The following is a 115,343-nucleotide window of genomic DNA, read 5'->3' on the forward strand; positions in this document are numbered from 1 at the left end:
TGCGCAGCGCCTCGAGATAGCGCAGATCCTGCGCTTCGTCAGTGCCAAACGGCTCCCAGCCAAACTTCACACCGCTATGGCCGGTATCAATCGCGTGTTGGGCGCGCGCGACCGTCTCTTCGACGCTGAACTGGAACATGTTGGAGGAATAAACGCGCATCTTGTCGCGCATCGCGCCGCCCAGCAGTTCAACAATCGGCTTGCCGAGCGCTTTGCCTTTGATATCCCATAACGCGATATCGATGCCCGCCATCGCCTGCAACACCGCGCCGCTGCGGCCGTAGTAGATGGTGGCTTTGTGCATCTTCTTCCACAAACGACCGGTTTCCAGCGGGTTTTCGCCAATCAACAGCGATTTCAGGCCGGTGACCATGGTGTGCGAATAGGGTGCTTCGATGATGGCTTTGGTGACATACGGACTGCCATCCACTTCGCCCCAGCCGGTGATGCCGGCATCGGTGGTGATTTTGATCAGCAGCGCATCCTGAGAGCTGTCGGTGCGCCGCTCAATCACTGGCAGGCGCAGGTAAAACGCCTCAACGTTAATGATTTTCATGGTGTTTTCCCTGGTGTAAAGGCAATGCGAAATTAGCCGAGAGCGGAACGGTGCTGGCGGCGTTGGGTAATCAGGGTTTCGTAATCCACGTCCAGCGCCTGAATGCGGATGTGGTTCTCAACCTCGTCGGTCATTTTGGCGATGTCGCCATCGGCAAAGACATTAATCAGCCGCTGGTGCTCCTCGATGATGTCGCTCATCGATTTGCCCATGGTGGAGAGGCCGAAAATCACCGTCAGCTGACGGGCAATCGACTCCCACAAATTGCTCAGCACCGGGTTGTGCGCGAAGCTGCACAGCGTGCGGTGGAAATCGGTATCGGCGGAGGCAAAGCCGTAAACGTCATCGTTTTGCATCATCGCCTGCATCTGCGCCACGCCTTGATAGAGCTGATTAAGCTGCTCGGCGCTGTTGCGTCCGGCCTCAATCGCGCGGCGACAGGCCAGCGTCTCCAACGGGATGCGCACATCGATAATCTGCTCCAGCCGCTGATGCGAAATCTCCATCAGGCGAATGCCTTTGTACGGTTCGCTGGTGACGATGCCCTGGCTCTCCAGAATGCGCAGCGCCTCACGAATCGGCACGCGGCTCATGCCGAGCTTGGCCACCAACTCCGGTTCTGCGATGCGGTCGCCGGGCAGGATCAGGCCGCGCGAGGCGGCGCTGAGAATGGCATCCACGGCGTGATCGACCAGCGTGCGCGGACGCGCGGTATTCCAGCTGTTATTGGTGGCTGCGTCCTGCGCCAGCGGGGCGCTGTTTTTACGGCTAGCGGTAGAGGATTTTCCTGCCATGTTATTTGTCCTGTTTAAACCTGTCGGGTCACGAACTGACCGAAGCCGGTTTCAACCTGCATCTGGTCATCCTGGAATACCGTGACGCCACGAATCAATGTGCGCACCACTTTACCCTGACAGCGCATCCCTTCAAATGCGCTCCACTTGCCGAGTCCCTGAAAATTCGCTCCGCTTACTGTCCAGCTTTGGCTGGCGTCGTAGAACACCAAATCGGCGTCGAAGCCGGGCGCAATCGCCCCTTTTTTGCCCCACAGCTGGAAGGCTTTGGCCGGGCCGCTGGCGGTCATGCGCGCAAACTCGCTGAGCGCCACGCCACGTTCACTATGGGCCGCACTGAAGAACATCGGGCTGAGGGTTTCCACGCCGGTTAATCCCATGCCTGCATCCCAGATACTGGCTTCACCTGCCTGCTTTTGTGCGGGCGTATACGGGCAATGGTCAGAGGCGATCATGTCGATATCGCCGCGCAGCAGCACCTGCCACAGCGCATCCACCACCGGACGCGGGCGGATCGGCGGGCCGCAGCGCGCGTTAGGGCCGATGCGCACCAGATCGTCTTCATCGAGCAGTAAATAGTGCGGACAGGTTTCGAAGCTGGCACGGACGCGGCCTTTGGCGGCGACAATGGTTTCCGCCGCGCGCGCCGAGCTGACGTGCACGATATGGCAGCGCGCGCCGGTCTCTTCGGCAATCGCTAACACGCGTCCCACCGCTTCGATCTCGGCGATTTCCGGCCCCGCCAGCGCATGCGCGCGTGCATCATTGCGTCCGGCACGACGCTGTTCGCTGCCAGCACCGATCAGAATTTCGTGGTTTTCCGCGTGCACGCCAATCAGCCCGTCGAACGTGGCCAGCTCGCGCATGGCACGCAGCAAACCGTCATCGTCGAGACGCGGCAAACCTTTCTCGTCGGTGGCTTCACCGTTGGGCGCGCCGCTGCACAGGAAAGCTTTGAAGGCCAGCGCACCGGCCTGATCCAGCGCCGCCAGTTCATGTACGTTGCGGCCATCCAGTCCGGCCCATAGGGCGTAATCCACCGAGCAGTTGTCTGCCAGCCAGCGTTTCTTGGCGCTGAAGTTAGCCAGCGATGTCGCCGGTGGCAGCGAATGCGGCATTTCGACGATGGTGGTGACGCCGTGCGCCGCCGCACCGCGCGTACCTTCGCGCAGTTCCTGCTCGGGGAAATCGTGCGAGCCGGTGAAATGGGTATGCACATCAATCGCGCCAGGCACGATGATCAAGCCTTGCGCATCGATCACCTCGTCAACGCCGTGTGTAATGGCGCCAGGCGATAACACGCCGCTAATCTTGCCGTTTTCGATCAGCAGATCCGCCAGTTCAGCGCGGGTTTCTGTCACCACCAAACCATTAATAATCAGCTGTTTCATCACTCTGCTCCTGCCTGCGTCACCAGCGCCGCATACGGCACCGGCTGTGAAGAGTCGAGCCAGCCGATAGCCGTTAACAGCTGGCTGAAATGCACAAATTCGGCGCGTGGAATCACGCAATCAGGCGCAAACACGCCGGCCTGTTGATAGGCGGCAAGGCCGCGCACCAGCGCATCGCGCGGATAATCGGGGTAAAAAGCCTGCACCTGTTGCGCCAGTTCAGTGGCGTCATGGTTGGAGATCCACGCCAGCGCCTGCGCAATGGCGCGGGAGAAGGCGGCAAAGGCGGCGGCTTTCTCCTGCAGCACATCAGCGCGGGCGATGTAGGCGCTCCAGGGTACGTGGCCGCACAAACTGGCGAGGCTGCTAATGCTGTGGAGTTGTCCGGCGGCGATGGCGGGCGCCAGCATATGCATGGCGTGCAGCGCATAATCGGCTGCGCCATGGGCGACGGCTGCGAAATCTCGCGCCTGGTCGCCGCTGCCGGCGATCAGCTCGACATCATCCTGCAAACCGTGACGCGCCAGTAACCAGCGGAACGTGAGCGTGGCGGTACCGACATTGCCGACATCCAGCACGCGTTTACCGCGTAAATCGCTGAGCTGAAAATCCGGCTGCGCCTGCACCGCCGCAAAAAACCACGGATTGGCTGCCACCGAGGCGCAGAAACACTGCAGCTCCGCGCCGTGCTGCTGAAAATGCTTCATCACCACCATCGGGCCGCCGAGCGTGAGATCGGCGTCGCGATTCAGCACTGCGGGAACCTGGCCGCCTTGTACCGTGTGTCCGCCCGATTCGCTGGTGGTGAAGATCACATCAACTTGTTCGGCGGCAAACAGGCCAAGGCTCTGCGCCAGATAGTGCGCGCAGTAATAGATGCGCGATTCGCTGGCATCGCCTTGATTGAAAATCAGTGTCTGCATTAGCCGCGCACCTCGGTGATGAAACTGCCGTTAAGGCTGGCCATATCGCTGACGCCGCACCAATGGCTGATCGCGGTGATTTCATTGATCCAGCCGGACAGCAGATCGAACACCGCGCTTTCGCCACCCGCCACTAACGCACTGATGATCGGTCGCACGCTGAGCGACAGCGACGCGCCGAGGCAGCGCGCCACCACCGCATCGCTGCCGCAGCGCACGCCGCCATCCAGCAGCAGCGGCAGCCGGGTCACCGCCTGCAAATCGGGCAGCTGATCGACCGGCGTGGCCCAGCGCGCGCTCTGACGCAGGCCAATGTTCGAGGCGATCAGTCCACTGACGCCGTGCTGCGCGGCCTGCGCCGCATCGTCATGATGCAAAATACCTTTCAGCCACAGCGGAATATGATGATCGGCGCAGTGCGCCGCCACCTCGTCAATGTCCTGCCAGCGCCACACCGGAAAAGCCGGCAACGCCGCAACGCCGGGCTGCGTGCCGCCGATGGTGTGCCAGCCGCGCTGTTTCAACGCATCACCAATCGAGAAGCCGCCGGGCTGTAATCCGGCCACCGGATGCACCGGTGCCAGCACCGTTAGCACGATATTTTTAAATCCGGCCTGCGCGGCCTGATCGATTATTTCTTTGATGCGGCCAACATCGCCCGCCGCACGCAGTTGCAGCCAGCAGCGATCGTACTCCGCACCAATTTGCTCTAGCGGCGTGACGGTCTCTTCGGAGATCACCAGCGGTAGTTGCAGACGTTTGCAGGCGCGCGCAATCGGCAACACACCTTCTTCATGGAAAATACGGTCACCGGCAAATGCGCCGACGCCAAGCGGTGCGGACCAGTTTTGCTGGTGCAGAGAAATCTGCGTGTCGATGCTTTCATTGCCCTGCAGCACGCGCGGTAACAGACGAAAGCGGCGCAGCGCCTGCTGATTGGCATCGGGTTCGTTACCCAGCGCATCGGCCGGTTGGCCCTGCATATAGCGGAACAGCGCCTCGCCAAGGCGTTCGCGTGCCGTGAGTTCAAAGCGCATGGGCATGTTGCGCCTCCACAGCATTTTCATGTTCAAGGAAGGTGGTAAACGCTGGCGTTTGCGGATTTTGCAGAATCGTCGGCGGGCCTTCTTCAATCAGCGCGCCGTTCTGCAGGAACACCACGCGATCGGCAACGCCCGCCGCAAATGCGATGTCGTGGGTGCTGATGATCATGGTGATGCCGGTTTGCGCCAGGCTGCGCATGGTTTGGTTCACTTCGCGTACCAGCTCCGGATCGAGCGCGGAAGTCGGCTCATCAAACAGCAGGATTTGCGGTTCTGCCGCCAGCGCGCGCGCAATGCCGACGCGCTGCTTCTGTCCGCCAGAAAGTTCATGCGGCAGCGAGGCGGCGAAATCACCGAGTCCTACCATTTTCAACGCGCGCATCGCTTTACCGCGCGCGATTTCCGGCTGTGCGCCCTGCACGCGCAGCAGAATGCTCATCACGTTTTCCAGCGCGGTGAGGTGATCAAACAGCGCGAAGTGCTGGAACACAATGCCAATGCCTGATTTGGCGCGGTTCAGCGGCAGATGACGCTGCGCCAGCGCGCGACCGTTTTCGTCGCTGCCCATAAAGTGGCCTTCAGTTTGAATGGTGCCGCTGCTGCGCGGCGTCAGCGCCAGAATCGATTTCAGCAGCGTACTTTTGCCCGAACCAGAGCGACCGAGCAGCACCACCACTTCGCCGCGACGTACGGTTAACGACAGCGATTTCAGCACCGCTTTACCAGCGTACTCAACGCACAGCTGATCCACTTCCAGTACCGGCGCGGCAGTTTGCGTATCCCAGCGTCGTTTCGGTAGCTGCATCGGCATCACTTCCGCTTCTGGCGGCAGCTTCGCCAGACGCGCGCGTGCCCGACGTGCACGTCCATCAAGGTTGTAGAACTTCTCCAGCCACCACTGACCGCCCGCCAGCAGCGTGGAAAGAATCAGGTAGATGCCGCCCGACGCGACCAGCACCGGAATAAACAGGAAATTTTGCGACACAATCGCCTGGCCGCGCATCGTCAACTCATTGACGCCCACCACCGAAGCCAGCGAAGTGGATTTCAGCAAGCCCACGGTTTCGTTGCCCATGGTCGGCAGAATGGCGCGCAGCGCCTGCGGGATCACCACGTGAATCATCTCTTTGCTGCGCGAATAACCGAACGCCTGCGCTGCCATGCTTTGGTCGCGATCGGTCGCCATAATGCCGCCGCGAATGATTTCGGCGCAGAAGGCGGTTTCGTTGATCATCAGCGCGACAAGGGCGCTGGTGAACGGGCTCAAACGCAGGCCAAATTCCGGTAGCACGTTGTACAGCAGAATCAGCTGCAGCAGCACCGGCGTGCCGCGAAGCGTATAGATGTAGATTTTCACCGGCACGCGAATAAACCCGTGCTTTGAGCTGCTGGCTAACGCCAGGAAAAAGCCAATCAAAATGCCGCCCGCCAGTGCGCCAACCAACAGCTGCACGGCGATAACAGCGCCTTCCCACAAGTAGGGGAAAGTCAGGTACTTAAGAAAATCATCCAAGGCGTTATCCTCCTCAACGCCTCGGTTTCGTCACCGAGGCGGCTGAGTTTATGCATTAACCACGCGCAACCACCGGACGTTCGGCAGCGCTGCCCTGGCCCCAGTAATCCAGCAGTTTTTTCTGTACGCCGCTCTCCTGAATCACCTTCATCGCGTCCAGCACCGCTGCGCGCAGCGTGGCGTTGTCTTTGGCGATCGGGAAGCCAACCATGATTGGCAGATCCACGGTGAAGCCGCTTTGCAGCGATTTGTCCGCTTTGGCGATGGCAACGGCGGAACCGGCTTCGGTCAGATAAACGTCCGCGCGACCGCTTTTCACCGCCTGAATGCTGTTGTCGGTGTTCTGCACCATCAGCATGCTGACTTCGGGCTTACCGGCGGCGCTGCATTTGGCGCTTTGCTCCGGCACCAGTTTGTTAGCTTCGTAAGAACCCGCTGCGGCGGCGACGGTTTTGCCGCACAGATCATCGACGCTGTTGATTTTCTTCGGGTTGCCTTGCGCCAGCACCGAACCGTCCTGCACCTGCATCGAGGCGACGAAGGCGATCTGTTTCATGCGTTCTTCGGTGACGTACAGCATCGGGCCGATATCGGCGCGTCCGCTGGAGATCGAGGTGAGCAGCACGTTGAATGAGCCGCTTTGGTAGCTGTGTTTCGCGCCGAGGCAGCTGCTGATGCGCTCGAACAGTGAAGGATCAAGCCCTTCAATGATGCTGGGATCTTTTTCCGATGGCGCTTCAAAGCCTTTGGTGTAGCCGCCGAGGCCGACGACCAGATCTTTGCCTTTCAGCGAGGGATATTTGGTTTGCAGTGTTTTGCACTGCGCCATCGCCGCGAAGTCGCTGGCGGTAGGCGTGATGGGATCGGTGCTGGCTGCGTGGGCACTGGAGATGCCCGCCAGTAAGCTGCCGCTGAGACCAGAGATTAACAAAGCAGTGCGTGCAAATTTCATAATAAGGTTCCCCTGATGCTGGTGAATGAGAAAGCGATGACCTTGTGATTTATGAACGTCTTTGGTATTTGGGTGCTGCTTGTCCCTCACCCCAGCCCTCTCCCGCAAGCGGGAGAGGGCGCCGATAGTGCGGGCTGGAAATCTATTCATCCCCTCTCCCATTTATGGGAGAGGGTTAGGGTGAGGGGAAAAGCGCACCCTTAATAACCTCGTGCCGGATCAACCTGATTACGCAGCGGTTGCCCGTGGCGGAAACGTGCCAGGTTATCGATAAACACCTCAAGGCATCCGGCGAGATAGGCGCTGTGATCGTCGAGGCTGCAGTGCGGCGTCATTACTACGCCGGGCGTGTGCCACAGCGGGTCGTCGGCGGGTAACGGCTCTTGCGGATAGACATCCAGCACCGCGCCAGCCAGTTCGCCCGCATTGAGTTTTTCGCGCATCGCGCTGTAATCGAACACATCGGCGCGGCCAACAATCACGATGCCCGCGCGTGCGGGCAGCAGATCGAAGCGGCGGCGATCGAACAGGTTGTGGGTTTGTGGCGTCAGCGGCAGCGTCGACACCACCACATCCACCTGCGGCAGCACATCGTCGAGCGCGTCAATGCGGATGCAGCGCGCCACGTTGGCATCACACTGGCCGCTGCGCGTCACGCCAATCACGCGATAGCCTAGCGCGGTGAGCAGTTTTGCCGCTGCGGCGCCAATGCCGCCAACGCCCAGCAGCAGCACGATTTTGCCGCGTGCGCAGCCGCCAAAGGTTGGACGCCAGACACGCTGCGCCTGATCCTGCAGAAAACCGGGAATGCCGAAGTTGAACATCAGCGCCGCCATCAAAATGAATTCGGCACCTTTATCGCCGTGCACGCCAGAGGCATTTGTGAGCGTCACGCCCTGCGGCCAGTGCGCCAGCCACTGTTCAACACCTGCCGACATCACCTGCACCCAGCTCAAGCGCGGCGTGCTGAATTGATCGAGCGCCAGCTTGCGGCCGCTCCAAAGAATGTCGCAGCGGGCGAGGAAGTCGTCGGTCTGCGCCGCATCGCTGTTTTCGCTCAGCGTGAAGTGGCTGCGCAACGGCGGATGCGCGTCGAGCTGCAGTTGCAATTGCTCAGCAGAGAGATGGAGTGCGCGCGGCGCGCTGGCGTCGTTCTCGATATGAATATGCATCAGCGCATCGCCGTCACTTCCATCTCGACCAGCAGGTCAGGATGGTTGAGTTGAATGCCCACGGTGGCGCGCGCCGGGAAAGGGAACTGGAAGAATTCACTGTAAGCGGCATTCATCGCGCTGAAGGTGCTGAGATCGGTGAGATAAATGGTGACGCGGACTACGTTGTCGAAGGTCATGTTCGCTTCGCTCAGCAGCTCGCCGACGTTTTTCAGCACCTGACGCGTCTGGCTGGCGATGTCGTTGCCCATCATCTCGCCGCTGTAGGGATCAATCGCCACCTGGCCGGAAATAAACAGCATCGGTTCGTGCAGCACGGCGGCAGAGAGCGGCGCAGGACCCATTGGGCGGTCGCTGGCGTTCATTCCGGGATAACTCAACGCAATCTTCATGGTGAAATCTCAGGCAAAACTGTTTCACCGCAATTTCGTATACGATTATACGAGTGTCAATGTGCGATTTTTAACCACCGGGTCAAAAAGGTGATGCGTATCACGTAATAGGATTTGCTGATGTATCAATCAATATAATGAAATTTAAGGGTTTAATGAGGTTTTTTCTGTGAGTGATGGCGGTCAGTGTGAATCGTATACGATTTTCTTATTGTTCTGTTTTTGCCCGCAAAACCCTGCTGCAATCGCCTGGCCGCTGGCCTGGATTTCCGGCTGCACAATCCGCGGTCAAAGGGTATACTGGCGCACTCTTTTTTTAACCGATCCGTATCGCGTGCGAATTCAACATGCAAAAGTTTGATACCAAGACCTTTCAGGGCCTGATCCTGACCTTGCAGGATTACTGGGCGCGTCAAGGCTGCACCATTGTCCAACCGTTGGACATGGAAGTGGGCGCCGGCACCTCACATCCGATGACCTGTCTGCGTGCCTTAGGCCCAGAGCCGATGGCGACCGCTTACGTGCAGCCATCTCGTCGTCCAACCGATGGACGTTACGGTGAAAACCCGAACCGTTTACAGCACTATTACCAGTTCCAGGTGGTGATTAAGCCCAACCCGGACAACCTTCAGGAGCTGTACCTTGGGTCGCTGAAAGAGCTGGGTATGGATCCCACCATCCACGACATTCGCTTTGTCGAAGACAACTGGGAAAACCCAACGCTCGGTGCGTGGGGACTCGGTTGGGAAGTGTGGCTGAACGGCATGGAAGTGACGCAGTTCACTTACTTCCAGCAGGTTGGCGGCCTGGAGTGCAAGCCGGTCACCGGCGAGATCACCTACGGCTTAGAGCGCCTGGCGATGTACATTCAGGGCGTAGACAGCGTTTACGATCTGGTGTGGAGCGACGGTCCGTTCGGCAAAACCACCTACGGCGAAGTGTTCCATCAGAACGAAGTGGAGCAGTCGACCTACAACTTCGAATACGCTGACGTTGACTTCCTTTTCACCTGCTTCGAGCAGTATGAGAAAGAAGCACAGCAGCTGCTGGCGCTGGAAAAACCGCTGCCGCTGCCGGCTTACGAGCGCATTCTGAAAGCGGCGCACAGCTTTAACCTGCTGGACGCCCGTAAAGCGATTTCGGTTACCGAACGCCAGCGCTATATCCTGCGTATCCGCACCCTGACGAAAGCCGTGGCGGAAGCCTATTATGCGTCCCGTGAGGCGCTTGGCTTCCCGATGTGCAATAAAAACAAGTAAGAGGCAGCCATGACCGATAAAACTTTCCTGGTGGAAATTGGCACCGAAGAGTTGCCTCCGAAAGCGCTGCGCAGCCTGGCAGAAGCCTTTGCTGCGCACTTCACCGCTGAACTCGATAGCGCCGGTCTGGCGCACGGCGAAGTGAGCTGGTTTGCTGCGCCGCGTCGTCTGGCGCTGAAAGTGGCCCAGCTGGCTGCCGCGCAGCCCGATCGCGAAGTGGAGAAACGTGGCCCGGCTATTGCCGCCGCTTTTGATGCCGATGGCAACGCCACCAAAGCGGCCGAAGGTTGGGCGCGTGGTAACGGCATCACCGTGGCGCAGGCGGAACGTCTGAGCACGGACAAAGGTGAATGGCTGGTGCATCGCGCCGCCATCACCGGCGAAAGCGCGCAGGCGCTGCTGCCAGCGATGGTTGCTACCGCGCTGAGCAAGCTGCCGATTCCTAAGCTGATGCGCTGGGGCGCGAGCGACGTGCAGTTTGTGCGTCCGGTGCACACCGTTACGCTGCTGCTGGGTGACGAGCTGATCCCCGCGAAGATTCTGGGCATTCAGTCCGATCGCGTGATTCGCGGCCATCGCTTTATGGGCGAGCCCGAATTCACCATCGACAACGCCGATCAATATCCGCAGCTGCTGCTGGAACGCGGCAAAGTGGTGGCGGATTACGCGGCGCGTAAAGCCAAAATCAAAGCGGACGCGGAAGCAGCGGCCCAAAAGATTGGCGGCATCGCCGATCTGAGCGAAAGCCTGCTGGAAGAAGTGACCTCGCTGGTGGAATGGCCGGTGGTATTGACGGCGAAATTCGAAGAGAAGTTCCTCGCGGTGCCGGCTGAAGCGCTGGTTTACACCATGAAAGGTGACCAGAAGTACTTCCCGGTGTACGACGCGGCGGGCAAGCTGCTGCCGAATTTCATCTTTGTCACCAACATCGAATCCAAAGATCCTCAGCAGATTATTTCCGGTAATGAGAAGGTAGTGCGCCCGCGTCTGGCGGACGCCGAGTTCTTCTTCAACACCGACCGCAAAAAGCGTCTGGAAGATAATCTGCCGCGTCTGGAAACCGTCCTGTTCCAGAAAGAGCTGGGTACGCTGCGTGACAAAACCGATCGTATTCAGGCGCTGGCTGGCTGGATTGCCGCGCAGATTGGTGCTGATGTGAATCATGCAACGCGTGCTGGTTTGCTGTCGAAATGTGATCTGATGACCAACATGGTGTTCGAGTTCACCGACACGCAGGGCGTGATGGGCATGCACTACGCGCGCCACGATGGCGAAGCGGAAGATGTGGCTGTGGCGCTGAACGAGCAGTATCAGCCGCGCTTTGCCGGTGACGATCTGCCGTCAAATCCTGTGGCCTGTGCCGTCGCGATTGCCGACAAGATGGATACCCTTGCGGGTATCTTTGGCATCGGTCAGCATCCGAAAGGCGACAAAGATCCGTTCGCATTGCGCCGTGCCGCGCTGGGCGTGCTGCGCATCATCGTTGAGAAAAACCTGCCGCTCGATCTGCAAACGCTGACCGAAGAAGCGGTGCGCCTCTACGGCAGCAAGCTGAGCAACGGCAAAGTGGTCGATGAAGTGATCGACTTTATGCTGGGCCGTTTCCGTACCTGGTATCAGGAAGAGGGCCACAGCGTTGACACCATTCAGGCGGTGCTGGCACGTCGTCCAACCCGTCCGGCTGATTTCGATGCGCGCATGAAGGCGGTTTCGCACTTCCGTACGCTGGAAGCGGCCGCGACATTGGCCGCCGCCAACAAACGTGTGTCCAACATCCTGGCGAAATCGACCGAAACCCTGAATGACAGCGTGCAGGCTTCCCTGCTGAAAGAGAACGAAGAGATCCAACTGGCGACCTTCGTGACCGCGCTGGGCGATAAGCTGCAGCCGTACTTTGCAGAAGGTCGCTATCAGGATGCGCTGGTTGAGCTGGCGCAGCTGCGTGAAGCGGTGGATAACTTCTTCGATAAAGTGATGGTGAACGCTGACGATCAGGCGGTGCGAATTAACCGTCTGACGCTGCTGGCACAGCTGCGTCAGCTGTTCCTGCAGGTGGCGGATATTTCGCTGCTGCAGTAGTTTACCTGGTCGCCATAAATGGCGGCCCTGCGAAAAAAAGGGGACGAGAAATCGTTCCCTTTTTGTTTTCAACACTCGGCGCTAACGTCCTGCGAGTGGTGCAAGATACGCCCGATGAAGATTTCATCCACTTCAGCGCGATAGATTACAATATGCTTGCCTAAAGGCAGCGAATAAATCTGCTTACCTAAATCCGGTCGTTTGCGGCCTAAATCAAACATGGCGAGTTTGTCGAAGAGCTGAGTGAATCTGGCGCTTTAGTCATCAGCTAACTGCTCTCCATAATTCCAGTAGCCATAAATCCAGATCTTCATCAGATCTGCATCAGCTTCCGGTTTAATCGTGATGGTCCTTTTCATAAGTGCCTATCCTGGCTTTTGCTCGTCTTAGAAAATCTTCATGATTCCACTCTTTTCCCGGGCCGCTTTCAAAGCCCTCTCTGACCAACTCTCTGAGTTTTTCCAGCTTTGATTCCGCCTGCTTCTCCCGCAGCAAGCGCAGCGAGTCGCGCACCACTTCGCTTTGCGTACGGTAGTCGCCAGACTCAACCAGAGATTCAACAAACTCGCGCAGTTCATCGCCTAAATCGATCGTCATGGTACGTGCCATCATTGCCATCCAATGTAAGAGTATTTCTTACATTCTGGCACTTTTTTGCACAACTGGGAATGTGCGTTGCAGCGCAGTTACAAGCTGAACTGCGAGGCAACGCGAGAGATTTTATGCAGATGAGGTGGGAAACAGGCGTGCGTCGCGCAGCAGATGATCGTTGCCACGGCGGCGGGTGAAGCCGCTGCGGTCAAAGAATTCCAGAATCTGTATCGCCACTTTGCGCCCGGTGCCCAGCTGGTTGCGGAAGTCGGCGGCGCTGGTGCTGCCCTCTTGCGCGGCGCGGCTCCGAATCAGATCGGCGAAGATCTGGATCTGGTCGCTGCGATAGTAGCGATCGCGTACGATCGCGGTGATGTGTCCGAGCCGTGCGGCAGTGAGCAGCAGCGATCGAATCGCCTGTTCATCCTGCTGCAGCGCCAGCGCGATATCGCGCACCCACAGCGGCTGGTCGCCAAACAGCGGGCCGACCTGCTGCCAAAGTGCTTCTTCCTGCGGGTTGAAGCGCGGTTCGAAATCGGGCAGATGCAGCCAGCCTTGCCGCTGTTGCAGCTGGCCTTGCGCCAGCAGCTGATCAATCAGCGCTAGCACCCATTCGGCAGGCTGATGCGGCATGGCCACGCGACGCAAACGGTCGTGACCGATCCCCGGCACTTCGGGATGCTGCTGATGAAAATGTGCCAGCGATTCCAGCAGCTTTTGCTGCCAAAGTGCCGCCTGCGCAGCACTCATTAGCGCGTTACCGAGCTGCACCGGCGCTGTGTTCTCAATCAGTGCATCCAGCGCGGGTTCGGTAAGCTGACGCGCCCATGCCAGATCGCGTAATTCTGTCGGTTGATACGCCAGATGCGCCTGCAGGCTGGCGTCATCATCTTGTGCGGCGGCCAGCTGCTGCAGCCAGACGAGATACTCCGCCTGACGTTTGCCACGCTTTTTACTGTTAAGCAGCAGCACGCGCGCGCCGCCCAGCGTGTGCTGTGCGTTGCTGTCGCGAAGAATCAGCCGATCGTTCTCCGCCAGCCACAGCGGCTCGTTCAGGACTATTTCCGCCACATCATCCGCCAGCAGCGTGATGCGTCCGGTGACGTGGCTGGCGGCGTGGTGGATATGAATCGGCGGCGATGCACTTTTCAGCGGCTGCAGCAAGCGCAGCGCCACGGTTAAGCGCGTGGTGCCTTCCGCTTTGGCCTGTGACAGCAGCCAATCGCCGCGCGCGATCTGCGCTTTTTCCACATCGCCAACGATATTTAATGCAATACGCTCACCGGCCTGCGCGTGCGTCACCGATTGGTTCTGCGCATGCAGGGCACGCACGCGCAGCGGCAGATTCAGGCTGCTGAGCCAAAGGGTATCACCGACGTTCACTTCACCCGTCAGCGCGGTGCCGGTGACCACCAATCCAGTACCTTTCAGCGTGAAGGCGCGATCGATGGCGAGACGAAAACGGTAACGCGGGTCGAACGCCGGTTCCGCCAGCGTGCTGAGATGCTGGCGCAGCGCGTCGATGCCTTGCTGCGTGTGGCTGCTGGTGACAAATTGCGGCACTGCCGGCCAGCCGAGTTGCTGCGTGAGCTGCGCCACCTGTAGCTGGACTGACGCGATGCGCGCCTCATCCACGCGATCGGCTTTGGTCAGCGCCACGCTAAGCGGTGGCTGTCCGGCCAGGCTCAGCAGCTGCAGATGTTCGCGGGTTTGCGGCATCACGCCATCGTCGCAGGCCACCACCAGCAGCGCGTGATGAATGCCGCCAATGCCCGCCAGCATATTGGCGAGAAATTTCTCGTGGCCCGGCACATCAATAAAGCCGAGTACGCGTCCGTCCGGCTGCGGCCAATAGGCGTAGCCGAGATCGATGGTCATACCGCGCCGTTTCTCTTCGGGCAGGCGATCGGCATCCACGCCGGTTAATGCCTGTAGCAGCGCGGTTTTACCGTGATCGACGTGTCCAGCGGTGGCAATAATCATGGCGATATGGCCTGAATCAGCGCGCTTTCATCATCAAGGCAGCGTAAATCCAACCACAGTTTGCCTTCCTGAATGCGGCCAATTACCGGGCGCGCTAAGCTGCGCCAGCGCTGTGACAAACTGGCAAGCTGGCTGCCGCGACCATCGCGTGGCGTGAAGGTGATGGCGAAACTGGCAATACGCTCAACCGGTAGCGATCCGCTGCCGATTTGCGAAGAACAGGGCGCGATCGCCAACGAAAAATCATTGCTAAAAGTCTTTTCTAATGCGGGCATCAATCGTTCGGCCTGCTGCAGAATATCGTGCGAGGAACGCGTCAGCAGCCGCAGCGTCGGCAGGGCTTCGCGCAGCGTGTCTGGCTGGCGATAAAGTTGCAAGGTGGCTTCCAGCGCTGCGAGCGTCATTTTATCGACGCGCAGCGCGCGTTTCAGCGGATGCGACTGCAGTTGATCAATCAGCGCCTGCTTGCCGACGATAATGCCGGCCTGCGGACCGCCGAGCAGTTTGTCGCCGGAGAAGCTCACCAGACTGACGCCCGCGGCGATCAGCTGCTGCGGCATCGGTTCGGCGGGCAGACCAAATTCGGTCATATCGACCAGCGAACCGCTGCCAAGATCGGTGATCACCGGCAGTTGATAAGCGTCACCCAGCTCAACCAATTCCGCTTCTGTTACCGCATGGGTAAAGCCCTGAATCTGATAATTGCTGGTGTGCACCTTCATCAGCAAGCCGCTGTTTTCCGCGATCGCGGCACGATAATCTTTCAGATGCGTGCGGTTGGTGGTGCCGACTTCAACCAGCTTGCAGCCCGCCTGGCGCATCACGTCGGGGATGCGAAAGGCACCGCCAATTTCCACCAGCTCGCCGCGCGAGACAATCACTTCGCGTCCCGGTGCTAAAGCCGCCAGCATCAGTAACACGGCGGCAGCGTTGTTGTTGACGATACAGGCCGCTTCTGCGCCGGTTAATTCGCACAGCAGCGCGCTGACGGTGCGATCGCGATGGCCGCGCGCCGCATCATCCAGCGCATATTCCAGCGTGACCGGCTGACGCAGGCTGTTAACCACCGCATCGATGGCGCGATCGCTCAGCTGCGCGCGGCCGAGATTGGTGTGCAGCACGGTACCGGTGAGATTGAACACCGGACGCAGCGCACTTTGCTGCTGCTGCTGGCTGCGGCGCAGCGCTTCATCGGGCCAGTTCACGTGCCATTCCGGCAAGGTTTGATGCTGCTGAATGTGCTCGCGCGCTTCCTGCTGCATGCTGCGCAGCTGGCGCGTGGCAAAGGCGGTACCGTGATGCGCCAGCAGCGGCTGCAGCGCCGGATCGCGCAGCAGGCTGTCGATAGCAGGTAATTGGCTGTACAGGTTTTTCATCAGGTGACTTAGAGAGTGGGCGGAACGGTGCGGGCAAAGCTTTCGCGCGCAAATAGGTTTTCGGCCAGCTTCACCAGCGCCGGGCGATTCACGCACCAGTTAGGCAGCACGCGGCGGAAATTCAGGTAACCAATCATGCAGCCGGTGGCGATATCGGCCAGATTCAGCGTGCCGCTATTGAGCCATTCGCCCTGTGCGGCGGCGGTTTCCAGCGCATCAAGGCCGCGCTGAATTTTGTCGCGATTGCGCAGCAGAACCTCTTCGGATTGCTGATCGCCGGGTCGCATTTGCTCGCGCACGATCATCACCGCAGCGTCGTTGATGCCGTCGGCGAGTTTTTCCAGCTGACGAATTTGCAGCGCGTGCAGCGCATCATCAGGCAACAGCGCAGGCGCATCGCCGCGCAGTTCAATCACCTGCGCGATGATTGAGGAGTCGAACCAGGTGAGCTGATGGTCATCAATCAGCGCCGGCACTTTGCCCAGCGGATTATACTGCGGGACATCGCTGTCATCGGTCCACGGAGAGTGATTAACGAATTCGAAAACCAGGCCTTTTTCCAACAGAATGACGGATATTTTGCGTACAAAAGGGCTGGTGTAGCTGCCAATCAGTTTCATCGTTCGCCTCCGTGTTGAGCTGCGTGGATTTGTGCGTTCATTGAGAAGGTCGCCATGAATGGCGACCCTACGAGGTTGTTGCGAATTTTCGTCGGGGCGAATCCTTAGTCGCCGGGGAACATAAACGGATTCAGGCTGCTGCGTGCGAATCCTTCCTGCTCCATGCGGGCATCCAGCACCAGCGAAGCGAGGTCATCGGCCACCGGTTCCACCGCCGGATCTTTTTCCTGATACAACATCTTCAGGTAGGTTCCGCAGTCGCCGCAGCTCTCTGCTTTCACCGCCGCTTTTTCGCTGTCCAGCGACCAGTAATGCAGATCGCCGGTTTGCTCGCAGTTGGAGCACTTGCTGCGCACCACATACCATTCGCTTTCACACAGATTGCAGTGCAGATAGCGCAGACCTTGCTGTCCCACGCTCATGTGCACCACGCTGGTGACCGGCACGCTGGCGCACACCGGACAGAACTGGCGATGCTCACCGTATTCGGCGCGCGCTTTACCGGGAATTAATGCCGCCATCTGCGCCCAGTAAATCGACAACGCCGCCCAGATGAACGGCGATTTATCGCTGCTCACCTGCGCGAAATCGCCTTCCAGCAGCGCATGCGCCAGATTTTCCAGCTCGGTAGTGGAGGCTTTTTCCAGATTCTCCAGCACCGCCAGCGCCTGGCCGCTCATCTCCGGCTTCAGCTCGGCGATCAGCGAATGCAGCAGACGTTGCCAGTGCGCATCGCGCGGGTAGGTGTGGATATCGAGCGGCGGCTTGCCCTGCTCGGCGCTCTGTGTCAGCCGCTGCTGCAAATCGATTTGCAGCGGATGGTCGTACAGCACGATCTCCTGCGCCTCGGCGATCACCGCAGCAAAGCGCAGGTAATCACCCAGCGGATTCTTCGCGGCCAGGTCGCGCAAACGTGCCGCACGGCGGCTATACAGATTTTTCAGCCGGGGGAAAAGTAACGGCGGAACTTGCTCCGCCGTCAGTTTTGCACCTTTCTCCAGCTGGTCCTGCGGGATGATGCGAATACTCATCAGGGACGTTTTTCCTGTTGTGTTTGGCGTTGGCGCTGCTCGCGATACCAGCGTGGGTGATGTTTCTTCGCCCACGCGGCCGGAACCCAGCCCTCAACCATGGCGGTAATGGTGCCTTTTACCCACAACGCGGCGTAAATGTGCACCATAATCACCATGATCAGCGCCACAGCTGAGACCGAATGCACCACTAGCGCGATGCGAATCAGCGGAATAGTAAAGGCACCGGCAAAGTACGGGCGCCAGATAACAATTCCGCTCACCAGCAGCAAGACTAAGCTGATGATAGCAGCCCAGAACACACACTTCTGCCCGAAGTTGTATTTGCCGGTATCGCCGACCTCTTCGTTTTGCACGATTTTGTGGATGTTTTTCGCCCACACCAGGTCTTCGCGATTGATCAGATTATGTTTCCAATAGCGTAAGAACATGATGATAAAGGCGGCAAACATCACCGTGCCAATAAAGGGATGCAGGATACGCGCCAACTGCGGCGTGCCGAGCACGTGCATCAGCCAGTTAAACGACGGGAAAAAGAAACCCAGTCCGCTTAGCGCGGCGAGCACAAAACAGAACGCCACAATCCAGTGATTGATGCGTTCCGGTGCGCTGTAGCGCACCAGACGATCGCGTTTTTTCATTATTCGCGCTCCTCTTTTTCGTGCAGGTTCTCGTCCTCATCCTCTTCCACGCGGTTCGGCCCTACGCCAACGTAGTGGAACACTGAGGCGGCAAAGGTGGCGGCAAAACCAATCGCTGCCAGCGGTTTCCAGATCCCTTTCCAGAAAGTCACCGCCGGGCTGATGCTCGGGTTAGCTGGCAAACCGTGATAGAGCTGCGGTTTGTCGGCGTGGTGCAGCACGTACATCACGTGCGTGCCGCCGACGCCTTCTGGATCGTACAAGCCCGCGTTGGCATAGCCGCGCGTATTCAGCTCGGCCACGCGTTCACCCGCCAGCGCCTGCATATCGCTTTTGCTGCCGAAGTGAATCGCGCCGGTTGGGCAGGTTTTCACGCACGCCGGTTCCTGACCAACATTGACACGATCGACGCACAGCGTGCATTTATACACGCGGTTGTCCTCTTTATTCATACGCGGCACATCGAACGGACAGCCAGCGATGCAGTAGCCGCAGCCAATGCACTGTTCTGACTGAAAATCGACAATGCCGTTGGCGTACTGAATAATCGCGCCTTCAGACGGACACGCCTTCAGGCAGCCGGGATCGGCGCAGTGCATGCAGCCATCCTTGCGGATCAGCCACTCTAACTTGCCGTTCTCCTCCACTTCTGAGAAGCGCATCACCGTCCAGGATTTGGCGGTCAAATCGGCGGGATTGTCGTACACCCCCACGTTATGTCCCACTTCATCGCGGATATCGTTCCACTCCGAACACGCCACCTGGCAGGCTTTGCAGCCGATGCAGGTGGTCACGTCGATCAGTTTCGCCACTTCCTGCTGATGGTTACGCGCCTGCGGGGCAGGCGTGAGTCCATTGGTGGCGGAGCGGCGGATAATGTCTTGAGATTGATAAGCCATATTCGTTCTCCTTACACCTTCTCGACGTTGACCAGGAACGCCTTAAATTCTGGCGTCTGCGTGTTGGCATCACCGACAAACGGCGTCAGGGTGTTGGCGATAAAGCCTTTTTTCGCCACGCCCTGATAACCCCAGTGAATCGGAATGCCGATGGTATCGACGATTTTGCCGTCGACGTTGAGTGGACGGATGCGCTTGGTGACCACCGCTTTGGCTTTGATGTAGCCGCGATTGGAGCTCACTTTCACCGTATCGCCCTGCGCGATGCCGAGCTTGTTGGCCAGCTTCTCGCCGATTTCGATAAACTGTTCCGGCTGCGCGATGGCATTGAGCCGCGCGTGTTTGGTCCAGTAATGAAAATGCTCGGTGAGGCGATAAGTGGTGCCGACATACGGGAACTGCTCCGCCTGGCCCATCGATGCCAAATCGTCCTTGAACACGCGCGCCGCCGGGTTGGATACCACGTTCGGATGCAGCGGGTTAGTACCAATCGGCGTTTCAAACGGCTCGTAGTGTTCCGGGAACGGACCTTCAGCCATTTTGTCGAGCGCAAACAGGCGGCCCATGCCTTCCGGCTGCATGATGAACGGCCCAACATCGCTGCCTGGTGCGGCGGCGCTGTAATCCGGCACATCCATGCCGCCCCATTTCGCGCCATCCCATTTCAGGATTTGGCGTTTCGGATCCCACGGATTGCCTTGCGGGTCAGCCGAGGCGCGGTTGTAGAGAATGCGGCGATTCAGCGGCCATGCCCAACTCCAGTTCAACGTGTTGCCCAAACCGGTGGGATCGGTGTTGTCGCGGCGCGCCATTTGGTTACCGTCCGGCGTCCAGCTGCCGGCGAAAATCCAGCAACCGCTGCTGGTGCTGCCGTCATCTTTCAGATGGGCAAAGGTGCTGAGCTGTTGGCCTTTTTTCACCAACAACGTGCCTTTGTCATCGTACACATCGGCCAGCGCTTTACCGTTGTTCTCCATCGCCACTTCTTCCGGCGCTGGATTTTCTGGCGTCAGGTAGTTCCAGCTCATGTTCAGCACTTGCTCAGGCAGCGCGCCGCCTTCACTGGCGTACATTTTGCGCAGGCGTGAATAGATGCCGGAAAGGATTTCGCCATCATTCAGCGCTTCACCCGGTGCATCCTGACCTTTCCAGTGCCACTGCAGCCAGCGGCCCGAGTTGACGATCGAACCGTTCTCTTCAGCGAAGCAGGTGGAGGGCAAACGGAACACTTCGGTCTGAATTTTTGACGGATCAACATCGTTAAACTCGTCGTGATTCTCCCAGAAGGTAGCGGTTTCGGTGTTGAGCGGGTCGATGGTGACCAGGAACTTCAGCTTCGACAGTGAATCAATCACTTTGCGCTTGTTCGGGAACGACGCCACCGGATTAAAGCCCTGGCACAGATAGCCGTTGACCTTGCCTTGCGACATCATCTCGAAGTACTGCAGCACGTCGTAGCCTTTATCCCACTTCGGCAACCAGTCGAAGCCCCAGTTGTTTTCTTTCTGGGCTTTGTCGCCGAAGAAGGCTTTCATTTGGCTGACAAAGAATTTCGGGTAGTTGCTCCAGTAGTTCACCTGGCCCGGCAGCAGCGCTTTTGGCGTGTTGGCTGCAAGATAACTCTGCAGATCGGTCTGTTTCTCCGACGGCAAGGTCATGTAACCCGGCAAACTTTGCGACAGCAGACCGAGATCGGTCAGACCCTGAATATTCGAGTGGCCGCGTAGCGCATTGATGCCGCCGCCAATCATGCCCATGTTGCCGAGCAGCAGCTGAATCATCGCCATGGTGCGGATGTTCTGCGCACCTACCGAGTGCTGCGTCCAGCCGAGCGCATACAGGAACGAGGTGGTGCGATCGCGCGCGCTGGTTTCGCCCAGCAGTTCGCAGACATGCAGGAAGTCAGCTTTTGGCGTGCCGCAGATGCGTTCAACAATTTCCGGCGTGTAGCGGCTAACGTGTTGCTTCAGCAGGTTCCACACGCAGCGCGGGTGCGTCAGCGTGGTGTCGCGTTTAGCAAAGCCGTCATCGCCTAACTCGTAGTTCCAGCTGGTTTTGTCGTACTTGCGATTCGCTTCGTCGTAGCCGCTGAACAGGCCATCTTCAAAATGATAATCCTCACGCACAATCAGGCTGGCGTTGGTGTACGCCTCGACATATTCGCGCTGGATTTTTTCGTTTTGCAGCAGCCACAGCAGTACGCCCGACAGGAAAGTGATGTCGGTGCCCGAGCGGATCGGCGTATAGAAATCGGCTACCGATGCGGTTCGTGTGAAGCGCGGATCGATAACAATGATTTTGGCTTTGTTGTGAATTTTGGCTTCCATCGCCCAGCGGAATCCCACGGGATGCGCTTCCGCGGCGTTCCCGCCCATCACAACGATCAGATTGGCATTACGGATGTCGACCCAGTGATTGGTCATCGCACCGCGACCAAATGTTGGAGCAAGACTTGCTACCGTTGGTCCGTGTCAAACGCGTGCCTGGTTGTCGACCGCTAACATGCCGAGCGATCGGGTAAATTTCTGGGTTAAGTAACCGGTTTCGTTGCTGGATGCCGAAGCACACAACATGCCGGTGGAGAGCCAACGGTTTACCGTCACGCCAGCGGCGTTCTGCGCCACGAAGTTAGCGTCGCGGTCGGCTTTCATCAGCTTCGCGATGCGATCAAAGGCATCGTCCCAGCTAATGCGCTGCCATTTATCGGAGCCTGGCGCGCGGTATTCCGGGTATTGCAGGCGACTTTCACTGTGGATGAAGTCGAGCAGACCTGCGCCTTTCGGGCACAATGCGCCACGGCTCACCGGATGATCCGGATCCCCTTCGATGTGGAAAATGGTCTCTTTGGCGTTTTTCGCGCCGTCACCGAGGCTGTACATTAACAAGCCACAGCCGACTGAGCAGTAAGTGCAGGTGTTACGGGTTTCGCGCGCGCGCAGCAGTTTGTACTGCCGCGTTTCCGCCAGCGCTACCTCTGGCGCAAAGCCGAGCAGCGCTGCCGTTGTCCCTGCCATACCGCCAGCACACACCTTGAAGAATTTTCTTCGGCTGACGTTCATGGATTATCCTTTCAACATGATTGATTGTACTTTTGCAGTGCAGTGGATCGGGCGTCACAATAACCCGACGAATATTGCGGCAATAGCGACCTAATAATACCACTACTTTAGTAAGGTTGTTGTATGAGGCGAAAAAAGTGACAGAGAATGAGCAGGAAAGTCATATTAATGTGAATAAGATCTCAGGCGCGGTGCAGGCGCAGGTGCATCAGCGGCGTGATATCAGCCTCGCGGAAACTGACTGGCTGGCCGAGGAAGTGCCGGTGGCGCTGGTCTACAACGGCATTTCACACGTTGTGATGATGGCGACACCCAATGATTTGGAAGCTTTTGCGTTAGGTTTCTCGCTCTCGGAAGGCATTATTGCGCGCCCGGATGAAATCTTCGGCATCGATGTGGTGCCGGGCTGTAACGGTGTTGAAGTGCAGATTGAGCTCTCCAGCCGCCGCTTTATGGCGCTGAAAGAGCAGCGTCGTGCGATGGCCGGACGCACCGGCTGCGGCGTATGTGGCGTCGAGCAACTTGATCAAATTGGTAAGCCGCTACAGCCGCTGCCATTCAGCCAAACCTTTGATTTAGCTAACCTTGATACAGGCCTGGCGCAGCTGCGCGATTACCAGCCGATCGGCAATCTTACCGGCTGCACGCACGCGGCGGCGTGGATGTCACCGCAAGGCGAATTGCAGGGCGGCTATGAAGATGTCGGTCGCCATGTGGCGCTGGATAAACTGCTGGGGAATCGCAGCCAGCAGCCGTGGCAGCAGGGCGCGTTGCTGGTTTCCAGCCGCGCCAGCTATGAGATGGTGCAGAAATCCGCCATGTGCGGCGTGGAAATTCTGTTCGCGGTTTCGGCGGCGACCCAGCTTGCCGTTGAGGTGGCCGAACGCTGTAATCTCACGCTGGTTGGCTTCAGTAAGCCGGGCCGCGCCACGGTTTACAGCCACCCGCAGCGTCTGCGTTAAACCACCTGTACCTGCGGCAACGCCTGTTGCAGCGCTGCCAGCGCGCCAGGTTTTGCTGCGCCGCTGTCGCAAATCAGCAGATCGACTTCCGCAATCGGCGCATAAACGGTGCGGCTGATCACGCCGAGTTTGCTGTGATCCGCCAGTAAAATGGTGCGATTCGCCTGCTGCACCATGGCGCGGGCAATCGCCGCTTCGTGGGGATGAAAGCTGCTGGCACCGTTTTTAGCATCGATACCGACCGGCGAAAGCAGCGCCACATCGGCGCGATAACGATAAATTTCGCCGATGGTCATCTCCCCGCGCGTTTGCTGCGCGCCCGCCATCATCATGCCGCCAAGCAAAATCACCTGATTATTCAACGTCTCATGCTCCTCCGCCGCGCTCAGCGCCAGCACGGCCTGCAAACTGTTGGTGATGATGGTTAAACCCGACATGCTGCGCAGCTGTTCGGCCAGCATGGTGGTGGTGGTGCCGGCATCGAGGAACAGCGTTTGGCCGGGCTGAAGATGCTGCGCGGCAGCAACCGCAATCGCGCGTTTCTCTTTCGCCTGCGCGTTGCGGCGCACCTGTAGTGGCGGTTCCGGCTGGCTATCGACGGCAACCAAACCACCATGTACACGCCGCGCCAATCCCTGCGCTTCCAGTTCAATGATGTCGCGCCGCGCGGTTTCGCGCGAAATGCCAAGCTCGTTGATGATGCGTTCGGTGCTGAGCTGATGTTGCGTGGTCAGCAGCGCGCGAATGCGGTGTAAGCGGGTTTCCTGCAGCATGACTTTTCCCTGTGGCGTGTTCAACCTGGGCCTAAGCTTACCTGAGTGTCATGATGCCGTCATGTGTATTTGGTTGTATTTGTGTATTTGGTTGCATTTGTCGTCAAAGCAGGCATGATATTGGCAAACGGCGATTTCGCATGCACCCCTTTCACCTTCGCAACGGGAGTTACCATGGCTACACGTTCTACCATCATGGATACCAACAGTTTTCGTGCTGAGCACGCCGACGGGCTGGATGCGGCAACCCGCAAGCTCACCGACAAGCGCAGCAAAGTGTTGGGCGAGTCGTATCGCCTGTTTTACCGCAAGCCGGTGCACTTGGTGCGCGGCGAAGGGCAGTATGTGTGGGATGCCGCCGGTGATAAATATCTTGATGTGTACAACAACGTGGCGAGCATTGGTCACTGCCATCCGGCGGTGATTGAGGCGGTGAATCAGCAGATGAAGATGCTGAATACCCACACGCGCTATCTGCACGAACGTATTCTCGATTACACCGAAGAGCTGCTGGCGACCACGCCGGATGCCATCGATCGCGCCATGTATATGTGTACCGGTTCGGAAGCCAACGATTTGGCGATCCGCGTGGCGCGTGCTTTCAGCGGCGGCACCGGCATTATTGTGTCGCAGGAGGCGTATCACGGCACCAGCGATCTTACGTCCGGTGTGTCACCCGCGCTCGGCAGCGGACAGCCGCTGGCGGCAACCACGCGTCTGGTTTCACCGCCGGCTGCTTATCGCGTGAATGCGCCGGATCTCGGCGAGTGGTTTGCCAATGAAATCCAAAAGCAGATCGACGATATGAAAGCGCACGGCATTAAGTTTGCCGGCTTCCTCGCTGACTCCATCTTCTCTTCCGATGGCGTATTGCCGAACCCGCGCGGCTTCCTGCAAAAAGCGGTCGATGTGGTGCATGCCAACGGCGGGATTTTCATCGCCGATGAAGTGCAGCCGGGCTTTGGTCGTACCGGCGATGCGTTCTGGGGCTTTGCGCGTCACGGCGTGGTGCCCGATGTGATTACCACCGGCAAGCCAATGGGCAACGGCATTCCGGTTTCAGGTTTGCTGGCGAAAAGCGATGTGCTTGCCGCGTTCAGCGATGAAATTCCTTACTTCAACACCTTTGGCGGTAATCCGGTGGCGATGGCCGCCGCGCAAGCGGTGTTGACGGTGACTAAGGAAGAGGGCTTGCAGGAGCACAGCCGCGTGGTGGGCGCAAAACTACTAGGTGAATTGCAGAAACTGATGGATCGCCATGATTCGATTGGCGATGTGCGCGGTGCAGGTCTGTTTATTGGTTTCGAACTGGTGCAGGACCGCGCCAGCAAAGCGCCGGACAAAACGCTGGCGCTGGATTTGATCGAAAAACTGCGCGAACACCGCGTGCTGACGTCAGTGGCGGGGCCGTACGGCAACGTGCTGAAACTGCGTCCGCCGTTGGCGTTCCAGGAAGCGGATATCGACTGGCTGGTGGGCGCGCTGGATAAGTCGTTGAGTGAGTTGGGGCGGTAAAACCGTCGCTGTGGATAGGGTGCGGTAATGAATGAGGTCGCCATGAATGGCGACCCTACAGGGTATTACGCTGCGGTTTCCTCGGCGAAAATGCTCTCCATCTTCTGCCACGCCTGCGCCACATCGTCATCCAGATTAAACAATCCTGAGGTGCCAACGATAAACACATCGACGCCGGAAGCGGCGATTTGTTTAAAGGTGCGCGCATTGCACGAACCATCAATTTCGGTCAGATAGTGATAACCGTGCTCTTCGCGCATGGCGATCAGCTGGCGAATCTTATTCAACGTTTCCGGAATAAACGTCTGGCCGGCGAAGCCCGGATCCACCGACATCACCGTCACTTTATCCAGCAGATGCGCATATTCACGAATACTTTCTGCCGGTGTAGCCGGATTTAACACCACGCCGCAGCGACGGCCCGCGTCTTTAATCTGCGTCAGCAAGCGGAAGATTTTATTGTTGGCGGTTTCCGGGTGGAAGCTAATAATATCGGCGCCCGCCTCAATGCACATCGGAATAATGTCTTCCGGATGATTCACCATTAAATGCACGTCAATCGGCACATCGGTAATTTTACGCAGGTTCTCAATAAAGAATGGCGACAGCGTAATATTCTTCACGTAGCTGCCATCCATAATATCGACATGATAAAAGGCGGCGGTGCTATTCATCGCTTCGACCTGCTCGCGGAAGCGCGTGAGATCCATGCACATTAAGGAGGGGGAAAATTTGGCTTGCATAACTTATTTCCTCATTACAAAAACAGCGCCCGCAGGCGCTGTTGATGACATCAATGGAAGAACGAAATAATGTGGCCGAGCACGATACCGACAATGCCGAAGTCAGCATCGCCGAAGGTGGTGGAAGCAAAGCCGAGGTCGCCCATCAGCGGCAGCAGAATCGCTGGCAGGAAGGAGATCAGCAGGCCTTGCACAAAGGCGCCAATCACTGCGCCACGACGTCCGCCGGTGATATTGCCGTAGACGCCCGCAGTTGCACCGCAGAAGAAGTGCGGCACCAAACCCGGAACGATGACGCTCAAACCAAACAGCGGGCACAGGAACATGCTGATCAAACCGGCGGAGAAGCTCGACAGGAAGCCGATGATCACCGCGTTTGGTGCGAACGGGAATACGGTTGGGCAATCCAGCGCCGGTTTGGCGTTGGGTACCAGCTTATCGGCGATACCTTTAAAGGCCGGCACGATCTCCGCAATCACCATACGCACACCGGCGAGGATGATGTAGACGCCAGCAGCAAAGGTAATCGACTGAATGATGGCGAACACAATGTAGTTCTGGCCGCCACTGATGCTTTCGGTGAACGCTTTGCCCGCAACCAGAACCAACGCGATAAACAGAATCATCATGGTCAGCGAAATCGCTACCGATGAGTCGCGCAGGAAGTTGAGGGTTTTCGGCACTTTGAGCTCTTCAATCGACGGGCTGCCTTTACCGACCACTTTGCCGACCAACGCGGAGAGCAGATAACCGGTTGAGCCAAAGTGGCCGAGCGCCAGATCGTCCGAGTTGGTGATTTTGCGGGTGAACGGCTGCAGAATCGCCGGGCAAACCACCATCATGGTGCCGAGAATCAGCGAACCAATCAGCACCAGCCAGAAGCCGTGTATGCCGCCTACCGATAGAATCACCGCCAGCATCGCCGACATATATAGCGTGTGGTGACCGGTCAGGAAGATGTATTTCAGCGGTGTAATGCGTGCCAGCAAGATGTTCACCAGCATACCGAACACCATGATCATGGCGGTTTCGGTGCCGTAGCTCTTCTGCGCCAGCGCCGCCATTGCATCGGTGTTGGGTACCACGCCCTGAATATTAAACGAGTGCTCAAACAGCTGGCTGAAGATGGTTAATGTGGCCGCAATTAAATTGGCCCCGGCGATGAGAATAACAAAACCCATGATGGTTTTAAGCGTACCGGAAATAACATCAGAAACCGGTTTCTTTTGCAGTAATAAACCAAACAGGGAAAAAAGGCCGACAAGTATTGCGGGTGTTCCAAGAACATCCTTTATAATAAATTGCAGCATAACCTACTCCGTATTAAGTAGCGTGTACTTGCCTTACAAGGTTATTAAATATTTTCAGCGATAATTTCTTTGATTTTTGCATTATCCAGCAGGTTAGTCAGGCCAACGACTTTCGCGCTGTGTCCGGCTAATTGATCGGCAATATCTTTCGCGGCAATAATTAAATCAGCCTGTTCAGATTTCGCTGAGGTTAAATCGGTGTGGCCCACTTCGGCTTCTTTACCCAAATCCGCCACAATCTTCTTCACGTTCATTTCAACAATGAAGCTACTGCCTAAACCATTTCCGCACACAATCAGCACTTTTTTCATAATAGGGTTCTCTGGTTATTTATTTTCAATGACAGCTTCAATCGCTGACAGGGTAGAAGCCGACAGCAACTGCTGCAGGCGGGATTCGTCGCTGAACACGTCGGCTAATGCGGTGATCATCTGAATATGATCGTCGCCAGACACCGCACATAGCATGATGACCACATAAACCGGATCGTTTTCATCGGCCTGAAAGCTCACGCCATTCTTCACATGCAGCAGCGACAGGCCGTTTTTGCGCGCGCCTTGTTCCGGGCGGGCATGTGGCATCGCCAGACCCGGCGCCAGCACGTAATACGGGCCGAGCTCGGCATGCGAGGTGAAAATGGCATCGAGATAAGCCGGGCTGATGGCACCGGCGGCCAGCAGCGGTTCGGCGGATAAACGCACCGCTTCCTGCCAGTCGCTAACCTGCTCTACGACACGAATATGTTGCGGTGTTAGCCATTGAGTGAGCATCAGTAATTCCTGTTTATTCGTCGATGGGGTGCAATGTAGGTTATTTTCTCAGCGGTTTTCTGTGATGATTGTCGCAAAAGTTAGCGCTAACACCGTTATTGTTAAAAAACGTGTTATCGCTAACATTTCCTTGCTGCGCGTTTGTCTTCGTTGCAAGCACCTGACATGCTCAATCATTCTGAAAAGATCGCGGGGTGAGGGATGCCCGAAACTGTGGTTTTTCACATGGCGCGTTAACAGATTTGGTTTTAAGCTGCGTCCTGGCAAAAAAGTAGCGAGTAATGCAGGAGATCGCATGACAGAAAAAAAGCGGCGCGGTACCGGCAAAAGTACTTTAGCCGATGTTGCCCGTTTGGTGGGTGTAAGCACCATGACAGCATCGCGTGCGTTGCGCATGCCGGAAAAAGTGTCGCCTGAAATTCGCGCCAAAATCGATGCGGCGGTGATTGAGCTCTCCTATGTCCCGAACGTGCAGGCGAGTAATCTGGCATCGGCGACATCACGCTTGATCACCATGGTGGTACCGTCGTTTGCCACGCCGGGCAGTGCGATTGTGTCGGAAGCGCTGCAGGAAGTGCTGCGGCCGCAGGGTTATAACATGATGCTGGCGGAAGCCAATCATTCGGCTGCGGAAGAGAGCGAGCTGATCGAAATGCTGCTCTCCTATAATCCGGCGGCGATGGTGCATTTCAATTTCGATAACGCCGCCGAAGCGCATCGCCTGCTGAGCAATTCCGGGTTGCCGGTGATGGATATTGGCGGTGTGCATCCGAATTCGGCGGGGATCAGCATTGGTGTCGATTACGCCAAAGCGATTCGCCAACTGGTGCAAAGCCTGGTCGAGCGCGGTTATCGTAATCTCGGTTTGTTGTGCACGCAGAGTAATAACACCATCTTCCGCCAGCTGTTGAATGGCTGGCACAGCGGCATGCTGGCGATGAATCAGGCGCCGCATCGCGTGGTGACATCGCCGAAAATGCCAACCTTTGCCGCCGGGCACAGCTTGCTGGCAGAGATTCGCCTCACCTGGCCAGAGCTGGATGTGCTGATTTGCACCAGCGATGAAGTGGCTTGCGGTGCCATCATGGCGTGTCATGCGGCGGGGATTGCCATTCCCAGCCAGTTAGCGATTGCCAGCATCGGCGGCGGCCCGTTAGCGGCAGTGTGTTCGCCGCCGCTGACCAGCATTGTGCTGCCGTATGAAGAGATGGGGCGCACGGCGGGTAAACGTCTGCTGGCGGCGCTCAAAGGCGATGAACCGCCAGCCATCAATGAGCTGCCGGTGCAGCTTAAACTGCGCGCCAGCAGCCACAAGGTGTAGCCGTGCGTGCGCACCTTTTCCCAGATTCATCAAATCCTTATCAATTCTAAGGCATTGATAACCCTTTTACGGATCATGTTTTTAACTATAATGATCCGACTGCTTACGCGGCACGCCCAGTGAGGTGGTGCTGCAAAACACTAAAATGGAGAGGAAGAACATGAGTTATTCACTGCCATCCCTGCCGTATGCGTACGACGCACTGGAACCGCACTTCGACAAGCAGACGATGGAAATCCATCACTCTAAACACCACCAGGCCTACGTTAACAACGCTAACGCTGCGCTGGAAGGTACCGAATTCGCTGACCTGCCGGTTGAAGAACTGATCGCTAAACTGGATCAGCTGCCAGCAGACAAAAAAGGTCCACTGCGTAACAACGCAGGCGGCCACGCTAACCACAGCTTCTTCTGGAAAGGTCTGAAACTGGGCACCTCGCTGCAGGGCGAGCTGAAAGCTGCCATCGAAAAAGATTTCGGTAGCGTTGAAGCTTTCCAGGCTGAGTTTGAGAAAGCCGCTACCACTCGCTTCGGTTCAGGCTGGGCGTGGCTGGTGAAAAAAGGCGACAAACTGGCTGTGGTTTCAACCGCAAACCAGGACAGCCCACTGATGGGTGAAGCGGTCGCTGGCGTTTCAGGCACTCCGATCATCGGCCTGGACGTGTGGGAACACGCTTACTACCTGAAGTATCAGAACAAACGTCCTGATTACATCAAAGCATTCTGGAACGTGGTGAACTGGGACGAAGCTGCAGCGCGTTTCGCTGCTGCGAAGTAAGTTCAGGCTATAGCCGCAACACGAAACCGGTGATGATTTCACCGGTTTTTTTTCGTCTTTTTTAAACCCTTTCTAAACGACCTGAATATTCACGCGTACGATTATTGCGCGGCGAAAGCTTATTAACCTGCCGTTGATAATTTGGGGCATATAGTAGCGACAATTTGTCTCGCTAGGCCTAAATAATCATGTCTACTATCACAACTTCTGTGACGAATAATGATTCGTCAGCGCCGCTGTTTTTGCCATTAATAAGCGGAAAGTTCAGGCCGAATAAATTATGGAATAGCGGAAGTTTTCGCGCGAAATTTGCCTTAAGGTCACTAGTCTTTCCTGTGACGACCTTTAATTATCTGCAGCAGTTAACGAAATTGTCTGCGCTACCGCAGCTGTTGACCATGCAAGGTTTGCTGCCGGCCAAGCCACATCGTCCTTATCTGCGTGCGGGATTCAGCGTGGCGCAACGTGCGCAGGCTATCATCGATCACTACACCTTGATGGAGCAGTTAGAGAATACGGCACTGCGCCAGTTGTTGCAGAGTCCGGGCGATAATTTGCTGGCCACGTTGAGCGGCAAAAACGACGAGGCGTTTGTGATTCACTGCTGTCCGGGACGTTTTGACCGTGAAGGTGAAATTACCCTGGAGCTGCATTATCAAACGCAGTTAATTGCTTCGCTCTCTTTCTCAATTATTCGCGAACAGAACAAGCGCACCTTATTAATTGGTGGATTGCAGGGACCGCGTAAACATATTTCCAACGACGTGATTCGCGATGCCACGAAAGCGGCACACGGCGTATTCCCGAAACGTTTGCTGATGGAAGCGGTATTTAATCTGGCGCAACAGTGTGGCGTTGAGGCGATCACTGCCGTTGGCGATACCACACACGTGTTCCGCAGCCTGCGCTACCGCCACAGTAAAGGCGACAAGTTTTTTGCCAGCTACAGCGAGTTTTGGTTGTCGTTGGGTGGCGTGGCGCGTGCTGATGAGCTGTTTGCGTTGCCGTTACGCGCGGAGCGTAAAGATCTGGAAGAGATTGCCAGCAAGAAGCGCGCCGAGTATCGCCGTCGCTATGCCTTGCTGGACAGTCTGAATGAACAAGTTCATCAGGCGGCTGGCATCCTACGCGACGTCTCACACGCCGCGTAAGTCAAGATTAGAACGGCTGCTTGGCGTAGCCGGTCATCACTTTCAGTCCCATCTCACGTCCGAGCGCGGTCATTGGGTGTACCACCACCAGGCCGCGCACGCTTTTCTTAAATGCGCCCATGTTGGCCTGTTCTTTCTTGGTGATTTCGCGGCTAAAGCCCAGCTTCTGCAGCTGTTGCGCTTCTTTGCTCAGCTTCTCAGTGCGGACGCTGCGCAGGCGCTCAATTTCCAGCTCCAGCTTCTCTTTTTCACGCAGCAGTTCACCGAGCTTTTCGGCATCGCCAGAGGCTAGCAGCGGGGCTTCTTTGCGGTTGAGCGCATCGAGCTGATCGCTCAGCAGTTTAATCTCGGCTTTTTCTTGTTCTTTCATTGGGGGAAAACTCGTTAAGGAAAACAGGCAAAGGATACACAAATCTACGCAGTTTTGCAGCGTGGCGCGTATTCATGCTCGCCTGGTCGCCATGAATGGCGACCCTACACTGCCGGCTTTTTAAACACCTGCTTGTGCGAAATGCGTGAAATCAGCTCGGTGAGCGACAGCACCATGGTTGAACGTACCATCTGCAGATAGCGCTGCTGCTGCATGGAGCGCAGTTGCTCGTCGTCGCGGTTGAAATCCGGCTGCGGCGGCCAGGCGGCCACGCAGTGCAATTCGCCAAACGGGCCGAGGATCTCATCGTCGGTAAATCGATAATCGCTGATGTCGTGATTCAGCTCCTCACGCAGCGCCAGCAGCAGTTCACAATCTTCGTACTCATGCCGGTTGATCACGCCCAGGCCGTAAATCAGCTTGAGGCGAACCGAGAGTTCGCCCAGCGGACCATTACCCAGCAGCAGCGGCTCTACGGCATATTTGACCGCGTAATCGTCCTTGCGAAACACTTGCAGCACCAGCAGGTTAACTGCTTCGGTCAGCAGCTCAACGGCGGCGATCAGGAAGCTTCTCACCGAACGACCGGCGTTCAGGCGCTCAAGCACCCGGTTTTCAAAAGCCTGCTTCTCTTCCATCATTGCCTGCATCGTTCAGCTACCGCCAGCGGGCACGCAAGCGCGCCCGAGTTAACCACTCAAGGGCGCGCATTATGCCATAGCGTTGTAAGCGCTCACCACTGAGGTGACCACTTCGCTATTGGCATCCAGGCCAGAAATTTCCGCCAGCGTGGCTTGCGGGCCTTTTTCTGCCAGCAGCGCGACCAGTTCCTGCGCCTGCGGATCGGCTTCGCTGCGATAGTGCATGGTGGCGGCAATGCCCTGGACCAGATTGGTGTGCGGCAGGTTGTATTCAATGGTGCCCAGCGTTGGCTTGATCAGGCGGTCGCCCGCGCTCAGTTTACGCAGCGGCTGACGACCTACGCGCTCAACGTCATCTTTCAGGTACGGATTTTCGAAGCGGGTGAGGATTTTCTGGATGTAGGCAGCATGCTTATCGGCCTCAAAGCCATAACGCTTGATCAGCACGGCACCGCTTTCCTGCATCGCGCTTTGCACTACCGCACGCACTTTCTCATCAAGAATCGCGTCACGAATGGTAGCGTGACCGGCCAACTGACCGAGATACGCGGTGATGGCGTGACCGGTATTGAGGGTGAACAGCTTGCGCTCAACGAACGCCATCAGATTGTCGGTCAATTCCATGCCAGCAATGTTTGGCAATTCACCTTTGAACTGGGTTTTATCAACAATCCACTCGCTGAAGGTTTCCACGGTGACTTCCAGCGGATCGGTGGTGCCGGCTTCGGATGGCGGCACGATGCGATCGACCGCAGAATCAACGAAGCCAACATGCGCTTCAACCCACGCGTGATACTGCTCTGGCAGCGCTTTCAGCACGTGCTGTTTCAGCTGGCTGGTACCGCGCACCATGTTTTCACAGGCGATGATGTTGAGTGGACGGACGTTACCGCTGTCGCTGCGTTTAGCCAGACCTTTCGCGACGCCACCGGCGATGCGCTCCAGAATCTGCGGGCCAACCGCCGTGGTCACGATATCAACCTCCGCAATCAGCGCAACGATGTCATCGCTGGTGCTGTTGACGGCGCTGACGCCTGTTACGATTTCGACTTTTGCCTGCTCGCCAACCACATGAACCGGATACTCATGACGGGCGTTAAGGGCATCAAGTACCACCTGATTGACGTCAGCAAACACCAGCTCGATGCCGGCATCCGCCAGTAACTTACCGATAAAACCGCGACCAATGTTACCTGCTCCAAAATGTAACGCTTTCATAAATTTGACCCATATCAAATGACGAAAGGGCGGGCAAGTCCGCCCCGGAAATGTGGGACGGGCTTACCCGCCCCAGGGAAGGTAAAACGTAGTATTACGCTTTGACGGTGTTGCCTGAGAGCAGGTCCAACACGTCCTGCACGCTGGTGGTATTGGCTAGCTTCTCAATCACGCTGTCATCATCCAGCGCGTTGGTCAGGCTGGTAATCACCTGAATGTGCTCGTTATTGCGAGCGGCGATACCAATCACCAAACGCGCCACGTCTTCTGGCTCATCACCAAACTGCACGCCTGCCGGATACTGACAGAACACCACGCCGGTTTTCAGCACGCGGTCTTTCGCTTCTACGGTACCGTGTGGCACTGCAATGGATTCACCGAGGTAAGTTGGCGTCAGCTTTTCACGTTCCAGCATCGCTTCCACATATTCCGGCTGCACGTAGCCGCCTTTCACCAGCTGCTCACCCGCAAAGCGAATCGCCTGCTCTTTATGGGTGGCGCTCAGGCCGAGGAACACGTTGTCTGCACCCAGTTTGAACAGGTGCGCATTGCCTTCGTCGTAGCTGTCAGCCAGCGTGGTCTGCACGGTTTCGCGACGCGCTTCACTGCGGTTAGCGGCAACCAGACGTTCAGTCAGATTGCTGTACAGCGCGCTATCGAGGAAGTTGTTCAGCGAAATATGCTGCGCCTGCGGTGCCTGACGCATCGCACGTTCGGTCAGATCGCGGTGGGTAATCACCAAATCGACGTCGCCCGGCAGCGAGTTAATCGCCGTGTTGGTGACGGAGATATTGCTCAGACCCGCGTCCTGCACTTTCTTACGCAGTACGCCCGCACCCATCGCACTTGAACCCATTCCGGCGTCACAGGCTACGATGATTTTGCGTACGTGGTTCAGGTCAACGCTCATCGCGTCGCCAGCAACCGGTGAACCGGCAACGGCCTGACCTTTCGACTGCGCTTTCATATCCTGCATACGCTGTGTCGCTGCTTCGATATCGTCATCTTCTTTCACTTTGCTGGTTTTCAGCAGGATTGAAGAGACCACGAAGGAGACCGCAAATGCAGCGATGATGGCCGCGATGTTCGCGAAGTAAGCGCCTTTTGGCGTCATCGCCAGCACGGCCAGGATGGAACCTGGAGAAGCCGGAGAAACCAGGCCGCCGTTCAGCAGCGTCAGGGTGAACACGCCAGTCATACCGCCGAGGATTACCGCCAGCAACAGACGCGGCGCCATCAGCACGTATGGGAAGTAAATTTCGTGGATACCACCGAGGAAGTGGATGATCGCTGCACCGCCTGCAGATTGTTTAGCGCTACCGCGACCAAACATCATGTAGGCAACCAGCACGCCCATACCCGGACCTGGGTTGGCTTCAATCAGGAAGAAGATTGATTTGCCGGCCTCGCTCGCCTGCTGGATACCCAGCGGAGAGAAGATACCGTGGTTGATGGCGTTATTGAGGAACAGGATTTTCGCCGGTTCAACAAAGATCGAGGTCAGCGGCAGCAGGTTGTTCTGCACCATCAGATTCACGCCCGCGGCGAGAATGTGTGACAGGCCTTCAACCAGTGGACCGATTGCCAGGAACGCTAACAGCGCCAGCAGCATACCGATGATACCGGCCGAGAAGTTGTTAACCAGCATCTCGAAGCCGCTTTTGATCTTGCCATCAACGGCGCGGTCAAAGGACTTGATCGCCCAGCCGCCCAGCGGACCGGCAATCATCGAGCCGAGGAACATCGGCATATCGGCACCGACGATCACGCCCATGGTGGTGATCGCACCGACCACGCCACCGCGATCGCCGCCAACCAGACGTCCACCGGTGAAACCAATCAGCAGCGGCAGCAGGTAGGTGATCATTGGGCCGACGAGTTTCGCCAGCGTTTCGTTTGGAATCCATCCGGTTGGGATGAACAGCGCAGTGATAATACCCCATGCGATAAACGCACCGATGTTAGGCATCACCATATTACTCAGAAAGCGACCAAAGCTCTGAACCTTGACCTTTACTGATGAGGACATAAACCCACCCCTTATTGAGACGCGCTGCAATAAGAGAGCGCGTTTGTTTTTGTTTGAACGTTACGGCGGGGGCCGTGGCATTACTGTATGCACGCGGACTCTAGCACTAGTTTATTACGCTGCGTAGAGCAGCCCCTAAGTGTGATGCAGATCACGCTCAGTTGGGGTGATTGGGGGGCAATAAGGTGATATCGATCACAAAAAGGGGCTGTAAGAAAGCAACGATGCCGAAAAATTAAGCAAAACAAGATGATGAATGTGACTTAAGTCACCTTTTAATCTGGGTGCTTTGTTGTGTAAATGTGATCAATGTCACAAACTATTTTTGGTCGAAAATGCGCCAGATCACAATACGCTGCAGCAGAAAAGTGGGCTGTAAGGAAGTGACGTAATTCTGAAAAGAAACGAATGGCTTGTAGGGTCGCCATTGATGGCGACCACTAAAATAGTTCGGCTGTTATAACCCGCCTTGCACCGCATTTTGCGCTTGCGTCAGCGCCTGCGCATTGCTGGAGAGATTGCTCATCAGCGTGTTGTACTGCGTTGCCTGATCCTGCGTTGGGAATTGCACGCCGCCGTCGTTAAAGGTTACGCGTGTGCCTTGCGATTGCAGATAGTCGCCGGTTTGCACCGCCGCCTGGCTCAGCGCCTGCAGCTGTGGCAGCAGCGGAATCAGCGTGCTGGCTGGCTGCGTTACCACTTTGGTAAACGCGGCGTCGTAGACTTTCTTCAGATCATCCGGCTGCTTCAACGTGGCTTTGCTGCTGTCCGCCTGCATTTTGGCGCTCTGAATCTGCTGGGTCAGCACGCTCAGATTACCGCTGGCCTGGCGCAGGCTATCGCGGCGCGTCAGGTAATCCTGCGGTACACGAATCGCTGCTAATTCATCAACCACCGGACGCATACCTTGCTCAATCGCCTGATTGGTCTGCTGCGAGAAACCATACAGGATGGCGTAATCGCTGGCGTAGTTACCGAAGGTCTGCTTCTGGTTTTCACTCAGGCTTGGCAGATGTTCGCCACTGCGCATCACTGTGTTCTGAAGGAAGTCACTGAACGCTTTACGCTGATCGCCCTCTTTGTCGCCACAGGCCGTAAGTTGCAGCACGACCAAGGCACTGACCATCAGCATGCCGGTACGCATCCAGATGCGGGAAATTCCTGACGCCATGATTAACTCCTGTTATGGCAAATTCGATTCGGTGGGAATGGTCCTAAAGGATAGTGCAATGGCCTGGCGGGTACAACGGGCGGCGTTTGCCTGGTGCGCATAAATGCGCACCCGACAAGGAAATGGCGGAATTCGTAGGGTCACCATTCATGGTGACCGTTTTAACACGTTAAATCAGAACACCAGCGCCTGCCCATCCTTACGGCTTTCAGTGGCGGCGATGTAGAAGCCTTGCGGATCGCGCACAATCGCCTGCGCACCGCCGAAGTTATAGCCAAGCAGCGGATCTTCCAGCGTAATTTGATGCCCCATTTCGCGCAGCTTTGCCAGTACGTTACGGTCGATGCCCGGCTCAACCACCACCGCACGTCCTTGCTCAACGCGCCAGCGCGGGGCATCAATCGCTGCCTGCGGGTTTTGCTTGTGCTGCATGATGCGCAGCGCCATCTGCAAATGACCTTGTGCCTGCATCGGGCCGCCCATCACGCCAAACGACATCAGCGGCTGGCCGTCACCGTCGAGGGCAAACGCCGGAATGATGGTGTGGAACGGGCGCTTGCCGCCGGCCACCACATTGGGATGCTGCGGATCGAGTGAGAAACCGCAGCCACGGTTTTGCAGGCTGATGCCGGTGCCCGGCACCACTACGCCAGAACCGAAGCCCATGTAGTTTGACTGTATAAAGGAAACCATCATGCCGCTGGCATCGGCGGTAGAGAGATACACCGTGCCGCTCTGCTGCGGGGAGCCAAAGGTAAAATCCCCGGCCCGATCGGGATTAATCAGCTGCGCGCGCTGTTTCAAATAGTCATCGCTCAGCAGCAGTTCCGCCGGGAACTCGAGGTGATCGTAATCGCTGACGTAGCGATCCAGATCGGCCAGCGCCAGCTTCATCGCTTCAATCGACAGATGCAGCCACGGCACCGAATCCGGTTCATAGCGGCCAATATCCCACTGTTCGAGAATGCCCAGCGCAATCAAGGTGGCGATGCCCTGACCGTTCGGCGGCAACTCCTGCACCGATCCGCCCGCAAATGGGCGCGATAACAATTCCACCCAATCAGCGCGATGATTTTTCAGATCATCAAGGCTGAGCGCCGCGCCATGCTGCTCAGCAAACGCCACTATCTTTTCGGCCAGCTCGCCACGATAGAAGGCTTCACCGCGCGTCTCGGCGATTTTTTGCAGCGTTTCGGCTTGCGCCGGATTGCGGAACAGTTCACCAGCACGCGGCGGGCGACCCTCAGGTGCAAAGCACTCGACAAAACCAGGCTGATCTTTCAGCTTGTTGTAGGCACGCTGCCATAGATGACCAATCAGCGGTGAAACCGGGAAACCGTCACGCGCGTATTCAATGGCCGGTTGCGCCAGCGTGGTAAGCGGCAGCGTGCCAAAGCGTTCGGCCAGCTCAACCCACGCCGAAACCGCGCCCGGCACGGTGACCGCTTCCCAGCCAATTTCCGGCATGGCATCGCGTCCGGCAAAACGTTCCGGGCTCCACGCCGCAGGCGAGCGGCCCGAGGCATTCAAACCGTGCAGTTTTTTGCCATCCCAGATAATCGCGAAGGCGTCACTGCCAAGGCCGTTGCCGCTGGGCTCCAGCACGGTTAACGCCATCGCACTGGCAATCGCCGCATCTACCGCATTGCCGCCCTGTTGCAACATGCGCATCCCCGCCTGCGCCGCCAGCGGCTGCGAAGTGGCAACCGCGTTGCGTCCCATCATCGGTACGCGGTGTGAGGCATAGCTGACGTTAAAATCCAGTTCACTCATGATCGTTCCTTAGTGTGAGTCATCGCGTGGGTCGAGCGCGTCGCGCAAACCGTCGCCCAGCAGGTTGAAGCCCTGCACGGTGAGAAAAATAGCCAGGCCGGGGAAAATCGACATCCACGGCGCCTGTTCGAGAAAGCCTTTGGCGGTATTCAGCATTGCGCCCCATGAAGGCGAGGGCGGTTGCTGGCCGAGGCCAAGGAATGAGAGGCTGGCTTCGGTGATGATCGCCGAAGCAATCGCCAGCGTGGCCTGTACCAGAATCGGCGACAGCACATTGGGCAGCACGTAACGCAGGATGATCCAGCGATCGGGCAAGCCAATTGCCCGCGCGCCGTCGATGTACTCTTCGTGGCGAATGGCAATCACCTGGCCACGCGTCAAGCGCGCGAAAATCGGCATCGCAGACAGGCCAATGGCAATCATCGCATTCGACAAGCTCGGGCCAAGAAATGCGCCCAGCGCGATCGCCAGAATCAGAAACGGGCACGCCAGCAGCGCTTCGATAAAACGCGAAATAATGCCGTCGCACCAGCCTTGCCAGTAACCGGCAATGAGCCCCAGCGGCACACCAATCAGAATGGCGATCAGCACCGAAATGCAGCCCGCCAGCAGCGAGGTGCGTGCGCCCCACACCAGGCGCGACAAAATATCGCGCCCCAACTCATCGGTACCGAACCAGTGCAGCAGCGTTGGCGCTTTGCGCACCGCAAGGAAATTGGCTTTGATGGGATCAAACGGAGCCAGCCACGGTGCCAGCAGCGCCACGGCGACAAACAGCAGCACAATTACCGCACCAATCAGCGCACTTTTATTACGCAGGAACTTTTTCAGCACCCGACGATTCGGCTTTGCCACTGCAGGCAGTGCGCCAGCGGTTAATACCTCGCTCATGGTCAGCCTCGCATTTTCGGGTTAATGATCATATAGAGCACATCGGCCAGCAGATTGAGCAGCAGGAAGCCAATCGCCACCACCAGCACCACGCCTTGCACCACGGCGTAATCACGGTTGAATACCGCATCGACAATCATCTTGCCAAAGCCGGGCAGCGTGAAGACCTGCTCGGTCAGCACCGCGCCACCCAGTAACTCGCCAAACAGCAGCGTGGTGAGAGTAACAATCGGCATCAATGCATTACGCAACGCATGCTTCAACACCACTTTCTTTGCCAGTAGCCCTTTTGCGCGTGCGGTGCGAATGTAATCCGCTTTTAGCACGGCGATCATTGAAGCGCGGGTGTGACGCATTAAGGTGGCGGCCAGTCCGGTGCCGAGCACCAGCGCTGGCAGCAGCAGCGTTTTCAGGTTCTGCGCCACATCTTCGCTAATCGGTACAAAGCCCGATGCCGGTAGCCATTGCAGGTGCACGGAGAACAGCAGAATCAGCAGAATACCGAGCCAGAAGTGAGGCACTGAAATCCCGGAAAGCGCGACAAAGTTGGTGGTGTGATCGACCCAACTGTCTTTGCGCACTGCGGCGATGATGCCCATGCTGATGCCAATCACCAGCGCGATAATCATCGCCAGCAATGACAACTCCAGCGTCACCGGCAATTTGCTGGCGATCAGCGCCGTCACCGGCTCTTTGGTGCGCAGCGACATGCCCAAATCGCCGGTTAGCGCATTACCAATCCAGGCGAAATATTGCGTGGGAATCGGATCGTCCAGATGATATTCCGCCCGCAGCTGGGCGATAACCGCCGGATCACGCTCTTCGCCCGCCATCGCCAGCACCGGATCGCCTGGCAGCAGCTTTTGCAGTGCGAACACCATAATGCTCACCAGCAGCAGCGTCGGAATCGCCAGCAGTAGCCGTTTTACAATCAGTTCCAGCATCCTCGCTCCTTAGCGGTTTACTGCGCCAGACTTACGCCAGCCAAACGCACCAATCCGTCCGGCCAGGCTTTGAAGCCCTGCAATTTCTTCGACATGCCAAAAATGCGTGGCTCAAAGTAGAGGTAAGCAATCGGCATATCGCTTTGCAGTTGGTTCACTACCTGGGTGTACAGCGCCTGACGCTGTGCCTGGTCGTTGGTGAGACGCGCGGCGTTCAGCCACTCATCGACCTGCGCATTGCTGTAGCGTCCGTCGTTAAGCGTGCCTTTGCTGTTAATAAACGAATAGATGCTGCCGTCCGGATCCGGACGACCAGACCAACCCGACAGGCTGAGCTGATAATCCCCGCGTTGCTGACGATCCAGCAGCGTAGCGAACTCACTCATTTGCAGATTGAGGTTGAAACCGGCTTCGCCGACCATCGCCTGAATCACCTGGCCCACTTGCTGTGCGGTCGGGTTATTGCTGACCAGCAGCGTCAGATTGAGCGGCGTGGTGACGCCTGCGGCCTTGAGCAAGGCCTTGGCTTTTTCCACATCGCGCGCGGCAATCGGTGTGTTGACGTGATAAGCGCTGACCGGTGAAAACGCCTGATTGGCTGGCGTATACAAGCCTTCAAACGCCACCTGATTTAGCGCATCACGGTCAATCGCCAGTGAGAACGCTTCACGCACGCGCGCATCTTTCAGCGGACTGTTGGCATCGACTTTGCCGTTGTTGATATTGAAGGTGATGCCCTGATAACCAAGACCCGTGACTTTCGCCAGCGCCAGTTTGCTATCGGCTTCAACGGTTTTCACATCGCTGGCGGCCACGCCTTCGGTGAGATCCAAATCGCCCGCACGCAGGTTCGCGAGGCGCACTGAAGCATCCGGGATCGGCAGGAAAATCACCTTATCGAAGTGATAGGCGCCTTTATTCCAGTAATTGTCATAGCGCTTCAGCACGATGCGATCCTGCTGAACACGGCTGTCGAACTGATACGGGCCAGAGCAGACCGGATGAGCGGCGAAATCGGGCTTTTTCGCCGCTTCCGGTGCCAGCATGGCGCCGGCGCGGTCGGTCAGTTGGCTCAGCAGCGCCGCATCCGGGTTTTTCAGGTGGAACTTCACCTGCATCGGGCCGCTCACTTCCACGCTTTCAATCGAGGAGATTTCACTTTTACGCAGCGAACCCGGCAGCGTTTGCGCACGTTCGATATTGAATTTCACCGCTTGCGCATCAAATTTTTCGCCATCGTGGAAGGTCACGCCGCTGCGCAGATTCATGGTCAGCGTTTTGCCGTCCTCGCTCCATGCCCAATCGGTCGCGAGACCCGGTACCACTTTGAGGTTTTGGTCAACATCGACCAAACGATCGCACATGGCCGCAAACACAAAACGGCCGTAATAGGTGCGCGCCAGATGCGGATCGAGCATGTCAGGATCGGCGCCCAGGCCGATGCGAATCACGCTGTCAGCCTGGCTGTGGGCGCTAGCGCCGAGCAGTAACAGACCGCTGAGGGCGGTTAATAACGTATGACGAGCTTGCTTCACGGTGTCTCTCCAGAGGTTAGGCTTGCTGATTCACCGCCTGCTCAAACAGGGCGCGGCGACGTAAAAAAGCGGCGGAAGGTGGCGCAAGAGTGATGACGCTGCGATCGCGATTAATCTCCTGCCAGCGGTGACAGGCAATTTGACGGCCGCCGCTCAGCACCTGATTAATCGGTTCAAACTGGCGACATTCCGCCGTGGCATAGGGACAACGGGTATGAAAACGGCAGCCGCTCGGTGGATTGGCGGGATTGGGCAGGTCGCCTTGCAACATCGGAATGGTGCGGTTGCCACCCGGCTGCATTTGCGGCGCAGAGGCAATCAGCGCCTGCGTATAAGGATGGAGCGGCGCATCAAAAATCTCATCGACGCTGGCCAGTTCGACAATCTGACCGAGATACATCACCGCCACGCGATCGCTCATATGACGGATTACCGCTAAACCGTGCGCCACGATCACCATCGTCAGACCAAACTGCTGTTTCAGGCTCTCCAGCAGATTCACCACCTGCGCCTGCACCGACACATCCAGCGCTGAAACCGGCTCATCGCCGAGCAATAATTTCGGTTGGGATGCCAGGGCGCGGGCAATACCGATGCGCTGGCGCTGACCGCCTGAAAACTCGTGCGGGTAACGCTCGGCCCAGGCCGCAGGCAGGCCAACGGTGCGTAGCAGTTCGGCGACGCGCGAATGGCGCTGATCGCGGCTCATCTTTTCGTGCAGCCACAAGGGTTCGCCAACAATCTGCTGCACCGTCATGCGCGGATTGAGCGAGGCAAACGGGTCCTGGAAGATAATCTGCAATTCACGGCGCAGCTGATTGAGCCGCGCGCCGCTGGCATCAGTAATGCTTTCGCCCTGATAGAACACGTCGCCAGCGCTGGCGGCCAATAACCGCAGCAGCAAACGGCCCAGCGTCGATTTACCGGAACCGGATTCGCCGACAATCGCCAGCGTTTCGCCCGGCATCACCTGCAGCGAAACGCGATCGACCGCCGTCACGCCGCGATTACGTGAAAACAGCCGGTTGCCCGCGGAGAAGGTTTTGCTTAAATCGCGGCACTCTAAAATCGGCTTCATGCACTTTCTCCCAGCGTGACGTATTGCTCTAACGGGGCGCGGAAACAGGCCACCTGATGATCGTTCGCCAGCGCGCGTAACGCCGGGCGATGCTGGTGGCAGCGTGTTTCGGCGAAGGGGCAACGCGTGGCAAAACGGCAGCCAGCCGGCATGTTTTCCGGCAACGGCACCTGGCCGGGAATGGTGGCCAGCGCACCTTCGCGTGCGCTCAGGCTGGGAATTGAGCCCATCAGGCCAATGGTGTAAGGATGCTGCGGATCGTTGAAAATACGCTCGACGCTGCCGCTCTCCACCACCTGACCGGCGTACATTACCGCCACGCGCTGCGCCACTTCCGCCACCACGCCGAGGTCGTGGGTGATCATCAGCACTGCAGTGCCGGTTTCCTGTTTTAGGGTGTTCAGCAGCGCCAGAATTTGCGCCTGAATGGTGACGTCGAGCGCGGTAGTGGGTTCGTCGGCAATCAGCAGTTTTGGCTGGTTGATCAGCGCCATCGCGATCATCACGCGCTGGCGCATGCCGCCGGAGAGCTGATGCGGATAGGCTTTGAGCCGCAGTTCTGGTGCCGGGATTTGCACTTTTTGCAGAATCGCCAGCGCCGCGTCCATTGCCTGGCGCTTATTCACTTTGCGATGGCGCATCACCGCTTCACTCAGCTGATCGCCAAGCGTGAAGGCCGGATTAAGTGAGGTCATCGGCTCCTGAAAAATCATCGCCAGCTGGTTGCCGCGCAGGCTGGCGTATTCGCTGCTGCTGAGCTGGCGCAGATCGCGGCCATCAAATAGCATATCGCCCTGCAAGATGTGCGCGCTGTCAGGCTGCAGACCCATCAACGTCAGTGAGGTGATGCTTTTGCCGCAGCCCGATTCACCGACCAGCGCCAGCGTTTCTCCCGCCTCTAGCTGCAGAGAAATATCATCCAGCACCGTGACGGGCGAGCCGCGAAACTGCACGCGCAGATTGCGCAGCGATAAAACGGGATGTGCGGTCATGGCATATCCTCCTGGCGGGAATAGAGCGTTTCCATCAGCGCCTGTTGCAGCGCAAGCAGATGCTCACGCATCGCCGCTGCCGCTTCATGAGGCTGGCGCTGGGCGATGTGCATCACCAGCCGCTGATGATGGTTGTCATAGTTATCCAGGCGCGCCGGGGTGCGCGCCTGCACTCGCAAATGCTGCCAGCCGGGATCGCGGCGCACGGCATCAACGGCGTCGAACAGCCCGAGCATCAGGCGATTGCCTGCTGCTTCGGCGATGGCGCGATGAAAGGCGCTGTCCCACAGTTCATGTTGATCGCCATCTTCTGGCGGCGTGATGGCGTGCATGCGCTCCAGCAGGCGTTTCATCAAGGCAATTTGCTCTTTGGTGGCGCGCAGGGCGGCAAGACTTGCCAGCCCCGGCTCCAGCTGCAAACGCGCTTCCATCACTTCAAGCAGATTCGATTGCTGCGGCAGATCCTGTAACACCAGCGGCTGCACCGGCGCGGAGGGCCCAACAAAGGTGCCTTTGCCCTGTTTACGCCAGATGCGGCCCTCTTCTTCCAGCACATCCAATGCCCGGCGAATTTCACGACGACCCACGCCAAAGCGCTCCGCTAACTCACGTTCGGTGGGCAGCGCGCGATCCGGCGTGTGCTCCTGTTGCTGAATCAGCTGGCGCAGTTGCTCAAGTGCGGTGCTGGAGTTGCGGCTGGTTTCTGGCGTGTCATTCATGATTGGTTCGCCTGTTTATGCATCAGAAAAAGATCGGTAAACGCCGCGTATCCAGCCCTTTTCCTGATGAAAGGCGAATTGGACCGCTTTCTTAGCGTAGGCAAGAAGTGAACCAATACTTAATTGGTTCAGCTTGGTGTGTCATCAATGTGTAATAACCACATGATCGCAAAGTAAAAGTTTTTTCAGTGCCCGTTCGGAATTGCGAGAGGCGTCAACGTTTCCATCGATGGGCTGCTTCACGTTGGTGCGCGCACGCTGCTTTTCTGTGCAATGCCAGCAAAGCGGCGACGCGCGGATCGTTAATATTTTATGTTTTTCAGCGGGATATAACCTTGGCATCCATTTTGTATGTGTTAACGCAGATGCAGGAGCGATAGCGGGCAACCGAGGTCGCCAGACAATTTGCAATGGGTCACTAGGGTTCCGGTCGAAAGATGCTGGTCCGAGAGTGAACGACCGTCCTCTGACGGTTACACGGCGGGAAAAAAGCCCGGGAGGAAAGCGAGAACGTTGCTCGCCGCCTCCTGCTTTTTTCGCCCGTTAACGTCAGAGGAACCATCATGATCAAAGCCTGCCTTCGCCTGCTGTTGCTTTGCACCATCACGCTGTTCAGCGTCAATGCGCTGGCCGCCGACAAACCCTCCTTCAAGATTTGCTGGTCGATCTACGCGGGCTGGATGCCGTGGGATTACGCGCAGCAGAGCGGTATCGTCAAAAAATGGGCCGACAAATACGGCATCGATATCCAGTTTGTGCAGGTTAACGACTATATCGAATCGGTGAACCAATACACCGCCGGTGGCTTTGCGGGTTGCACCATGACCAACATGGATGCACTAACCATTCCCGCTACCGGCGGCGTGGATAGCACGGCGCTGATCGTCGGCGATTACTCCAACGGTAACGACGGCATTCTGCTGAAAGGCGCGGGCAACCTCTCGGCGCTGAAAGGCAAGCCGATCAATCTGGTCGAACTCTCGGTTTCACATTACCTGCTGGCGCGAGCGCTGGAAAAATCCGGCATGAGCGAGAAAGACGTCAAAGTGGTGAACACCGCCGATGCCGATTTGGTGGCGGCGTTTGGCACCGCCGATGTCAACGCTATCGTGACCTGGAATCCGCTGCTCGCCGAAGCGGAGAAGCAGCCGAACAGTCATCTGATTTTCTCTTCCGCGCAAATTCCGGGTGAAATCCTCGATCTGCTGGTGGTCAACAGCGCCACGCTTAAAAAGTATCCGCAGCTCGGCAAAGCGCTGACCGGCGCATGGTATGAAACGCTGAAAACCATGTCCGGCCCAACCGACAGCGCCAAAGCGGCACGCACACAAATGGCGCAGGCTTCCGGCACCGATCTGGCGGGCTTTGATCAGCAGCTGGCCGCCACGCATCTGTTCAGCGATGCCAAAACCACCCTCGATTTCGTCCAAAGCCCACAGCTCAAAGCCACCATGCAGATGGTCGCCGAGTTCTCGTTCAAGCACGGCTTGCTGGGCGAGGGCGCGCCGAGCGCCGATGTGGTTGGCGTGGCAACGCCTGCGGGCAATTGGGGCGATGCGGGCAACATCAAACTGCGCTTCACCGATGAGTACACCAAACTGGCCGCCGCCGGGCAGCTGTAAGCGAGGCGATGCCGATGCGTAAGTTGATCAACTACCAACCGCTGCCGCTGGGGCGCTTGCTGCTGGGCATCTTGCCGCTGCTGGCGCTGCTGCTGGTGTATCTGTTCGCGTCGGATGCGCGTCTCAGCCTGAATGCGGCAGACAAGCTGTTGCCGGGCTTTAACGCCATGGGCGACGCCATCAGCCGCATGGCGTTTCAGCCCAGCCCGCGCACCGGTGAATATCTGCTGTGGAGCGATACCGCCGCCAGTCTGCTGCGTTTGCTGTGTGGCGTGGCGATCAGCGCGCTATTGGCGCTGGCGCTGGGTCTGTTCACCGGCGCGCTGCCGGTGGTGCGGGCGGTGCTGGCGCCGCTGGTGACGCTGTTTGCACTGGTACCGCCGCTGGCGATTCTGCCGATTCTTTTTATCTGTTTTGGCCTCGGCGAAGTGTCGAAAGTGGTGTTGATTGTCATTGGCATCACGCCGTTGATTACCCGCGATTTGCAGCTGCAGGTGCAGAAAATCCCGCGCGAGCAGCTGGTGAAGGCGCAGACGCTTGGCGCGCACAGCGCGCAGATTTTGTGGCGCGTGATCCTGCCGCAGCTGATGCCGCGCCTGTTGGATGCGGTGCGGCTGTCGCTGGCGTCGGCGTGGCTGTTTTTGATTGCCGCCGAGGCTATCGCCGCCACAGAAGGTTTGGGTTATCGCATCTTCCTGATGCGGCGTTATCTGGCAATGGATGTGATTCTGCCGTACGTGGCGTGGATCGCGCTGCTGGCCTTCCTGCTCGACCTGTTGCTGCGGCTGATTAGCCGTCGCTGCTGGCCGTGGTATCACGCGAAATAAGGGGCGAGCCATGCCGTTACTGCAACTGAAAAACCTTGAGAAACATTACGGCCAGCAAGTGGTGCTGGAGCGCCTCAATATCGAGGTCGAAGAGGGCGAGTTTGTGGCGATTGTCGGCGCGTCCGGCTGCGGCAAAACCACCTTCCTGAATATGCTGCTCGGCACTGAAGCGCCCAGCAAAGGCCAGCTGTTACTGGATGGCGAACCGATTCCCGACGAACCGGATGCGCATCGCGGCGTGGTGTTTCAGCGCTATTCAGTGTTCCCGCATCTGACGGTGCTGGGCAACGTGATGCTGGGCGACGAGTTCAGCAGTGCGCGTTGGCTGGGCCGCGTGTGGGGAAAGAAGCGTCAGGCGATTCGCCAGCGTGCGCAGGCCATGCTGGCGCAGGTCGGCCTGGAACATGCGCAGAATAAATATCCGCATCAGCTGTCGGGCGGCATGCAGCAGCGTCTGGCGCTGGCGCAGGCGCTGATGAAGCAGCCGCGCATTTTGCTGCTGGATGAGCCTTTCGGCGCACTCGATCCCGGCATCCGCGGCGAGATGCACCAACTGATTACCCGATTGTGGCAGCAGCACAACCTGACGATTTTCATGATCACCCACGATCTGAAAGAGGGATTTAGCCTCGCCTCGCGTCTGCTGGTGTTTGACAAGCTGCGCCACGATCCGCACGCGCCTGAAGCCTGGGGCGCGACCATCACGTACGACCTGCCGCTGGATCGCACACAGCCATCCGAACCGCTGGTCGCCTAAAGGAGAAAACCATGAAGCCTTATCAAACCTTGTTGCCGAGCGGCGCGCACTGGTCACTGGTGATGCGCAGCGGCAGCGCGCTGACCCTCACCGATGTGGAAGGTGGCGCCAACATCGGCCTGCTGTTTTACAACCCGGAAAACCTGCTGGAGCGCTATAACGCGCCTGACACTTTGAAGTGCCAGCACACTTTCCGCCTCACCGCCGGTCACTGTCTCTATTCAGATATGGGACGCATTTTCTGCGGCATTGAACACGACAGCTTCGGCTGGCACGAAAGCGTGTGCGGCACGCTGAATGCCGAACAAACCGCCGCGCGCTTTGGTGCCAGCACCTATCAACAGGCGCGCAACCTGCGCCATCAAAACGGCTACGACAGCTTTCTCGTCGAGCTGGCGAAGTATGGGCTCGGCCAGCGCGATATGGCGTCCTGCCTCAATCTGTTTGCGCAGGTGCGCGCCGACGATAACGGCACTTTGCGGCTGGAACGTCAGGGCGCGGCGGGTGCCAGCGTGCGTTTACGTTTTGCGATGGACACGCTGGTGCTGCTGCACACTTGCCCGCATCCGCTGAGCGCATCGCTGGATTATCCGCGCCAGCCGGTGCAGATCGAACTGGATGCTCAGCACGCGCCATTACCCGAAATCTGTCTGCAACGTGCTGAAAATCAACGCGGCTTGCGTAATAACGCGCTGTATCAACTGCAAGGAGAAATGTGATGATCACTGAAAGTCCGCGCAATCCAGACGAAGCGCGCTTACAACAGCAAATTGATGCCGGTGATTACTGGTTGCAGCGTATCGAAGCCGGTCAGACGCTACGCATCACCGATCTGGAAGGCAATCAGGCCGCCGATACGCTGTTTTTCAATGCTGATGACACCGCTGAACGCTACAGCATGAGCGACACGCTGCGCGGGCAGAACAATGTGTTTCTGACGGCCGGCAGCGTGCTGCGCTCCAACCGTGATCGCCCGATGTTGACCATTACCGCCGATACCTGCGGCCGTCACGATACCTTGGGCGGCGCCTGCTCGTGCGAGAGCAACACCGTGCGCTATGACCTGGAAAAGCGCCATATGCATTCGTGCCGCGATAGCTGGATGCTGGCGGTGGCGGAGAAGCCGCAGTTTGGCCTGATGCGCCGCGACATCACCCACAACATCAATTTTTTCATGAACGTGCCGGTGACGCATGACGGCGGATTGACCTTTGCCGACGGCATTTCTGCGCCGGGCAAATATGTCGAGATGGTGGCGCACATCAACGTGCTGGTGCTGATCTCCAACTGCCCGCAGCTCAACAATCCCTGCAACGGTTACAACCCAACGCCGATTTTAGTCAGCGTGTGGTGATTCTCTGACGCAACGGGACGACCCGATTTCTGCCGTCAATGCCACGCAGGACGACCTGCCGCAACGAGAGTATTCAGTCATGATTGATCGCGTATTAATTGCCAACCGTGGCGCGATTGCCGTGCGCATTATTCGTACCCTGCAAGCCATGAATATCCGGGCGATTGCAGTGTATGCCGAAGCCGACCGCCATGCGCGCCATGTGCGTCTGGCGGATGAAGCCTGGTCGCTCGGCGAAGGTCAGGTGCGAGACACTTATCTCAATCAGGATAAATTGCTGGCGATAGCCGCGCAGAGTGGCGCGCAGGCGCTGCATCCGGGCTACGGTTTTCTCAGTGAGAATCCAGAATTCGTCACGCGCTGCGCAGCGGCGGGCGTGCATTTTCTTGGGCCGAGCGCCGAGCAGATGGCGGCTTTTGGCCTGAAACACAGCGCGCGTGCGCTGGCCGAACAGAACAACGTGCCGCTGCTGCCGGGCAGCGGCTTACTGGCTTCGCTGGCCGAGGCGCAGCAGATGGCGGCGCAGATTGGCTATCCGGTGATGCTGAAAAGCACCGCGGGCGGCGGCGGGATTGGCATGCAGCGCTGTGACGATGCCGAACAGCTCGACGCGGCATTTACCCGCGTGAAGCGCCTGGCAGGCAATAACTTCGCCGACGATGGCGTATTTTTAGAGAAGTTCATTGCGCGTGCGCGCCATATCGAAGTGCAGATTTTTGGCGACGGCGCAGGTGAAGTGATCGCGCTTGGTGAGCGTGATTGCTCTGCTCAGCGCCGCAATCAAAAGGTGCTGGAAGAGACGCCCGCACCGGGCTTGAGCGCAGCGGTGCGCGCGCAGTTGCAGGCCACCGCCGTCAGGCTCGCGCGAGCGGTGAACTATCGCAGCGCGGGCACGGTGGAATATGTGTATGACGATGCCAGCCAGCAGTTCTGGTTCCTTGAAGTGAACACGCGTTTGCAGGTAGAACATGGCGTCACCGAAATGGTGTATGGCGTCGATCTGGTGCGCTGGATGGTGGAGCTGGCGCAGCAAACATTACCGCCGCTGGCCGATTTGCAGCCGGTCGCGCAAGGTCACGCCATTCAGGTACGACTTTACGCCGAAGATCCCGCTAAGCAGTTCCAGCCCAGCGCTGGATTGCTCAGCCATGTGCAGTTCCCCACTGAGATTGAGGGGGCCACGCTGCGCATCGACAACAGCGTGGAGAGCGGCATGGAGGTTTCGCCGTTTTACGATCCGATGCTGGCGAAAGTAATTGTGCATGCTGCCGATCGCGCCAGCGCGCTCGGCAGCATGGTGCAGGCGCTGCACGCCACCGAGCTGTACGGCATCGAAACCAATTTGCTGTGGCTGCGCCAGCTGTGCACGCTGCCGGACGTGCAGCAGGGACGCATCATCACCGCCACGCTCGGCACCCTGCAGTGGCAGCCGCCAACGCTGGATATTCTCAGCGGCGGCACCTTAACCACAGTGCAAGATGCGCCGGGCCGCATCGGCTATTGGCACGTTGGCGTGCCGCCTTCCGGTCCATTCGACAGCCGCGCGTTCCAGCTGGGTAATCGCCTGTTAGACAATGATGCTCAGGCCGCCGGGCTGGAGATCATCTTGCGTGGCCCGACGCTGCGCTTCAACCAGGCCTGCAGTTTTGTCCTGACCGGCGCGCCGATTGCCGCGCAACTCGATCAACAAAGGTTACCGATGAACCAGCGGCTAACGGCGCAGGCCGGGCAAACGCTGACGCTGGGCGAGGTGCGTGACGGCAGCCGCAGCTATCTGCTACTGGCTGGTGGCCTCGACACGCCGCGCTATCTGGGCAGCCGCAGCACCTTCACCCTCGGCAAATTTGGTGGTCATGCCGGACGCGCGCTGCGCGCCGGTGATGTGTTGCATCTCGCCGCGCCGCAGGTGTTGAGTGCCGCAACATTGCCTGACGAACTGCTGCCGCAACTTAACGGTTGCTGGCAGCTGCGGGTGATTTACGGCCCGCATGGCGCGCCCACCTTCTTCACCGATGACGACATCGCGGCATTTTTTGCCGCTGAGTGGCAAGTGCACTACAACTCCAGCCGCACCGGCATTCGCCTGATTGGCCCAAAACCGACCTGGGCGCGCAGCGACGGTGGCGAAGCGGGCATGCATCCTTCGAACATCCATGACAATGCCTACGCCTTCGGCACGGTGGATTTTACCGGCGATATGCCGGTGATCCTCGGCCCGGATGGCCCATCGCTGGGAGGATTTGTCTGCCCGGCAACGGTGATCGAGGCCGATCTGTGGAAGCTGGGGCAACTGAAAGCCGGCGATCGCGTGCAGTTCCAGCCGATCGATCTTTTCACCGCCGATCACCTGGCGCAGGCGCAGCGGGACGAGATCATCAAACTGCAATCTCAACCGATTACAGTGAACGCGGCGCTGCCGTTGATTGATCCTGTGCTGCACCATCATGCGGCAGCGGATCAACGTCCTTCGCTCTCTATTCGAGCAGCGGGCGACCGTTTTCTGCTGGTGGAATATGGCGATTTGCAACTGGATATCGCGCTGCGTTTTCGCGTGCATGCGCTAATGCAATGGCTGGAAGCGCATCCGCTGCCGGGGCAACTGGAATTGACGCCTGGCATCCGCTCGCTACAAATCCACTATGACGCGCAGCTGTGCGCAAGAAGTGATCTATTGGCGCAAATATTGCACGCTGATTTAGCATTGGGGAGCCTGGCCGATGCGGCCGTGCCTTCGCGCACCGTATGGCTGCCGCTCAGCTGGGATGATGCAGCCTGCCGTGAAGCGATTGTGCGCTACGACCAATCCGTCAGACCGAATGCACCGTGGTGCCCAAGCAACATTGAATTTATTCGCCGCATCAATGGGTTGGATAGCATTGAGGCGGTAAAAGAGATCGTCTTTAGCGCTTCTTATTTGGTGATGGGATTGGGCGATGTCTATCTCGGTGCGCCGGTGGCGACGCCACTCGATCCACGTCACCGGCTGGTGACCACCAAATACAATCCGGCACGCACCTGGACGGCGGAGAATTCGGTGGGGATCGGCGGCGCTTATATGTGCGTGTACGGCATGGAAGGGCCGGGCGGTTATCAATTTGTAGGACGTACCATGCAGATGTGGAACCGCGATCGCCCAACCGCTGCATTCACCCAGCCCTGGTTACTGCGCTTCTTCGATCAAATTCGTTTTTATCCGGTAGAGGCCGACGAGTTGCTGCAGATTCGTGAGCGTTTTCCGTGGGGCGATTATCCGCTGCGCGTGGAACAGGGCGAATTCCGTCTCGCCGACTATCAGGCAATGCTGACGCAGCAAGCGCAGGAGATTGATGCCTTCCAGCAACAGCGCCAGCAGGCATTTGATGAGGAGTTGGCGCGCTGGCGTGCTGAAGGGCAGTTTACCTTCGATAGCCAGCTGCAAGCGCAGAGCGGCGAAGAGAGTGTGGTGCCAGCCGGATGTCATCCCGTTGAGAGTCAGGTGGCCGGCAGCGTGTGGCAATGGTTGGTGGAGGAAGGCAGTGAAATTCGTGCGGGTGCCACGGTCGGCATCCTCGAATCAATGAAGATGGAAATCCCGATTGTCGCGCCGGTCAGTGGAAAAATCCATAGTTTGACGCGGCTGTCTGGGCAGCAAGTGCAGGCGGGTCAATTACTTATGGTGATCGACCCAAAAGTGGCATAAGAAAGAATAAAAAATAATCAGGAATCTGGCAGCAAAGTCGGGGATCTGTCCCATACTTAGAAACCCGAACTATTGTTGCATTGCCCTGACATCTTTTGCAGTGCTCAACAGGCTGTGTCCCGCATCGGTTTGATAATAACTATGCGAAACCGCTACGGGATACAGCCTGATCGTCCGGTTTCAGCGCCTGGTGGCGCTTACCTCTCTACTTTCACGTGCTTCATAGTGAGTTTTTAAGGAGTTCTCTATGGAATTAAAAGATCCCATGGTCGAGTTGCTCAGCAGCCTTGAGCAGATTGTTTTGACACGTGACGCTAAGCCATCCGTATCAGAAATTTCTATCAACCAGACTACAGTTCCCGAGCCGCAGCGTTTACGCGAAATGACCGGCATGCAGGTTGACGAATTTGCCCGCGTGATGGGTGTTAGCGTTTCGTCAGTTAAAAGCTGGGAGGCGCAACGTACGCGTCCTTCCGCTACGGCGCGCAAACTGATGAAGCTGTTACAAGCTAACCCGTATTTAGGGCGCCAGCTGCTGGAGTAATCCTTGTTGAGGATGCTCCGACCCGCCTAAATGGCGGGTTTTTTAATTTATAGCGCCGTACTTTGCCGCCTGTTTGATGAACCAACTCTCTGGCACGCTGTATGGCGGCTGCGCTAATTGCGCTAATCCCTGTTTGATGGTTTGTTCTGCTTGCTGCCACAAATGACTATCGCCCTCGCGCAGGAGCTGAATCTGAATCTGCTTTTCCACCAGATACACGCGCGCAAAGTCGGCATCGTACTGCACGATGGCGCGAGTATTGTCGATGATGTCGGCCAGCTTGATGGTTTGCGCCTCGGGCGAGGCATCGGCGGTATGACGGAAATGCGCCAGCTTACGTGCGGCGCGATTTTTCGCTGCAGGCTGCGCGCTGTCGGTGAGTTGATCTACCAGGTCCGCCACGCGCGCGCCGAAATGGCGCTCGATATCATCTAAGGTGCTGGACGTGTCTTCAACTGTGTCATGCAGCCAGGCGGCGGCAATCATCTGTTCATCATCGGTAACGCTACGCACTAACTCGGCGACGGCAGCCGGATGCACAATGTAAGGCTCGTCAGTGTATTTGCGGCGTTGACCCGCAGCAGCATGCGCTTCAGTGGCATAACGGCGCGCTTGCTCTTCCAGTGAATCTCGCATATTTCACTCTCCCAGAGAAAAGTCGCTTGCAATTATCTAGCGCGCTATTTATATTCAAACCCATGAACAGTAATCAAGATGACAAAAAAGTGAAGCAGGCGCCACTTCAGTTAGATCAGCAGCTCTGCTTTGCGCTGTATTCGGCGAATCTCGCGATGCACAAAGTCTATCGCCAGCTGCTATCCAGGCTGGAGATTACCTATCCGCAATATCTGGTGATGCTGGTGCTGTGGAATCAGGACGATGTGACGGTTTCCGAGATTGGCGAGCAGTTGTTTCTTGATTCAGCAACGCTGACGCCGCTGCTGAAACGTCTGGAGAGCGCGGGTTTACTGCGACGCCAGCGTTCACGCCAGGATGAGCGTCAGGTTGTGGTGACGTTGACCGATGAAGGTCGAGCGTTGCGTGAGAAAGCGGAAAGCATTCCGGAAGCCATTCAGTGTGCGACGGCCTGCGATGATCAGGCAATGGCGTCACTGAAAGGTCAGTTAGACGAGTTGCGCGACAGCCTTTACCGCGCCAATTGATGTTGAGTAGGGGAAGTCGCTGTCCCGACATCCCCAAAGATGACCTTCAGGTTTGCGCATAATAAGTAGTGCGCGATTATATAGCGAATTAACGAGGTTAATATGTCTTTAGAACAAGTTGTTTATACTGCAAAAGCAAAAGCCACCGGCGGTCGTGATGGTCGTGCGACTTCTTCTGACAACGTGCTGGATGTAAAACTGGGCGTGCCAAAAGAGATGGGCGGCGCAGGCGGCGAAGTGACTAACCCAGAGCAGCTGTTTGCCGCGGGTTATTCAGCCTGTTTCCTCGGCGCGATGAAGTTTGTAGCTGGCCGCGACAAGATTGCGATGCCGAAAGATGCATGGATTGAAGGCGAAGTGGGTATTGGCCCAATCCCGAACGGTTTCGGAATTGAAGCCAAGCTGAATATCCATCTGCCAGAAATGGACGCGGCTGAAGCGCAGAAGCTGGTGGATGCGGCGCACATCGTTTGCCCATACTCAAACGCAACGCGTGGCAACATCGACGTGATGCTGAACATCATCAACTAATTGATGTGGCTAGCGATAAAAGGCTCCTGCGGGAGCCTTTTTTACATCTGAATTACATTCGAACTGCTTCAATTAGAAAAATTGTCTGGTCTTACCATTGGTTAAATGTTCTACTGCTCGGCTTCGCGCCATCGCCTCTTCGCCAGTCGGAATCGTCCCGATCCTGCATCTTGCGTCACGCTTTTTCCGCGGTTTAGCGAACTCTGCTGTCTTTAAACAGTCACATAACGGTTGATACAACGACACCAGGTCGGGAATAGATATTTTCATGAATTATATTAAAAGTTTAACGCAGCAAAAGCTGTCTCTGCTGCTTGCCCTCTATCTGGGCATCTTATTGAATTTGCCAATATTTTATCGCCGCTTTGACGGCTTTTTAACAAAATCCAATATCTCAAATTGGCTCTCAGCTGCCGCAGAAGTGATGGCTGCCGTACTTCTCACCTTTTTCCTGATGCGCCTGCTGTCGCTGGGCGGGAAATGGGCTTATCGCATACTGGCCACACTCACCGTGATCATTTCTGTTGCTGCCGCCTATTACATGGCGTTTTTCAACGTGGTGATTGGTTACGGCATTATCGCCTCGGTGATGACCACCGATATCGATCTCTCTAAAGAAGTGATTGGCCTGCATTTCGTGTTGTGGATGGTGCTGGTGAGCGCGCTGCCGCTGCTGCTTATCTGGCGCAATAACCTCAGCCACACGCTGATTGAACAACTTAAAACGCCTGGCCAACGTCTGAAGCCGATAGCCGTTATGCTGCTGAGCGTCGCGCTGGTGTGGCTGCCAATTCGCTATTTCGACAAGCTGCAAAAGGTGAATGAAGAGATCACCAACATCGATTTACCGAGTTATGGCGGCGTGGTGGCGCACTCCTATCTGCCATCCAACTGGATCGCCGCACTGGGCCTGTTTGCCTGGACTAAAGTCGATGAAGAGTGGGATGGCCAGGAGTTGCTCGATCCGGCGAAGAAATTTACCTACGTCGCGCCAGCGGGCATCGACGATACCTATATGGTGTTCGTGATTGGTGAAACCACGCGCTGGGATCACATGGGGATGCTTGGCTACGATCGTGATACCACGCCGAAGCTGTCGAAAGAGAAGAATCTGGTCGCGTTCCGTGGTGAATCTTGTGATACCGCCACCAAGCTGTCGCTGCGCTGCATGTTCGTGCGCGAAGGCGGCACCATGGATAATCCGGGTCGCACGCTGAAAGAACAAAACGTTTTCGCTGTATTGAAAGAGCTGGGCTTTACGTCTGAGTTGTTCGCGATGCAGAGCGAAGTGTGGTTCTACGATAACGCTGACACCAATAACTTCTCGTTCCGCGAGCAGATTGGCTCAGAGAAGCGTAATCAGGGCAAAGCGGTCGATGACATGCTGTTAGTGCCGGAGTTACAGGCATCGTTACAACGCTTCCCGAAAGGCAAGCATGTGGTGATTCTGCACACTAAAGGCTCGCACTACCTTTATTCTCAGCGTTACCCGCGTGATTTCGCGCGCTATAAGCCGGAATGCATGGGCGTTGATGAGAAGTGCAGTAAAGCGCAGTTGATTAATGCCTATGACAACTCGATTTTGTACGTTGATACCATGCTGGACAGCGTGCTCGATCAACTGCGTGATAAGAAGGCGATTGTGTTCTACGCCTCCGATCACGGTGAGTCGATTAGCGAGAATATGCACTTGCACGGCACGCCGCGCGAGATGGCGCCACCGGAGCAATTCCGCGTACCGATGATGGTGTGGGCTTCTGATAAGTATCTTGAGGACCCAACTAACCGCAGCAACTTCGAACGTTTGCAGGCACAGCAGCGCGTGGGTAAAACTCATCGCCATGTTGAGCTGTTCGATACCATTATGGGTTGCCTCGGCTACACCTCGCCAGACGGCGGAATTAAAGACGCGAATAACTGGTGTTCGGCACCTCCGGCCACGCCTGCTAAACCGCTGTGATTTGCTGGGGTTGCTGACTTCTGCTTGCTTTCCAGGCGATCAGATGGGTTTTCAGTAAAAGGCATTGACGCTTTTTTAGCAGCGCAGTAATATGCGCCCCCATCGGCGAGTAGCGCAGCTTGGTAGCGCAACTGGTTTGGGACCAGTGGGTCGGAGGTTCGAATCCTCTCTCGCCGACCATCTTTGAAGAAACCTGCTTTTATAAGCAGGTTTTTTTTCGTCTGTAATTTGTTGGGCCTTGTGCCGATCAGGCTGAAATACAGGGCCGCTCCGTAAAGTCGCCGTGGACACATCCCTGTGGGCTCTGCCGACGCATCCCTGCGTCGGAAGCTTTACTCCGCGGCCCTGTATCTCATCCTTAATGGGGCTCCGCTGCGTTGGGTTATACAGCCACACCGATGTTGATCAGCGATGGGAAGGCGGCTCGGTTAGCAAAGCGTCCGCCGCAGGGATGCGGCGGTCGAGGCTACAGGGACGTATTCACGCCGACTTTGCGTTCGAGCCGCCTTTCCTCAGCAACGCAACGAGCGAACAGCAAAACCCGTCTATTTAAGCCTTCCACGCGTCAAATCAATAATAACTAGTAATATCCCCAGTCTACTCTCTGCATCCCTTGCCAAATCACACCAACAGGCTTAATTCGCGAAACATTCTTCTTATGACCGGTTTATGCATCATGCTGATTTCTTATGCCATTTCACTAGCACATTCCGCTGCCTGAACGTCATAACGCACGAAGAATCGTTCAGATATTCAACATTTACCAATAAGTTTTGTGTGTTTTTTAACGGTGATAATCACTGCCATTTGGCTACATAGCCAGATAATCACGCGGCATTGAGCGCTTTATCACCTTTTTTAATTTTGGCTTACGCTGAGAAGGGTGTTTTTTATCGTTGCTTGCACTTACTCACACTCTGTGTAAATAACCCCACACTGTATTGACGTTCATTGCAACTGTTGACAAATTGATGCGTCAATAAAATGTAGAGAAGGACGTGTCTGACAGATTCCACGGTGCCAGCACAAAAAAATAACCGCTCACATTTTGCTTACTCTTAATTGACCTGCCCGAACCGCATAAAAAAATCAGAGGTCGGGCGACGCACACAACATCACATCACAATGGAGCAAAACATGATCAACTCCCTGGCTAAATCCAGGATGCTGAAGGTCGGTCTCAGCCTGATTGCTATGACCGTTGCCGCTGGTGTCCAGGCGAAAACCCTCGTTTATTGTTCAGAAGGTTCGCCGGAAGGCTTCAACCCGCAGCTCTTCACATCGGGCACCACCTACGACGCCAGCTCCGTACCGATCTACAACCGTTTGGTTGAGTTCAAAACCGGTACCACCGAGCTGCAGCCAGGCCTGGCAGAAAAATGGGATGTCAGCGCGGACGGTAAAACCTATACCTTCCACCTGCGTCAGGGCGTGAAGTGGCAAACCACCAAAGACTTCAAGCCAACCCGCACCTTTAATGCCGATGACGTCGTGTTCTCCTTCGAGCGTCAGCTCGACAAAAACAACAAATACCACGGTGTTTCTGGCGGCAGCTACGAATACTTCGAAGGCATGGACATGCCTAAGCTGATCGCCAAAATCGAGAAAGTTGACGATTACACCGTACGCTTCACCCTGACGCGCCCAGAAGCGCCGTTCATCGCTGACCTCGGCATGGACTTCGCCTCAATCATTTCTAAAGAATATGCCGACAACATGCTGAAAGCGGGCACGCCTGAGAAGCTGGACCTCAATCCAGTGGGCACCGGTCCGTTCGTGCTGCAGCAGTATCAGAAAGACTCGCGCATTCTGTATAAAGCTAACCCGGACTTCTGGGGCACCAAGCCGAAGATTGATCGCTTAGTGTTCTCCATCACGCCAGATGCGTCTGTGCGTTATGCCAAACTGCAGAAAGGCGAGTGCCAGGTGATGCCGTATCCGAACCCGGCCGACATCGCCAGCATGAAGAAAGACGACAAAATTAACCTGATGGAGCAGCCTGGTCTGAACGTCGGTTATCTGTCGTTCAACACCGAGAAAAAGCCGCTGGATAACGTGAAAGTGCGTCAGGCACTGACCATGGCGGTGAACAAACAAGCCATCATCGATGCCGTTTATCAGGGCGCTGGTCAGGCCGCGAAAAACCTGATCCCACCAACTATGTGGGGCTACAACGACGACATCAAAGATTACGCCTACGATCCTGAGAAAGCGAAAGCGCTGCTGAAAGAAGCGGGCATGCCGGATGGTTTCTCAATCGACCTGTGGGCAATGCCGGTTCAGCGTCCATACAACCCGAACGCACGCCGCATGGCGGAAATGGTTCAGGCTGACTGGGCGAAAATTGGCGTGAAAGCCAAAATCGTCACCTTCGAATGGGGCGAGTACCTGAAACGCGCGAAAGCCGGTGAACACCAGACCGTGATGATGGGCTGGACCGGTGATAATGGGGATCCAGATAACTTCTTCGCCACGCTGTTCAGCTGTGCAGCGGCGAAAGACGGTTCTAACTACTCACGTTGGTGCTACAAGCCGTTTGAAGATCTGATTCAGCCAGCCCGTGCTGAAGCCGATCACAACAAACGTATTGAACTGTACAAACAGGCTCAGGTAGTGATGCATGACCAGGCGCCAGCGCTGATCATCGCCCACTCAACCGTATACGAGCCAGTGAGCAAGAAAGTAACAGGTTATGTGGTTGATCCATTAGGTAAACATCACTTCGAAAACGTCGATATCCAGGAATAACCTTTCGGATTATCGCGGTCAGGGCCAGCATTGCTGGCCCTCGGGCGGCACCTTCGCCGCCCGTATTCCGCTCTTTTTTTCCGGCAAATTCTAATATTGAAGCGCTTCTTGCGTCGCGTCTGCCCTTGGCGGGCTGCGAGTGTTGAGCAATGTTGTCCCCGGCGGTAACGCTGTGGGAAATGTCAGAGAACCAGGATTATGCTGCAATTCGTACTCCGACGTTTGGGCCTTGTCATCCCAACGTTCATCGGTATCACATTATTGACCTTCGCGTTTGTCCACTTGATCCCCGGCGATCCGGTACTGATCATGGCCGGCGAACGCGGTATCTCTCCTGAACGTCACGCGCAACTGATGGCGCAATTTGGCCTCGATCAGCCGATGTGGAAGCAATATCTCACCTACATCAACGGCGTCTTGCACGGTGACCTCGGCATCTCGCTGAAAAGCCGTATCCCGGTCTGGGACGAATTCGTACCACGCTTCAAAGCCACGCTGGAACTGGGCATCTGCGCCATGTTGTTCGCCGTGGCGGTTGGTATTCCCGTTGGCGTGCTGGCCGCAGTAAAACGCGGCTCGATCTTCGATCACACCGCCGTAGGCATCTCGCTCACCGGTTACTCGATGCCGATTTTCTGGTGGGGCATCATGCTGATCATGCTGGTCTCGGTGCAGTGGAACCTCACGCCGGTCTCCGGGCGCGTCAGCGACACCATCTTCCTCGACGACAGCCATCCACTCACCGGCTTTATGCTGATTGATACGCTGTTCTGGGGCGAAGAGGGCGATTTCAAAGATGCGGTGATGCACATGATTTTGCCGGCCATCGTGCTCGGCACCATTCCGCTGGCGGTGATTGTGCGTATGACGCGATCCTCAATGCTGGAAGTGCTGGGTGAAGATTACATCCGTACCGCGCGTGCCAAAGGCCTGACGCGTATGCGTGTGATTGTGGTGCATGCGCTGCGTAACGCCATGCTGCCGGTCGTCACCGTGATTGGTTTGCAGGTCGGTACGTTGCTGGCCGGTGCGATTCTGACCGAAACCATCTTCTCGTGGCCAGGACTTGGTCGCTGGCTGATCGAAGCGCTGCAACGCCGTGACTATCCGGTGGTGCAGGGCGGCGTGCTGCTGGTGGCGATTCTGATCATCGTGGTCAACCTGCTGGTTGATCTGTTGTACGGCGTGGTCAATCCACGTATCCGTCATAAGAAATAAGGGGGAATCATGTCTGCTGTTGATCCCGCAAGCGTAACTGCTGCACCCAAGCCGATGACCCCGTTGCAGGAATTCTGGCACTACTTCAAACGTAACAAAGGCGCGGTAATCGGCCTGGTTTACATCGTTCTGATGCTGTTGATCGCCATCTTCGCTGATGTGCTGGCACCGCACGCACCGGCCGAGCAATTCCGCGATGCCTTGCTGCATCCGCCAGTCTGGCAGGAAGGCGGCAGCTGGAGCTACATCCTCGGTACCGATGACGTGGGCCGCGATGTGCTGTCGCGCCTGATGTACGGCGCGCGCCTGTCGCTGCTGGTCGGCTGCATGGTGGTGGTGCTGTCGCTGATTCTCGGCGTGATATTTGGTCTGATGGCCGGCTACCTCGGCGGCGTGGTTGACGCCATCATTATGCGTGTGGTCGATATCATGCTGGCGCTGCCAAGCCTGCTGCTGGCATTGGTGCTGGTGGCAATCTTTGGTCCATCGATTGTTAACGCCTCGCTGGCGATTACCTTCGTTGCCTTGCCGCACTATATCCGTCTGACACGTGCTGCGGTGCTGGTTGAAGTGAACCGCGATTACGTCACCGCTTCGAGCGTGGCGGGTGCCGGTACGCTGCGCCAGATGTTCATCAATATTCTGCCTAACTGCCTGGCACCGCTGATCGTGCAGGCATCATTAGGTTTCTCCAACGCCATCCTCGATATGGCGGCGTTGGGCTTTCTCGGTATGGGGGCGCAGCCGCCAACGCCGGAGTGGGGCACCATGCTCTCCGACGTGTTGCAGTATGCGCAAAGTGCCTGGTGGGTGGTGACATTCCCTGGAGTGACCATTCTGCTAACGGTTCTGGCATTCAACCTCATGGGCGATGGTTTGCGTGATGCACTCGACCCGAAACTCAAGCAGTAAAGAGGCACCGAGATGGCGTTATTAAATGTAGACAAGTTATCGGTGCATTTCGGCGACGAAAAAACACCGTTCCGTGCGGTTGACCGCATCAGCTATCAGGTCGAGCAAGGCCAGGTGGTGGGTATTGTTGGTGAATCTGGCTCGGGCAAATCCGTGAGTTCACTGGCGATTATGGGCCTGATTGATTATCCCGGCCGCGTAATGGCGGAAAAACTGGAGTTCAACCAGCGCGACCTGCAGAAAATCTCCGAAAAAGAGCGCCGCCAGCTGGTGGGCGCAGAAGTAGCGATGATTTTCCAGGACCCCATGACCAGCCTCAACCCGTGCTACACCGTGGGTTTCCAGATCATGGAAGCGCTGAAGGTGCACCAGGGCGGCAGCAAACGTACGCGTCGTCAGCGCGCGATTGATCTGCTCGATCAGGTGGGCATTCCTGACCCGGCATCGCGTCTTGATGTCTATCCGCATCAGCTGTCGGGCGGTATGAGCCAGCGCGTGATGATCGCCATGGCGATTGCCTGCAAACCGAAACTGCTGATCGCCGATGAGCCAACCACCGCACTCGACGTCACCATTCAGGCGCAGATCATCGAACTGCTGCTGGAGTTGCAGAAGCAGGAGAACATGGCGCTGATCCTGATTACTCACGATCTGGCGCTGGTGGCCGAAGCGGCACAGCACATCATCGTGATGTATGCCGGACAAGTGGTGGAAAGCGGTAAAGCGGTGGATATCTTCAAAGCGCCACGTCATCCGTATACGCAGGCGCTGCTGCGCGCGCTGCCGGAGTTTGCCGCCGATAAAGCGCGTCTGGCCTCGCTGCCTGGCGTGGTGCCGGGTAAATACGATCGCCCAACCGGCTGCCTGTTAAATCCGCGCTGCCCGTATGTGACCGATCGCTGCCGCCGCGAAGAGCCGGAGCTGCGCGACATTCCGGGCCGTCAGGCCAAATGTCACTTCCCACTGGATGATGCCGGGAGACCGACTTATGAGTCTTGATAACAACCAGCAGGATTACCTGCTGCAGGCGATTGACCTGAAAAAACACTACCCGGTGAAGAAAGGTCTGTTTGGCCAGGAACGTCTGGTAAAAGCGCTGGATGGCGTCTCGTTCAACCTCGAACGCGGCAAAACGCTGGCGGTGGTGGGTGAATCCGGCTGTGGTAAATCCACGCTGGGCCGCTTGCTGACCATGATTGAAACGCCAACCGAAGGCCAGCTGTTCTGGCACGGTCAGGATCTGTTAAAACACGATCCGCAGGCGCAGAAACTGCGTCGTCAGAAAATCCAGATCGTGTTCCAGAACCCTTATGGTTCGCTCAATCCGCGTAAGAAAATCAGCCAGATTCTGGAAGAGCCGCTGGTGATCAACACCTCGCTGACCAAAGCGGAGCGCAAAGAAAAAACGCTGGAGATGATGGCGAAGGTAGGCCTAAAAACCGAGCATTACGATCGTTATCCGCACATGTTCTCGGGCGGCCAGCGTCAGCGTATCGCGATTGCGCGTGGTTTGATGCTCGACCCGGATGTGCTGATTGCCGATGAGCCGGTCTCCGCGCTCGACGTTTCGGTGCGTGCGCAGGTGCTTAACCTGATGATGGATTTGCAGCAGGATTTAGGCTTGTCCTACGTCTTTATCTCGCATGACCTGTCGGTGGTGGAACACATCGCCGATGAGGTGATGGTGATGTATCTCGGCCGCTGCGTTGAGAAGGGCAGCAAAGAGGCGATCTTCAGCAATCCGCGCCATCCTTACACGCAGGCGCTGCTGTCAGCGACACCACGTCTTAACCCGGACGATCGCCGCGAGCGCATCAAGCTCACGGGCGAACTGCCGAGCCCGCTCAATCCGCCGCCGGGCTGTGCGTTTAACGCGCGCTGCCGTCGTCGTTTTGGCACCTGCGTTCAGTTGCAGCCAAAGCTGAAGCAGTACGGCGATCAACAAATCGCCTGCTTCGCGGTGGATCAGGATGAGAACCAGCCAGTGGGCGCGTGATAAATTACCGCTATAAATGAATGAAGGCTCCTGCGGGAGCCTTTCTTTTATCCTTAATACATCAGATTAATTAACGACAAAACCTGTTATGGCCAAAGCCATGCAAAAAGCATTACGCGAGTGCATCAGTGCTCAATTGGTCCTGACCAGGACTTAAAGCGTAAAGGCAAATTCTTATTTGCGTCAGGATTGCGTGAGCGACTTCACAATGAAATAAAATCCATAACTTGCAGCGCAATAGAGAAAATTCAGTAGCTTAGGTTAAAATCCCCTGCGTAATTATTTCTGTTAATTGATACTAATTAATACCCGTCAATAAATAACTGCACGCTTCTTGCATGCCCGTTTTTTCAATCTTAAAGATAGAATTCTTTTGTTGAATGCGGCGTTTTAATAATCAGATTTGTCTCACCGTCTTTTAATGTGTGTGATATATTCGCGGAAAATTCCCTCCCGCTTTTACAGGCTCTGATCATGAAGAATTACGACGATCTGCAGCGTTTTAAAGAGAAAACGCAGACGCTTGATATCGCTTTTAAGGATATGTCCGGTCAATCGCATGAAGCCGATCAAAGTCAGTGGGCGTTACTGCGTCAATTGACCACCGATCAAGAGCCTGAATTAGGAAGCGGCCAGCGTATTGATATGCCGCAACCGCATCCGATTCGCGGGGATGAATTTAGCGCACCGCCGGAGCCTGCTCAGGCTGCACCTGACAGTCCGGCTCGTGGATCGATTCTCGACAGCCTGAACGCGCCTGCCGCTGCCCAGCCGGAGACCGGCTCATCGCTGTTCCCGCCCGCGACATCAGCGAAACCGGTGTCATCTGCCACGCCATTAGCGCCAAAAGCCACGTTGGTGGAGCGTCAGGCCACAACTTCACTGTTTCCGCCGGCCAAACCTGTCGCCGCATCCGCTGCACCAATTGCTCAGACTGCTGCTGTTGCCGCGCCTGCACCGGCAGCGCCAGCGCCGATCGCGCCAGCCCCTGCGCACACCTTTGCCGCTGCGGTTGAACCGGCACGTCCGGCTGCGCCCGCACCGTCTCGCTTTGGTGCGCTGTTCCGCTCGCGTCCGGCCGAGCCCGCTAATTTGTCAAAAGAAACACCGTTAAAACCGCTACTGGAGAAGATTGCGCTATGCCGTTAGTTTGTGTGTGCTCGCCAAAAGGGGGAGTAGGGAAAACCACCATGGCGGCCAACCTTGCGTGGAGTTTGGCTCGCGCTGGCAGCAAGGTCTTGGCAATCGATTTCGATGTTCAGAACGCCTTGCGCCTGCATTTCGGCGTACCGCTGAATGATGGTCGCGGCTTTGTCGCGCGCTCTGAAGATCAGGCTGACTGGAGCCAATCGATTCTGACCACCGGCGGCAACATTTTCGTCATGCCTTATGGCGAAGTCAGTGAAGAGCAGCGTGAACGTTTTGAAGAGAACCTGGTAAAAGATCCGCATTTCCTGAAACGCGGTCTGGACACGGTATTGAATTATCCGGGACTGGTGATTATCGCCGATTTTCCGCCAGGTCCGGGTCCCGCGCTTAAAGCAATGCAGGCACTTGCCGATATGCATTTAGTGGTGATGTTAGCGGATACCGCGTCGGTCTCTTTACTGCCGCAAATTGAAAATGACCGCATGATTGGTCAGCCGCTAAATAATAAACGTGGTCATTATTTTGTGCTTAATCAGAGCGACAATCGCCGCAATATTAGCCGTGAAGTTACCGCTTTTATGCAGCAGCGCCTGGGTGAGAACTTATTAGGCGTGGTACATCGTGATGAAAGTGTCGCGGAAGCCAATGCCTCGCAACAATCTGTTTATGATTTCAGCCCAGCTTCCGCCGCTGCGTTTGATATCGAATTAGTGGCAAAACGCGCAGCCAATATCCTGAATATCACCGTCGGCAACGGCGAAGTTCAGGCACCTATTCGCAGCCACTATTAATAATGAGGCCGTCTCCGGCCCCATAATAACAACACAGCTTCTTCAGGGTGAATCATGAGTAAACTCGGGTTTTACCTGCTGCTGCTGGTGCTTGCACCAGTGGCGGCGGTAATCGTCATCACGCCTATGGACAGCCAGAAGCAATATATATTTGGCTTAATCAGCATCGGCATGATGTTTTTACTGGGCTTCAGCAAAAGCCGCAAAATAACTATCGTCATGGTTATCCTATCCGCGCTGATGTCGACCCGATATATCTGGTGGCGCACCACGGAGACGCTGCAATTTAATTCTGAGATTGAAGCGATTCTCGGTATCGGCTTATATCTGGCCGAACTGTACGTCTGGCTGATCTTAATTCTCGGCTTCCTGCAAACCACCTGGCCATTAAAACGCACCATCGAACCTTTGCCGGATGATACCAGCCTGTGGCCGACGGTGGATGTGTATGTTCCAACCTACAATGAAAGCCTCGATGTGGTACGTGATACTGTGCTGGCGGCGCAGTGTATTGATTACCCGCGCGACAAGCTGAAGGTCTATTTGCTGGATGACGGTAAACGCAGTGAGTTTGCGGTATTTGCCGCTGACGTCGGCGTGGGTTACATCACCCGTGACGATAACAATCACGCCAAAGCCGGTAACCTCAACCACGCCATGAAGATCACCAAAGGTGAGCTGATTTGCATCTTCGACTGCGATCACGTGGCTACGCGCACCTTCCTGCAGGCGACGGTCGGTCCGTTCCTGAAAGATCCCAAGCTGGCGCTGCTGCAAACCCCGCACTACTTCTATTCGCCGGATCCGTTCGAGCGTAACCTGCGCGCGGCGCGCAGCATCCCGAACGAAGGTTCACTGTTTTACGGCCCAGTACAGCAGGGTAACGATAACTGGAACGCCACCTTCTTCTGCGGCTCCTGTGCGGTGATTCGCCGAAGCGCGCTGGAAGAGATCGGTGGCTTTGCGGTAGAAACCGTGACGGAAGATGCGCATACCGCACTGAAAATGCAGCGTCTCGGTTGGGGCTCGGCCTTCCTGGCGATTCCGCTGGCGGCCGGTCTGGCCACCGAGCGTCTTGGTCTGCACGTGGTGCAGCGTAACCGCTGGGCGCGCGGCATGACGCAGATCTTCCGCGTCGATAACCCGCTGTTTGGCCGTGGATTGAAGTGGCAGCAACGTCTGTGCTACCTCAACGCCATGCTGCACTTCCAGTTCGGCTTGCCGCGCGTGGCGTTCCTGACGGCACCGCTGGCCTACCTGCTGTTCAACCTGAATATCATTCACTCGTCGGCATCGCTGATTTTCGCCTACGTCTTGCCGCATCTGGTGATGTCGCTCTACGTCAACTCACGGATGAACGGCAAGTTCCGTTACACCTTCTGGGGCGAAATCTACGAAACCGTGATGTGCTTCCACCTCGTAATCCCCACGCTGTTGACCATGCTGGCACCGAAGCGCGGCAAGTTTAACGTAACGGATAAAGGTGGCCTGCTCGATCAGGGCTTCTTCGACTTCCACATCGTGCGTCCACACGTGATTGTCGCGGTGCTGCTGTCGATTGGCATCATCGCTGGCGTGGTACGTGCGACGGCGCATGACTACTTTGGCGTCGATCCTTACGTTATCGCCCTCAACGTCGGCTGGGCGGTGTTCAGCCTGATTATCCTGATGGCGGCGATTGCCGTGGCGCGCGAAACCAAGCAAGTGCGTAAAACCATCCGTATTGAAGTGCAGATTCCGGCGGTGATTCACTACGCCAGCGGCATCTCGTCGCGCACGAAAACCAGCGATCTTTCGATGGGCGGCGCGCAGCTGGATGCGCCGGACAATCGTCACGAACACGATGAAATCGAAGAGATCGACCTGTTGCTGAAATCGGGCACCATCACCATTCCGGTGAGTAAAATCTCCGGCGATGAAGAGAGCATCCGTCTGCGCTTTGGCGATATGCCGCTGTCGCGCCGTCGTGAATTGGTGCGCGTGGTGTTGGCGCGCGCGGATGCCTGGATTCAGCCGGAATATAAGCAAGACAATCCACTGGTTTCGCTTGGCACCATTATTCGTACCGTCTTTGAGCTGTTCTGGCTGACCTGGAAAGATCGCCGTGAGAAGCGTAAGCGTGATAACCAGCCCGCCGCAAAAGAGGACAGCGCTGCATGAAGAATTTGACGCAAACGTTGCTGGCAAGCTCGCTGGCAACGGCGCTGCTGTTTGCGCCAGCGTGGGCCGAAACCCCGGCGGTCACCCAGGATAGCGGTGCGCTTTCTGACGTGCCGCCGCCGCAAGGCATTGAAAGTGCGGCCGATCAACAGCTGCAACAGGCGGCAGGCGCGGCACCTTATGCGCCAGTAGAAACCGCACCACAAACTGCACCGGAAGCGGCACCACAAACCGCACCGACAACGGTCAATGAAACGCCCGCCGAACCGGCGGCCAGCGAACCTGCGCCTGTAGCCACACCAGAAATGGTGCTGCCAACGGTAGCACCAACCGCACCGGCGGTGATGCCAGAGACGGCTTCCGCGACGCTCAACCAGCCAATCAGCAGCATTGTTTCGGTGGCGCAGATGGGCCAGCCGCGCGGCATTACATTGACCGGCGGTCAGCTGCAATCCGGTATCGTGTTCACGCTGCCCAGCGATGAAGTGATCACCAACGCGCGCCTCAATCTGTCGCTGCGCGTCTCGGCGGCGCTGGCAGCGCGTAACACCTCGCTGCAGCTAATGCTGAATGGTCAGCCGCTTGGCACCTTGCCGTTGGGCTCCAGCGACAGCGATGTCAGCGATTACCAGCTGGATATTCCGGCGGCGATGGTGGTCTCAAGCAACAACCTCAGCTTCAAGATTAACGATGCCGACAAGCTGCTGTGCGAGAAAGAGAGCGCGCAGCAGTATCAGGTATCGATTCTGCCGAAAACCACGCTGAGCCTTGAAGGCCAGCAGCTGAACATTGGCACCAGCCTGCGTAACTTCCCGCGTCCATTTATCGATGCGCAGCGCATGACGCCCGCCAGCGTCACCTTTGGCTTTGCCGCCAATGCCGCGCCGGACAGCATCAGCGCCGCTGCGCTGGTGGCATCGTGGATGGGCATTCAGTCGGATTATCGCGGCATCCGTTTCCCGGTAGTGCGCGGCGATCTGCCTGAGCACAACGGTATTCTGATCGGCCATCCGGGCGACAAAATTGGCACCGTAACCTTGCCAGCCACCAACGGTCCGCTGCTGCAGGTGATCGATAATCCCAACAATCCGGTCTACAAATTGCTGCTGGTGGTCGGGGCGAATGACGACCAGCTGCGTCAGGCCGCTAACCGTTTAACCACTCAGCCGCTGGCGACCGATGCCAGCAGCCTGAACGTGCAGCCGCAGCCAATTGGCGTGCGTAAGCCGTACGATGCGCCGCGCTGGATTAACACCACGCGTCCGGTGCGTCTGAGCGAACTGCTGCGTAAAGATCAGAGCCTGACCACCACCGGCATCTGGCACGATGCGCTGAGCGTTAACTTCCGCGCCGCGCCGGATCTGTTCCTGTGGGATGGCGATACCATTCCGGTGGAGCTGCACTATCGCTTCCCATCCGAAAGCTGGATTGACGAGAACAACTCGTTCCTCAACGTGATGATTAACGGCACCTTCCTGCGCAACCTGACGGTAAATAAAGTCGGCTTGCTGGAAAGCGCCTGGCATCGTCTGGGCGGCGACGCGCGTCAGGAGCATTACACCCTGAAGCTCGAGCCGTACCTGATTTACGGTGACAACCAGCTGGCGCTCTACTTCAACATCAAGCCGAAAGCGGATGCACCGTGCGGCGTGCTGCTGAACAACAACATTAAGAGCCGCATCGAAGAGGATTCGTGGATCGATTTAAGCCACACGCGCCACTTCACCATGCTGCCAAACCTCTCTTACTTTGTGGGCGCCTCGTTCCCATTCTCACGTCTGGCGGACTTCTCGCAGACCACGCTGCTGCTGCCGGAACAACCAAGCGATGCGGAGATCTCGACGCTGCTGGATATGGCTTCCCGCGCCGGGAACGCCACCGGCGTGCCGCTGCTGCAAAACCAGGTGCTGTTTGGCCTGCCAAACGGCGGCACCAACATGACGCGTCTGCAGCAGAGCGATCTGCTGGCGGTGAGCACCACGCAGAACAACGACTTTAATCAGGCAATGCTGGCCAACACGCCGTTTGATACCAGCGGCAACACGCTGGGCGTGAAAGAGCCGACCACCTGGGACAAGCTGCGCGGCTGGCTGACCGGCGACTGGTATCGCCAGCAGCTGGATGCCGATCGTTACTTCTCCTCCAACGAAGCGTGGCGCGGCTTTGTCAGCTATCGCTCGCCGTGGAACCCGGATCGCTTAGTGGTGATGACGGTGGCGACCAGCGATCAGCAACTGCTGCGCCTGCATGAAGACCTGAATTCCGCGCGCATCAACGCCGGTATTCGCGGCGATACCGCCATCATCACCGATGAGAACGGCATTCGCAGCTTCCGCGTCGGCCCGCAATTCCCGAGCGGCGAAATGCCGTGGTACATGATGGTGGTGTGGTATGCCAACCAGCACTCGGTGCTGATGGCGCTGGCGGCGCTGCTGCTGTCAGCGTTGGTCGGCGGCGGTGTATGGGTGATGCTGAAACGTCATGCGTGGCGTCGTCTCAACCCCAAAGTTGATAGCAAGTCCGGCAAGAAGTAAGGATAAAAACAATGAAAAAACATCTGTTAAGTGCCGGTATTCGTCATGCCCTGATTCTGGGTGGGGCACTGACGCTCTCTCAGCCGCTGCTGGCGGCGGAGAGCACTAATCCTGCGTTACAGGCGCTGTTCGATCAGGCGGCGTATTGGCACCAGAAAGCGCATGACGATTTGGCGAAAGCCTCGCTGCAGAAAGTGCTGATGGTTGAGCCGAACAACACGCAGGCGCTCTATCTGCTGGCGCTCTATTCGCAGCAGAGCGGCGGCACGGCGGAAGCGGCGCAGTGGCGTGCGCGCCTGAGCGCCGCCTCGCCGAACGATCCGCATCTCACCGAGCTGGACAACGCGCGCCAGCTGCAAACCATTCCGCAGGCGCAGCTGCAGCTGGCGCGTCAGCAGGCACGCAGCGGCAACATCGCGGCGTCGCTGCAAACCTGGCGTAACACCTTCAGCGGCAACGAGCCGCCGCCGAGCGTAGCCGCCGAATATTATCTGACCATGGCGGGCGATCGTTCGCTGCTGCCGCAGGCGGTTGAAGCGCTGCGTCAGTTCTCCGCCGATCATCCGCAGGATACCGGTGCCAAACTGGCGCTGGGTAAAGCGCTGACCTATCAGGAATCGACGCGTCGTCAGGGTATTGATGTGCTCGGCAGCCTGGCAGACGGCAACAAAGAAGCCGATCGTTCGCTGCGTCAGGCGCTGTTGTGGCTTGGTCCGCAGGCGTCCGATGCATCGCTGTACCAAACCTGGCAGCAGCGCCATCCACAAGATAACGCGGTGCTGGATTACTACCGTAAAAACGTCGGCGGCGCTGAGAAGGGCGCGGGCTTTACCGCGCTGAACAGCGGCGACGTCAGCAACGCGCAGAACAACTTTGAGAAAGTGCTTCAAGCCAACCCGCAAGATGCGGATGCGCTGGCCGGGATGGGCTATGTCGCCCAGCGTGCCGGACGTTATGCCGAAGCGGCGGATTACCTGACGCGCGCGGCGCAGTTGGGTGGCGATCAGAGCGACACGCGCCAGAAGCAGGCCGCTGATGCACGTTTCTACGCGCAGCTGGCCACCGCGCAGCAGGCGTTGAAAAACGGTGACAGCGCGCAGGCGTTGGCGCTGAGCGAACCGCTGGCGCAGGCCGACGGCGAGAAAGGCGTCTCTGCCAAACTGTTCCGCGCCGATGTGCAGCGTCGCAGCAATCAGCTCGATCAGGCGGAGCAAACCTATCGTTCCATCCTGCAAAGCGATGCCAATAACCGCAATGCCAAAGAAGGCTTGTTCTATGTGCTGCGTCAGCAGAACCGTGGCGCAGAAGCCAACACCTTGCTGGCATCGCTGCCCGACAGCGTGCGTCAAAGCGTGGCACCGCGCGGCAGCAGCACCGATCCGATTCGTGCGCAGGCCAAGCGTGAAGTGGCGGCGAGCAACAACAGCGCGGCTATCGCCACCTTGACCTCGGGTATTCAGCGCTATCCCAATGATGGCTGGCTGCGTCTCGATCTGGCGCGTCTCTACCGCGCGCAGGGCGATAACATGATGGCGGCAAATATCATGCAGCCGACTATGCGCAGCGGTGCCAGCACCACCGAACTCTACGCGGGTGCGTTAAACGCCAGCGAAAGCAGCGCCTGGCAGCAGGCGAGTTTGCTGCTGTCGCGCATTCCTAATAGCAGCAAGAATAGCGATATGCGCGAGCTGGCGCAGCGCGTCAACTTTAACCTGCAGATGGCCACCGCCGATCAATATCTGGCGCAGGGCTCGAACGCGGCAGCGGCCAACACCTTGCGTGCGCTGGCATCGACGCCGCCGTCTAATCCGGTTGATGCCGGTAATCTGGCGCAGAAGCTGGCGAAAGCCGGCGATATCACCACTGCCGTTTCTGTGGTGCGCAGCAACATGCAGCGCGGCATTCAGGGCAACGCCGGTGATTACGCCGCGCAGGTGGCGGTGCTGAATCAGGCCGGTCTGAACACCGAAGCGCAGAGCTTCCTCAGCAGCCCGGAATTGCAGGCACGCAGCACGCCAACTCAGCTGGCGGGCATCCGCAACGGCTACGTGATCAACGAAGTGGATCGTCTGCGTGAGCAGAAACAGTACGCCGCCGCTTACGACAAGCTGGTGGGCGCGCTGCAGCACGATCCGCAGAACCGCGATCTGATGTTCGCCATGGCGCGACTCTATCAGTCCGGCAAGATGAACAAAGAAGCGGGCGTGGTGTACGACTACCTGATGACGCAGGATACCGCGACGCAAGACGCGCGCACCGGTGCCATCAACGTGGCGCTGGCGCAGAATGACGTCAACAAAGCCAATACCTTAACGCGCGGCCTGCGCAATGAGCAGTCGCCAGATCGCTTGCTGCTGTTAGCCCGCGTGGCGGAAGCCAACGGTGAACACAGCCAGGCGATGAGCTATCTGCGCACCGCGCGCGGTCAGCTGATTGGTCTGCAGGGCGCAGAAACCGGCAGCGTGCCAAGCGTCGGTGGTTTGGCGCTTGCCGATAATCCGTTTATCAATCGCGGCACCTCGCCGGTGGGCCGTTCGCCGTCCAGCTATGGCGCGGTGATGCCGTGGCAGTCGGCTCCAGCGGCCACCAGCAGCGCCGAAGGCGTGACGCTGGCAAGCAACACGCCGGCGATTCAGCAGAGCCAGACGCTGCGTCAAATCGACAACATGATGGACGATCTGCAAGAGAAAACCGGCACCTGGGTGCAAGGTCAAATGCAGGTACGCGGTCGTGATGGCGAATCAGGCTTGAGTAAACTCACCGAAGCCAAAGCGCCACTGACTTTCTCCACCGTGCCGTTTGGCGATGCGCGCTTCGACTTCACCATGACGCCGATTTCCCTCACCGCAGGCAGCGCCGGTGGCGACGCATGGCGCCGTTTCGGCACCAACTCGCTGGTGCAGGGACAAGTGGTGGCATCGGGTGATGCGAAAATTGACGACGTGCCAAACTCCTCCACCGATTCGCAATCCGCGACCGGCGTGGAGCTGAACATGGCGCTGAAGGGCGACAGCTACAAGATTGACCTCGGCAGCACGCCGCTGGGTCAGGACCTGAGTACGCTGGTGGGCGGCGTGCAGTGGTCGCCGAAGTTGACTGACTTCCTGACGCTGATCCTCACCGGTGAACGCCGCGCGATGACCGACAGCCTGCTGTCGTATGTGGGCGTCGAAGACAAAACCAGCGGTAAACGCTGGGGCCGCGTGACTAAAAACGGCGGTAACGCCTTGCTGAGTTACGACAACGGCGATGCCGGTTTCTACGTCGGCGGCGGTGCGTACAGCTACATCGGCGAAAACGTGGCGAGCAACAACAGCGTGCAGGCGACCGCAGGCGCGTATGTGCGTCCGTATCACCTCGACGATCGCGAGCTAAAAGTCGGCATGAGTTTGTCGTGGATGGATTACTCGAAAAACCTCAGCTACTTCAGCTACGGTCAGGGCGGTTACTTCAGCCCGCAGAACTATGCGTCGGTGTCGTTCCCCATCGAGTTCAGCCGCAAGTTTGACGACCTGAAAGTGAACGTCGGCGGTTCGGTAGGTTATCAATCCTACAGCCAGGATAAGAGCGCCTACTTCCCGAATAATCCGTCGTTGCAGGCGCAGCTGCAAAGTCTGGCCGATCAAGGCTACGTGAAGGATGCGTTCTACAGCGGCGAGAGCAAAAACGGCATTGGCTACAACCTGCATGCCGGTGCGGATTATAAGATCAACAAAGATGTCACTGTGGGCGGTCAATTAGGCTACGACACCTTTGGCGATTACAATGAAAGCACAGCCAATCTGTACTTCCGTTACATGTTCGGAGATTACTAATGAGTGAGCAAGTAACCGCACGCGTCAGCCATCCGCATCAGCCGGGCTGGTTTGATCTGGTGAGCGCGATGATTGAGAGCATGCTGGACAACGCGGGCGAGGAAGCGGAAGGCTTTCTCAACGGCGTCGGCGTTTCGCTGGCTACGCGCTATCCTTTACCCGACGCGCGCACCGTGCAGGATCTGGAGCGTGAAATTAATTTGCAGCTGGCGCGCTTTAACTGGGGCTTTGTGCAGTTACAGCCGCAGGAAAATGCCATGCTGATTCAGCACCACGCGCTGCCGCAGGGCGACAGCAACGTCGGTGTTGAACGCTGGCAGCTGGCGCTGAGCGCAGTGCTGGCGGGCGTGTATGCGCAGTGGCTGCAGGCACAAGGTGGCAGCGCGGCGGTGCCGGTGACGCTTGAGAACAACGACGGCGGCACGCTGCACTATCGATATCAATAGGAAGCTGTAATGAGAGTAATGCGGTTCTGGCGTCAATGGATGCTGTGTTTCATGGTGATGTTTTTTAGCGCGCAGGCAGCCGCAGATGGCTGGAGTACCTACAAAAGCCGCTTTATGGGCAGCGATGGCCGTATCAGCGATACGGCAAACAACAACGTCAGCCATACCGAAGGTCAGGGTTACGGCATGCTGCTGGCGGTGGCGCATGACGATCGCACCACCTTCGATCTGCTGTGGCAGTGGACGCGCACCCATCTGCGCAATCCGCAAAACGATCTGTTCTACTGGCGCTACACGCCGGGCGCGGCCAATCCGATTGCCGACAAAAACAACGCGTCCGATGGTGATGTACTGATTGCCTGGGCGCTGCAGCGTGCGGCGCAGAAGTGGGGCGGCGATTACCAGCAAGCGTCTGACCGCATTCAGCGTGCGATCGTGAAGCTGAATGTGATCAGCTACGGCGGACATAAAGTGATGCTGCCGGGCGCGCAGGGTTTCAACAAAACCAGCTATGTGGTGCTCAATCCGTCCTATTTCCTGTTCGAGGCCTGGCGCGAGTTTGCCGAGCACAGCCATCTGCGCATCTGGAATGAGCTGATTGATGACGGCATGGATTTGCTGGGCGATATGCACTTCGGTAAAACCGGCCTGCCGCTGGATTGGGTGGCGCTGAATGCCGATGGTTCAGTGGCACCGGCGATCGGCTATTCCAACCGCTTCAGCTATGACGCGATCCGTATTCCGCTGAATATCTGGTGGTACGATCCACAAAGCTTGCGTCTGGTGCCGTTCCAGCGCGTCTGGCAAGGTTCGGCGCGCATGACTACGCCCGCCTGGTATGATGTGTTGGGCAACACACCAGCGCCGTACAATATGGAAGGGGGATTGATTGCGGTTCGCGATTTGACGCTGAATCAAACCGGTTACCTTAATGATCGTTTAGCGCCGGATCAAAACTACTTCTCCGCCAGTCTGCAACTGCTGACCTGGATGGCGTATCAGGAAAAGCGGTAAATCTTGTCTTTGACCAGGTCGCCATGAATGGCGACCCTACAAAACCTGCAACTTACCCGTAGGGTCGCCATTTATGGCGACCTCCATTAATACCTATTTAAAATCCGCATACGGCGTCAGCGGTTGTGGTGGCATATCCATATCGCCGTTCCAGCCGGACATGGAGTAGCGCATGAAAATCAAACCGTGGCTTGGGGTGTAATCCTTCGCCTGTTGAATATCCATCGCCAATCCCACCGACCAGTGCGGCGTAATGCGTCGCTCCACCAACGCCTGCAGCGTGTAGCCAAAACCGGTACCCGAGCTGCTGTCTGAGGTAGGATTCGACGCCAGCGTGAAGCCCGGATTGACCGGATAGCGCTGCTGTCTATCGGTATGCGATTGTGACCAGGAAACCGAGCCGCCGAGATCAAATGACCAGTTTTCCGTGCGCTGGCGATAGGTCACCGGTACCGACAGCGAGAAATATTGCTGCGGGCTGTAATAGCCGCCCTGGCCGAAGGTGTAGTCGCTGAGATCTTTCTGGTAATGCCACAGCATGCTGTTCAGGCCAACGGTGGCGCGGCGATTATCTTCATTAATCAGCTTGTAGTAATAGCCCGCCATGAGGCGTTCGCGGCTATTATCTGCGACGTTATCACCGCTGAGTTGATGCGCACTGATATCGCCCCACACGCCATGCGCGCCGCCCTGATCGTAACTCAGCCCGAGCGAGCCGCCGGTTGCCACCACGCCGCCCCAGGTTTTGCCACCGTTCGCAGCGGGATCGCGTGCGCCTGCGTACGCCAGCAGCGAACTGGAGATTGGTCGGCGTGATGCGGTGAACGTCAGGCCAATGTCTTTGACGTCGGTTTTCCAGCTGACGCCGCCGACCCAGTTGCGGGTCTCGAAGCCGAGCGGCGTCGTGCCGACATCCGCCGACCATATATCGTTATGCCAGCCCACGCCCAGCGCGGTGCCTTCATCGCGCTGGTTAAAGTCGCGGCTGCATCCGCCAGAATTGTCATCATTACAGCTGCCGAATTGCTCGCTGTGGCTGCCGTTGGTGGTGGAGAAGGTGCCGGCTGAAACCAGCACATGATCCACGCGCACAAAGCTGCGGCCATCAGCCAGCGGCGTTTCTGCCTGCATCATGGTGGTATGCGCGGTGAAATCGGAGGTGCCACCGTTGCCTTTGTTGCGCGAGTAATCCTGCTCCAGTGTGAACGTGGTGTCCTGCTGGCGATACAGATCGCTGGCGTCGCTGCGGATGCTGCGTTTCAGCCAGTCATCCTGCGCCTGATTGCGGGTTAATGCCGTATAGCGATCGTTATCCTGTGGCACATCCGGGCTGATGCCGCTTGCGGCCATCGCCAGCTGATAATCCTGCTGCGCTTGTGCGGGCTGTTGCAACTGCGTGTCCAGCCGCGCTGCATCGCGATACACCAGCGCTTTTTCCTGCGACGGTGCCAGTTTCGTCGCGCGGGTTTTCAGCTCAGCAAACATCTGTTGGGCACGATCGGCATCGCCACTGTTTTGCCAGGCGATCGCCACGCGTCGCCCGCTGTTGACGCTTTGCTGCGCTACGCTCGGCGGCAAGGTTTGTAACGCGCGCTGCGCTTCCGCAGGTCGTTTCAACGCGATCAAGGCTTCGATGCGACCCAGCGCCGCATCGCCGTTTTTACTGTCTTGCTGCAGCACCTTTTGATAGCTCGCCAGCGCGCTACGGGCATCGCCGCGCTCCAGCGCCCAATCGGCCAGCGTGATATCGCGGCGAATGGAAGTGGGTTGCTGTTTCAGCAGCGCAATCGCCGCCGTTTCATCGCCGCGCGTGCGTAAATCACCGGCGCGGGAAAACACTTTGTCCTGCTCGAGACGATCGGCCAGCTCATGCATGTTGCTGTCCCAGCGCGAAGTGGGCAAGCGATGCAAAGTCGCCAGCGCCGCGTCATCGCGGTCGCCGGAAGCCAGCCACAGCGCCGACGCATACAGCGCGGCGGGTTCCTGAGGATGCTGGCGCACCATCGCATCCATCACCTGCGCGCCCTGGGTTTCTTCGCCGCCGTTGCGCAGCGCGCCAGCCAGTCGATAAGCGAGCCAGATATCATCAGGATTCGCCTGCGCCGCCTGGCGATATTTCTCCGCCGCCTGACGCCATTGACCTTGCTGCGCCAGCGTATCGGCTTCGGCCATCAGCGCATCGGTACGCAGCTGTAGCAGACGACTTTTCGCCGTGCTATTGCTGCGATCCCGCCGCAGCGCCTGCTGCCAAAAACTTTCTGCCTGCGCGGCGTTCTTGCGCGCCAGCGCCGCATCACCCAGGCCAATCAGCGCCCAGCTATCGCGATTATCCAGCGCCTGCGCGCTGCGGTAATAACGTTCCGCCGCTGCGATATCGCCTTTTTTCAGCGCCGCATCACCATTGTTGATCCCCAGCCAGTAGCGGTTGGTTTGCAACAGAGACTGCCACTTGCCGATCTGCGTGCTGGCCTGGCCGGTCTGAATCGCTTTCTCCAGCCAGCTAATGGCGGCGGCGCGATTGTTGGCTCGCGCCTGCGCCTGGCCCATCGCGCCCATCAGTTCGGCATCGTTAGGATTGGCTTTTAAGGCGGCATTGAGTGTGGCAATCGCATTTGCGCCGCCACCGGCATCCACCAGCGCCAAACCACGCATGCGCTGGCGATACGCGGGATCGGCGAGCAGTTTTTGCTGACGTGCCAGCTCTTGCAGACCGCGCTGCTGAGCATCGCCTTCGGTGAAGGTTTGCAGATATTGCTGCAGGCTGGCGACGCTACGTTCGCTCACCGGCTGATTCTGGATCTGCTGTAACCACAGCTCGGAGGCGGCATCGCGCCCGCCGTTGCGGTTGGCGAGACGACGCAGCTGCGTGAAGGCTTCGCCCGGCTGATTGTTATCAAACGCCATGCGCGCCAGCTGCAGCTCAACGCCGATGTTGCCGGGATAGCGCTGCTCCAGCGCCTGCAGCTGTTGATACGCTTGCGGCTGCTGGCCGGGCAAACGCGCCACCAACCGCCAATACTCCAGCTCGGTATTCACATCGGGGAACACGCCGTGGAACAGCGCGTCCCACGCGGCTTTGGCTTCGGCGACGTGTCCAGCGGTGGCCAGCAAGCGCGCCTGCTGTAACTGCTGACGACCTTCCGCAGTCACCAGACGCAATCCGGCTTCCGATTCGCGCGTGGCGGCGGCATTCGGTGCCACGCGCTTCAGTTCATCCAGCAGTTTTTGCGCTTTGGCCTGATCGCCCTGACGCAACGCCATGCGGATTTGCGCCGCCAGCACCTGCGGATTATCAGGATCGATTTTTTCCAGCCGATAGAGCGATTGCTGCACCAGATCGAGTTTGTTGGTCGATTCGCCGGTGCGAATCTGCATCAGCAGCCACTCGACCGGCGAAACCTGTGGACCGATCGGGGCGGCAGCCGAACCGGCCAACACCCCGAGCGTGCTGCCAATCAGCAATCCAAGCTGCAGTTTATTCATCGTCATCCAGCTCGGCCAGACGGCGACGGCTCACCATGCGCATTAAACGCCACGCCATCAGCGCAAACAGAATCACCACCACAACCGCGCAAATCGCCAGCCACACCGGATGCGTTGCCAGCAGATTCCACAGACGTTCCCACCACGGCAGGTGACCCACGTAATAGGTTTCGCCGACACGAATGCTATTCACGCCTGACTCACGGATCACCGCAGCGGAACCGAACACCGCCGCGCGTTTGCCGCTGTCGAGCAATGCATTATTCAGCAATTCCCAGCCGCGTGGGCTGTCGGCCAGCAGCGCCACGACGCTGCGTTGATCGTTAAACGGTGACTGGAAGCCAACAATGGCGCCCATCGGCCCGCGTGAGCTGATGGTGGTTTGGCTTTCCACGGCGCGTTCACTGTCAGAAATTGGCACGTTGGCCGCCGCATTGCTGCGTGCGGGCATGCTGATCCAGCTGCGTGCGGCATCGGCCAGCAGCGGGATCTTGGTGTCGTCCTGCAGATCCGGCGGAATGCCGCCGATCATCAACATGTCCGCATCCGCTGATTTCGCTTTGCTCCAGTCATCGCTCATCTGCACGCGCAGCGCAGGATAACCGGTTTGCGCGCCGATGCTGCCGAGCGCATTGAGCAGCGTGCTGACTTCGTCATTGCTCGGTTTAGGCTGCACCAGCACCAGCGTTTGCGCCAGATCGGCGTAGCGGCTGTACGGGAAACCGGCGTTGGCGAACGCACCCAGCGACGGCATTTCGATGTAGTGGCGATAGCCGGAGAAATCGATGCTCGAGGTATCGTCGATCACCACGTGATGTCCGACGGCGGTGACGGTTTCGCAGCGGCCATCGGCGGTGCCACCGATAAAGGTGTTGGCGTAATCAAAGTTAAAGCGCAGCTGATTCACCACACCGAGGCGCAGCGCCGGAATGGTCAACTGGCGATTGCTGTCCTGCAAACCCTGCATCAGCGGAATGCGCATCAGCTGCTGACCGGCGGTATCTTTCGGCGTCAGCGGATAATCCTGCATGAACTGATTGTTGAGATGCACCGCGAGGCGCGATCCATCCTGCTGAATCGGCGAGGTGTAGCGGTAGCGCAGATCCATATCGATACCGCGCGCGCGCACCAGGAACAGATCCGGCGGCAGATTCAGCGTCAGGCTGATTGGATTCGGCTGCAAGCCATCGCCCTGTAGCTGATTTTGATACTGCGTCAGCTCGGCAAAGGTAGTGCGGCGATCGGTGCGCACCCAGTTCGGTGCATCGTACGCCTGGCGCGCGGCCAGCAGTTTTACGCTGTCGATGGTTGAGGTGTCGCCGCGCAGCAGCAGCTGACCTTGTGCAATCCCTTCCACCGCAGTTAACAGATCCTGATCGTCGCGACCCAGAATCAGCAGCATCTTCTCGTACGGATTGTCCGGCTGATTGACCATCTCCACCGTCGGTTTCTCCACCGGCGGCAGGTCTTTCAGGAAGTCGGGACGATGATCGTTGGTGGCAAACACCACCGCATGTTGCTCTTTGGGCAGCTGGTTATACAGCACTGGGAAAGATTGTCCGCGCCACTGTGCTTTGCTGCCAAACCATGAAGCCAGAATCCCGGCCGCACGCTGTTGCAGCAGATTCGGCTGGGCGTTGAAGACCATCGGCAGCTGCAGCGGGCGGCTGTCGCGCGTATCAAAGAACGGCTCCGGGAAATGTGACAGGTCGTTCTTCAGCGGCAGCTTTTGCAGCGTCAAATCAAGTTTGCTGGCTTTGCCGATATCCAGCCAGATGGTGCTGTTGGCCGGGTTCTCACACACGTTGGCGTAGTGACCAACCAGTTCGAGGCGCACGCGGTTGAAGTCGCTGATAAAGCGTGGATCGATAGGGATCTGCGTTTGATTCTCTTTTCCAAGCTGATCGGCGGTGACGGTCACCAATCCCACCAGCTCATCGTTGAGATAGACCTTAAGCTGCGACAGCGTGGGAATCAGCGCTGGCGACGGACGATAGCTCAGATTCAGCAGCGCACGCGTCACCACTTCATCGCTGCGCACGCCAAACTCAATCTGACTGCTCGGTTCGGTTCCGCGCAGCGTCATGCTGCCGGGCGGTGGGGCGACCTGATTGAACACCAGCTGGCTGTCACGCAGCGGCGCGTTGGCGTCGACCAACGCGTTCACCTCCGGTAACGGCTGCGGCGCATTGAGGGCGCCAGAGGTCTGTGGCGCGGCCTGCACCACAGCTACGCAGCCCAGCATCAGGGCGGTGAACCAACTCAGTTTTTTCGTCATGGTCATATCATCAACTTAAGTAAAATCGGTTTTGATCGTCGCGGGCTGGCGGTCAATACGCTGCGGCAGCAATGTCGCCAGCCAGCTCACCAATGCGGTGAGGCCACGGAATACACGGCGCAGCGGCGCAGGGCCATACTCGGCCAGACGCAGATAGCCTTTAAAACCCAGCACCATAATGTCGGCCAGACTTTGCACCGGTTTGTCTTCCGGGAAGCCGTCCTGCCACAGCGCCCAGGTATCGGCGCGAGCGAAAGTGCACTGAATAAATTCAATGTGTTGGCGCGTGCTGAGTTGATGCAAACGAATGCCGGCGCGACGGCCAAACACGCGCTGCACCTGACACGGGAAGCTGAACTCTTGCTGACCACGGCGCAGCAGCAGCGACACGGTTTCGTCCTCTTTCAGCGCATCGGCTTCACGCAGCTCAACGCCCACGCCGCCATCGGAATAGTCGCGCAGCGTGCACGGCACCATGTGTCCATCCTCACGCGCGATGGCGGCGGGCATGGCGATTTCCACACGATGCGCTTCGCGGATTTGGCGCGCTTCAACCGACACCGCCACCGCGCCGCCGAGGATAATCATGTTGTAAATCACCCACACCAGGCTGACCCAAATGGTGAGCATTTCGTTGGCCGGACCGTACGCCATGCGCCAGAAGGCCATACCGATACCGGCGATATTCAGTAGCACCAGCATCATGTACGGTTTGGTAATCACCCAATCGAGATGACGCTCGGCCACCAATCCGCCTTTGGCGGTCACGTTGAACTTGCCTTTGTGCGGGTTGAACAGCGCCACCGTGGTTGGCCGCGCGATGTACCACGCCAGCACGGTTTCATACACTTCGCTCCAGAATGAATGTCGCCAGCGGCCCTGAATGCGCGAGTTGGTCAAACTGGTGTGCAGCATGTGCGGCAGCACGTAGATGGCGATCGCCAGCGCGGGCGCGTAGATGATGTAGGCGTGGAACAGCAGAAACGCCAGCGGTGCCAGCAGGAAGATCAGGCGCGGAATCCCGGCGAGAAAGTGCAGCATGGCGTTGGCGTAACACAGGCGCTGCACCAGCTTTAACCCTTTGCCAAACAGCGGGTTATCGAGGCGGAAAATCTGCACCATGCCGCGCGCCCAGCGGATGCGCTGGCCGATATGCGCCGACAAACTCTCGGTGGCCAAACCGGCAGCCTGTGGAATACGGATATACGCCGAGGTGTAACCCTGACGATGCAGGCGCAGCGAGGTGTGTGCATCTTCGGTGACGGTTTCTACCGCAATGCCGCCAATCTGATCCAGCGCGGTCCGGCGCAATACGGCGCAGGAGCCGCAGAAGAACGCTGCATCCCAGGTATCGTTGCCATCCTGCACCAAACCGTAAAACAGCGAACCTTCGTTCGGCGTCTGGCGGAAGCGGCCGAGGTTACGTTCGAACGGATCGGGCGAGAAGAAATGGTGTGGTGTTTGCAACATCGCCAGCCGATGATCTTTCAGGAACCAGCCCATCGTCAGCTGCAGGAATGAGCGCGTCGGCACATGGTCGCAGTCGAAAATCGCCACATATTCGCTGCGGCATACGGCTTTCAACGCATGGTTGATGTTGCCCGCTTTGGCATGTTCGTGAGTCGGGCGCACCACGTAATTGACGCCAACGCTGGCGGCAAACTCTCGGAACTCTTCGCGCGTGCCGTCATCCAGCAGGTAGATATTCAGTTTGTCCTGCGGCCAGTCGATGCCCATCGCCGCGTAGATGGTCGGTTTCACCACGCTGAGCGGTTCGTTGTAGGTCGGCACCAGAATATCGACGCTCGGCCACGAGGTAATTTCCGGCGGCATTGAGACCGGCTGGCGATTGAGCGGCCACAACGTCTGGAAATAACCCAGCACCAATACCGCCCACGCATAGGTTTCGGCACCAATCAGCAGCAGACCAAACGTCAGACTGAGCGGATCGTCCCAGTTGAGGGTTTCGGTATAGCGCCACCACAGATAACGGCAGGAAATCGTCAGCGATAACACGATCAACATGATGGTGGACAAGCGTCCCGGCACGCGCCGCACCAGCATCGCCAATCCCCACAACAGCAGCACGAAGACAAACTGCGTGGTGATGCCGAACGGTTGCGAAATGCACAGCAGCGCTAGCAGGCTGGCAACAATCGCCGCCACGAAAAACAGCAGCTGGCGCAACCACGCGGGCATCGCCTGAATACGTTGTTCGCTGCGCTGAGCGAAACGGTTATGTTCCAGCCGTGCCGGCAGCGCGCCGAGCCATTGATACAGGCGTTCACGCCAGCGAAACAGCGGCTTGACGCTAAAATTTTTACGCGTGCGCTTGTCGAGCGGCAAGACCAGCATCAGCCACAGGCTTTGCAGCGCATAGCGCAGCGGGTCAAGCGGGCGCGGGCGCAGCGGCGAAATTTGCGGATAGTAACGCTGACGATGTTGCAGGATGCGCTGCCAGCCGGGAGTTTCCAGCCGCAACAGCGACCACGCGAGCACGCACCACATCAGATGCAGTGCGATGGTGAAGCGGCCCGCGCCATACTGATGCGCCAGTTGAGCGCGGCGTTGCAGCGCCTGATACGCTTGCGGCATCAGCAGCCAGCGTAATGGATTCACGCCGCGCCTCCCGCCACATGCAGCAGCAGCCAGTTGGCCAGCGTGTTGATCTCTTCACTGGCCAGCGCATGCGGCCGATATTCGCCTACCGGCTGCTTCATCATCAGCGCTTCCGCCAGCGCTTCATCGCGGTGGATGACCTGAGGAACCAGGTTTTTCAGCGAGCTGATCCACAGCTGATGCAGATCCTGCTGCAGCTGGCTGTTGGCGTTGAACTGGTTGATCAGGAACAGCGTGTGCGCAGGAAAACGCGCGTGATGCAGACGCAACTGGCAGTTGGCATCCAGCGTTAGCACCTGTAGCAGACGATCGGCTGCGGCAACGAATGATCGCTGCCACGGCAACAGATCCGCTGGGATGTCGAAAATAATCCAGTCGTAGTGTGATTTCAGGGCCGGTAACGCATTTAGCAGCGGTGCGGCAAATTCTGAGTTGATAGTAGTGATGTGGGCGCGCTGTTGCGGCGTGAGTGCGCCAAACGGCAGAAAATCCAGCCTCGCTTGATAGCGCTGGGCGCACTGCTGCCACGCTTGCTGTTCGAGCAGCGCAGGTGCCCAACCCTGAGTGTGGCTGAGCGACAGATTAAAGTGGGCAGCCAGTTGATTTACCGGGGAAAAGTCGATAACCAGTACCGATTGCTGCAGCGCGTTAAACGCCCAGCCGAGCGCGGCGCTCAGCGAAGTGGCGCCACAGCCGCCACGCAATCCTTGTAATGCTATAACAGGCATTAACGTTCTGACTCCTGTGCGGCGCTTATTTCACGCAGCAATGGCCAGCGCGTCATAATGGTATTAAGTCGCGCTTCGCGGGCAATATCAATGTAGCGAAATGCCTTAAGGGAAAAGGCATCACTCAAAGCGTTGATGTCATCGTGCTCTTCGCTGCTAGCAGCATTCAGCGAAAATGCATTTTCTGTTTTCATTATTTTTTTGCCACCGAAAAATCGACAACGGATGAATTGTGATTCTATTTTTTGTAAAGTTTAAACCTGAAGTAAAGACAAATGCTATCCGCAGATCAATGTGATTTGCACTAAGGGGCTATTTTTTATTTCACCGGTTCCAATTGTGGCTGTGTGGATTAAACTAGCCTGGATTGTATCGATCGCGAATAAAATATGAAAAATCATTATGCGCTTGGCCTGCAGCAGATGCAGCAGGAATTAAATACTCTGCAGAATCCAGGGTTTTACTGGATTACTAGCCAGCGTCAGGAAGATGCAGGAATGCTTTTGCGTCAGGTGGTTAGCCAGCAAAAGGCGGCGACACTGATCAGTTCTGACGAGAAACCGCAGGCGCTGCTGACGCCCGATCCCATCGGGGGTCCGGCGCGTATGCCGTTATTTTCCTTACCAGCAAATAAAAGCAGCTTACAGCAACTGGAGAGTGATTTTTCCCGCGTGCTGAATAGCCGCAGTGGACTGGTGATTTTTTATAGTAATGCAGCGTTGTGGGGAAAACTATCACCCGATGAATTGGCCATTTGGCTTAAGCGCATGCGTCGATTGATAACTAAAAAACAAATCACGCTGTTAATGATCACCTCCGGCACGTCAATAATTCACTTACGTAATCATCTGCAAGCTTATTTTCGTCAGCTGGATGGTCTCGCGCATTTAGATTTTCAGCAGGACAGTTGGCAATATCGAATTAACTGGTGGTCTGCAGCAGATAAATTGCTGGCCGATCGTGCGATCCGTTTGATTTGCGGTGATAATCAATTTATTGCCGTAAATGACGCAGAACAAAATATTCCATTAAGCCGCAATGATGAAAACCAATTCCTTGCGCAAGAGGGTGTGCTGGAAGGCGCACCGCCACTTTCTGTGCAGTGGCAATTATTTAGTGACAACGAAAGCGTGTTCTCACGTGCTCAGCAGGCAAATGCGGCAACCGTCATCTTTAGCCTGGTCCATAACCAAGACATTAATTCTTTAGCAACCATGGTCCATAGTCTGCGCCGTTCACGTGGTAGCGCGCTTAAGATTGTGGTGCGCGAAATCAGTACCACGCTGCGCTACAGTGATGAGCGTTTGCTGCTGGCCTGCGGGGTGAATGCCATCGTACCAACGGCGGCCAGCCTGTCGCGTTTTCTTACTACACTGGAGGGGATTCAGGGGCAACAGTTCTCGCGCCATGTGCCTGCCAATCTCAACGCACTGATGCAGGCGTTGCAGCCTCTGCAGCAGAAAGGCTATTTACCGCTGGATGCGTTTTGTGCGGCGGTGCAGCAGCTAATGGCCAACACGTTGCTGCCGGAAAATGACAAAGGCTTGCTGGTGGCACTACGCGCGGTGCCGCAGCTGAAACCCGAACAGATTCTGACGCTGTGCAAACCGCGCCGATTCGGCGATTTGGTGACGCTGGTGAACGACCGCATCTATCTATTCCTCTCTTCGTGCCGCTTTAACGATTTAGATATCGCGCTTAAATCGATCTTCTCCTTGCCGCATGACGAGCTGTTTAGCAATCGCATCGTCTGGTTTGAAGATAATCAGATCGTGTCGGAGGCGGACAAAATTCGTCAGCTGACATCGGTGGTACAGCGCGACAGACAAGCCGCGCCGCTGGCCGCTGTGCCCGTCGCTGCGCAGGCCGATGTGCCTGAGCGCGGAGCACAAACGCCGCAGCCGATCACCCTCACCCTCAACCTCGATGGAGCAAGCCACTAATGACACTGATGGATTGGGTGCAGGTGGCGATCCTGCTGTTACTGATTTTACTGTTCCTGAGATCACTGTTTGGGCGCGGGCTCACGCGCAGCGGCACCAATCCGCTGCTGCGTTTGCTGCCGACGCGCGCATTGAAATCAGAAGGACAGTGGCAACGCAAAACCAATAAAACGGATAAACATGAATAACAGATTCACGATGCACGGTTCGTGGTGGCGCGGCCTCGGTGGCTGGAACTTTTACTTCCTGATTAAATTTGCGCTGCTGTGGTACGGCTACCTCAATTTCCACGCGCTGAGTAATCTGGTGTTTCTGGCGTGGCTGCTGTTCCCGCTGCCGAGCGCGCGGCTGCATCGTCTGCGTCAGTGGATTTCGCTGCCAATTGGCATTGCGCTGTTCTGGCACGATACCTGGCTGCCGGGACTCAGCTCGATCATGAGCCAGGGCAGTCAGCTGGCGGGCTTCTCGCCCAGTTACTTGCTCGACCTTGCCAATCGCTTTATCAACTGGAAGATGATTGGCGCGGCCTTTGTGCTGCTGGTGCTGTATCTGTTTGTCGCGCAGTGGATTCGCGTCACCGTGCTGGTGTCGCTGATGCTGATCTGGCTCAACGTGCTGACGATTGCCGGACCGGCAATGAATTTACTGCCAAGCAGCGCCGCTACGCCGACGGTGAAGCTCAACGATACGCCAGCGGCGAAAGCACCAGATGGCCTCGATCAATCCGCGCCGCCAACCAGCGCCAATCTTACCGCGTGGCTTAACCGTTTTTACGACGCCGAGCGCCAGCGTTCAACGCACTTCCCGGACGCATTGCCTGCCGATTCGCAGCCGTTCGATATTCTGGTGATCAATATCTGTTCGCTGTCATGGTCGGATTTGAATGTCGCGCAGTTGCGCAATCATCCGCTGTGGCAGCACTTCGATATTCTGCTCAACAACTACAACTCCGCCACCGGTTACAGCGGCCCGGCGGGGATTCGTCTGCTGCGTGCCAGCTGCGGCCAGAGCTCGCACAGCGATCTGTACAAAGCAACCGATCAGCGCTGTTATCTGTTCGATAATCTGGCCAAGCTGGGCTTTAAACAGCAGTTGATGATGGATCACACCGGCGTGTTTGGTAACTATCTCAAAGAGCTGCGCGAAGAGGGCAATCTGCAGGCGCCGTTGATGTCGCAGGCGGGCATCGCGCCGGAGGTGACGTCGTTTGATGGCTCTCCGGTATTCAATGATGCGCAGCTGATGCAGCGCTGGCTCGACGATCGCACCAAGAGCAGCGATGCGCGCTCCGCCACCTTCTATAACCTGATTCCGCTGCACGACGGCACGCGCGAGCTGGGCAGCACGCGCAGCGCCGACTGGCAGCCGCGCGCCAAAGTGCTGTTTGATCAGCTCGATGCTTTCCTGACTAATCTGGAGAAATCGGGTCGCCGCGTGATGGTGCTGGTGGTGCCGGAACACGGCGCAGCGCTGCAGGGTGACAAGATGCAGATGTCGGGATTGCGTGACATCCCAAGTCCGGATATCACCCATGTGCCGGTCGGCATTAAGTTTGTTGGCATGAAAGCACCGCATCAAGGCCAGCCGCTCAGCGTGGAGACGCCAACCAGCCTGATGGCGATTTCGGAAATCGTGTCGCGCGTGGTGGATGGTCAGGTGTTTAACGCGCCGAACGTCAATATGTCGGTGCTGACCGATAATCTGCCGCAGACGCCGGTGGTGTCCGAGAACGATAATGCGGTGGTGATGATGTATCAGGGCAAACCGTGGATCCGCCTGAACGGCGGCGATTGGGTGCCATATCCGCAGTAATCCGGAACGAGGATGAACCAGGTCGCCATAAATGGCGACCCTACAGGTTTTATATCGTAGGGGCGCCATTTATGGCGACCTGGCATGCATTTACTCACGCCAAAACCTGCATAATTCCGAATCACTTCATAAATAACCCAACTTACCGATTTTTCGCCTTTATCCCGGCGAAAAAAACGCGTGACCTGGGATATACTCGCTGCGAATTTCATCTCATTACACGCCTGTGTGGCCTGGAGAAGTTTTGTTGCGCGTCAGTCGTTCTCTAACGATAAAGCAGATGGCGACGGTTTCTGCCGTGGCGATGGTGACCATCTGCATCTTTATTGTCATCCAGCTCTTTCACTTTGTGCAGCAGCGCAGGATTGACTACGCCCAGCAAATGGAAAATGTGGCGCACACCGTGCGTCAGCCGCTCTCCGAAGCGGTACTTAAAGCCGATATCCCGCAAGCCGAACGCATCCTCAATACGCTAAAACCGGCCGGTATTTTATCGCGTGCCGATGTGGTGTTGCCGAATGCCTTCCAGGCGCTGCACGCTGATTTCGCGCCGGAAAAACCGGTGCCGCGTTGGGTCGCACGCCTGTTTGAACTACCGGTACAAATCACGCTGCCGCTCTATTCGGTGGAGCGATCGGGCTTGCCGAAGCCGATTGCCTATCTGGTGTTGCAGGCCGACTCCTCGCGCGTTTATCAGTTCCTGCTCAGCACCTTGTCGACCATGATCACCACCTATCTGCTGCTGGCGCTGATTCTCTCTATCGCCATCAGCTGGTGTATCAATCGGTTGATTGTGCATCCGCTGCGCGACATTTCGCGTGATTTGCAGGAGCTGCCGCCGCAGGCGATTCTGACTCATAAAATGAAGCTGCCGCATAATCATCGCGATGATGAAATCGGCATGCTGATCCGCAGCTACAACCGCAATCAGCAGGTGCTTGAGTCGATTCACGACGAAATGAGCCGCATGACCACGCATTTCGCCGTGACGGACCTGCCCAATCGCGCGTTGTTCCTTGCGCTGCTCGAACAGCACATGAGCCATCGCCACAATCGTCAGGCGTGGGGCTTGATGGTGATTCGCATTGAAACGCTGCAGGAAGCCAACGGCGTACTGAGCGATGAGCAGCGCGATACGTTGATGCTGACGCTGGTGGAGAAGATTCGCAGCACCGTTGACGATCACTCGCTGCTGGCGCAAACCGGCCCCAGCGACTTCGCCTTGCTGATGAAGCGCGCGCACAATCCGTTCCGTGCCATGCGCCTGGCGCGCAACCTGATGATTCGCATCAATCAGCCGGTGAACCTGCAACAGCTGCAGCTGCGTCCGAATGCCAGCATCGGTCTGGCGCTGCACGAAGAGAACAGCATTTCGGCCAGCGAACAGCTTGATCGCGCGACTTCGGCGATGATGTCGGCACGCCATCAGGGCAAAAACCAGATTCTGTTCTTCGACCCGGCGCTCACCGAGCGGGCGCAGAAGCGTTTAACGCAGGAGCACGACATCTTGCAAGGTTTACAGGACGAGCAGTTTGCCCTTTATCTGCAACCGCAAATCAATATGGAAACCGGCGGGCTGGCCGGTGCCGAAGCGCTGTTGCGCATGCGCATGCCGGATGGCAGCTACGGATTGTCAGAAGAGTTTATTGCCAGCGCCGAAGAGATTGGTGTGATTTCGGCCATTGGCCGCTGGGTGTTTGAGGAAGCCTGCCGCATTCTGGCCGGCTGGCAGAAACAGGGCATTAATATCCCGCTTAGCGTCAATATCTCGGCGGTGCAGCTGCGTGATGCCAGCATGGTTAGCCATTTGCAGGGCTTGCTGGAGCGCCATCGCATTGCACCGGGCAACTTCGTACTGGAAATCACCGAAACCGCACAGATTGGCGATGCCGAGCAGGCGATTGCGCTGCTGCGCTTACTGCAGCAAACCGGCGTGGCAGTGGCGCTCGACGATTTCGGTATGGGCTACTCCAACCTCAACTATCTGCATCAGTTCAAAGCGCTGCCGGTGAATAAGCTGAAAATGGATCGCAGCTTTGTCGCCGCGCTGCCGGATGACGACACCATGGTGCGCATCGTGGCGGCGATTGCCGACATCATTCACCTCGACGTCATCGCCGAAGGTGTGGAAACCGCCGAGCAGCGCGACTGGCTGCTGGCGCGCGGAATTACTATAGGGCAAGGCTACTTATACGCTGAAGCGCTGCCGCTCCACGTCTTTAATCAACGCTGGCTCAATACCTCGCAACTCCCTGAATAATCACCTTGGTTATTGATTTTCCTTACAAAATTGTAGCGAAGCGCTGTGCTGAAGCGTTTCAGTTCATAGTTAGAGTTTTGTAACTTTTGTAAGGAATAGTAGGGGATATTAATCTTGTTAACAGGGTGTTATTTTCCTCGCCATCGGTAAGGTTTTACGCTTCTGGCGGCTTGCCGCATGCGTTCTCCACAACAATGGCGGTGCGAACCGTCTTACTGGACACCTGTTATGAAAATCTTAAAAAGCCTCTATTTTCAGGTACTGGTTGCCATCGGCATCGGCGTCCTGTTGGGCCACTTCTATCCTGAGTTAGGCGCGCAAATGAAGCCGCTTGGCGATGGTTTCGTTAAGTTGATCAAGATGATCATCGCCCCCGTGATTTTCTGTACGGTGGTGACCGGTATTGCCGGCATGGAGAGCATGAAAGCCGTTGGACGTACGGGCGCAGTGGCGCTGCTGTACTTTGAAGTGGTCAGCACCATCGCGCTGATCATCGGTTTGGTGGTAGTTAACGTGGTGCAGCCAGGCGCGGGCATGAACGTTGATCCGGCCACGCTGGATGCCAAAGCGGTCGCGGTTTACGCACAGCAGGCGGAGCAGCAAGGTGTGGTCGCCTTCCTGCTGGATGTGATTCCAAATAGCGTGATTGGTGCCTTCGCCAGCGGCAACATTCTGCAAGTGCTGCTGTTCGCTATTCTGTTCGGCTTCGCTCTGCATCGCCTCGGCAGCGCTGGCACCGTGATGTTCAACGTCATTGAGAGCTTCTCGAAAGTGATCTTCGGCGTGATCAACATGATTATGCGTCTCGCGCCAATCGGTGCCTTCGGGGCGATGGCCTTTACCATCGGTAAATATGGCGTCGGCTCGCTGGTGCAGCTGGGTCAGCTGATCATCTGCTTCTATATCACCTGCGTGCTGTTCGTGGTGGTGGTGTTGGGGCTGATTGCACGCTTCGCCGGCTTCAACATCTTTAAATTTGTCGCCTACATCAAAGAAGAGCTGCTGATTGTGCTCGGCACTTCCTCATCTGAATCGGCGCTTCCGCGCATGCTGGATAAGATGGAGAAGCTGGGCTGTAAGAAATCGGTGGTGGGTTTGGTGATTCCAACCGGCTACTCCTTCAACCTCGATGGCACCTCGATTTACCTCACCATGGCGGCGGTGTTTATCGCGCAGGCGACCAACGCGCATATGGATGTGTTCCACCAAATCACGCTGTTAGTGGTGCTGCTGCTCTCCTCAAAAGGCGCAGCAGGCGTTACCGGCAGTGGCTTTATCGTGCTGGCGGCCACCCTGTCAGCGGTGGGACATTTACCGGTTGCTGGTCTGGCGCTGATTCTCGGTATCGACCGCTTTATGTCCGAAGCGCGTGCGCTAACCAATCTGGTGGGTAACGGCGTAGCGACCATCGTGGTGGCGAAGTGGGTTGGACAACTGGATGAGAAACAACTGAATGCGACGCTTTCTGCAGGGAAAAAGGTGAATAACGCACCAGAAACCGCCGCATAACCTGCTATTTGCGTTAATTTGCCGAGAAATGCCCGCTGTCGCTTGCCCTGACAGCGGGCATTTGCATAATAAACCCCATTGATTTTTTTCCCGATTTTTTGCCTCGTTGCGCGACATCCTGACCTTCTCGTGGTCAAAGAGTCTGTTATTAAATAAACGTGGCGGCAAAATGCCGCACCGGTCACCCCAGATGTGGCCGAACATGCCGCGCTAACGAGCGTTGATCTGTTTGAGTAGGGGTTCACATGCAGGGCACCAGAATTCGGCTTTTGGTTGGCGGATTGCTACTGGCAGCGTCCGGTTTTGGCGTGCACGCCGAGACGCTCCAACCCGATCCTGCCTGGCAGGAAGGCAAACTGGACAATGGTTTTAGCTGGCAGCTGCTGACCACACCACAACGTCCAAGCGATCGTATTGAACTGCGCCTGATTGTTAACACCGGTTCGCTGGTGGAGAGTGCGCAACAAACGGGCTATAGCCATCTTTTACCGCGTTTAGCGATGGTGCATAACGCCACGCTGGACACCAATCAGCAACGCGCGCTGTGGCAGCAAGCCATGGATCCGCAACGTCCGCTGCCGCCTGCCATCTCGTCGTACGATTACACCCAATACAACCTGAGCTTGCCGAATAACCGCCCTGATCTGCTGAAAGAAGCGCTCAGCTGGCTGGCGGCGACCGCCGGGAAAATGACAATCAATGAGCAAGTGGTGGCTACCGCGTTAACGGCCACCGATCCGATTGCCACCTGGCCCGCCAATACGCAGGACGTGTGGTGGCGCTATCGCCTGAAAGGCTCGGCGATGCTGGCGCACGATCCGGGCGAGCAACCGCGCGCGCCGGTGGATATCGCCCAGCTCAACAGCTTCTATCAGCAGTGGTACACGCCAGACGGCATGACGCTGTACGTGGTGGGTAACGTCGATAGCCGCAGCATGGCGGAGCAGATCAACAAAGCCTTCGCGCCGCTGAAAGGCAAGCGCGTGGCACCTGCCGCGCTACCGACGCTGTCACCGCTGCCGCATCAGCCGGTGAATCTGGTGAATGGCGGCATGAGTCAGGATCGCCTGTCGCTGGTGTGGGACACCGCATGGCAGCCGATTCGCGATTCGCAGAATTTGCAGCGCTACTGGCAGAGCGATTTAGCGCGTGAAGCGCTGTTCTGGCATGTGCAGCGCGCGCTGGCTGACAGCAAAGCGCAAAGCGTGCAGGTTGGTTTCGATTGCCGTGTGCTCTATCAACGCGCGCAGTGCTCGATCAACATGGACAGCCCGAACGCCTCTTTGCCGCAGAATATGAACCAAGTGGCGAAAGAGCTGGCGGCGGTGCGCGACAAAGGGTTACCGCAGGAGGAGTTTGATGCGCTGATGGCGCAGAAGCTGCTGGAGCTCAACAAGCTGTTTGCCACTTACGCTCGCACCGATACTGATATTCTGATGGGCCAGCGTCTGCGCTCGCAGCAAAATTCGGTCGTGGACATTGCGCCTGAGCAGTATCAAAAGCTGCGTCAGACGTTCCTCGGCGAGATGACGCGTGATCAGTTGAATCAGGAGCTGCGTCAGCAACTGTCGCAGGAACTGACCATGGTGCTGATTCAGCCGCAGGGTGAAGCCGAGACCAACGTGAAGATGCTGCAGGAAGGCTGGGATAAAGTGATGAAGCTACCGGTACCGCCAGCGGCTCCGGCTAGCCCGGAAGACGTGAAGCCGGATAGCAGCGCAGGCGCGGCGGAACAGACCGCGCCATCATCCTGATGATCAGGTCTTCGCTCTGAGCCATTCGGTGACGAGCATCGGCCAGCTTGCCAAAGGCAAATCCGCCACGCCACGGATACCAAATCCGTGGCCGCCTTTCTGGTAGAAGTGAATCTCCACCGGCACTTTGTGCTCACGTAGCGCGCTGAAGAACACCATGCTGTTGTTCACCGAAACCGACTCATCATCGGAGGCATGAATCAGCAGCGTCGGAGGCGTTTGCGCATGCACGCGCGTTTCCATTGAGTAAGCATCAATCATTCTTTGATCCGGCCACGCGCCGAGCAAGCGGGTGCGCGCACCTTCATGCGCCAGACCTTCACGCATACTGATCACCGGATAAAGCAGCACCATCGCATCCGGGCGCGGCGTAAAGCTGTCGGCCTGATCCTGCACCGGATAGAGTTTCTCGCCAAAGCGCGTGCCGAGGCTGGCAGCAACGTGTCCGCCCGCCGAGAAGCCCATCATCACGATATATTTGCCGTTCAACCCGCGCTGCGCACGTTCACGCAGCACGCGCACCGCACGCTGCGCATCAGCCAGCGGCGCATCTGGACCTTCATGGTGACCGTCATACGGCAGGCGATAGGTCATCACCGCCAGCGTGTAGCCCATTGACGTGAAGAAGGTGGCGAGCGCGCTGCCTTCACGGTCGATCAATACCCGCTGATAACCGCCGCCCGGCGCCACCAGCAGCGTGATGCCGTTGGAGGTTTCCGGATGCCAGATAGCAATCTCCGGGCAGCGCACGCCGGTGGCGGCGCGGTCATAAGGTTCGTACTCTTTGGCGAGATCGACGATCTGCGGCTGAGCGCGCGAATCGCTCGCGCCTGGCGCATCACCGTGTGGCCAGATGTTGATGATTTCTGTGTGCATAAGTCAGTCCTGAGCGAGTCATGTTGTCGTTATTTTTTTCGCGGCCGGAGTAACAGCGTCCTGCTGTTATTGATTAAAACATGGTCTCTTTTGCAGCTGGCGTCCAGCCGAAAACCGCCGATTTAGCCAGTTTCGGACTATGCCTGGCGGCCAGATTTCGTGCCATAACGCATTGAATTTAAATCGATCTGATTAGCGTGATTGAAGAAGCAATACGGGTTTTGTTACAGAAGTGGATGAGTCAGGTGATTAGCGGAAATTGGCAGGGAAAAATGCTGCGTTAAGGCAAACTGCGCGGGCGGGTTGGTTAGCACAGGTAATAAATGGCGCAGAGATTTTTAGCGGCGCGATTCATCGCGCAACAAATTGCGCCGCTACGGTTGGTGCAGGTGGTTATGTCATTTCGGCATCGCGCTGAGCGGGATAATCGCGCCGCGATGCTGGATCACCGTGCTGGCGGTGAGATGACCGCGTGCGGCGGCATCTTCGGCGCTTCCTCCGGCTAAACGCACCGCCAGATAACCGGCGCTGAAGGAGTCGCCAGCCGCGGTGGTATCGATCACTTTCTCTTTCGCCAGCTTGATGGCGGCGACTTCGCGCAGTGGCTCATCGCCGACCGCCACCAGACAGGAGTCCGCACCGCGTTTAATGGCAATCTCCTGCACGCCCGCAGCGCGTGTGCGGGCAATCACCGCATCCAGCGGCTGCTCGCCCCACAGCAAATCTTCGTCGTCGAGCGTCAGAAATGCCATGTCGGTATGACGCAGCATCTCGGCATACGCCTGCTGAGCGCTGGCTTTATCGGCCCACAGACGCGGACGATAGTTGTTATCGAAAATCACCTTGCCACCGTTCTGACGACAGGCGCTGAGCAGCGTCATCAGTTTTTCGCGACTGGCCGCAGGCAGAATCGCCAGGCTGATGCCGCTCAAATAGAGATAATCATAGTGCGTCAGCTGCTGGCAAATCGCGTCCGCTTGCGCGCTGTCCAGCCAGAAACGGGCGGCGGCGTCGTTGCGCCAGTACCAGAAGGTCCGCTCGCCGTGGTCGTCGGTTTCGATGAAGTACAAACCCGGCATTTTATTGTCGAGGCGCTGAACCAGCGCGGTTTCGACCTTTTCCTGCTGCCAGGCGGCGATCATCTGGTCACTGAAACTATCGGTGCCGAGTGCGGTGACATAATCGACACGCAGCTGTTTATCTGACTGACGCGCCAGATACACCGCCGTGTTCAGCGTATCGCCGCCAAAACCGCGTTTGATGTTCTCACCTTTCTCGGACAGCTCAATCATGCATTCGCCAATAATGGCGATTTTCTTCTGCGTCATGGTCTTCAGCCTGTAGTGAATTCTGCCTTAGTCTCGCGTCTGGTATGGCAGTCGTCAATGGTTTTTAAAACGATGTTTTGATTTAACTTAAGGCAGTAAACCGCCTACGCTACGGCGATTTAACGGCCAAAGCGCGTTTTGTTTTGCCAATTAAGCGCGGCGCACGCTGTTACACTCAACTCTTCATGGGACTAACGAGATTGATAAAGTTATCCCGGCGATCGCCGATACTTGCCGCTGAGATGCTATTTGCAGGCACTCGACACCAACCAGGAAAAAACCATGGTGATGAAGAATTTGAGTCATCGGCTGCCTGTTTCAAATGAACTGGAGCAACAACAGGAAACGCGTCTCTTCTGGCAGAAATGCCAACGATTCTATACTTTCCAGCCGATTTACCAGGTCTCAGGCCGCTTGCTGGCCATTGAATTACTGACGGCGGTGACTCATCCCTCCGCGCCAGAGAAAAGGCTGTCGCCCGAAGACTATTTTGAAGCACTGACTATCGCGCAGCGGCTCGGTGTCGTCCAGGAACAACTTGAGCTGCTGATAACATGGTCACCGTTTTTCAATCAGCGTCAGCTGGTGGCGTCGGTGAATATCGACGGTCCAACGTTGATGGAGATTGAGCAGCATGAGTCGATTCGCACGCTGATCGCGCAGCTGCCTTGGGTGCGCTTCGAACTGACGGAGCATCATGCGCTGCCGCAGGAAGAGATGGTCGCCAAGATGCCGGAACTCGGGCCGCTGTGGCTGGATGATTTTGGCTCCGGCATGGCGAACTTCTCGGCGCTGACCGAACTGCGTTACGACTACATCAAACTCTCGCGCGAGCTGTTTATGCTGCTGCGCGCCAGCGATGAAGGCCGCTCGATGTTCTCGATGCTGCTGGCGTTGATTAACCGTTACTGCAACGGCGTCATCGTTGAAGGCGTGGAAACCGAAGAGGAGTGGCAACAGGTGCGTAGCTCGCCAGCGATGGCGGCGCAGGGCTACTTCTTCTCGCGTCCGGTGCCGTTTAGCGAGCTGGAACGTATGGCACTTGAGCTTCCCTGATCCCGTTCCGCGACGTCTCGACTATCCTTAGTCAGACGTGGAAGGGCAAGGAGGAAGCAATATGTCACGTACTCGAAAGATCCTGAGCTGGGTGTTCGGGATTTTTTTGTTATTGGTTGTAGTGATTGTGGTGATCATCGCCACCTTTGACTGGAACCGCCTGAAACCTACGATTAATCAAAAAGTTTCGGCCGAACTGAACCGACCTTTCGCGATTCGCGGCGATCTCGGCGTGGCCTGGGTTCGCAATCGCGAAGAACCTGGCTGGCGCAGCTGGGTGCCGTGGCCGCAGGTGCATGCCGACGATGTGATGCTCGGTAATCCGCCATCCATTCCTGATGTCACCATGGTGCATCTGCAGCGCGTTGAAGCGACGATTGCGCCGCTGGCGCTGCTGCATCAGCAGATCTACCTGCCGTGGATCAAGATGCAAAAGCCGGATGCGCGGCTGGTGCAAACCGCTGATAAAAAGAATAACTGGACCTTTGATCTCGCCAGCAGCCAGAACAGCGATGCTAACGCCGCGCCTTCTGCCTGGTCCTTCCGCCTCGACAACATTCTGTTCGATCAGGGACAAGTGCGCTATCGCGACGCCGTCAATAAGGCCGATGTCACGGTAACCATCAATCCGCTGGGCAAACCGGTGCCGTATGCACAGGTAGCGGGCGGTGACGATCAGCAGAAAGGCGCGGGTGATTTTGTCTTTGGCTGGCAGGCGAGCGGCACTTACAACAATCAGAAGCTGGAGGGCGACGGCAAAATTGGCGGCATGTTATCGCTACGCAGTAAAACCACGCCGTTCCCGCTGCAGGTGGATGTGCGTAATGGCACCACGCGCGTGCGCATTGACGGCACCTTGCAGGACCCGCTCAATCTCGGCGGGCTGGATGTGCGCCTGCGCTTCGCGGGCGATACGCTGGCGAATCTGTATGGCCTGACGGGCGTGCTGCTACCTGATACGCCGCCGTACGAAACTGACGGCCATTTGATTACGCGTTTCAATGAGGAGAAAGGGCCGCTGTTCCGCTACGAGAAGTTTAACGGCCACATCGGCGACAGCGATATTCACGGCTCCCTCGTTTATCGTCAGGCCAAACCGCGCCCAACCTTGACCGGTGAACTGACCTCAAACCAATTGCGGATGGAAGATTTGGGGCCGCTGATTGGCGTCAACTCGGGCAAAGGTAGCGAGAAAACGCAGCAGGCCAAAGCGCAACGTGGCGATGCCTCAACGCAGCCCGCCGATCGCGTTCTGCCGCATGACAAGTTCGATACCAAGAGCTGGGATGTGATGGATGCGGATGTGAAGTTCAGCGGCAAACGCATTGAACACAGCAGCAAGCTGCCGCTCAGCGATCTCTATACGCATCTGCAGCTGAAAAACGGCGACCTGTTGCTCGATCCGCTGCGCTTCGGTATGGCCGGCGGCAGCATCAACTCCACCATTCATCTGGAGGGCGACCGCAGCCCGATGCGCGGACGTGCCGATTTGCACGCGCGTAAGCTGCGTCTGCGTCAGCTGTTCCCGGATGTCACCGCGATGCAGAACAGTTTGGGCCAGCTCAACGGCGATGCCTCGCTGAGCGGCACCGGCAATTCGGTGGCGGATCTGCTCGGCACCAGCAATGGCGAACTGAAGCTACTGATGAATGATGGCCTGATCAGTCGCAGCCTGATGGAGATTGCCGGACTGAACGTCGGTAACTATGTGGTAGGCAAGCTGTTCGGCGATGATGAAGTGAAGATCAACTGCGCGGCGACCGATATGAATATTCGTCAAGGCTTAGCGACGCCGAAACTGTTCCTGCTGGATACCGAGAATGCGGTGATCAACGTGACGGGCAACGTCAACTTCGCGAATGAACGCATGGACTTGTCGATCAATCCGGAGAGTAAAGGGATCCGCATCATCACGCTGCGTTCGCCGCTGTATGTGCGCGGCACCTTTAAAAATCCGGATGCCGGGGTGAAAGCCGGACCGCTGATTGCACGCGGTGCCGCAGCGGTGGCGCTCGGGGCGGTGGTTGCTCCCGCCGCCGCGTTGATCGCACTGATTTCGCCTAGCGATACTGACGACAATCAGTGCAGTAATGTGCTGCAGCAGATGAAGAATCAGAAGTGATCAGTTACGCCACAGCACTTTGATGATGTGGTAACCAAAGGCGGTTTTCACCGGTCCGTAAGGCTGTAGCAGCGGACAGGAGAAGACCGCCTTATCGAATGCCGGCACCATTTGCCCTTTACGAAACTCACCCAAATCACCGCCGTTGCGCCCGGATGGGCAGGTAGAGTGTTTCTTTGCCAGCTGCTGGAAGTTCGCGCCTTTTTCAAGCTGCGCCAGCAGGGATTTGGCCTGCGCTTCCTCTTTCACGAGGATATGTAAAGCCGCCGCGGTTTTCGCCATGATGAAGTCCTAATGTGTATAATCCGGCCATTATAACCCTGTTTCTTTTGATCCCACTGAGCGAATTCCGTTATGCGTTTAAACCCCGGCCAACAACGAGCTGTCGAATTTGTCACCGGTCCTTGTCTGGTGCTGGCCGGTGCTGGCTCGGGTAAAACCCGCGTGATCACCAACAAAATCGCCCACCTGATCCGCGAATGTGGCTATCAGGCGCGCCACATCGCCGCCGTGACTTTTACCAATAAAGCCTCGCGCGAGATGAAAGAGCGTGTGGCGCAAACGCTGGGGCGTAAAGAGGCGCGTGGCCTGATGATTTCCACCTTCCATACGCTGGGATTGGAGATCATCAAACGCGAATACAAGGCGCTGGGAATGAAAGCCAGCTTCTCACTGTTCGACGATCAGGATCAGCTGGCTTTGCTCAAAGATCTAACCAAACAGTGGCTGGAAGAGGACAAAACACTGTTACAGCAGCTGATTTCCACCATCTCCAACTGGAAGAACGATTTGGTCGATCCGCAGGGCGCAGCGGGTTTGGCGCAATCGCAGCGCGACCAGATTTTTGCGCACTGTTATCAGCTGTATGATCAACACCTGAAATCCTGCAACGTGCTGGATTTCGACGACTTAATCGCGCTGCCAACGCTGCTGCTGCAGCGCAATCACGAAGTGCGCGAACGCTGGCAGCAGCGCATTCGCTATCTGTTGGTGGATGAGTATCAGGATACCAACACCAGCCAATATGAGCTGGTGAAGCTGCTGGTGGGTGCGCGGGCGCGCTTTACCGTGGTGGGCGATGACGATCAGTCGATTTATTCGTGGCGCGGCGCGCGTCCGCAAAACCTGGTGCTGCTGCAACAGGATTTCCCGGCGCTGGAAGTGGTGAAGCTGGAGCAGAATTATCGCTCGACGCAGCGCATCCTGAAATCGGCCAACATCCTTATCGCCAACAATCCGCACGTGTTCGAGAAACGCCTGTTCTCAGAACTGGGGCAGGGCAGCGAGCTGAAGGTGCTGAGCGCTAATAACGAAGATCACGAAGCGGAACGCGTGGCGGGCGAACTGATCGCGCATCACTTCATCAACAAAACCGCCTACAAAGATTACGCCATTCTCTATCGCGGCAACCATCAGTCGCGGGTGTTTGAGAAGCAGCTGATGCAGAACCGTATTCCGTATCGTATCTCAGGCGGTACGTCGTTCTTCTCGCGTCCGGAAATCAAAGATTTGCTGGCCTACCTGCGTGTGCTGACCAATCAGGAAGATGACAGCGCGTTTCTGCGTATCGTGAATACGCCGCGCCGTGAGATTGGTCCGGCAACGCTGCAAAAACTGGGCGAATGGGCCAACCTGCGCAATAAAAGCCTGTATAACGCCAGCTTCGATATAGGACTCGAACAAACGCTGAGCGGGCGCGGGCTCGAGCATTTGCAGCGCTTTACGCACTGGTTGAATGAGATCGTCCAGCTGACCGAACGTGAGCCGGTTAACGCAGTGCGCGACCTGATTCGCGGCATCGACTACGAAAGCTGGCTGTTTGAAACTTCGCCCAGCCCGAAAGCGGCTGAAATGCGCATGAAGAACGTTAACCTGCTGTTCCAGTGGATGACCGAGATGCTGGAAGGCGATGAGCTGAACGAACCAATGACGCTGGCGCAGGTGGTGACGCGCTTTACTCTGCGCGACATGATGGAGCGCGGGGAGAGCGATGAGGAGCTCGATCAGGTGCAGCTGATGACGCTGCATGCCTCGAAAGGGCTGGAGTTCCCGTATGTCTATCTGGTTGGCATGGAAGAGGGCTTATTGCCGCACCAGAGCAGTATCGATGAGAACAATATCGAAGAAGAGCGACGTCTGGCTTACGTGGGGATTACGCGAGCGCAGAAAGAGCTGACCTTTACGCTGTGCCGTGAACGCCGTCAGTACGGTGAGCTGATGCGCCCGGAACCGAGTCGCTTCCTGCTGGAGTTACCGCAGGACGATGTGGTGTGGGAGCGCGAGAAAAAAGTGGTGAGCGCAGAAGAGCGCGTTAAGACCGGACAGACGCGCGTCGCGGGGCTGAGAGCGATGCTGGAGAATGCGAAGAAGGGTTGAGTTCTTAGTCCGTGCTTGCAGTCCCCCTCCTCGGTCCTCCCCCATTAATGGGGGAGGAAGATGCTGCCACATGTCAGTGATGGAGCTGCATGTGGCAGCATCTCCTTCCCCCGCTTGCGGGGGAAGGTCGGGATGGGGGGCAGCCAGCACATGCCAAATCAGGAAATCGTCAATAACCAGTGCACGTACGACTGATAATGACTCTCCTGCTCCAGCAGCTCAGAACGCAATGGATGCACTTCGCGCCAACCGGCTGGCAGCGTCAAATGCAGCGCATCATCATCCGCCTGTAAACGCACGGCAGGCAAAGTGTCATCGCGACGACGGCTTGAGAAAATAATCGCTAAACGCAACAAACGGCTCAAACGCTCCGCCATGCGCGGCGGCACGGCGTTTTGTTGCGTCAGCAACGCCAGATCAATGCTGCCGCTTTGGTTCTGCAGCAGGCAAGCCAGCATTTTTTTCTGTGCGGGAGTGAAGCCAGGAAGATCGAGATGGCGAATCAGGTAAGCGGCATGCTGCGGTGCCTGACGGAAATCGACGCTCAGGCCAATTTCGTGGATGGAACAGGCGCTAAGTAGCAGATCACGACATCGGTTATCCAGCTTCCAGCTGCTGCTCACCTGACGGAAGAAGCTCTCCGCCAACTGACGCACACGACCGGCCTGATCAATATCAATGGCAAAACGACGCTGCACGTTCTGCAATGTGCGGCTGCGGATATCGCGATCAACCGGCAGATGCAGCATGCCATACACTAAGCCTTCGCGCAGGGCGCCACCGGCCAGCGTCATACCTTCAATGCTCAGTTCCTGGAAGATAGCGATGAGGATCGATAAACCGCTCGGGAACACTAAAGCGCGCTCCAGCGTCAATCCTTCAATTTCCAGCTCTTCCAGCTTGCCGCACTGAATCGCGCGTTGTTTCAACTGTTGCAGCTTGCTCAGGGTGATGCGCTCATCCATGCCCTGCGCCATCATAATTTCCTGCAACGCTTGTACGGTGCCTGACGCGCCGACACAGATTTGCCAGCCTTTCTCGCGCAGCGCAGCGGCCACCGGACGGATCATCTCGCGCGCGGCCAGTTCGGCCTGCTCAAAATTCTCTTTTGCCAGATGACGATCGCTGAAATAGCGTTCAAGCCAGGTTACGCAGCCCATCGACAAGCTGAACAGCGTGGTGGCATGCGAACCTTCGCCGGTCACCAGTTCGGTGCTGCCGCCGCCGATATCAACCACTAAACGCTGATCGGAACCACCGGTGGTATGCGCCACGCCCTGATAAATCAGGCGCGCTTCTTCTTCGCCGCTGATGACATTCACCGCGCAGCCAAGAATCTGTTCTGCCGTTGTGAGGAAATCCTGCGCATTTTCAGCAAGGCGCAGCGTGGCGGTTGCCACCACGCGGATTTGTTCCGCAGGAATATCCTGTAGCTGTTCGGAGAACAACTTCAGGCACTGCCAGCCGCGTTGCATCGCCTCGGCAGAGAGATGATTCGCTTTGTCGAGGCCAGCCGCCAGACGCACTTTGCGCTTTATCCGCGCGACGGTCTGAATGCTGCCAGACACCTCGCGCACCACCAACATATGAAAGCTGTTAGAACCTAAATCAATCGCTGCATAAAGTGACGATGCGCTTAGCATGGTGTGCTTAACCCGAACGTTTACGGTTGCTATTGCGCGGCGCGCCGCTCCGACGGTTATTGTTGTTCCCGCCACGGCGTGGACCGTTTCCTGAACGACTGCGTTGCAGACGCTTCGGCGGTGGCAGTTCATTCAGCAAGGCATCGCTGTTGTACTTGCTCACCGGAATACCGTGACCGATGTACTCTTCGATTGCCGGCAGGTTCAGCGCGTACTCTTCGCATGCCAGGCTGATGGAGTGACCGCTGGCGCCCGCGCGGCCAGTGCGGCCGATACGGTGAACGTAGTCTTCGCGATCGTCAGGCAGATCGTAGTTGAACACATGCGTGACGGCAGGAATGTGCAGACCACGTGCCGCGACGTCGGTGGCAACCAGGATATCCACATCGCCTTTGGTGAAGTCGTCGAGAATACGCAGACGTTTTTTCTGCGCCACATCACCGGTCAGCAGACCCACGCGATGACCATCGGCAGCCAGATGGCCCCAAATGTCTTCGCAGCGGTGCTTGGTGTTAGCAAAGATTATGGCGCGATCTGGCCACTCTTCTTCTACCAACGTCTGCAGCAAGCGCATTTTCTCTTCATTCGAAGGATAGAAAAGCTCTTCTTTAATGCGGTGGCCGGTTTTCTGCTCAGGCTCAACTTCCACGTATTCGGCGTTGTTCATGTGCTCAAATGCCAGTTCTCGCACGCGGTAAGACAAGGTCGCAGAGAACAGCATACTCAGGCGTTGAGTGGCCGGCGGCATGCGGCGGAACAGCCAACGAATGTCTTTAATAAAGCCGAGATCGAACATGCGATCGGCTTCATCCAGCACAACAACCTGAATCGCGCCCAGGTTGACATGGTTCTGCTTGGCGTAGTCGATCAGACGTCCGGTGGTGCCCACCAGAATATCGACACCATCAGCCAGCACTTTCAGCTGTTTATCGTAGCCGTCGCCACCATAAGCCAGGCCCAGCTTTAAGCCAGTGACCTTCGCTAATGGTTCAGCATCGGCATGGATTTGTACGGCGAGCTCACGCGTCGGGGCCATGATCAGCGCACGTGGCTGATTAGTCTGGCGACCTTCTGCGGCAGGATGAGAAAGAAGATAATGAAACGTTGACGTAAGAAACGCCATCGTTTTGCCGGTACCGGTTTGCGCCTGACCCGCAACATCACGCCCTGTAAGCGTAAGAGGCAACGCGAGCGCCTGAATAGGCGTGCAGTGGCTAAAGCCTTTAGTATCAAGGGCTTCTATCACCTGAGGGTGCAGGGCGAAGTCGGAAAACTTCTGTTCAGTTAAGTGTGTTTTGCTCATAGTGTGGTAGAATATCAGCTTACTAGCGCTTTACGAAAGCGTATCCGATGAAATAAAGTCAACCTACGTTGGTATCATTTCCGCCAATTCGCCAGGCGCAATCTTTTGGAGTTAAACATGAGCAGCGATAAGATCGTTCACTTGACCGATGACAGTTTCGACACAGACGTACTGAAAGCAGACGGTGTCACTCTGGTTGATTTCTGGGCTGAATGGTGTGGTCCTTGCAAAATGATCGCCCCAATTCTCGACGAAGTCGCAGAAGAGTACGAAGGTAAACTTACCATCGCTAAGTTGAATATTGATGACAACCCGGGTACGGCGCCGAAATACGGCATCCGCGGTATCCCAACTCTGCTGCTGTTCAAGAACGGCGAAGTGGCGGCAACCAAGGTTGGCGCACTGTCTAAAGGACAGTTGAAAGAGTTCCTGAACGCCAACCTGGCCTAAGCCCAGCAGGGTGTTTGTTCGGCAGTGGTGAATTTTTTCGCCACTGCTGGACGTCTCACTTTAAGCGTGTTAAGTTGAGTTCACTGCATTACGCTCTTACCTTGTAGTTTGCATCTAAGTTTTCCCTTGTCAGACCCTACTCGCAATGAACGTTATCGTGGTTTGGCAATCTGATGACTAGCACATTCGGCATCATCTTTCGACCGTCTCCTCGTTTCCTATCGCCACATCTGACGATAATCGTCGAGCTGAGTTGAAAAAGAGCCATTAACAGGCATGGAATTTTTGCCATACCACTCACGACAATCATTTCGAGAATTACCCCGAGTTTAAGAACCCATCACTATGAATCTTACCGAATTAAAGAATACGCCGGTTTCTGAGCTGATTACCCTCGGCGAAAATATGGGGCTGGAAAACCAGGCGCGTATGCGCAAGCAGGATATTATTTTCTCTATCCTGAAACAGCACGCAAAAAGCGGCGAAGACATCTTTGGTGATGGTGTGCTGGAGATATTGCAGGACGGATTTGGTTTCCTCCGTTCTGGAGATAGCTCCTACCTCGCCGGTCCCGATGATATCTACGTCTCTCCTAGCCAAATCCGCCGTTTCAACCTCCGCACTGGTGACACCATTTCTGGCAAGATTCGCCCGCCAAAAGAAGGTGAACGTTACTTTGCGCTGTTGAAAGTTAACGAAGTTAACTATGACAAGCCGGAAAACGCGCGTAACAAGATTCTGTTCGAAAACCTTACGCCGCTGCACGCCAGCAAGCGTATGCGTATGGAACGCGGTAATGGCTCGACTGAAGACCTGACTGCACGCGTGCTGGATCTGGCTTCTCCGATTGGTCGTGGTCAACGTGGTCTGATTGTGGCGCCGCCGAAAGCGGGTAAAACCATGCTGCTGCAGAACATCGCGCAGAGCATCGCTTACAACTATCCAGATTGCCTGCTGATGGTGCTGCTGATTGACGAACGTCCAGAAGAAGTGACCGAGATGCAGCGTCTGGTTAAAGGTGAAGTTATCGCTTCGACCTTTGATGAGCCAGCATCACGTCACGTGCAGGTTGCTGAGATGGTGATCGAGAAGGCCAAGCGCCTGGTTGAGCACAAGAAAGACGTGATCATCCTGCTTGACTCCATCACGCGTCTGGCGCGTGCCTACAACACCGTGGTTCCAGCATCAGGTAAAGTCCTGACTGGTGGTGTGGATGCCAACGCCTTGCATCGTCCGAAGCGTTTCTTCGGTGCGGCACGTAACGTGGAAGAGGGCGGCAGCCTGACCATCATCGCGACCGCGCTGGTTGATACCGGTTCGAAGATGGACGAAGTGATTTACGAAGAGTTTAAAGGTACAGGTAACATGGAATTGCACCTCTCGCGTAAAATCGCTGAGAAGCGTGTATTCCCAGCGATTGATTACAATCGTTCCGGTACCCGTAAAGAAGAGCTGCTCACCACACAGGAAGAGCTGCAGAAAATGTGGATCCTGCGCAAAATCATCCATCCAATGGGTGAAATCGACGCGATGGAGTTCCTCATCAACAAACTGGCCATGACCAAAACCAACGACGAATTCTTCGATATGATGAAGCGTTCCTAAGTTGCGATCGGCGAGTCGCTAAGCCAAGCGGTGATTCGCACAATTTGCCAGGAAATATTGCTAACGCCACGTCTTAACGTGGCGTTTTTTATTTATGGGCATTAGGATTAGCGCAGTCAGGAAGCTTTTATAATGACTGTGGCAGAGATGCGTTTGTTTTTTCAACAATCAGGCTTTTCTGCAGCAGAATTCGGAATAGGGATATGCGGCAATGGCGGGTGTTTTGCATATTGTTGTCCACGATTTTAGCTGAGAGCATTAATGTGAATTTACTCACTATGAGTACAGAGCTTGGTCTAACTTTTCTTTTTTCTTTGGCCTTTATCTTCATCGCTCGAAAAGTAGCGAAAAAGATAGGGTTAGTAGATAAGCCAAACTTAAGGAAAAGACATCAGGGTGTTATTCCTTTAGTTGGTGGGATCTCTGTTTATGCAGGCGTCTGTTTTGCTTTTATGATTACAAAATCCTATATGCCGAACGGGTTTCTCTACCTGATATGTGCTGGCATTTTGGTTCTGGTTGGTGCTCTTGATGACCGTTTCGACATTAGCGTTAAATTTCGTGCCTTCGTACAGGCGGTAATTGCTGTTGTCATGATGGTAGGCGCCAAGTTATATCTCCTGAGCCTTGGATTTATTGTTGGTCCGGTTGAATTTATCGTTGGGCCTTTTGGATACGTACTTACCCTTTTTGCCGTCTGGGCCGCAATTAATGCATTCAATATGGTTGATGGTATTGATGGCTTACTTGGCGGCCTTTCATGTGTCACCTTTGCCGCTATGGGCATCATCCTTTATTTTGATGGGATGTTTAGTCTTGCGATGTGGTGCTTTGCCATGATTGCAGCCACCATCCCTTACATACTTCTTAATCTGGGATTTCTCGGACGACGTTATAAGGTCTTCATGGGTGATGCTGGCAGCACCATGATAGGTTTTACGATTATTTGGATATTGTTAGAAACGACTCAAGGGCTTAGCCATCCGATAACACCGGTTACTGCGCTCTGGCTCATCGCCATACCTTTGATGGACATGATAGCGATTATGTACCGTCGCTTACGTAAAGGGATGAGTCCTTTTTCTGCAGACAGGCAACATATTCACCATCTCATCATGCGAGCGGGATTTTCGTCCCGACAGGCTTTTTTACTCATTACCGTTGCAGCCGCATTATTAGCGGGTATTGGCGTATTAGGTGAATATCTCGCTTTCATTCCAGAATGGGTCATGCTCGTCCTTTTCTTAATGGCATTCCTTCTTTATGGCTATTGCATCAAGCATGCCTGGCGGATGGCACGTAGATTGCGTCGCTTAAAACGTCGATGGAATAAGGCCACTTCTGGCAATAATTACTCCAGGTAAGTAAGTGCCTAAATAAGGATTTTGTTATGACCTCTGTCGTTGTGGAGAACGAACTGGATATGCGTGGCCTTGGCTGCACGCTCTGGCGTGGTAAACGCTGGATCATCGGTCTGGCGCTGCTGTTTGCGCTGGTCGCCTGGCTGGCATCGATGTTAATGAAGCAAGCGTGGAGCACCACGGCAGTGACCGATCGTCCAACGGTGAATATGTTGGGTGATTTCTTCGTGCAGCAACAATTCCTCAATAATCTGGATGTGCGCACTAATACGCTCAATCTCAGCTCGCCCGCCCCAACCGTGATGGATGAGGTTTATCAGGAGTTCACCATGCAGCTGGCATCCTGGGATACGCGTCGTGATTTCTGGCAGCAGACTGAATACTTCAAAAGTCGTAAAAGCGGCAACGCGCACAACGATGCGGCGCTGCTTGATGATTTGATCACCAACATCCAGTTCACGGCTGCCGATCCGGCGCGCAATATCTTAGATAACATCAAGCTGGTCGCCGAAACCGCCAGCGATGCCAACAATCTGCTGCGTCAATATATTGCCTACGCCAGCGAACGTGCGGCGCGTCATCTGAATGCGGAACTAAAAGGTGCCTGGCAGGCGCGCAGCGTGCAGCTGGCGTCGCAGGTGAATCGCCAGCAGGAAGTGGCGCAGGCGGTATTTGAACGACAACGCCAGCGCATCGAGCAGGCGCTGAAAGTGGCGAGCGAGCAGGGCATCAAAGAGAACCGGGCACCGGCAACCGGCGAGGCGCTGCCAGACAGCGATCGTTTCCTGCTCGGGCAGCAAATGCTGCAGGCGCAACTCGACACTTTACAAGCCAGCGGACCTGCTTACGATTTAAGCTATGATCAAAACAAAGCGATGCTGAGTACGCTGCAGGCCGGGCCGCGTCTGGATCAACAATTCCAGACTTACCGCTACTTGCGCACCCCGGAAGAGCCGGTGTCGCGCGACAGTCCGCGCCGCCTGTTTATGATGATCATGTGGGGCGTGATTGGCGCGCTGGTCGGTGCGGGAGTGGCGCTGGTGCGTCGTCCGCGTTCAACGTTAGCAACGAGCCATTAAGAGAAGCCACGTGAAAGTTCTGACGGTATTTGGCACGCGTCCTGAAGCGATCAAAATGGCTCCGCTGGTGCAGGCGCTGGCGCAGGATGCTGCGTTCGAATCGCGCTTATGCGTCACCGCACAACATCGTGAAATGCTCGATCAGGTGCTGCGTTTGTTCCAGCTGCAGCCTGATTATGATCTGAATATCATGCGCCCGGAACAAGGGCTGACGGAGATCACCAGCCGTATTCTGCAGGGCATGAAAACCGTTCTGGCCGATTTCCAGCCGGATGTGGTGTTAGTGCACGGCGATACCACCACCACGTTTGCGGCGAGCCTGGCAGCGTTTTATCACCAGATTCCGGTGGGTCATGTGGAAGCAGGATTACGCACCGGCAACCTGATGTCGCCGTGGCCCGAAGAGGCCAATCGCACGCTCACCGGCCATCTTGCCAGCTATCACTTCACACCGACGCAAAATTCGCGGCAAAACCTGCTGCGTGAGAATCTGCCGGATGCGCGCATTTTTGTCACCGGCAACACAGTGATTGATGCGCTGCTGTGGGTGCGTGACCGCGTGCTGGACGATGCCGATCTCAATGCGCGCCTTGCCGCGCGCTATCCGTTCCTCGATGCCGACAAAAAGCTGATTCTGGTCACGGGTCATCGCCGCGAAAGTTTTGGCGACGGCTTCGAACGCATTTGCAGTGCGCTGGCGCACATCGCGCGCCAGCATCCCCAGGTGCAAATTGTCTATCCTGTGCACCTCAATCCCAACGTCAGCGAGCCGGTTAATCGCATTCTCAGCGGCATTGAAAACATCATCCTGATTGAGCCGCAAGAGTATCTGCCGTTTGTCTGGCTGATGAATCGCTCATGGCTGATTCTTACCGATTCCGGCGGCATTCAGGAAGAAGCGCCGTCATTAGGTAAACCGGTGCTGGTGATGCGCGATACCACCGAGCGCCCGGAAGCCGTGGACGCAGGTACGGTGAAACTGGTCGGCACCGATATCAGTAAAATTGTCGCTGAAGTCAGCCTGCTGTTGCAGGACGATGAAGCCTGGCAGGCAATGAGCCGCGCGCACAATCCGTATGGCGATGGCCATGCCTGCGCGCGCATCTTGCAGGCCCTAAAACAACACAGAGTCTAACCATGCGTTTTGAAACCATTTCCGTTATCGGACTGGGCTACATTGGGCTGCCAACGGCGGCCGTTTTTGCCTCAAAGGGAAAGAAAGTCGTTGGTGTGGATATTAATGTCCGCGCCGTTGAAACCATCAATCGCGGCGATATCCATATCGTGGAACCCGAGTTGGGTGATGTGGTGCGCGAAGCGGTGTGTGCCGGTCATCTGCGTGCCACTACGCAGGCCGAAGCCGCCGATGCGTTCCTGATCGCCGTGCCCACGCCGTTTATCGGCGACCATCAGCCGGATCTCAGCTATGTGCAGGCTGCGGCGCTGTCGATTGCACCCGTGTTAAAAGCGGGCGATCTGGTGATCCTCGAATCCACGTCGCCGGTGGGTGCCACCGAGCAAATGGCGGAATGGCTGGCGGCGGCGCGTCCCGATCTGCGTTTCCCGCAGCACGGTGATGCGTGCGATGTGTTTATCGCTTACTGTCCGGAGCGCGTATTGCCCGGCAAAGTGATGGTCGAACTGCTTGAAAACGATCGCGTGATTGGCGGCATGACGCCAGCCTGTTCCGCACGCGCCAGCGAGCTGTATCGCATTTTCCTGCGCGGCGCGTGTGTGGAGACCCATGCGCGCACCGCCGAGATGTGCAAACTCACCGAAAATAGCTTCCGCGATGTGAACATCGCCTTTGCCAATGAGCTGTCGCTGATTTGCGCCGAGCAGGGCATCAACGTGTGGGAGCTAATCGCGCTGGCGAATCGCCATCCGCGCGTCAACATCCTGCAACCCGGACCGGGCGTCGGCGGGCACTGTATCGCCGTCGATCCGTGGTTTATCGTGGCGCAAAATCCCGAGCAGGCGCGACTGATTCGCACCGCGCGCGAAGTGAATGACGCCAAACCAGGCTGGGTGCTGGATCAGGTAAAACAGGCGTTAGCAGAGTGCCTTACCGCCAGCGGTAAACGCGCCAGCGATGTCACCATTGCCTGCTTTGGCCTGGCCTTCAAACCGAATATTGATGATCTGCGCGAAAGCCCGGCGATGAGCGTCGCCCATCGGATTGCCGAATGGCACAGCGGCAAAACCTGGGTGGTTGAGCCGCATGTGAAAGACATTCCACAACGTCTGGCACATGAAGCCACGCTGGTTGCCACTGACGTGGCGCTGCAGCAGGCGGATATTCTGGTGATGCTGGTTGATCACGCCCAGTTCCGCGCAATTGATGCGGCACAGATTGCCCAGCCGTGGATTGTTGATACCAAAGGCGTTTGGCGATGAAACAGTTTCTGGTCACCGGCGGCGCAGGTTTTATCGGTTCGGCGCTGGTGCGCTTTCTGCTTGAACACACCGATCACCGCGTGGTGGTGGTCGATAAGCTGAGCTATGCCGGCAATCTGGCGTCGCTGGCACCGGTGCAACAGGATGCACGTTTCGCTTTCGAGCAGGTGGATATTTGTCATCGCGCCGAGCTGGATCGCGTTATGGCGCAGTATCAGCCGGATTGTATTATGCATCTGGCGGCGGAAAGCCATGTTGACCGTTCGATCGATGGGCCAATCGCCTTCGTCGAAACCAATATTGTCGGCACCTATCAGCTGCTGGAAGCGGCACGTCATTACTGGAATGGCATGGCAGATGAACGCAAAAAAGGCTTCATTCTGCATCATATCTCCACCGATGAAGTGTTTGGTGACCTGCACGGTAGCGACGACTTCTTTACTGAAACCACGCCATACGCGCCGAGCAGCCCCTATTCGGCGACCAAAGCCAGCAGCGATCACTTGGTGCGCGCCTGGCTGCGTACTTACGGTTTGCCGGTCATCATCACCAACTGTTCTAACAATTACGGTCCGTATCATTTCCCGGAGAAGCTGATCCCGCTCACTATCATCAATGCGCTGGCGGGCAAACCGCTGCCGGTTTACGGCAATGGCAGCCAGATACGTGACTGGCTGTACGTAGAGGATCACGCGCGGGCGCTGTATAGCGTGGTGAGCAGCGGCAGAGTGGGGGAAACCTACAATATTGGCGGCCACAATGAACGACGTAATCTTGAGGTAGTGGAAACGCTGTGCGATCTGCTGGATGAACTGGCACCGCAGCAGCGTGCGCCGCATCTGGCTCGTTATCGTGATCTGATTACCTTTGTTACCGATCGTCCCGGTCACGACCAGCGCTACGCCATCGACGCCAGTAAAATCGCGCGCGAGCTGGGTTGGACACCGCAGGAAACCTTTGAGAGCGGTATCCGCAAAACGGTGCAGTGGTATCTGGCCAATCCGCAATGGTGGCGGTCGATTCTTAATGGCAGCTATCGTGGCGAGCGTTTAGGCTTAGCCACACCGCGCTGAAACCCATGATGAAGGAGCAGCGATGAAAGGCATCATTTTAGCCGGTGGTTCGGGTACGCGTTTGCATCCGATCACCCGCGCCATCTCGAAACAGCTGTTGCCGGTGTACGACAAGCCGATGATTTACTATCCGCTGTCGGTACTGATGCTGGCGGGAATCCGTGAAATTCTGATCATCACCACGCCGGAAGATCGTGCCCACTTTGAACGCCTGCTGGGCGACGGCAGCGAATTCGGTTTGCAGCTGGCCTATGCCGAGCAGCCGAGCCCGGATGGGTTGGCGCAGGCGTTTATTATTGGTGAATCCTTTATCGGCAATGATCACTGTTGTCTGGTGCTGGGCGACAATCTTTATTTCGGCCAGGGATTCAGCCCCAAACTGAAGAAAGTGGCCGCGCGCAGCAGCGGCGCGACCGTTTTTGCCTATCAGGTGATGGATCCGGAACGTTTTGGCGTGGTGGAGTTTGATGACGATTTCAACGCGCTCTCCATTGAAGAGAAACCGCAGCAGCCGAAATCGCGCTGGGCGGTAACCGGCCTCTATTTTTACGATAACCGCGTGGTGGAGTTTGCCAAACAGGTGAAACCTTCCGAACGGGGTGAGCTGGAAATCACCGCCATCAACCAGATGTATCTCGATCAGGGCGAGCTTTCAGTAGAGTTGCTGGGGCGCGGATTTGCCTGGCTGGATACCGGCACGCACGACAGCCTGATTGAGGCGAGTATGTTTGTGCAGACGGTGGAAAAACGTCAGGGCTTTAAGATCGCCTGCCTGGAAGAGATTGCATGGCGTAACGGCTGGCTGAGCGATGCCCAGCTTTTAGCTGCCGCTCAGGCGCTAACCAAAACCGGCTACGGCCAGTATCTGCTGGATGTTCACAATGCCCGTCCGCGTCAATATTGATCCCCTTAAATGGGAAAATGACTTCTTCGGTCAGAACAGTGCGCGCTTGTCGCTGGATGGCGATCTGCCGCTGGCCGAGGCGCTTCAGCAACCTTATGCGCTGTGGCAGGTGAAGGTGCCTGCTGAACGTGTTGATGCCATTGATGCACTGAGCCAGCACGGCTTTCAGTTGGTGGAAGGCGAAGCTGATCTCACTCTCAGCATCAAACACACCGAGCGGCAAGTTGGCGTGCGTATTGCGCGGGAAGCACAAATCCCGGTACTGCGTGAAGCGGCTGCGCAGGCGTTTAGTCAAAGCCGTTTCCGCGCACCGTGGTTTGCTGCGGCGGACAGCGGTCGTTTTTACGCGCAGTGGATTGAAAATGCCGTGCGCGGCACCTTTGATAATCAATGTCTGGTGGCCTGCGATGAGCAGGGCTCGCTGCAAGGTTTTGTCTCGATGCGCGAAGTGGACGGCGAAATGCGCATCGGTCTGCTGGCGGTATTGCCAGCCGCCCAAGGCTGCGGCGTCGGCCAGCGCTTGCTGCTCGCGGCCGCCGACTGGGGCCGTGTGCGTCAGCTAACGCATCTGCGCGTCGCGACCCAGTTCAGCAATCTCACGGCGATGCGCCTCTATTTACGCAGCGGTGCGCGGCTGGAAAGCACCGCTTACTGGTTCTACAGGAAAGCCTCATGATCCCATTTAATGCGCCGCCGATTGTCGGCAGCGAAGTTGAATATATGCAGTCGGCGATGGCCAGCGGCAAGCTGTGCGGCGATGGCGGCTTTACTCGCCGCTGCCAGCAGTGGATGGAACAACATTTCGGCAGCAAAAAAGTGCTGCTGACGCCATCCTGCACCGCGTCGCTGGAGATGGCAGCACTACTGATTGATCTGCAGCCTGGCGATGAAGTAATCATGCCGAGCTATACCTTCGTCTCCACCGCCAACGCCTTTGTGCTGCGCGGCGCGACCATCGTGTTTGTCGACGTGCGTCCCGATACGTTGAATATCGACGAAACGCTGATTGAAGCGGCGATCACGCCGAAAACCCGCGCCATTGTGCCAGTACATTACGCGGGCGTGGCCTGCGAGATGGACAGCATCATGGCGCTGGCGGCGAAGCATGAACTCTATGTGATTGAGGATGCCGCGCAGGGCGTGATGTCGCAGTACAAAGGGCGCGCGCTAGGCACCATTGGTCATATTGGCTGCTTTAGCTTTCAC

General features: G+C 56.9%; 93 protein-coding genes, 1 tRNA gene, 1 pseudogene and 1 riboswitch (2 of these 96 cut by a window edge). Of the genes and pseudogenes, 49 read left to right on the plus strand and 46 right to left on the minus strand.

Going from position 1 to position 115,343, the window contains the following annotated elements; all coding sequences use genetic code 11:
- From PanJK_RS17460 to PanJK_RS17500, 9 genes are all read right to left on the minus strand, one after another.
- A protein-coding gene (locus PanJK_RS17460; protein WP_265301512.1) for a mandelate racemase/muconate lactonizing enzyme family protein crosses the window boundary here: on the minus strand, positions 1–556 show its 5' portion. The gene continues 560 nt to the left of window position 1, outside the view; 556 of the gene's 1,116 nt are visible here — the first part of the coding sequence; its start codon is at positions 554–556; its stop codon lies off the left edge, out of view.
- A 32-nt stretch (positions 557–588) separates the two neighbouring features.
- Positions 589–1,350, minus strand: a complete 762-nt coding sequence (locus PanJK_RS17465) for a GntR family transcriptional regulator (protein ID WP_265301514.1) — start codon at positions 1,348–1,350, stop codon at positions 589–591.
- 14 nt (positions 1,351–1,364) lie between these two features.
- Complete coding sequence (locus PanJK_RS17470) at positions 1,365–2,741, minus strand: dihydroorotase (RefSeq protein ID WP_265301516.1); 1,377 nt, start codon at positions 2,739–2,741, stop codon at positions 1,365–1,367.
- A complete protein-coding gene (locus PanJK_RS17475) occupies positions 2,741–3,664 on the minus strand; it encodes an ABC transporter substrate-binding protein (RefSeq protein ID WP_265301518.1) in 924 nt (307 codons plus the stop codon). Before PanJK_RS17475 ends, PanJK_RS17470 begins: the two co-directional genes overlap by 1 nt.
- Positions 3,664–4,707, minus strand: a complete 1,044-nt coding sequence (locus tag PanJK_RS17480) for an alpha-hydroxy acid oxidase (protein ID WP_265301520.1) — start codon at positions 4,705–4,707, stop codon at positions 3,664–3,666. The genes PanJK_RS17475 and PanJK_RS17480 overlap by 1 nt, the downstream gene beginning before the upstream one ends.
- Positions 4,691–6,220 (minus strand): amino acid ABC transporter permease/ATP-binding protein, encoded by a 1,530-nt coding sequence (locus PanJK_RS17485; RefSeq protein WP_265301522.1) that lies wholly within the window; start codon positions 6,218–6,220, stop codon positions 4,691–4,693. Before PanJK_RS17485 ends, PanJK_RS17480 begins: the two co-directional genes overlap by 17 nt.
- 55 nt (positions 6,221–6,275) lie before the next feature.
- Positions 6,276–7,172 (minus strand): transporter substrate-binding domain-containing protein, encoded by an 897-nt coding sequence (locus tag PanJK_RS17490; RefSeq protein WP_265301524.1) that lies wholly within the window; start codon positions 7,170–7,172, stop codon positions 6,276–6,278.
- A 200-nt stretch (positions 7,173–7,372) separates the two neighbouring features.
- Positions 7,373–8,344, minus strand: a complete 972-nt coding sequence (locus PanJK_RS17495) for a D-2-hydroxyacid dehydrogenase (protein WP_265301526.1) — start codon at positions 8,342–8,344, stop codon at positions 7,373–7,375.
- Positions 8,344–8,736 (minus strand): RidA family protein, encoded by a 393-nt coding sequence (locus PanJK_RS17500; protein ID WP_265301529.1) that lies wholly within the window; start codon positions 8,734–8,736, stop codon positions 8,344–8,346. The genes PanJK_RS17495 and PanJK_RS17500 overlap by 1 nt, the downstream gene beginning before the upstream one ends.
- Before the next feature lie 347 nt (positions 8,737–9,083).
- On the opposite strand from PanJK_RS17500, the gene glyQ reads away from it, so the two are divergent.
- Together glyQ and glyS are read left to right on the plus strand one after the other, a co-directional pair.
- Positions 9,084–9,995 carry a glycine--tRNA ligase subunit alpha gene (glyQ, locus tag PanJK_RS17505; RefSeq protein WP_008105242.1) on the plus strand — a complete coding sequence of 304 codons (912 nt, stop codon included), beginning with the start codon at positions 9,084–9,086 and terminating at the stop codon, positions 9,993–9,995.
- A 9-nt stretch (positions 9,996–10,004) separates the two neighbouring features.
- Complete coding sequence (glyS, locus tag PanJK_RS17510; protein ID WP_091004167.1) at positions 10,005–12,074, plus strand: glycine--tRNA ligase subunit beta; 2,070 nt, start codon at positions 10,005–10,007, stop codon at positions 12,072–12,074.
- A 68-nt stretch (positions 12,075–12,142) separates the two neighbouring features.
- Here glyS and PanJK_RS17515 read toward each other — a convergent pair.
- The 9 genes and pseudogenes from PanJK_RS17515 to fdnG all read right to left on the minus strand — a co-directional run.
- Positions 12,143–12,310 (minus strand): annotated as a pseudogene (locus PanJK_RS17515) (type II toxin-antitoxin system RelE/ParE family toxin); the annotation flags it as partial.
- A gap of 100 nt (positions 12,311–12,410) precedes the next feature.
- Positions 12,411–12,683: a type II toxin-antitoxin system ParD family antitoxin gene (locus PanJK_RS17520; protein WP_265301746.1), complete on the minus strand. Its 273-nt coding sequence runs from the start codon at positions 12,681–12,683 to the stop codon at positions 12,411–12,413.
- A 111-nt stretch (positions 12,684–12,794) separates the two neighbouring features.
- The gene (gene selB, locus PanJK_RS17525) at positions 12,795–14,648 is read right to left on the minus strand and encodes a selenocysteine-specific translation elongation factor (protein ID WP_265301535.1); all 1,854 of its coding nucleotides are present in this window, start codon (positions 14,646–14,648) and stop codon (positions 12,795–12,797) included.
- Positions 14,645–16,024 (minus strand): L-seryl-tRNA(Sec) selenium transferase, encoded by a 1,380-nt coding sequence (gene selA / locus PanJK_RS17530; protein ID WP_265301537.1) that lies wholly within the window; start codon positions 16,022–16,024, stop codon positions 14,645–14,647. The genes selB and selA overlap by 4 nt, the downstream gene beginning before the upstream one ends.
- Before the next feature lie 8 nt (positions 16,025–16,032).
- Positions 16,033–16,644: a glutathione S-transferase gene (locus PanJK_RS17535; protein WP_265301539.1), complete on the minus strand. Its 612-nt coding sequence runs from the start codon at positions 16,642–16,644 to the stop codon at positions 16,033–16,035.
- A 104-nt stretch (positions 16,645–16,748) separates the two neighbouring features.
- Positions 16,749–17,675 (minus strand): formate dehydrogenase accessory protein FdhE, encoded by a 927-nt coding sequence (fdhE, locus tag PanJK_RS17540; protein ID WP_008104689.1) that lies wholly within the window; start codon positions 17,673–17,675, stop codon positions 16,749–16,751.
- Positions 17,675–18,316 (minus strand): formate dehydrogenase cytochrome b556 subunit, encoded by a 642-nt coding sequence (fdoI, locus tag PanJK_RS17545; protein ID WP_008104688.1) that lies wholly within the window; start codon positions 18,314–18,316, stop codon positions 17,675–17,677. Before fdoI ends, fdhE begins: the two co-directional genes overlap by 1 nt.
- On the minus strand, positions 18,316–19,215 hold the full coding sequence (gene fdxH, locus PanJK_RS17550) for a formate dehydrogenase subunit beta (protein WP_154156908.1): 900 nt from the start codon (positions 19,213–19,215) through the stop codon (positions 18,316–18,318). The genes fdoI and fdxH overlap by 1 nt, the downstream gene beginning before the upstream one ends.
- 11 nt (positions 19,216–19,226) lie before the next feature.
- On the minus strand, positions 19,227–22,274 hold the full coding sequence (gene fdnG, locus PanJK_RS17555) for a formate dehydrogenase-N subunit alpha (RefSeq protein ID WP_265301543.1): 3,048 nt from the start codon (positions 22,272–22,274) through the stop codon (positions 19,227–19,229).
- 179 nt (positions 22,275–22,453) lie between these two features.
- Between fdnG and fdhD the strand changes: the two genes are divergently transcribed.
- Positions 22,454–23,236 carry a formate dehydrogenase accessory sulfurtransferase FdhD gene (fdhD, locus tag PanJK_RS17560; protein WP_414858950.1) on the plus strand — a complete coding sequence of 261 codons (783 nt, stop codon included), beginning with the start codon at positions 22,454–22,456 and terminating at the stop codon, positions 23,234–23,236.
- On the opposite strand, the gene PanJK_RS17565 is transcribed toward fdhD, so the two are convergent.
- Complete coding sequence (locus PanJK_RS17565; RefSeq protein WP_265301547.1) at positions 23,233–24,009, minus strand: DeoR/GlpR family DNA-binding transcription regulator; 777 nt, start codon at positions 24,007–24,009, stop codon at positions 23,233–23,235. The two genes, fdhD and PanJK_RS17565, sit on opposite strands and share 4 nt — an antisense overlap.
- Positions 24,010–24,183: 174 nt before the next feature.
- Between PanJK_RS17565 and PanJK_RS17570 the strand changes: the two genes are divergently transcribed.
- On the plus strand, positions 24,184–25,524 hold the full coding sequence (locus PanJK_RS17570) for an aspartate aminotransferase family protein (protein WP_265301550.1): 1,341 nt from the start codon (positions 24,184–24,186) through the stop codon (positions 25,522–25,524).
- A gap of 65 nt (positions 25,525–25,589) precedes the next feature.
- On the opposite strand, the gene alsE is transcribed toward PanJK_RS17570, so the two are convergent.
- From alsE to PanJK_RS17590, 4 genes are read right to left on the minus strand one after another with little or no spacing between them, the layout of a single operon-like run.
- Positions 25,590–26,267 (minus strand): D-allulose 6-phosphate 3-epimerase, encoded by a 678-nt coding sequence (gene alsE / locus PanJK_RS17575; RefSeq protein ID WP_256697965.1) that lies wholly within the window; start codon positions 26,265–26,267, stop codon positions 25,590–25,592.
- Between the two features lie 50 nt (positions 26,268–26,317).
- On the minus strand, positions 26,318–27,577 hold the full coding sequence (locus PanJK_RS17580) for a PTS ascorbate transporter subunit IIC (RefSeq protein WP_061719314.1): 1,260 nt from the start codon (positions 27,575–27,577) through the stop codon (positions 26,318–26,320).
- A gap of 44 nt (positions 27,578–27,621) precedes the next feature.
- The gene (locus tag PanJK_RS17585; protein WP_256697966.1) at positions 27,622–27,888 is read right to left on the minus strand and encodes a PTS sugar transporter subunit IIB; all 267 of its coding nucleotides are present in this window, start codon (positions 27,886–27,888) and stop codon (positions 27,622–27,624) included.
- A 15-nt stretch (positions 27,889–27,903) separates the two neighbouring features.
- Positions 27,904–28,347: a PTS sugar transporter subunit IIA gene (locus tag PanJK_RS17590; protein WP_008104669.1), complete on the minus strand. Its 444-nt coding sequence runs from the start codon at positions 28,345–28,347 to the stop codon at positions 27,904–27,906.
- Between the two features lie 295 nt (positions 28,348–28,642).
- On the opposite strand from PanJK_RS17590, the gene PanJK_RS17595 reads away from it, so the two are divergent.
- The 3 genes from PanJK_RS17595 to PanJK_RS17605 all read left to right on the plus strand — a co-directional run bounded on the left by PanJK_RS17595 (position 28,643) and on the right by PanJK_RS17605 (position 31,597).
- Positions 28,643–29,668, plus strand: a complete 1,026-nt coding sequence (locus tag PanJK_RS17595) for a LacI family DNA-binding transcriptional regulator (RefSeq protein ID WP_256697967.1) — start codon at positions 28,643–28,645, stop codon at positions 29,666–29,668.
- Between the two features lie 160 nt (positions 29,669–29,828).
- Positions 29,829–30,446 carry a superoxide dismutase [Mn] gene (gene sodA / locus PanJK_RS17600; RefSeq protein WP_256697968.1) on the plus strand — a complete coding sequence of 206 codons (618 nt, stop codon included), beginning with the start codon at positions 29,829–29,831 and terminating at the stop codon, positions 30,444–30,446.
- A gap of 188 nt (positions 30,447–30,634) precedes the next feature.
- The gene (locus PanJK_RS17605) at positions 30,635–31,597 is read left to right on the plus strand and encodes a VirK/YbjX family protein (RefSeq protein ID WP_265301555.1); all 963 of its coding nucleotides are present in this window, start codon (positions 30,635–30,637) and stop codon (positions 31,595–31,597) included.
- Positions 31,598–31,604: 7 nt separating this feature from the next.
- Here the strand turns inward: PanJK_RS17605 and PanJK_RS17610 are convergent, their stop codons facing one another.
- The 12 genes from PanJK_RS17610 to PanJK_RS17665 form a co-directional block, all read right to left on the minus strand.
- Positions 31,605–31,967, minus strand: a complete 363-nt coding sequence (locus tag PanJK_RS17610) for a YibL family ribosome-associated protein (RefSeq protein ID WP_008104662.1) — start codon at positions 31,965–31,967, stop codon at positions 31,605–31,607.
- Positions 31,968–32,071: 104 nt separating this feature from the next.
- Positions 32,072–32,617 (minus strand): mannitol operon repressor MtlR, encoded by a 546-nt coding sequence (gene mtlR, locus PanJK_RS17615; protein WP_256697970.1) that lies wholly within the window; start codon positions 32,615–32,617, stop codon positions 32,072–32,074.
- A 60-nt stretch (positions 32,618–32,677) separates the two neighbouring features.
- Positions 32,678–33,826 carry a mannitol-1-phosphate 5-dehydrogenase gene (gene mtlD / locus PanJK_RS17620; protein WP_265301559.1) on the minus strand — a complete coding sequence of 383 codons (1,149 nt, stop codon included), beginning with the start codon at positions 33,824–33,826 and terminating at the stop codon, positions 32,678–32,680.
- Positions 33,827–33,920: 94 nt separating this feature from the next.
- The gene (locus tag PanJK_RS17625; protein ID WP_008104656.1) at positions 33,921–35,855 is read right to left on the minus strand and encodes a PTS mannitol transporter subunit IICBA; all 1,935 of its coding nucleotides are present in this window, start codon (positions 35,853–35,855) and stop codon (positions 33,921–33,923) included.
- Positions 35,856–36,312: 457 nt separating this feature from the next.
- Complete coding sequence (locus PanJK_RS17630; RefSeq protein WP_008104654.1) at positions 36,313–37,026, minus strand: DUF3053 domain-containing protein; 714 nt, start codon at positions 37,024–37,026, stop codon at positions 36,313–36,315.
- A 174-nt stretch (positions 37,027–37,200) separates the two neighbouring features.
- Positions 37,201–38,799, minus strand: a complete 1,599-nt coding sequence (locus PanJK_RS17635) for a gamma-glutamyltransferase family protein (protein WP_265301562.1) — start codon at positions 38,797–38,799, stop codon at positions 37,201–37,203.
- A gap of 9 nt (positions 38,800–38,808) precedes the next feature.
- Complete coding sequence (locus PanJK_RS17640; RefSeq protein ID WP_265301564.1) at positions 38,809–39,690, minus strand: ABC transporter permease; 882 nt, start codon at positions 39,688–39,690, stop codon at positions 38,809–38,811.
- Positions 39,691–39,692: 2 nt separating this feature from the next.
- Positions 39,693–40,634, minus strand: a complete 942-nt coding sequence (locus tag PanJK_RS17645) for an ABC transporter permease (protein WP_265301567.1) — start codon at positions 40,632–40,634, stop codon at positions 39,693–39,695.
- Positions 40,635–40,651: 17 nt separating this feature from the next.
- Positions 40,652–42,169 carry an ABC transporter substrate-binding protein gene (locus tag PanJK_RS17650; RefSeq protein ID WP_265301570.1) on the minus strand — a complete coding sequence of 506 codons (1,518 nt, stop codon included), beginning with the start codon at positions 42,167–42,169 and terminating at the stop codon, positions 40,652–40,654.
- A gap of 16 nt (positions 42,170–42,185) precedes the next feature.
- Positions 42,186–43,247 carry an ABC transporter ATP-binding protein gene (locus PanJK_RS17655; RefSeq protein ID WP_256697980.1) on the minus strand — a complete coding sequence of 354 codons (1,062 nt, stop codon included), beginning with the start codon at positions 43,245–43,247 and terminating at the stop codon, positions 42,186–42,188.
- Complete coding sequence (locus PanJK_RS17660; RefSeq protein WP_265301573.1) at positions 43,244–44,239, minus strand: ABC transporter ATP-binding protein; 996 nt, start codon at positions 44,237–44,239, stop codon at positions 43,244–43,246. The genes PanJK_RS17655 and PanJK_RS17660 overlap by 4 nt, the downstream gene beginning before the upstream one ends.
- Positions 44,236–44,958: a FadR/GntR family transcriptional regulator gene (locus PanJK_RS17665; RefSeq protein WP_256697982.1), complete on the minus strand. Its 723-nt coding sequence runs from the start codon at positions 44,956–44,958 to the stop codon at positions 44,236–44,238. The genes PanJK_RS17660 and PanJK_RS17665 overlap by 4 nt, the downstream gene beginning before the upstream one ends.
- Positions 44,959–45,365: 407 nt before the next feature.
- A riboswitch (guanidine-I (ykkC/yxkD leader) is annotated at positions 45,366–45,460 on the plus strand.
- A 61-nt stretch (positions 45,461–45,521) separates the two neighbouring features.
- Here PanJK_RS17665 and PanJK_RS17670 point away from each other — a divergent pair.
- The 7 genes from PanJK_RS17670 (at position 45,522) to PanJK_RS17700 (ending at position 53,741) form a co-directional block, all read left to right on the plus strand.
- Positions 45,522–46,580 carry a putative urea ABC transporter substrate-binding protein gene (locus PanJK_RS17670; protein WP_265301575.1) on the plus strand — a complete coding sequence of 353 codons (1,059 nt, stop codon included), beginning with the start codon at positions 45,522–45,524 and terminating at the stop codon, positions 46,578–46,580.
- 14 nt (positions 46,581–46,594) lie between these two features.
- Complete coding sequence (locus PanJK_RS17675) at positions 46,595–47,407, plus strand: ABC transporter permease (RefSeq protein WP_008104638.1); 813 nt, start codon at positions 46,595–46,597, stop codon at positions 47,405–47,407.
- A 10-nt stretch (positions 47,408–47,417) separates the two neighbouring features.
- Positions 47,418–48,164 carry an ABC transporter ATP-binding protein gene (locus PanJK_RS17680; protein ID WP_265301578.1) on the plus strand — a complete coding sequence of 249 codons (747 nt, stop codon included), beginning with the start codon at positions 47,418–47,420 and terminating at the stop codon, positions 48,162–48,164.
- Between the two features lie 11 nt (positions 48,165–48,175).
- Positions 48,176–48,883, plus strand: a complete 708-nt coding sequence (locus PanJK_RS17685) for an urea amidolyase associated protein UAAP1 (RefSeq protein WP_265301580.1) — start codon at positions 48,176–48,178, stop codon at positions 48,881–48,883.
- Complete coding sequence (locus PanJK_RS17690; RefSeq protein WP_265301582.1) at positions 48,883–49,518, plus strand: urea amidolyase associated protein UAAP2; 636 nt, start codon at positions 48,883–48,885, stop codon at positions 49,516–49,518. Before PanJK_RS17685 ends, PanJK_RS17690 begins: the two co-directional genes overlap by 1 nt.
- A gap of 79 nt (positions 49,519–49,597) precedes the next feature.
- Complete coding sequence (uca, locus tag PanJK_RS17695; protein ID WP_265301585.1) at positions 49,598–53,197, plus strand: urea carboxylase; 3,600 nt, start codon at positions 49,598–49,600, stop codon at positions 53,195–53,197.
- A 247-nt stretch (positions 53,198–53,444) separates the two neighbouring features.
- Positions 53,445–53,741 carry an HTH-type transcriptional regulator gene (locus PanJK_RS17700; protein ID WP_008104629.1) on the plus strand — a complete coding sequence of 99 codons (297 nt, stop codon included), beginning with the start codon at positions 53,445–53,447 and terminating at the stop codon, positions 53,739–53,741.
- A gap of 42 nt (positions 53,742–53,783) precedes the next feature.
- Here PanJK_RS17700 and PanJK_RS17705 read toward each other — a convergent pair whose 3' ends face one another.
- Positions 53,784–54,377, minus strand: a complete 594-nt coding sequence (locus PanJK_RS17705; RefSeq protein ID WP_265301587.1) for an HD domain-containing protein — start codon at positions 54,375–54,377, stop codon at positions 53,784–53,786.
- A gap of 62 nt (positions 54,378–54,439) precedes the next feature.
- On the opposite strand from PanJK_RS17705, the gene PanJK_RS17710 reads away from it, so the two are divergent.
- From PanJK_RS17710 to PanJK_RS17785, 16 genes are all read left to right on the plus strand, one after another.
- Complete coding sequence (locus PanJK_RS17710; protein WP_008104624.1) at positions 54,440–54,904, plus strand: MarR family winged helix-turn-helix transcriptional regulator; 465 nt, start codon at positions 54,440–54,442, stop codon at positions 54,902–54,904.
- A gap of 102 nt (positions 54,905–55,006) precedes the next feature.
- On the plus strand, positions 55,007–55,435 hold the full coding sequence (locus PanJK_RS17715; RefSeq protein WP_265301590.1) for an organic hydroperoxide resistance protein: 429 nt from the start codon (positions 55,007–55,009) through the stop codon (positions 55,433–55,435).
- Between the two features lie 268 nt (positions 55,436–55,703).
- The gene (gene eptB, locus PanJK_RS17720; RefSeq protein ID WP_265301591.1) at positions 55,704–57,395 is read left to right on the plus strand and encodes a kdo(2)-lipid A phosphoethanolamine 7''-transferase; all 1,692 of its coding nucleotides are present in this window, start codon (positions 55,704–55,706) and stop codon (positions 57,393–57,395) included.
- Between the two features lie 103 nt (positions 57,396–57,498).
- A tRNA-Pro gene (locus tag PanJK_RS17725) sits at positions 57,499–57,575 on the plus strand.
- A 957-nt stretch (positions 57,576–58,532) separates the two neighbouring features.
- The gene (dppA, locus tag PanJK_RS17730; protein WP_265301592.1) at positions 58,533–60,143 is read left to right on the plus strand and encodes a dipeptide ABC transporter periplasmic-binding protein DppA; all 1,611 of its coding nucleotides are present in this window, start codon (positions 58,533–58,535) and stop codon (positions 60,141–60,143) included.
- Positions 60,144–60,341: 198 nt separating this feature from the next.
- Positions 60,342–61,361: a dipeptide ABC transporter permease DppB gene (dppB, locus tag PanJK_RS17735; protein ID WP_154181932.1), complete on the plus strand. Its 1,020-nt coding sequence runs from the start codon at positions 60,342–60,344 to the stop codon at positions 61,359–61,361.
- 9 nt (positions 61,362–61,370) lie between these two features.
- Positions 61,371–62,273: a dipeptide ABC transporter permease DppC gene (dppC, locus tag PanJK_RS17740; RefSeq protein ID WP_061719333.1), complete on the plus strand. Its 903-nt coding sequence runs from the start codon at positions 61,371–61,373 to the stop codon at positions 62,271–62,273.
- Positions 62,274–62,285: 12 nt separating this feature from the next.
- The gene (gene dppD / locus PanJK_RS17745) at positions 62,286–63,272 is read left to right on the plus strand and encodes a dipeptide ABC transporter ATP-binding protein (protein ID WP_008104610.1); all 987 of its coding nucleotides are present in this window, start codon (positions 62,286–62,288) and stop codon (positions 63,270–63,272) included.
- A complete protein-coding gene (gene dppF / locus PanJK_RS17750) occupies positions 63,262–64,269 on the plus strand; it encodes a dipeptide ABC transporter ATP-binding subunit DppF (RefSeq protein WP_256697996.1) in 1,008 nt (335 codons plus the stop codon). The genes dppD and dppF overlap by 11 nt, the downstream gene beginning before the upstream one ends.
- Before the next feature lie 474 nt (positions 64,270–64,743).
- Entirely contained in the window at positions 64,744–65,418 is a 675-nt protein-coding gene (bcsO, locus tag PanJK_RS17755) for a cellulose biosynthesis protein BcsO (RefSeq protein ID WP_265301612.1), read from the plus strand.
- Entirely contained in the window at positions 65,409–66,209 is an 801-nt protein-coding gene (gene bcsQ, locus PanJK_RS17760; RefSeq protein WP_256698000.1) for a cellulose biosynthesis protein BcsQ, read from the plus strand. The genes bcsO and bcsQ (PanJK_RS17760) overlap by 10 nt, the downstream gene beginning before the upstream one ends.
- A gap of 54 nt (positions 66,210–66,263) precedes the next feature.
- Entirely contained in the window at positions 66,264–68,369 is a 2,106-nt protein-coding gene (bcsA, locus tag PanJK_RS17765) for a UDP-forming cellulose synthase catalytic subunit (RefSeq protein ID WP_008104601.1), read from the plus strand.
- Positions 68,366–70,903 carry a cellulose biosynthesis cyclic di-GMP-binding regulatory protein BcsB gene (gene bcsB, locus PanJK_RS17770; protein WP_265301617.1) on the plus strand — a complete coding sequence of 846 codons (2,538 nt, stop codon included), beginning with the start codon at positions 68,366–68,368 and terminating at the stop codon, positions 70,901–70,903. The genes bcsA (PanJK_RS17765) and bcsB (PanJK_RS17770) overlap by 4 nt, the downstream gene beginning before the upstream one ends.
- 11 nt (positions 70,904–70,914) lie before the next feature.
- Positions 70,915–74,718 carry a cellulose biosynthesis protein BcsC gene (locus PanJK_RS17775; protein WP_265301619.1) on the plus strand — a complete coding sequence of 1,268 codons (3,804 nt, stop codon included), beginning with the start codon at positions 70,915–70,917 and terminating at the stop codon, positions 74,716–74,718.
- A complete protein-coding gene (gene bcsD / locus PanJK_RS17780) occupies positions 74,718–75,164 on the plus strand; it encodes a cellulose biosynthesis protein BcsD (protein WP_265301622.1) in 447 nt (148 codons plus the stop codon). The genes PanJK_RS17775 and bcsD overlap by 1 nt, the downstream gene beginning before the upstream one ends.
- Positions 75,165–75,173: 9 nt before the next feature.
- Positions 75,174–76,178 (plus strand): glycosyl hydrolase family 8, encoded by a 1,005-nt coding sequence (locus PanJK_RS17785; RefSeq protein ID WP_265301624.1) that lies wholly within the window; start codon positions 75,174–75,176, stop codon positions 76,176–76,178.
- 93 nt (positions 76,179–76,271) lie between these two features.
- Here the strand turns inward: PanJK_RS17785 and bcsC are convergent, their stop codons facing one another.
- The 5 genes from bcsC to bcsR are packed head-to-tail and all read right to left on the minus strand — an operon-like array spanning position 76,272 to position 85,480.
- Positions 76,272–79,661 carry a cellulose synthase complex outer membrane protein BcsC gene (bcsC, locus tag PanJK_RS17790; protein ID WP_265301626.1) on the minus strand — a complete coding sequence of 1,130 codons (3,390 nt, stop codon included), beginning with the start codon at positions 79,659–79,661 and terminating at the stop codon, positions 76,272–76,274.
- Positions 79,654–81,939 carry a cellulose biosynthesis cyclic di-GMP-binding regulatory protein BcsB gene (gene bcsB, locus PanJK_RS17795; protein ID WP_265301628.1) on the minus strand — a complete coding sequence of 762 codons (2,286 nt, stop codon included), beginning with the start codon at positions 81,937–81,939 and terminating at the stop codon, positions 79,654–79,656. The genes bcsC and bcsB (PanJK_RS17795) overlap by 8 nt, the downstream gene beginning before the upstream one ends.
- Before the next feature lie 15 nt (positions 81,940–81,954).
- A complete protein-coding gene (bcsA, locus tag PanJK_RS17800) occupies positions 81,955–84,534 on the minus strand; it encodes a UDP-forming cellulose synthase catalytic subunit (RefSeq protein WP_414858951.1) in 2,580 nt (859 codons plus the stop codon).
- A gap of 20 nt (positions 84,535–84,554) precedes the next feature.
- On the minus strand, positions 84,555–85,286 hold the full coding sequence (gene bcsQ, locus PanJK_RS17805; RefSeq protein ID WP_265301633.1) for a cellulose biosynthesis protein BcsQ: 732 nt from the start codon (positions 85,284–85,286) through the stop codon (positions 84,555–84,557).
- A complete protein-coding gene (bcsR, locus tag PanJK_RS17810; RefSeq protein ID WP_256698009.1) occupies positions 85,286–85,480 on the minus strand; it encodes a cellulose biosynthesis protein BcsR in 195 nt (64 codons plus the stop codon). Before bcsR ends, bcsQ (PanJK_RS17805) begins: the two co-directional genes overlap by 1 nt.
- Before the next feature lie 195 nt (positions 85,481–85,675).
- On the opposite strand from bcsR, the gene bcsE reads away from it, so the two are divergent.
- From bcsE to PanJK_RS17840, 6 genes are all read left to right on the plus strand, one after another.
- On the plus strand, positions 85,676–87,229 hold the full coding sequence (bcsE, locus tag PanJK_RS17815; RefSeq protein ID WP_265301636.1) for a cellulose biosynthesis protein BcsE: 1,554 nt from the start codon (positions 85,676–85,678) through the stop codon (positions 87,227–87,229).
- Complete coding sequence (locus PanJK_RS17820) at positions 87,229–87,417, plus strand: cellulose biosynthesis protein BcsF (protein ID WP_008105667.1); 189 nt, start codon at positions 87,229–87,231, stop codon at positions 87,415–87,417. The genes bcsE and PanJK_RS17820 overlap by 1 nt, the downstream gene beginning before the upstream one ends.
- Positions 87,410–89,041, plus strand: a complete 1,632-nt coding sequence (gene bcsG, locus PanJK_RS17825) for a cellulose biosynthesis protein BcsG (RefSeq protein WP_265301638.1) — start codon at positions 87,410–87,412, stop codon at positions 89,039–89,041. The genes PanJK_RS17820 and bcsG overlap by 8 nt, the downstream gene beginning before the upstream one ends.
- Before the next feature lie 247 nt (positions 89,042–89,288).
- Positions 89,289–91,301 carry a biofilm formation regulator HmsP gene (gene hmsP, locus PanJK_RS17830; RefSeq protein WP_265301749.1) on the plus strand — a complete coding sequence of 671 codons (2,013 nt, stop codon included), beginning with the start codon at positions 89,289–89,291 and terminating at the stop codon, positions 91,299–91,301.
- A gap of 228 nt (positions 91,302–91,529) precedes the next feature.
- Positions 91,530–92,810: a dicarboxylate/amino acid:cation symporter gene (locus PanJK_RS17835; protein ID WP_222185700.1), complete on the plus strand. Its 1,281-nt coding sequence runs from the start codon at positions 91,530–91,532 to the stop codon at positions 92,808–92,810.
- A 245-nt stretch (positions 92,811–93,055) separates the two neighbouring features.
- Positions 93,056–94,564: a M16 family metallopeptidase gene (locus PanJK_RS17840; protein ID WP_256698014.1), complete on the plus strand. Its 1,509-nt coding sequence runs from the start codon at positions 93,056–93,058 to the stop codon at positions 94,562–94,564.
- 3 nt (positions 94,565–94,567) lie between these two features.
- Here PanJK_RS17840 and PanJK_RS17845 read toward each other — a convergent pair whose 3' ends face one another.
- Both PanJK_RS17845 and PanJK_RS17850 read right to left on the minus strand, forming a co-directional pair.
- Complete coding sequence (locus PanJK_RS17845) at positions 94,568–95,440, minus strand: alpha/beta hydrolase (RefSeq protein WP_008105727.1); 873 nt, start codon at positions 95,438–95,440, stop codon at positions 94,568–94,570.
- A gap of 398 nt (positions 95,441–95,838) precedes the next feature.
- Positions 95,839–96,768, minus strand: coding sequence for a sugar kinase (locus PanJK_RS17850; RefSeq protein ID WP_265301643.1), 930 nt, complete (start codon positions 96,766–96,768; stop codon positions 95,839–95,841).
- 282 nt (positions 96,769–97,050) lie between these two features.
- Here PanJK_RS17850 and pdeH point away from each other — a divergent pair, with 282 nt between their 5' ends.
- A complete protein-coding gene (pdeH, locus tag PanJK_RS17855) occupies positions 97,051–97,824 on the plus strand; it encodes a cyclic-guanylate-specific phosphodiesterase (protein ID WP_265301645.1) in 774 nt (257 codons plus the stop codon).
- 61 nt (positions 97,825–97,885) lie between these two features.
- On the plus strand, positions 97,886–99,946 hold the full coding sequence (locus tag PanJK_RS17860; protein WP_265301647.1) for an AsmA family protein: 2,061 nt from the start codon (positions 97,886–97,888) through the stop codon (positions 99,944–99,946).
- Here PanJK_RS17860 and ppiC read toward each other — a convergent pair whose 3' ends face one another.
- The gene (gene ppiC / locus PanJK_RS17865) at positions 99,947–100,228 is read right to left on the minus strand and encodes a peptidylprolyl isomerase PpiC (RefSeq protein WP_008105734.1); all 282 of its coding nucleotides are present in this window, start codon (positions 100,226–100,228) and stop codon (positions 99,947–99,949) included.
- A gap of 72 nt (positions 100,229–100,300) precedes the next feature.
- Between ppiC and rep the strand changes: the two genes are divergently transcribed.
- Positions 100,301–102,322 (plus strand): DNA helicase Rep, encoded by a 2,022-nt coding sequence (rep, locus tag PanJK_RS17870; RefSeq protein ID WP_265301650.1) that lies wholly within the window; start codon positions 100,301–100,303, stop codon positions 102,320–102,322.
- 158 nt (positions 102,323–102,480) lie between these two features.
- On the opposite strand, the gene gppA is transcribed toward rep, so the two are convergent.
- Positions 102,481–103,965 (minus strand): guanosine-5'-triphosphate,3'-diphosphate diphosphatase, encoded by a 1,485-nt coding sequence (gene gppA, locus PanJK_RS17875; RefSeq protein ID WP_256698021.1) that lies wholly within the window; start codon positions 103,963–103,965, stop codon positions 102,481–102,483.
- 7 nt (positions 103,966–103,972) lie between these two features.
- A complete protein-coding gene (rhlB, locus tag PanJK_RS17880; RefSeq protein WP_256698022.1) occupies positions 103,973–105,268 on the minus strand; it encodes an ATP-dependent RNA helicase RhlB in 1,296 nt (431 codons plus the stop codon).
- A 117-nt stretch (positions 105,269–105,385) separates the two neighbouring features.
- On the opposite strand from rhlB, the gene trxA reads away from it, so the two are divergent.
- The 10 genes from trxA to rffA all read left to right on the plus strand — a co-directional run.
- Positions 105,386–105,718: a thioredoxin TrxA gene (gene trxA, locus PanJK_RS17885; protein ID WP_008105741.1), complete on the plus strand. Its 333-nt coding sequence runs from the start codon at positions 105,386–105,388 to the stop codon at positions 105,716–105,718.
- A 345-nt stretch (positions 105,719–106,063) separates the two neighbouring features.
- The gene (gene rho, locus PanJK_RS17890; RefSeq protein ID WP_008105744.1) at positions 106,064–107,323 is read left to right on the plus strand and encodes a transcription termination factor Rho; all 1,260 of its coding nucleotides are present in this window, start codon (positions 106,064–106,066) and stop codon (positions 107,321–107,323) included.
- Between the two features lie 278 nt (positions 107,324–107,601).
- Positions 107,602–108,687 (plus strand): UDP-N-acetylglucosamine--undecaprenyl-phosphate N-acetylglucosaminephosphotransferase, encoded by a 1,086-nt coding sequence (gene wecA / locus PanJK_RS17895; RefSeq protein WP_256698023.1) that lies wholly within the window; start codon positions 107,602–107,604, stop codon positions 108,685–108,687.
- A gap of 26 nt (positions 108,688–108,713) precedes the next feature.
- A complete protein-coding gene (gene wzzE / locus PanJK_RS17900; RefSeq protein WP_265301654.1) occupies positions 108,714–109,763 on the plus strand; it encodes an ECA polysaccharide chain length modulation protein in 1,050 nt (349 codons plus the stop codon).
- 10 nt (positions 109,764–109,773) lie between these two features.
- Positions 109,774–110,898, plus strand: coding sequence for a non-hydrolyzing UDP-N-acetylglucosamine 2-epimerase (gene wecB / locus PanJK_RS17905; protein WP_179452834.1), 1,125 nt, complete (start codon positions 109,774–109,776; stop codon positions 110,896–110,898).
- Between the two features lie 2 nt (positions 110,899–110,900).
- Complete coding sequence (gene wecC / locus PanJK_RS17910) at positions 110,901–112,160, plus strand: UDP-N-acetyl-D-mannosamine dehydrogenase (protein ID WP_265301657.1); 1,260 nt, start codon at positions 110,901–110,903, stop codon at positions 112,158–112,160.
- Positions 112,157–113,233, plus strand: a complete 1,077-nt coding sequence (gene rfbB, locus PanJK_RS17915; RefSeq protein ID WP_265301659.1) for a dTDP-glucose 4,6-dehydratase — start codon at positions 112,157–112,159, stop codon at positions 113,231–113,233. The genes wecC and rfbB overlap by 4 nt, the downstream gene beginning before the upstream one ends.
- Positions 113,234–113,255: 22 nt before the next feature.
- Positions 113,256–114,137 (plus strand): glucose-1-phosphate thymidylyltransferase RfbA, encoded by an 882-nt coding sequence (gene rfbA / locus PanJK_RS17920; protein ID WP_265301661.1) that lies wholly within the window; start codon positions 113,256–113,258, stop codon positions 114,135–114,137.
- A complete protein-coding gene (gene rffC / locus PanJK_RS17925; RefSeq protein ID WP_265301663.1) occupies positions 114,115–114,813 on the plus strand; it encodes a dTDP-4-amino-4,6-dideoxy-D-galactose acyltransferase in 699 nt (232 codons plus the stop codon). The genes rfbA and rffC overlap by 23 nt, the downstream gene beginning before the upstream one ends.
- Positions 114,810–115,343 carry the 5' portion of a dTDP-4-amino-4,6-dideoxygalactose transaminase gene (gene rffA, locus PanJK_RS17930; RefSeq protein WP_265301665.1) on the plus strand. It continues 597 nt past the right edge of the window, so 534 of the gene's 1,131 nt are visible here — the first part of the coding sequence; it begins with the start codon at positions 114,810–114,812; the stop codon falls past the right edge of the window. The genes rffC and rffA overlap by 4 nt, the downstream gene beginning before the upstream one ends.

It is taken from the genome of Pantoea sp. JK (genome assembly GCF_026130245.1).
GTDB lineage: Bacteria > Pseudomonadota > Gammaproteobacteria > Enterobacterales > Enterobacteriaceae > Pantoea > Pantoea trifolii.

Excerpts from the sequence above, each read along its gene's own strand:
- PanJK_RS17465 (WP_265301514.1), bottom strand. The coding sequence starts at position 1,350 with ATGGCAGGAAAATCCTCTACCGCTAGCCGTAAAAACAGCGCCCCGCTG.
- PanJK_RS17470 (WP_265301516.1), bottom strand. The coding sequence starts at position 2,741 with ATGAAACAGCTGATTATTAATGGTTTGGTGGTGACAGAAACCCGCGCT.
- PanJK_RS17475 (WP_265301518.1), bottom strand. The coding sequence starts at position 3,664 with ATGCAGACACTGATTTTCAATCAAGGCGATGCCAGCGAATCGCGCATC.
- PanJK_RS17480 (WP_265301520.1), bottom strand. The coding sequence starts at position 4,707 with ATGCCCATGCGCTTTGAACTCACGGCACGCGAACGCCTTGGCGAGGCG.
- PanJK_RS17490 (WP_265301524.1), bottom strand. The coding sequence starts at position 7,172 with ATGAAATTTGCACGCACTGCTTTGTTAATCTCTGGTCTCAGCGGCAGC.
- PanJK_RS17495 (WP_265301526.1), bottom strand. The coding sequence starts at position 8,344 with ATGCATATTCATATCGAGAACGACGCCAGCGCGCCGCGCGCACTCCAT.
- PanJK_RS17500 (WP_265301529.1), bottom strand. The coding sequence starts at position 8,736 with ATGAAGATTGCGTTGAGTTATCCCGGAATGAACGCCAGCGACCGCCCA.
- glyQ (WP_008105242.1), top strand. The coding sequence starts at position 9,084 with ATGCAAAAGTTTGATACCAAGACCTTTCAGGGCCTGATCCTGACCTTG.
- glyS (WP_091004167.1), top strand. The coding sequence starts at position 10,005 with ATGACCGATAAAACTTTCCTGGTGGAAATTGGCACCGAAGAGTTGCCT.
- PanJK_RS17520 (WP_265301746.1), bottom strand. The coding sequence starts at position 12,683 with ATGGCACGTACCATGACGATCGATTTAGGCGATGAACTGCGCGAGTTT.
- selB (WP_265301535.1), bottom strand. The coding sequence starts at position 14,648 with ATGATTATTGCCACCGCTGGACACGTCGATCACGGTAAAACCGCGCTG.
- selA (WP_265301537.1), bottom strand. The coding sequence starts at position 16,024 with ATGAAAAACCTGTACAGCCAATTACCTGCTATCGACAGCCTGCTGCGC.
- PanJK_RS17535 (WP_265301539.1), bottom strand. The coding sequence starts at position 16,644 with ATGAAACTGATTGGCAGCTACACCAGCCCTTTTGTACGCAAAATATCC.
- fdhE (WP_008104689.1), bottom strand. The coding sequence starts at position 17,675 with ATGAGTATTCGCATCATCCCGCAGGACCAGCTGGAGAAAGGTGCAAAA.
- fdoI (WP_008104688.1), bottom strand. The coding sequence starts at position 18,316 with ATGAAAAAACGCGATCGTCTGGTGCGCTACAGCGCACCGGAACGCATC.
- fdxH (WP_154156908.1), bottom strand. The coding sequence starts at position 19,215 with ATGGCTTATCAATCTCAAGACATTATCCGCCGCTCCGCCACCAATGGA.
- PanJK_RS17565 (WP_265301547.1), bottom strand. The coding sequence starts at position 24,009 with ATGCTGCAGGAAACCCGCTTACACCGCATTCGCGCGCTGCTGACCACG.
- PanJK_RS17570 (WP_265301550.1), top strand. The coding sequence starts at position 24,184 with ATGGCTACACGTTCTACCATCATGGATACCAACAGTTTTCGTGCTGAG.
- alsE (WP_256697965.1), bottom strand. The coding sequence starts at position 26,267 with ATGCAAGCCAAATTTTCCCCCTCCTTAATGTGCATGGATCTCACGCGC.
- PanJK_RS17580 (WP_061719314.1), bottom strand. The coding sequence starts at position 27,577 with ATGCTGCAATTTATTATAAAGGATGTTCTTGGAACACCCGCAATACTT.
- PanJK_RS17585 (WP_256697966.1), bottom strand. The coding sequence starts at position 27,888 with ATGAAAAAAGTGCTGATTGTGTGCGGAAATGGTTTAGGCAGTAGCTTC.
- PanJK_RS17590 (WP_008104669.1), bottom strand. The coding sequence starts at position 28,347 with ATGCTCACTCAATGGCTAACACCGCAACATATTCGTGTCGTAGAGCAG.
- PanJK_RS17595 (WP_256697967.1), top strand. The coding sequence starts at position 28,643 with ATGACAGAAAAAAAGCGGCGCGGTACCGGCAAAAGTACTTTAGCCGAT.
- sodA (WP_256697968.1), top strand. The coding sequence starts at position 29,829 with ATGAGTTATTCACTGCCATCCCTGCCGTATGCGTACGACGCACTGGAA.
- PanJK_RS17605 (WP_265301555.1), top strand. The coding sequence starts at position 30,635 with ATGTCTACTATCACAACTTCTGTGACGAATAATGATTCGTCAGCGCCG.
- PanJK_RS17610 (WP_008104662.1), bottom strand. The coding sequence starts at position 31,967 with ATGAAAGAACAAGAAAAAGCCGAGATTAAACTGCTGAGCGATCAGCTC.
- mtlR (WP_256697970.1), bottom strand. The coding sequence starts at position 32,617 with ATGCAGGCAATGATGGAAGAGAAGCAGGCTTTTGAAAACCGGGTGCTT.
- mtlD (WP_265301559.1), bottom strand. The coding sequence starts at position 33,826 with ATGAAAGCGTTACATTTTGGAGCAGGTAACATTGGTCGCGGTTTTATC.
- PanJK_RS17625 (WP_008104656.1), bottom strand. The coding sequence starts at position 35,855 with ATGTCCTCATCAGTAAAGGTCAAGGTTCAGAGCTTTGGTCGCTTTCTG.
- PanJK_RS17630 (WP_008104654.1), bottom strand. The coding sequence starts at position 37,026 with ATGGCGTCAGGAATTTCCCGCATCTGGATGCGTACCGGCATGCTGATG.
- PanJK_RS17635 (WP_265301562.1), bottom strand. The coding sequence starts at position 38,799 with ATGAGTGAACTGGATTTTAACGTCAGCTATGCCTCACACCGCGTACCG.
- PanJK_RS17640 (WP_265301564.1), bottom strand. The coding sequence starts at position 39,690 with ATGAGCGAGGTATTAACCGCTGGCGCACTGCCTGCAGTGGCAAAGCCG.
- PanJK_RS17645 (WP_265301567.1), bottom strand. The coding sequence starts at position 40,634 with ATGCTGGAACTGATTGTAAAACGGCTACTGCTGGCGATTCCGACGCTG.
- PanJK_RS17655 (WP_256697980.1), bottom strand. The coding sequence starts at position 43,247 with ATGAAGCCGATTTTAGAGTGCCGCGATTTAAGCAAAACCTTCTCCGCG.
- PanJK_RS17660 (WP_265301573.1), bottom strand. The coding sequence starts at position 44,239 with ATGACCGCACATCCCGTTTTATCGCTGCGCAATCTGCGCGTGCAGTTT.
- PanJK_RS17665 (WP_256697982.1), bottom strand. The coding sequence starts at position 44,958 with ATGAATGACACGCCAGAAACCAGCCGCAACTCCAGCACCGCACTTGAG.
- PanJK_RS17670 (WP_265301575.1), top strand. The coding sequence starts at position 45,522 with ATGATCAAAGCCTGCCTTCGCCTGCTGTTGCTTTGCACCATCACGCTG.
- PanJK_RS17675 (WP_008104638.1), top strand. The coding sequence starts at position 46,595 with ATGCGTAAGTTGATCAACTACCAACCGCTGCCGCTGGGGCGCTTGCTG.
- PanJK_RS17680 (WP_265301578.1), top strand. The coding sequence starts at position 47,418 with ATGCCGTTACTGCAACTGAAAAACCTTGAGAAACATTACGGCCAGCAA.
- PanJK_RS17685 (WP_265301580.1), top strand. The coding sequence starts at position 48,176 with ATGAAGCCTTATCAAACCTTGTTGCCGAGCGGCGCGCACTGGTCACTG.
- PanJK_RS17690 (WP_265301582.1), top strand. The coding sequence starts at position 48,883 with ATGATCACTGAAAGTCCGCGCAATCCAGACGAAGCGCGCTTACAACAG.
- uca (WP_265301585.1), top strand. The coding sequence starts at position 49,598 with ATGATTGATCGCGTATTAATTGCCAACCGTGGCGCGATTGCCGTGCGC.
- PanJK_RS17700 (WP_008104629.1), top strand. The coding sequence starts at position 53,445 with ATGGAATTAAAAGATCCCATGGTCGAGTTGCTCAGCAGCCTTGAGCAG.
- PanJK_RS17705 (WP_265301587.1), bottom strand. The coding sequence starts at position 54,377 with ATGCGAGATTCACTGGAAGAGCAAGCGCGCCGTTATGCCACTGAAGCG.
- PanJK_RS17710 (WP_008104624.1), top strand. The coding sequence starts at position 54,440 with ATGAACAGTAATCAAGATGACAAAAAAGTGAAGCAGGCGCCACTTCAG.
- PanJK_RS17715 (WP_265301590.1), top strand. The coding sequence starts at position 55,007 with ATGTCTTTAGAACAAGTTGTTTATACTGCAAAAGCAAAAGCCACCGGC.
- eptB (WP_265301591.1), top strand. The coding sequence starts at position 55,704 with ATGAATTATATTAAAAGTTTAACGCAGCAAAAGCTGTCTCTGCTGCTT.
- dppA (WP_265301592.1), top strand. The coding sequence starts at position 58,533 with ATGATCAACTCCCTGGCTAAATCCAGGATGCTGAAGGTCGGTCTCAGC.
- dppB (WP_154181932.1), top strand. The coding sequence starts at position 60,342 with ATGCTGCAATTCGTACTCCGACGTTTGGGCCTTGTCATCCCAACGTTC.
- dppC (WP_061719333.1), top strand. The coding sequence starts at position 61,371 with ATGTCTGCTGTTGATCCCGCAAGCGTAACTGCTGCACCCAAGCCGATG.
- dppD (WP_008104610.1), top strand. The coding sequence starts at position 62,286 with ATGGCGTTATTAAATGTAGACAAGTTATCGGTGCATTTCGGCGACGAA.
- dppF (WP_256697996.1), top strand. The coding sequence starts at position 63,262 with ATGAGTCTTGATAACAACCAGCAGGATTACCTGCTGCAGGCGATTGAC.
- bcsO (WP_265301612.1), top strand. The coding sequence starts at position 64,744 with ATGAAGAATTACGACGATCTGCAGCGTTTTAAAGAGAAAACGCAGACG.
- bcsQ (WP_256698000.1), top strand. The coding sequence starts at position 65,409 with ATGCCGTTAGTTTGTGTGTGCTCGCCAAAAGGGGGAGTAGGGAAAACC.
- bcsA (WP_008104601.1), top strand. The coding sequence starts at position 66,264 with ATGAGTAAACTCGGGTTTTACCTGCTGCTGCTGGTGCTTGCACCAGTG.
- bcsB (WP_265301617.1), top strand. The coding sequence starts at position 68,366 with ATGAAGAATTTGACGCAAACGTTGCTGGCAAGCTCGCTGGCAACGGCG.
- PanJK_RS17775 (WP_265301619.1), top strand. The coding sequence starts at position 70,915 with ATGAAAAAACATCTGTTAAGTGCCGGTATTCGTCATGCCCTGATTCTG.
- bcsD (WP_265301622.1), top strand. The coding sequence starts at position 74,718 with ATGAGTGAGCAAGTAACCGCACGCGTCAGCCATCCGCATCAGCCGGGC.
- PanJK_RS17785 (WP_265301624.1), top strand. The coding sequence starts at position 75,174 with ATGAGAGTAATGCGGTTCTGGCGTCAATGGATGCTGTGTTTCATGGTG.
- bcsC (WP_265301626.1), bottom strand. The coding sequence starts at position 79,661 with ATGAATAAACTGCAGCTTGGATTGCTGATTGGCAGCACGCTCGGGGTG.
- bcsB (WP_265301628.1), bottom strand. The coding sequence starts at position 81,939 with ATGACGAAAAAACTGAGTTGGTTCACCGCCCTGATGCTGGGCTGCGTA.
- bcsA (WP_414858951.1), bottom strand. The coding sequence starts at position 84,534 with ATGCCGCAAGCGTATCAGGCGCTGCAACGCCGCGCTCAACTGGCGCAT.
- bcsQ (WP_265301633.1), bottom strand. The coding sequence starts at position 85,286 with ATGCCTGTTATAGCATTACAAGGATTGCGTGGCGGCTGTGGCGCCACT.
- bcsR (WP_256698009.1), bottom strand. The coding sequence starts at position 85,480 with ATGAAAACAGAAAATGCATTTTCGCTGAATGCTGCTAGCAGCGAAGAG.
- bcsE (WP_265301636.1), top strand. The coding sequence starts at position 85,676 with ATGAAAAATCATTATGCGCTTGGCCTGCAGCAGATGCAGCAGGAATTA.
- PanJK_RS17820 (WP_008105667.1), top strand. The coding sequence starts at position 87,229 with ATGACACTGATGGATTGGGTGCAGGTGGCGATCCTGCTGTTACTGATT.
- bcsG (WP_265301638.1), top strand. The coding sequence starts at position 87,410 with ATGAATAACAGATTCACGATGCACGGTTCGTGGTGGCGCGGCCTCGGT.
- PanJK_RS17835 (WP_222185700.1), top strand. The coding sequence starts at position 91,530 with ATGAAAATCTTAAAAAGCCTCTATTTTCAGGTACTGGTTGCCATCGGC.
- PanJK_RS17840 (WP_256698014.1), top strand. The coding sequence starts at position 93,056 with ATGCAGGGCACCAGAATTCGGCTTTTGGTTGGCGGATTGCTACTGGCA.
- PanJK_RS17845 (WP_008105727.1), bottom strand. The coding sequence starts at position 95,440 with ATGCACACAGAAATCATCAACATCTGGCCACACGGTGATGCGCCAGGC.
- PanJK_RS17850 (WP_265301643.1), bottom strand. The coding sequence starts at position 96,768 with ATGACGCAGAAGAAAATCGCCATTATTGGCGAATGCATGATTGAGCTG.
- pdeH (WP_265301645.1), top strand. The coding sequence starts at position 97,051 with ATGGTGATGAAGAATTTGAGTCATCGGCTGCCTGTTTCAAATGAACTG.
- PanJK_RS17860 (WP_265301647.1), top strand. The coding sequence starts at position 97,886 with ATGTCACGTACTCGAAAGATCCTGAGCTGGGTGTTCGGGATTTTTTTG.
- ppiC (WP_008105734.1), bottom strand. The coding sequence starts at position 100,228 with ATGGCGAAAACCGCGGCGGCTTTACATATCCTCGTGAAAGAGGAAGCG.
- rep (WP_265301650.1), top strand. The coding sequence starts at position 100,301 with ATGCGTTTAAACCCCGGCCAACAACGAGCTGTCGAATTTGTCACCGGT.
- gppA (WP_256698021.1), bottom strand. The coding sequence starts at position 103,965 with ATGCTAAGCGCATCGTCACTTTATGCAGCGATTGATTTAGGTTCTAAC.
- rhlB (WP_256698022.1), bottom strand. The coding sequence starts at position 105,268 with ATGAGCAAAACACACTTAACTGAACAGAAGTTTTCCGACTTCGCCCTG.
- trxA (WP_008105741.1), top strand. The coding sequence starts at position 105,386 with ATGAGCAGCGATAAGATCGTTCACTTGACCGATGACAGTTTCGACACA.
- rho (WP_008105744.1), top strand. The coding sequence starts at position 106,064 with ATGAATCTTACCGAATTAAAGAATACGCCGGTTTCTGAGCTGATTACC.
- wecA (WP_256698023.1), top strand. The coding sequence starts at position 107,602 with ATGAGTACAGAGCTTGGTCTAACTTTTCTTTTTTCTTTGGCCTTTATC.
- wzzE (WP_265301654.1), top strand. The coding sequence starts at position 108,714 with ATGACCTCTGTCGTTGTGGAGAACGAACTGGATATGCGTGGCCTTGGC.
- wecC (WP_265301657.1), top strand. The coding sequence starts at position 110,901 with ATGCGTTTTGAAACCATTTCCGTTATCGGACTGGGCTACATTGGGCTG.
- rfbB (WP_265301659.1), top strand. The coding sequence starts at position 112,157 with ATGAAACAGTTTCTGGTCACCGGCGGCGCAGGTTTTATCGGTTCGGCG.
- rfbA (WP_265301661.1), top strand. The coding sequence starts at position 113,256 with ATGAAAGGCATCATTTTAGCCGGTGGTTCGGGTACGCGTTTGCATCCG.
- rffC (WP_265301663.1), top strand. The coding sequence starts at position 114,115 with ATGCCCGTCCGCGTCAATATTGATCCCCTTAAATGGGAAAATGACTTC.